Below are 110,786 nucleotides of genomic sequence, written 5' to 3'. Positions count from 1 at the left end.
CGTTCACGTAGGCCAGCGGGTCTCGTGCGAGTTCCTCCAGTTCGACACCTACAACGCGGAGGCCAGGCTGTCCTTGAAGGCGCTGGAGCCCGACCCCCTGCGGGCTTTCGCCGACCGCACGGTGGGTCAGGAAATCCGCGGGACTGTGGAGAAGACAGTTCCCATCGGCGTCTTCGTCGAGCTCGGAGACGGGTTCGTCGGGCTGGTCCCCTCCAGAGAGATCGACGGTCGGCCCGCAGTGAGTCCAGTGGAGGACTTGGAGGCCGGAGAGGAGATCACCGTCGTCGTCACGGAGATCGACCTGCCGACCCGCCGAATCTTTCTTTCCAGGCCGAGGAACGCCCAGCGCGAAGGTGTCGTGCCGGCCACGTGACGGCCAGCGTGCTCCAGCCGTTGAATGGAGCATGGGGCGGGGTGATCTGAGTGATGCCGAGTGGGAACGGCTGCGGCCGTTCCTGCCGGTCAGCAACCGGCGTTGCGGCAGGTGGCGGGATCACCGGCAGGTGATCGACGGGATCCTGCACCGGGTGCGAACCGGAGTGCAGTGGCGTGACCTGCCCGAACGGTTTGGGTCATGGAAGACCGTCTATGAACGCCACCGCCTGTGGTCGGCCGACGGTACCTGGGAACGTCTCCTTCAGCAGGTCCAGGCCGCAGCCGATGCACCAGGCGAGATCGACTGGGACATCTCGGTCGACTCCACCATCGTGGGGGCGCATCAGCATGCGGCGGGCGCTCGCACCGACCCACCGCCGGCGCCCGGCTCAAAGGGGGTCGAAGAGCGAGAACATCAGGACGAAGCGCCGTGGCAGAGTCTGCACGCCCGCCTGGTGGAGGTGGTGCTGGAGGCGAGAGCCTGGGCCGCTCGCGCGGCGGGTTTACCAGCAAGCTTCACCTCAGCGCGGACGGCCGCTGCCGTCCGCTGTCCCTGATCGTCACACCAGGTCAGCGAGCCGACTGCACCCAGTTCATCGCGGTGCTGGAGAAGATCCGAGTCCTCAGACCGGGCCTGGGGCGACCACGCAAGAAGCCCGACAGCCTTGCGGCCGACAGGGCCTACAGCAACGGACCCGTTCGCGAGTATCTGCGACGGCGGGGCATCCGCCACACGATTCCGGAGAAGAGTGACAGCCAGGCCGCCCGCCGGCGCAAGGGCACACACGGTGGACGGCCGCCCGGTTTCGACGAGGACCGCTACAAGAAGCGCAACACCGTCGAGCGGGCGATCAACCGCATGAAGCAGTTCCGGGCGGTCGCCACTCGCTACGACAAGCGCGGTTACGTCTTCCTCGGCACCGCCACCGCGGCGGCCGTCGCGATCTGGCTCCGCACATGATCGGCCGGACAAGTCCTAGCCGACAGGATTTCGCTGCCTGAGTGGCCGTGTTTCTCGACGGATTCGGGCCGCGGAGCGTCACCGTGGCCGGTCGCCTGAGCGGCGGGTACCTCACCGAACGCGTTCGGGCCACGCGCGCTGTCCGGATCGACCACGTCATGGCCCGGTGTCATCCGTCTCCCCCTGCCCCTTCCGTTGGTGGCGTGCGGGTGGGGCCGGACGGGACGGAGCCGCTCCTGGAGGGGTGGGCGGTGTCAGGCGGAGGTGGAGCATGGCCTCGAAGCGGGCCGCCGGGTCGCCGGGGTCGAAGCCCGACACCTGCGCGAGGCGTTTGAGGCGGTAGCGGAAGGTGTTGGGGTGGACATGGATCGCGGCGGAGGCGGCGATGACATCGCCGAAGTTGTCGAGCCAGGCGGCAAGCGTCTCGGTGAGCGCGCTGTGGTGCTCGGCGTCGTACGCGCGGAGACGGGTGACGGGATCGTCGGACGGGTGGGCGTCGGTGTGGACCTGGTCGGCGAGGTCGAGGAGCAGGGAGGGCAGGTAGACGTCTTTGAGCGCGGCGGCGCGGTGGGGAGTGCCGGTGGCGGTGAGCACCCGCAGGGCGCGGTCGGCGTCGGCGCGTGAGCGGGGCAGATCGCTCGGGTCGGCGGCGGGTCGGCCGATTCCGATGACGGCCGGGACCCTGCTGCCCACCCGGGAGAGGAACGCGTCGGCCACGCGTGTGGCCGTCTCCTCGGCGCTGCCCGGCAGCACGGCGTACGTCACGTCGCCGAGGTACGCCGTGGCGGCCCGGGGATGGACCGCGGAGAGGTGAAGCGCGAGTGCCTCCGCGGCGCGACGGCCCGTGGCGAGCAGGTCGGGAGCGATGTCGTCGCCGAGCACGGCGAGTGCCAGGACACAGGCCGGCTGGTGGGTCAGCCCGAGTCGGGCCGCGGCCCGGGGCGCGGCGGTGCCCCCTTCCAGGACGGTGGCCACGAGGTCGGCGCGCAACCGGTGTCCGACGTCCTCACCGGCCCGGCGACGCAGCAGATGCAGCGCGGCGACGTTCGCGGCCTCGGCGAGTGCGCGTTCGCCGTCCGGGCCCAGGCGATCCCGGATGATCACCCAGATGGACCCGAGGATCTCCCCGCCGGCCCGGACGGCGATCGCCGCCCGGGGCTTGTCGTGCGGACCGTCGACGTACAGCACCCCCTCGTTGCGGTAGAGCGCGTGGAAGGCGCCGCGGGCCTCCAGGTCGCGCAGCTTGTCGGCCGGCACCTGACGGTCCAGGACCGTCGTGATCCGGGCCGGGTCGCCCTCGTCCTGACGGCTGGAGAAGGCGAGGACCTTCCCCCCGCGGTCCTCCACCGTGACCGGACCGTCGAGGAGCGCGGCGATCGCGTTGGCGAGGGCGAACAGATCGCCCGAGAGCGGGTTGTCCCACGGCGCGCCGCCGGGGTCCTCGTCCGCGAAGTCGTCGACGGCCAGCAGTCCGCGCAGCAGCGCGGCCGCCTGGGCCCAGGAGGCGCCCGGGGCGAGTCCGAGGACGGGCACGCCGGTACGGTCCGAGGCCGCCGTGACCGTCTCGTCGACGGCCACCGGGGACCGGACGACGACCGCCGCCGCGCCGAGCCCGGCCGCCCGCTCCGTCAGCGCGGCGACCGAGTCGGAGCCGGCGACGCCGACGCCGAGGACGACGGCACCCGGCCATCGCGCGGGCTCCTCCAGGGGATCGTGGATCAGCACGCCGGACACCGGACGGGACGGGTCGGGCGTGCCGGCGGCGAGCTCCACGAGGGTCGACCCGAGATCGGCCAGGACCCGCCCGAGGACGACCGGGGCCGTGGTCATCGTCCCGCCGCCACCGGGGCCCGCAGCGCGTCGACCGCGATCCGGGCCGCCCGCCCGATGGCCCGGTCCGCCGCGGGATCGAGCTCCCGTGGCCTCGCGGCCCGGGTGAACACGGCGACCGCGTAACGGCCGCCGTCGGGGTGCTCGACGACTCCGGCCTCGTTGCGCCAGCCCGGCAGGGTGCCCGTCTTGCCCGCGACGCGGTAGCCGTCGCCGAATCCGGACGCCAGCCGGTGCGGCCAGATCTGGCGGGCCATCACCTCCCTCACCTCGCGGCAGGCCGCGGCCGGGCCCGCCTCGTCCCGCCAGATCTGGGTGAGGAGGTCGGCCGTGTCGCGGGCCGTGGACCGGGTGGTACGGCCCGGGTCGCACACGGACAACCGCGTGACCTCTTCGGCGGGCAGAGCGGCGAGGACGGGCTGCGCCTCGGCCAGGGAGGCGACGCCGAGGTCGGCGAGCAGCGCTCCGACGAGGTCGGAGCAGCCCCCCACCAGACGGGTCCGACGGCGGCCGAGAGCGGCGAGGAGCCCGTTGACCCGGGCGAGACCCACCTGGCGCAGGACGACGTCGGTGGCGGCGTTGTCGCTCATCGTCAGCATCATGCCGACGAGGTCGCGCAGACTCATCTCCACCGCGTCCACGCAGCCGGAGGTGCCGATGCCGCCGTCCCGGAACCGTAGCGGCACGGGATGGCGCTCGGCGCGGTCCAGCCGGCCGGCCTCCGCCTCGCACGCGTACGCCAGGGCGATCGGGATCTTGAAGACCGAAGCCGCCGCGACGGGGGCGTCCTCGTCGAGGCCGACGGCCGCCCGGCCGTCGATGTCCCGGGCGAAGAGGTGCCCCCGGACCCCGGCTTCCGCGAAGACGGCCTCCATCGCCCGGCGCGCGGCGACGGCCGTGAGGACGGTGCTCATGGCGTGATCCATTCGGTCGACACGGTGACGTCGGCGAGCAGCTCGGGAACGGGCGTCACTCCGAGCCCCGCGCTGTCGGGCACGTCGAGGTGCCCGTCGCGCAGGACGAACGGCTCGGTGATGTCCGTGCGGTAGTAGCGGTCCGACGCCGAGACGTCGCCGGGAAGGGTGAAGCCGGGGAGGGCCGCCAGCGCGACGTTCGCCGCCCGGCCGAGCCCCGTCTCCAGCATGCCGCCGCACCACACGGGCACCCCGTGCGCGGCGCTCACGTCGTGGATCCGCCGGGCCTCCAGATAGCCGCCGACCCGGCCGGGCTTGATGTTGACGACCGCGCACGCGCCCAGGGCGATGGCGTCGGCCGCCGAGCGGGCGGACACGACCGACTCGTCGAGGCAGACCGGGGTGCGCAGCTGCTCCGCGAGCAGGGCGTGGGCGCGCATGTCCTCCTCGTCGAGCGGCTGCTCGATCAGGAGCAGGCCGAACTCGTCCAGCCGGGCCAGATGGGGGGCGTCGGCCAGGGTGTACGCGGTGTTGGCGTCGACCTGGAGCGGCACGTCCGCGCCGAACCGTTCCCGCACGGCCCGCACGGGCTCGACGTCCCAGCCCGGCTGGATCTTGAGCTTGATGCGGCGGTAGCCCTCCTCCAGGTATCCGTCGACCGCGTCGAGCAGCTCGGGGACCGAGTCCATGATGCCCACCGAGACGCCGGCCGGAACCCGGTCCGAGGTGGCGCCGAGCCACCCGGCGAAGGACAGAGAGCGGGCCCGCAGCCACGCGTCCAGGACAGCCATCTCCACCGCGCTCTTGGCCATCCGGTGCCCCTTGAACGAGGCCAGCGCCGGGGCGACCGTCCACGGGGTCACCTCCGGCCGGGTGAAGAGGGCGGGCAGCAGGTGGCGGCGCAGCACGTCCGCGGCGGCGGCGGTGTACTCGGAGGAGTACACCGGGGAGGTCATGGTGGCGCACTCGCCCCAGCCGTCCCCTCCGGTGGTCTCGATCCGCAGCAGAAGGAGGTCACGCGTGGTCTGTGTGCCGAAGGACGTCCGGAACGGCGAGACCAGGGGCATCGCGATCCGGCGCAGTTCCGCTCCGAGGATCTTCATGCGTCAAACTCCAGACGTGGTGACAGGACGTACCAGCCGTCCCGGGTGAAGGTGGTGACGGTGTGTCGCCCGTCGGCCATCAGGCCGCCGAGGACGTCGCGCACGGCCGGGCGCCAGGCGCCGGCGACCGCGCGGTCGCCGGCGCGCAGCGCCTCGATGTCGGGCGGGACGCGGACCAGGACGGTCCGCCCGGACAGGTCGCCGGGCCGCCCGCCCCGGACGGGGTGGCCGTCGGGGCCGATGTCGAGGGCCACCACGGGCGGCTCTTCGGTGCGCCCGCTGCCCGGCGTGGGACGGGGGGCCTGCCCGGCGGTGAGGTCCCAGCGCACGAGCAGCCGGTCGGAGTCGGTGCCCGCGTTGACGCCGTCCCGCATGGCGCCGTAGAAGTTCGGAAGGTACTCCGTGGGTACGGCGCCGAGTTTGCGGAGGTTGAAGTAGGCGTTGCGGCTGACCAGCGGGTCGTACGTCCACGTGATCGTGGAGATGCCGCGGGCGAGCGACCAGGCACGCTGGTGGAGCTTGAGCGCGAAGCCGATGCTGCGGCCGACGGCCCCGACGTCGACGGCGGCGATGTGGGAGTGGAGCCCTGCGGTGGACAGCAGCCCGAGGCACGTGCCGATCATCCGGCCGTCCTGCTCGACGGCGACGACGTAACTGCCGGAGTGGGCCAGCACCAGGAGCAGTTCCGGAGTCATCACGGGGTTGTCCGGAGCCGGGCGCCACACACGGTGGAGCAGGTCGCGCGCCTCGCGCATGGAGTCCAGGTCGTGCAGCTCGCGGAGGGTGACCCCGGCGGCCAGCGCGGCGCGCTCGGCCAACAGCAGGGCGGGCCCCAGTTCCGTCGAGGGAGCGGTGTGCGAGCCGGCCATCACGACCGCCCGCACAGCTCGTCGACGAGCGCGGCCAGCAGCGCGGCACGCGTCGGGAGTTCGGCGACGAGGACGTGCTCGTCGGCGGCGTGCGCGCCACCGCCGACCGCGCCCAGGCCGTCCAGGGTGGGGGTGCCGACACCGGCGGTGAAGTTGCCGTCGGAGCCGCCTCCGACGGCCGCGCCCCGCAAGGGCCCCAGGCCGAGCGCCGTGTGCAGCTCCTCGGCCAGGCCGAACAGGCCGGCCGACGAACGGGCCGGGAGCGGGGGCCGGTTGAGGCCGCCGGTGAGGGTGAGCCGGGCGCCGTCCAGCGCGCACGCCAGACCGCGCAGGGCGGAGTCGACCCGCAGCTGTTCCCGCTTCGTCCGTGCCCTGACGTCGATCTGGAGGGACGCCGTGTCGGGCACGGTGTTCCGGGTCGTGCCGGCGCCGGCGACGGTGGGCGTCACGGTGGTGCCCGCGGTGTGGTCGGTCAGGCCGTCGACGGCGAGGACCTGATGGGCCAGCTCCGTGGTGGCGTTGACGCCCCGCTCCGGTTCCAGGCCGGCGTGGGCGGCGCGCCCGGTGATCGTCAGGTCGTAGAGGGAGGCGCCCTTGCGTTCCGTCTTCAGCGCCCCGTCCTCGGCGGCCTCCAGGACCAGGACCGCCCCCGTGCGGCGGGCCTCGTCCTCGATCAGGCCGCGGGAGTCGGCGGAGCCGCCCTCCTCGTCGGAGGTGACCAGGACGGTGACCCCGTCCAGGTCGTCGAGGCTCGCCAGCGCGTGGAAGAGCTGGACCAGACCGGCCTTCATGTCGAAGCAGCCGGGCCCCGTGAGGACGCCGTCCGTGACCGCGAAGGGGTGGGTGGCCAGGGAGCCGACCGGCCAGACGGTGTCGAGGTGACCGAGCAGCAGGACCCGGTCGCCGCTGCCGAAGCGCCAGCGCAGGTGCGGCCTGCCGGTGTCCTGGAGCCATTCCGGGGACTGGCCGGTGAGCCGGGTGCCGAGCGCGGCCAGGACGGCGGCGCAGTGGGCGACGGCGTCGACGTCCGACGTCGGGGACTCCGCGGTGACGAGGGCCTCGACGTCGTCGATCATCTCGGGGAGCCGGGCCCGCAGCCGGGCGACGGCGGCGGGTGAGGCGGAGCGCGGGCGCGCGGGAGTGCGGGGCCGGGCCGTGGAGGGGTTCATCTCAGCTCACCTTCGGGGTCGCACGGCCGCCGTGGTGCACGAAGCGCGAGCCGTCGGGCAGGGTGAAGAACGCGACCGGAATCCAGCCGCCGTCGTCGGGGCGCCGGGCCACGAAGGTCCCGGGCGACAGGGGGCGCAGCGGATACTCGGTCTCGGGCCGCTCCGCCAGACCGGCCAGGATCCCGGTGAAACGGTCGCGCAGCAGCAGCCCGCCGTCCCGTTCGACAACCTCGATCCGGGTGGAGCTGCGCTCGTACACGCCCGTCACGTCGGCCGGGTCCACGTCGGCCGGGGTTTCGGCGGGGAGCAGGGGAGCCGGCATGGACACGCCCGCGAGTTCGTCGGCGATCTCCCGGAACAGCTCCGCGTACAGGGCGCCGGCGTTGCCGCCGTTCGCGAACAGGCAGATCGCGAGATCGACCTCGGGCAGCACCCGCAGGTACGCGCTCTGGCCGATGGTGCTGCCGTCGTGCCCGTACGTCGCGAGTCCGTCCCACTCGCCGAGCACCCAGCCGAGGCCCCAGGCACGGCCGGCCGGGTACGGACTGGGCAGTTCGACCTGCGGGGTCTGCATGGCCCGCACGGAGTCGCCGCTGAGCAGCCGGGTGCCGTCCCCCGTGGAGCCTCCGTCCAGGTGGAGGCGGACGAAGGCCAGGACGTCGGCGGTGGTGGAGCAGATGAGACCGGTCGGGCCCGTGGAGCGTGCCATCGACCACTCCGCGACGACCTGCGGCGGGTCGCCGTAGTGTCCCGTGGCGGCGCGGTGGCGCAGGACGTCGTCGGGGAGGGTCGCGGTGTGGGTGAGCCCGAGGGGCCGGAAGAGCCGGTCCCGCATCAGCGCGTCCCAGCGGATTCCGGTGACCCGTTCCATCACCCGGCCGATCAGCGTGTATCCGGCGTTGCAGTACGACATGGTGGCGCCGAGCGGATGACACGCCGGCAGGTCGGCGAGCAGTTCCGCGTACCGCTCCAGACAGTCGTCGCCCCGGCCGGTGTCCGGGAAGTAGTCGCCGTCGATGCCGCTGGTGTGGGCGAGCAGATGCCGCAGCGTCACGCTCCGGGTCAGGTGCTCGTCGGCGAGGCGGAGCTCAGGCATGACCTCGACGAGGGGGCGGTCCAGGGTCAGGGCCCCCTCGTCCACGAGACCCATCGCGGCCGTGGCGGTCCACACCTTGGTGATGGAGCCGATCTGCCACAGCGTGTCGGTGGTCGCATCGATCCGGGCACCGGCGTTGGCGAGGCCGGCGGCGGCCTCGATCCGCCGCCCCTGGTACCAGATGCCCAGACCCGCTCCGGGCACCGAGTGGCGGGCGGCGAGTGCGGTCAGACGTGCGGTCCAGTGGGCCGTGTCGGGAGGGACGGTCGGTTTCGCGGTCACGATGAACTCCTGAGGGGCGCGCGGTTCGTGTGGGTGGCGCGGTTCGTGTGGGTGCGCGGACGGTGTGCGTGGCGCGGGTGGTGTGCCGCCGCGGAGGGCAGGTGCCGGTTGCGGCTCCCTTGCCTGGTGGGGCGGAGGGCCGCGACCGGCCGTGCGGAGGCCGGCCGGATGGGGCGGGGTCCGTACGGGGCGGAGCCGGTGCCCCTCGTGGGGGCGGCTCCGGACTCGGCGGAGTCGGCGTCAGGGCGACGCGGAGCGCCGAGAGTCGGGGGCCGGGCGCCGGTGAGAGCGGAGCCCGGCGGGCGGGTGCCGGAGGTCAGCGGGAGCCGGCGGGTTCGGGGGCCGAAGCGGCGTGCGGGATCGGGCCGCCGAAGGGGCGGAGGGTGTGCCCGGTGACCCAGTCGACGACACGGCGGCAGTAGTCGGCACGCTGCGACGGCCGGCCGTTCAGGACGAACAGGTGCGAGCCGCCGGGGTAGAGGACCATCCGGACGGTCACCCCGCGGGTGCGCAGCGCGTGGAACCACTGCTCGGCCTGGCCCGCCGGGCAGACGTCGTCGGCCAGACCGTGCAGGATCAGCGTGGGGGCCCGCACCGCGTCCACGTGGGCGAGCGGGGAGAGCTCCCGCCGCCGGTCGGCGTCCGCGATCTCCTCGTGCGCGATCTCCAGGCCCTCCACGGAGGTGGCGACCAGTGACGGCAGGTCGGCGATCAGACCGCCCGGCACGACCGCGGCGAAGAAGTCGCTGCGGGCGGAGAGCCAACAGCTGAGGTAGCCGCCGTAGCTGTAGCCGGTGAGGGCGATCCGCTCCGGATCGACGAGCCCTTCGGCGACCAGCGCCCCGACCGGCTCCAGCACGTCGCGCTCGTCGCCCTCGCCCCAGGCGTCGACCGCGGCGGTGAGGAAGTCCTCGCCGTAGCCGTCGCTGCCGCGGATGTTGAGGGCGAGGATCGTCCAGCCGCGGCTGACCAGCTCCTGGTGGTAGAGGTGGACGGGGTCGGCGTGCGGGGCCCAGCAGTTGTGCGGACCGCCGTGGAGGTCGACGAGCAGCGGCCCGCCGGCGGGCGCCCGGGGGTCACGGGTGACCAGACCGTGCACCCGCGTGCCGTCCGAGATCACGAACTCCCGCTCGGTGACGGGCGCGAGCGTCACCTCGGGGAGCGCCCCGGCCATGTGCGCGGTGAGCCGGGCGAGTGCGCCGGTCTCCAGGTCGAGGAGCGCGATCTCCCCGTACGAGGCGCCGTCCGCCACGGCGAGCGCTGCCTTCCCCGCCGCGACCGAGCAGCCCGACACCCCGCTGCCCGCGGGAAGCGGAAGCTCCACGGCCGCGGCGCTCCCGAGGCCGGGTCCGTCGTCCAGCGGCAGCCGGTACGGCCGGGTGGCGCCCCGGTCCCGGGCGCAGAAGACGACGCTCTCGCCCTTCGAGCCGTGGAACTGGGGGAGGGCGCCCGGATAGCCCGAGCCGCCGGGCATGACGTTGCGGTCCAGTCCGACGGCGAGCGCCGTGGGCGCCGAGCCGTCCAGCGGCTGGAGCCGCAGCGACTCGTGGCCGGCCCCGTGGGCGGTGCGGCCGGTCAGCAGCAGGGCGTCGCCGCCCGGACGCCAGGCGACCGCGCGGACCGGTCCGGCGGCGGGCCCGACGGGGGTCGGCAGGGGCGAAGGGCCGAAGGCGTCGACGACATGGGCGGCGACGGCCCCCGTGAGGTCGTAGTCCCTGCCGACGACGGCGGGAAAGGCCAGTCGGGTGCCGTCCGGCGACCAGGCGGGCGTACCCGTGACGTGGAAGTCGCCGAGGGTCAGCCGGGTGACCCGGCCCGAGGCGGTCTCCACGACGAACAGCTGGGTGCGGGCGGTGCCGCGCATGCCCTGCCCGTCCACCTTCCCGAGGCGGTCCACGACGACGGGTTCGTCCGGCGCCTGGCGGTGGACCTCGGCGGTGACGGCGATCCGCGAGCCGTCCGGGCTCCACACGGGTATCGCCGCGCCGTGGTCGAGCTCGGTCAGCCGGCGGACCTCGCCGTCGTCGAGGCGGAGCAGATGGAGCTGCCCGCCGCGCAGGAACGCCAGGGTCGTGCCGTCCGGGGACCAGCTCGGGGTGTGGTCGTCCGGCCCGGAGGTGAGGCGGTGGGGAGCGGGGCCCGCCGGCCCGCCGCCGGTGGCGACGAGCCACAGCGAACGCACCGGCCGGTCGAGCCCGGCGTCCTGGGTCGTCAGGGTGTACGCGACGCGGCTGCCGTCGGGCGCCAGTGCCGGCTGGTCGGGGATCGCGAACCGGTACAGGTCGTCGACGCGCAGGGGCCTGGTCGTGGTCACGGGTTCTCCTCCAGGGTGGGGACGCAGGACAGCAGGGACGCGGTCACCGCGTGGCCGGGGGCGTGCAGGACCCGGTCGGCGGGCCCGTGCTCGACGAGCCGGCCGCGGTCCATCACGGCCACCTGGTCGGCCAGGTAGCGGACGACCGCTAGGTCGTGGGAGATGAAGAGCAGGGAGAAGCGGAGTTCCCGCTGGAGACGGCGCAGCAGGTTGAGCACGGCGCCCTGGACGGAGACGTCGAGCGCCGAGGTGATCTCGTCGGCGACCAGGACGCCGGGCCGGGCCGCCAGCGCCCGGGCCAGCGCGACGCGCTGCCGCTGGCCGCCGGAGAGCTCTCCCGGGGTGAGGGACGCCCGGCCGGGATCGAGCCCGACGAGTTCCAGGTAGTGTGCCGCCTCCGCTGCCCGGGCCCGCGCGGTCGCCCCGGGCCGGGGCGACCACCGCGACGGCGGCAGCGCCTCCGCGACGGCGGCGCCGATGGACATCCTCGGGTCGAGCGAGGCGTACGGGCTCTGGAAGACGAGCTGCACCGGGCCACGGCGGGGCCGGTGGGCCACGGGCGTGCCGTCCACGAGGATCTGGCCCCCTGTGATGGGCGCCAGTCCCACCGTGGCGCGGCCGAGCGAGGACTTGCCGCACCCCGAGCCGCCGACCAGGCCGGTGATCCCGCCGTCGGGGACCATGAGGTCGACGCCGTCGACGGCGGTGAAGCGGCCGTAACGGACCCGCAGTTGTCGGAGTTCGAGGGAACTCATGCGGTGGCCTCCTGGGCGGTGGACGCGTCCCGGACCTCCGGGATCGGGTTGCCCGGGCCGGGAGCGGCCGGGGTCAGCGGGTGCCAGCAGGCGACACGGGCGGCCGTCCCGTGCGGGACGAGCTCCGGGGCGTCGGTGCGGCAGCGGTCGTCGGCGTGCGCGCAGCGGGCGGCGAAGGGGCAGCCCGGGTGTGCGTCGGCGGGTTCCGGAGGCCGGCCCGGGATCGTTGCCAGCTCGCGGTCCCGGTCGGTGGTCAGGGTCGGTACGGCCCCGATCAGGGCGCGGGTGTACGGATGCGCGGCCCGCCCCGCCAGGTTCGCGACCGGCAGGTCCTCGACGATCCGGCCCGCGTACATCACCAGCACCCGATCGCAGACCCCGGCCACGATCGCCAGGTCGTGGGAGATCAGGAGCAGGGCCGCCCCGGACTCCCGCCGGACCTCGCCCAGCAGGTCGAGCACCTGCCGCTGGACCGTCACGTCCAGCGCGGTCGTGGGCTCGTCCGCGATGATCAGCCGCGGCGTGCCCATCAGACCCATGCCGATCACGGCCCGCTGGCGCATGCCGCCCGAGTAGGAGTGCGGCCGCTGCCGCGCCCGGCGCGCCGCGTCGGGGATCCGGACCGCGCGCAGCCGGTCGACGGCGCGGGCCCAGGCCGCCGAGCGGGCGGCCCGCTCGTGGACCTCGACGACCTCCGACAGCTGCCGGCCGACGCTGAGCGCCGGGTTGAGCGAGGCCATCGGATCCTGGAAGACCATGGCCAGGGCCGTACCGCGGGGCCGTTCGGCGAGCAGGTCCCGGCCCTCGAAGCGGAGCGTGCCCGCCTCCACCAGGCCGGGCGAGGGCACCAGGCCGGCCACGGCCTGCGCGGTCAGGCTCTTGCCCGAGCCGGACTCGCCGACCAGACCGATCGCCTCGCCCTCCCCGATGCTCAGAGAGACGCCGCGCACCGGCCGCCGCCCATCGGGGAAGGTGACCCGCAGATCGTGCACCTGGAGCAGGGCCCCGTCGGGGCGGGCCGGCCGCGGCGCGGGACCCGGCGCCGCCACGGCACCGCCGGCGGGGGGCCGCACCGGGCGGCCGGCCTGGGCGAACACCTCGCCGACCAGTGCGAACACCACCCCGGTGAGGACCACGGCCGCGCCCGGAGCGAGCGCCGCGACCGGGTTGAGGTAGAGCCGGTCCAGCTGGTCGCCGAGCAGTCGTCCCCAGTCGTACGACGGCGCCTGCACCCCCAGTCCCAGGAAGGACAGCCCGGAGAAGGCGACCAGGGTGCCCGCCGCGGCCTGGGCCGCGAAGAGCAGACAGGGTTCGGCGATGTTCGGCAGCAGGTGACGGGTGACCATGCGCAGTCGGCCGACCCCGAGGATCCGGGCCGCGGCCACGTACTCCGACCCGGCGACGGAAGCGGTCAGGTTCTGCACCAGCCGCGCCCCGGGCGGGACCATGGCCAGCCCGACGGCCAGGACCGCGCCCGTGGCCCCGACGCCGAAGACGGTCGCGAGGAAGAGGACGAAGAGCAGACCGGGGAAGCTGATCAGGACACCCACGAACGCCGTCACCCCACGCCCCGCGCGACGGCCGAGGACCGCCGGCGCGACGCCGAGGAGCAGGCCGCCGAGCACGCCGATCGTGGTCGCGGCCAGTGTGAGCCCGAGCGTGAGCCGGGTCGCCACCACCACTCGGGCGGCGATGTCCCGGCCGAGGTTGTCGGTGCCGAGCGGATGGGCCGCACCGGGCCCCTGGAGCATGGCCCCGGTGTCCACCCGCTCGGCGGCGGGGCCCAGGACGACCGGTCCGAGGAGGGCGACCAGGGCGAGCGCCAGGACGCCGGTGAGGGCGGTCAGCCCCACGGGGGTGCGCAGGGCGTGCCGGAGTCGGCATGCGTACGACATCGTCAGCTCCCTCGGACGGTGGATCGGGGGTCCGCGACGGCCACGGCCACGTCGACGGCGAAGGTGATCAGCAGGGCGGCCGCCCCGTAGACAAGGACCACGGCCTGGACCATCGGATAGTCCTTCTCGGTGATCGCCTGGACGATCGTGGTGCCGAGGCCGGGCCACGCGAAGACGTTCTCGACCAGGACCGTGCCGGTCAGCAGCGCCATCAGCGTCAGACCGCCGACGGTCAGGGAGGAGGCCAGCAGATTGGGCAGGGCGTGGCGCAGATAGCGCAGCCGGGCGGGCAGCCGCTTGGCGTACGCGGTGCGCATGTACTCCTCGCCCAGGACCCGCAGCGTCTCCACCCGGACGATCCGGGCGAGCGCGGCGGCGGGGACGACGGACAGCGCGACGACGGGCAGCACGTAGGAGTCGGGACCGCCGCGGGAGGCCACGGGAAAGAGGGGGAAGGCGACCGCGAAGCAGGCCACCAGCGCGACGGCGAGCAGGAACTCGGGCACGGCGGCGAGGGCGCCGGTCACCGAGCCGAAGGCCAGCTCACCTCGGCGACGGCGCCCGTCACGGGTGAGGACGGCGGCCCACATGCCGCCGGGGACGGCGGCCAGGACCACCACGAGGAAGGCCGGCAGGGCGAGTGACAGCGTGGCCGGCAGGCGGGCGGCGATGACGTCGGAGACCGGGAGCCCGGCACCGATCGACTCGCCGAGCCGGCCCTGGAACAGCTCGGCGAGGTAGTGCGCGAACTGCTGCGGCACCGGCCGGTCCAGGCCGAGCGCCTGTCTGCGGGCCTCGACCAGCGCCGGGTCGGCGGTGGGGCCCAGCGCCGTGCGGACGGGGTCGCCCGGGATCAGGTGGATCATGGCGAAGGAGGCGGTGACCAGGGCCGCGAGCGAGACGACGAGCCGTCCCGTACGGCGCAGGGCGAAGACGGTCCACGGTCCCGGCGCGGTGCGGCGGGGCCGGGCCGGCGTCGCGTCGACCGGGTTCGTCTCCGCGCCGCTCCGGGCCGTGGTGGCGGCGGCCCGGGGTGTCCCGGCCGTGGCTCCAGCCGGTGCGGCGGCGGGCCGGGTGTCCGCGGGGTCGTGGGGAACAGGGGTCTTCCTCATGTCGTCACCCCTTGCGCAGGCTGTCGGGGACGATGCCGCCGCCGTCGACCTCGAAGCGGATGCCCCTGCCGAAGGTCCGGACCGTGCTGTCGGCGAACGGGGTGACGTCGGTGCGCCGGATCAGTGCGGCGTCGGCCCGGTTCCACAGCGGACAGCCGGCCCGGCCGGGGCGGGCGGCGGCCTCGGCGGCCAGCCGTCGGTAGTCCGGGTTGTCCACGGAGCCGAGGTTGCTGCCGGCCGGCGGGGGAGGGCCGTCGAAGAAGCGGGTCAGCTGGTCGGGCAGCGGCACGCTGATCGGGCTCCAGGCCACGTCCCAGTCACCGCGCGAGAGCGCGGCGAGCAGGCCGGAGCCGTCGACCGGCTCGGCGGTGGCCTTCACCCCGAAGGCGTTCCACTCCTTGATGGTCAGCTCGACCGCCGCCGTGACCTGCGGCCCGGCGATGACGGGGTGGACCAGGGTGACGGAGAGCGGCCGGCCGGCCTTCTCCCAGACGCCGCCGTTCTTCTTCCAGCCGGCACCGGTCAGTTCGGCCGCGGCCTTCGCCGGGTCGTGCGGCGGCACGTTCCCGGTCACGGTGTCGCCGGTGCAGGGGGTCGGCGGGGTCTCCCCGAGATTGGTGGCGAACGTTCCGGTGCCACCGGTGGCGACGGAGCCGATCCGCTTCAGGTCGAGGGCGCCGACCAGGGCCCGCCGAACGGCCTGCGCGGCGGTGGGCCGGGCCGCGGACTCGTGGAAGAGCAGGTGGCCGGTGGGCGTCCGGGTGCCCTTCCACGGAACGCCCGCCGCGATGAGCCGTTCCGCGTCCGGCCCGTTGACCTGGCCCGCGTCGATCTGCCCGCCGAGCAGCAGGTTGGCGGTCGTCGACTCGTCCGCCACGACCTTGAACACCAGCTTCTCGGGACCGGCGACGTCCGCCGGTGCCGAGCCCGTCCCGGCCGGATCCGTCCGGCGCACGTACGTGTAGTGGTCGCCGGGGACGGCTTCCGTGAGCCGGTAGGCGCCCGTGGCGGCGGTGGCCCGCGAGAGTCGGGACGGATCGGTGAGGGCCTTCCGGCACACCAGGGGCAGCATGCGGGCCATCTCCACGAGGAACGGGGCCGAGCCCGAGGTGGTGACGGTGACCGTCCGCGTCGACTCGTCCGCCGTGGCCCTCGCCCCCGCGTTCGCGGGCACGGCGAGACCGAGCAGCGGAGACCGGTTCGCGGGGTCGGCGACGTGGTTGTATCCGGCGGCGACGTCGGCTGCCGTGAGCGGACTGCCGTCCTCACAGGTCAGCCCGGGCCGCAGGACGAAGCGTGCGCGGCCGTCGCGGACCGACCAGCTCTCGGCCGCCCCCGCGGTCGTCGACCCGTCGGCGGCGAGGCGCACCAGGGTCGCATAGGCGAACCGGTTCATCATCAGCGCCGTGCTGTCGACGGTGCCGAGGGGACTGAGGCTGCCCGGGTCGGTGCGGATGGCGAGGGTGACCGTCCGCGCCCCGTCGGCGGACGCCCCGCCGCCGCAGGAGGTGGACATCAGCGCTGTCGCCGTGACCACGGCGAGCGCGCTGGCCACCCGCTCGCGCCGTCCGGCGGCCCTCCTCGGTGAGGTCATGGTGTGTCTCCTTACTGATGACGGACCTGGAGCCCGTCGGCCGGGCGGGGCGGGGCGGTGTGCTGGGGCCGGCGCGGTGGCCGGCCCGGGCGGCCACCGGCGGAAGGGCCGGTGGCCGGGTGCGGTGCGGTCGGTCAGGCGCGGGGGATGGCACGGGTCCCGTGCAGGTACTCGGCCCGGTCGCCGTCCCCGAGGAAGGTGACGGTCGGGAACTCGCCGTTCTCCTGCGCCGTGCCGATGAGCGTGTGCGCGTCGAGCGGGACCATCGTCAGGTCGCTCAGCGGGTCGGTGCCGTGCAGCTCCGCGCTGGGGCCGAGCGGCCACAGGACGAGCCGGAGACCGTCCTCGGTCTCGGTCACCTCTGCCCTCTGGGTGACCGACTCGTACCGTCCGGCGAAGTACCGGGGGTCGACCGCGGGAGGTGCGGTGGGCGGCGTGGGCATCGGGGGGACGGTGACCCCGGCGAGTTCGGCGAGGAGTTCCGTGACCAGCCCGTGCAGGCCGAAGAACTCACCGCCGTTGATGAGGATCACCACCGCCACGTCCTTGCCCGGGACGGCACGGAGCAGGGCGGTCTGGCCCATGGTGCCGCCGTCGTGGCCGATGACCGGACCTCCCTCCCAGTCGAAGATCTCCCAGCCGAGGCTCCAGTGGTCGCCCAGCCGGCCCGCGCCCGGGACCACGACCTCGGGGCGTCGCATCGCGGCGACGGACTCCTCGCTCAACAGCCGGGTGCCGTCGGGGGCCAGGCCGTCGGCGAGGTGGAGCCGGGCGAAGCGCAGCTGGTCGCGGGCGGTCAGCGTCAGGGTGGCGCCGGCCGGGGCGTTGGAGCGCGGCATCTCCCAGAACGGCGCCTTCACCGGCTCGCCGTCGGGTCCGGAGACGTGGCCCATCGCCACCCGGTGCCGGATCGCCCGGCCCGGCGAGGTGACGGCATGGGTCATCCCGAGGGGCGCGGCGATCCGCTCGTGCAGGGCCGCCTCCCACGTCAGGCCCGTGAGCACCTCGATGATCCTTCCGAGGACGACGTAGCCGCTGTTGCAGTACGAGAACATCTCGCCGGACGGGAAGAGCTGCCGGGCGGGGGTGGGCAGCGCCGCCACGAAACGCTCGACGGCGTCGTCGCCGGGGCCGTGGTCGGAGAAGATGTCACCCTCGAACCCGCCTGTGTGACAAAGAAGTTGACGCACCGTCACGGTTTTCGAGGTGTGTGCGTCGGCGACCCGGAAGCCGGGCAGGTGGTCGGCGACCGGGGAGTCCAGCGTGAGCAGTCCCTCGTCGACCAGCTGCATGATCAGGGTGGCCGTCCACACCTTGGTGATCGATCCGGTCTGGAAGACCGAGTCGGTGGTCACCGGGTAGCCGAAGTCCCGGTCGAGCACGCCGTAGGCGGCCTCGGTGACCTCGTCGCCGTGCAGGACGGCGATGCTCGCGCCCGGAATGCCGTGCCGCACGGCCACCTCGGCGAGCCGTTCGCGCAGATCCTCGGAATTCATGGAAGTGCCTCCGAAACAGAGAGCCGCTCGTCGTCGAGGGGCGGGGAAGTGGAAGGGCGGGGGCGGGATCCGCCGTCGGATCCCGCCGTGCCGTGGGAACCGTCCGGGGTGATGGGTGAACGGTAGGAAGCGGGCACCCGGCCTGTGATCGTCGTGGAGCACGAAGGAACGGAGCCCCTGTGGTGCCCCCGTCCGAAGACGGGCGCGCCAGGGGCGCGCGGCCTCCTACTCGATCCGGGGCGAGCCGCGACGCCGTACCAGCCGCCGTGCCGGCAGCATGACCGCCGACATGCCCGCCAGGCAGACCACGCCGAGGATCGCGGCGCAGACGGCGGGGGAGACGGACAGGGCGGGCAGCCCGGTCACCGCGAGGGCGAAGGTCAGCAGGGTCAGGGCCGCAACCAGCGTGCCGACGATCGTGCCCGTCCCGAGGACGAGCAGCGTCTCCAGGCGCAGCATGGACAGGACCTGGCGGCGCGTCGCGCCGATCAGGCGGAGCAGGGACAGCTCGCGCCGGCGGGACGCGGTGGCGACGGCCAGCGTGGTCACCACGCCGATCAGGGTGAACAGGGCGATGGCCGCGACCGCCATCAGCCCCGGAAGCCCCTGACTCCGTGCCTGCTCGGTCAGCGCCGCGCCGTACGCGGACGCGGATGTGGCGTGTACCCCGGGGAGCCGCTCGGTCACCGGCCGGAGACCGGCGTCCCCCTTCACCAGCAGGTAGTCGTCGTGACCGCCGTCGGTGACGTGTTCGGCGACCAGGCCGTGCGGCAGCAGCACGTCGCCGAAGCCCATCCCGCGGTCGTAGACGGCGACCACCCGGGGGTGGATCAGCGTGCCGTCGCCGAGCCACAGGGTCATGGTCTCGCCGAGGTCGTCGGCGTCGCCGACGTTCGAGCTGACCGCGACGGTGTCGTCGCCGCGCAGATCGGCCAGCGAACCCGAGGTGACGCCCGGATCCAGGTTCGACAGGGCGCCCTTGAGACCCTGCGCGGGCAGCGACTGGAGCTGGTCGCCGACCGATTTCACGACGGTGGTGCGCTTGACGGCCGTCACCGCCTCCGCCCCCGGCATCCTCCGCACCTCCTCGTACGCCGCGCTCGGCACGCCCGGACCGTCCGCGACGAGCACGTGGTCCGCGAGCAGACCGGCGGCCGACTGGGTGCGGGTGGCGTTGACGGCCGTGTTCTGGACGAAGAGCTGGCCGGCCCCGAAGGAGAGCGCCAGCGCGATCGGCGTGATCACCGACGCCAGCCGGACGGCGGCGACGGAGGCCGTCTCCGCGGCGAGCCGGCCCGGGACCGGGAAGAGCAGCCGCAGCGGAGGGCTCAGGACCCGGATGCCGGCCCGCGCGATCCAGGGCCCCAGCAGCGCGGCGGCCCAGATCAGGGTGAGCGCCAGTCCGCCCATGGCCGCCCTGGCGATCTGCCCGCCGAAGGCGAGCGCCGTGGAGGCCGCGCCCAGTCCGACGGCCAGGAAGACGAGCCCGGTGACCATCCGCCAACGCGGCAGCCGCGCCGGCTCCGTCGCCGCCTCGCCCAGGGCCTCGACCGGCCGGACGCGGGAGACGCGCCGGGCCGCGAGCCAGGCCGAGCCGACCGCGGTGAGCACGGTCAGCAGCACGGTGCCGGCGACGGGCAGCGGACCCAGCACGAGCGACAACTCCTGCGGGAGCACACCGTGATCGGCCATGAAGCGGTGCAGGACCGCTCCGAGCCCGAGCGACCCCAGGCCGCCGAGGAACGCGGCGGGCACGGCGACCTTGAGGGTGCCGCGGACGATCAGCCGCCGCACCTGCCGGGGGGTGGCGCCGATGGCGCGCATCACCGCGAGCTCGCGGGTCTGGTCCCGTACGGAGATGTCCAGCAGCCCGGTCAGGATCAGCAGCACGACCAGCAGGGCGATGCCGCCGATCGACGCGCTCACCCCGATCAGGTCGAGCCGCGCCGCCGCCACCCCCGGGTTCTCGACGTCTCCGCGCGAGGCACCGGTCGCGACCAGCAGACCGGGGGCCGCCGCCGCGAGCGCCTCGGAGGACGTGCCGTCCTCCCCGAGGACCACCAGCGCGTCGGCCCGGTCGGGGTGGCCGGCGAGCGTCCGCGCCGTCCGGTCGCCGAACCACACGACCGCACGGCCGGCGCCGTCCGCCCCCGAACCGCCCGAGACCAGCCCGCTGACCCGGTACGACTCCGGTGCACGGCCGCCCGCCTGCAGCCGGACGGTGTCCCCGACCTCCGCGCCGCTCCCGGCGGCCATCGCCACCTCGTGCGGCGCCAGCGGGGCACGACCCGACCGCAGGTCGACCGGGCCGAGCGCGGTCGACTCCCATCCGCGACCGGTGAGCACGGTGCCGTCCGCGGTGACCACGGGCACGGACACGTCCGCGACGACCCGGACGACCCCCGGCACCTCCGCCAGCCGTTCGGCCGGGGCGATCGACACCCGGGCCCGTTCGAGCAGAGGTCTGACCTCCGTGCGCTGGGACTCGCCGGAGTCCACGATCTTCTCGACCCGCTGGCTCGCGGCGACGACGGCCACGGCAGGGGCGTAGCGGTCGACCGCCCCGTGCGCCCGCAGCGCCGATTCCAGGAGGACGCCGAACGCGCCCGTCAGCGCGGCGGCGAAGAGCAGCGCCGCCGCCACGCCCGCGGCGATCCCGCGCCTCACAGCGAGTCCCAGCGGGCCAGGACGGCCTCCGCGGACGGCGCGGTCAGTTCGTCGACGATCCGGCCCCCTCCGAGGAAGACGACGCTGTCGGCCCACGAGGCCGCCACCGGATCGTGGGTGACGAGGACGACGGTCCGCCCCATCTCGTCGACCGCCTCGCGCAACAGCTTCAGGACGTGCCCGGCCGACCTCGGGTCGAGCGCGGCCGTCGGCTCGTCGGCGAAGACGATCTCGGGGCGCGTCACCAGCGCCCGGGCGACCGCGACGCGCTGCTGCTGGCCACCCGACAGCCGTGCCGGGAGGTGCTTGAGGAGGCCCGCCATGCCCACCCGGTGGACGATCTCCGTCAGCCACTGCCGGTCGGCCTTCTTGCCGCCGAGCGACAGGGGGAGGGTGATGTTCCGTTCGACGTCCATCGACGGCATCAGGTTGTAGCCCTGGAAGACGAAGCCGATCCGCTCGCGGCGCAGCCGGGTCAGCTCGGCCTCGCGCAGCCCGCCCATGTCCACGTCGCCCAGCCGCACCGACCCGTTCGTCGGCCGGTCGAGACCGGACGCGCAGTGCAGGAACGTGCTCTTGCCCGAGCCGGACGGGCCCATGATCGCGGTGAAGCTGCCGGTGCGGAACCCCCAGCTCACCTGCTCCAGCGCGGTCACGTCGCCGTAGGACTTGGAGACCCGGTCCAGGGACACGGCGTACGGTGTGCCCCCGTTCGTCGTCGTCCGTCGCATGATGTGGCCCTTCGATGCCTTTGGTCGGTCATGATCAGGCTTCGAAACTAGGCTCGGGACAGGGGCGGCCGGCAGCGGTCGGCCCCCCGCTCCGGGGGTGTAGCAGGCTCCACCACGAAGGTGGAGCGGGCACTTATGACAAGGGATCAACCGTGACGTACCGTCGTGACCCATGGACTTGAAGGCACGCGCACGTCACAGCCTGCGTTCCACGCGGTATGTCCTCGGCGGCCTCACGACCGCCCTGCCCGCCCTGGCCGGCTACGTGCTGCTGCCTCTGGTCGCCGTCGCGCTCATCGTCGCGCCGGTCCTGCCCTGGGCGGTCCGCCCCCTGCGGTCCCTCGCCGACGCCGAGCGCCGCCGCACGGAACGACGCCTCGGCCGGGCGGTACGACGCCCGTACCCGACGCTCCGGGGCAGTGCCCGCCGGCAGACCCTCCAGCTGCTGCGATCCTCCGGGACCGGCAAGGACGTGGCGTGGATGCTGCTCCACGGCATGGTCGGCCTGATCCTGCCCGTCCTCGTCCTCGGCGCCCTCTTCAGCCTCCTGCTGACCCTCTCGATCCCGATGTGGTGGTGGACCCTCCCCAGTGGCACCCTCACCCTCCTGGCCGCCCCCCTCACGACCTGGCTGCAGGCGATCGTCCTGTCCGCCGTCTGCGTCTGGATCTTCGTCCTCCTCTTCCTCTGGCTCGCCCCCGCCGCCGCCCTGCTGGAGACCCGCGTCGCGGAGATGCTGCTGGGGAACTGGACCGGCTCCGGACGCCGGATCGAGGAGCTGACCGCCTCCCGGGCCGGGGCGCTCCAGGCGCACGAGGCGGAACTCCGCAGGATCGAGAGGGACTTGCACGACGGCACCCAGGCGCAGCTCGTCGCGGTGGCCATGCGGCTCGGCCTGGCCGACCGCCGGTTCGAGAAGGACCCCGAGAGCGCCAGGAAGCTCATGCTCGACGCCAGGACGACGGTGGACGAGGCACTCGTCCAGCTGCGCACGGTGATCCGCGGCATCCACCCGCCGATCCTCTCCGACCGCGGACTGAACGGCGCGATCCGCTCGCTCGCCGCTGGACGGACGATCCCGATCGCCCTCGACCTGCCCGAGCCCGTCCGCCGTCCGCCGGCCGCCGTCGAGGCCGCCGCCTACTTCGTGGTCGCCGAGGCCCTCACCAACATCGCCCGGCACAGCGAAGCGGCTCAGGCCCGGGTGTCCCTCCGGTACGAACGGACCGGCCTGCGCGTCCTCGTCCAGGACGACGGGCGTGGCGGCGCCGTGCCGGGCGCCGGCGCGGGAAGCGGACTCGACGGCGTACGCCAGCGCGTCGCCGCCCTGGACGGTACGACGAGGATCGACAGCCCTGTCGGTTCCGGAACGATGATCGAGGTGGTACTGCCGTGCGGATCGTGATCGCGGAGGACAACGTCCTTCTCCGCGAGGGCCTGATTCTGTTGCTGGAGGACGTCGGCCACGAGATCGTCGCCGTCGTGGGGAGCGGTCCCGAGGTGGTGCCCACGCTGCTGGAACACCGGCCCGACGCGGCCGTCCTCGACGTCCGGCTGCCCCCCGGATTCCGTGACGAGGGCCTGAGGGCGGCCATCGAGGCCCGCAGGCTGATGCCCGGCTTGCCCATCCTCGTCCTGTCCCAGTACGTCGAGGAGAGCTACGCCGCCGAGCTGCTGGGTCAGGGCGCCTCCGGCGTCGGCTACCTGCTCAAGGACCGGGTCTCCCGCATCGAGGAGTTCCAGCAGGCCCTGGAGCGGGTCGCCGCCGGAGGCACCGCGCTCGACCCCGACGTGGTCTCCCAGCTCATGACACGTCGCGACCCCCTGGACGCGCTGTCCCCGCGTGAACGCGAGGTCCTCAGCCTCATGGCCCAGGGCCTCGACAACCCGACGATCGCGACCACCCTGTTCATCACCGAGCGCTCGGTGAGCAAGCACATCGGCAACATCCTCGCCAAGCTGAACCTGCCCCCCAGCGACAGCGGCCACCGCCGGGTCCTCGCCGTCCTCGCCTACCTGAAGGCATGACCTCGCGCGCACGGACAGTGACGGCGGTCGCCGTCCCCACCCCGCAGGTGTAGCGGGCTACACCTGCGGTTCGGGAGCAGGACCCGATGTGCCGACAGGGGGCCGGCGGCGAGAGTGGACGACGTAAACGACCCGCTCTCGCCGTCCCTCGGGGGGACGTCGGGGACACACTCAGGAGGAACCCCCATGAGGCCCGCACTCTGGCTGCTGCTCGCCATCTCCACCGCCGTCGCGGTCTACGTCAGCACCTTCGCCGACTACACCGGCACCACCAGGGTCCTGGCCTCGGTGGGCTCGGGCGTCGTCTTCGTCGGCTCGGCCCTCGGTCTGTGGCTGACCAGCAGCAAGGAGTGATCCGGACGGGCGGGTAACGAGTGAAGAGGCTGTCCGGCATGATCCGGACAGCCTCTTCCGCATGGTTCGCTCGGCGTGCCGCGAGCTTCCGGATCGGACGCTCACACGCACGGGGTTCGGTGTTCCCGGTGCGTGGGTCGGAGGCCGGGCGCTGTCGATGTCGCGGGAGACGCGCCGGACGGTGGCGGCCGACGAGCCGACCGCGTCCGTCTTCGACACGGTGATCGTGGCCGGCATGGTCGCGGCACCGGACAGCGGGCAGGGCGCCTGACGGGTGTCGTCGGTCCTCGGGCGACGGGGGCGGTGGCGGTTCGTCCGCGCGTGCGGAGCGAGCCGGCCACCGCCCCCGCCGGCGAAGTCGAAGGCGACGTCGAGGCCGCGCCCGGCCGTCGCCTCCCGCACCGCCTCCGCGAAGTCCGGGGCGAGTGGGACGAGGGCGACGTCCGCGCCGAAGAGCAGGGTTCGCTCGCGGGCCGACGGCAGCGGGTCGATCGCGAGGACCGGGGCCGCGCCGACCATCCGGGCCGGCCGGACGGCGTGGGCGCCGAGGCCGCCCACGCCCCGGATGCCGACGGACCGGGCGGGGCGGACCGCGCCGGTGCCCACGATCGCGGCGTACGGGGTGGAGACCGCGTCGGGGATGATCGCGGCCCGGTCGAAGGGCAGGTCGTCCGGGACGGGCGGCAACGTGTGCTCGCGGGCGATCGCGTACTGCGCCCAGCCGCCGTCGTGGTCGAGGCCGCGGGTGAGCGGCCGGTGGCACGTCATCCGTCGCAGGCAGCCGGGACAGCCGGGACAGCCGAGGCAGGCCTGGAGGATCACGCGCTGTCCGGGCGTCCAGTCGCCCTTCACGCCCGGGCCGAGGGTGTGGACGACTCCGGCGACCGGGCGACGATCAGAGCGACGTCATCGGCGGGGCGGCCGGGCAGCAGTGCGGCCAGGAGCCGGTCGCAGGTCTCCTCCGGCGAGTCCGGCGCCGAGGCGAGGACGTCGTGCAGCGTGGCGAGTCCTCGGCCCACGTCCCGGGTGCGGCCGGCGATCAGCCCGTCGGTGTGCAGGACCAGCGGACTCTCCTCCGGCAGCTCGAACTCGATCGTCTCGAAAGAGAGCCCGTCCAGGCCGAGGGGCGATCCGAGCCGCCAAGGATCGACCCCGGACCGGCCGGCGGGCCAGGGTGCCGTCTTGCGTCAACCGGCGCGACATCGGTGTCGACAGGTCCGTGGTGTGTGGACGGGCGGAGAAGCTCGCTTGGTTGACGGCTCATCAGGTAAGTCGGCATTCGGTCGGCATGAGCCGCAGGGCGTTCCCGGAGAATCGCCCGAACAGCCGCCGGCGACGGGCGCAGGGGGGGCGAGGGTGCCCGTTCTCAGGCGAGGACGTTGACGGCGCGGGCGACCACCAGACCGAGGATGAGCAGCGAGACGAGCGACTGAACGCCCATGGCGATCTTGGCCCAGGGTGCCAGGGGCATCACGTCGGTGGGGCTGAACGCGGTGGCGTTGGTCAGCCCGAGGTAGAGGTAGTCGACGTAGCGCGGCCGCCAGTGGGCGCTCGCCAGCTCGGGGTTGAGCTGTTGGGGGAAGGCGAGCGCGGGCGCACGGGGGAGCCGGTGGGCGCGGGCGGCGGCCCCGCCGCCGTCGAGTTCGAAGTACAGCAGGGAGAAGGCCAGGACGGTGCAGGCCCACACGGTGCCGCCCGACTGCAGCAGACTGGTGGCGGAGGCGGTCTCCTCGCCGTTCCCGAGGATGTCGTCGACCAGCTGCCCCGTGGACCACACGGCGCTGAGCGCGAGAACGCCCACCAGGGCGATCGACAACGTGCGCAGGGCCGTCGACCGCCGGTCGATCCTGCCGGGGTCGCCGGCGATGAGCGCGAGCAGCAGCAGGCCCTCGACGGCCGGGATCAACCAGCGGGGCGCCAGACGGAGGGCGTCGGGGAGCAGGACGGTCAGCACCATGGCGGTGACGACGGCCATCGCCATCGGCCAGCGGGCCTCGCCGAGGGGCTCCGGCCCGCTCGGGCCCTCGGTGGGTTCGGGGGTGTGTCCGGTCACGGTGGAGAGCCCTCACGTCGGGTGCGGAAGGGCATCGACGCCCTGCTCCCGAAAGCTATAACCGACCGGTGCCCGAACGGCGGATCTCACGCTCCGTGCCGTGCCCCGGGGCGACGCCGCCCCGTCCGGCCGCGTCCTGGTCGCCGAGGACGGCCGTCGGCTCGACCCCGTCGACGAGGTCATCGTCCTGACCGGCTTCCGTCCCGACCTGACGTTCCTCGACGAACTGCGCCCGGGGCTCGACGAGCGGCTCCAGGCCCCCGTCGAGCCGGCCCCGCTCATCGACCCGAACCAGCACTCCTGCGGCACCGTCTACCCGCACGGCGTGAAGGAGCTGACACAACCGGAGGAGGGCCTCTACCTCGTCGGCATGAAGTCCTACGGCCGCGCTCCGTCCTTCCTCGCCCTCACCGGCTACGAGCAGGTCCGCTCCGTCGCCGCCGCCGCCGTCGCCGTCGCCGCCATCGCCGCCATCGCCGCCATCGCCGCCATCGCCGGTGACCGCGAGTCCGCCGAGCGCGTCGAGCTCGTCCTCCCCGAGACCGGGGTCTGCGGCGGCGCCGGCCTCTTCGACCAGCCCGCCGACACCACGACCGACGGCGGCTGCTGCGCGCCCCCGACGGCGCTCCGGATCGGCGTCGGAGCCCCGGCCGCTTCCGTCGGCTGCTGACCCCGCCCGTCCCACCCGCCCACCCACTCACACCTGGAGGAACACGATGTCCCGCGTACAGCTCGCCCTGCGCGTTCCCGACCCGGCGGCATCCGTCGCCTTCTACACGAAGCTCTTCGGTACCGAACCGGCCGAGCTCCGTGACGGCTACGCCAACTTCGCCCTCGCGGAACCGCCGCTCAAGCTCGTCCTCGTCGAAGGCGCCGAGAACGAGGACAGCCGCCTGGACCACCTCTGCGTGGAGATCGACACCACCGAGGCGGTCCACGCCGCCACGGCCCGCCTGGGCGAGGCCGACCTGCCGACGGCGGAGGAGAACGACACCACCTGTTGCTACGCCCTCCAGGACGAGGTGTGGGTCCACGGCCCCGGCCGCGAACCACGGGAGGTGTACGTCGTCGACGCCGACGCCGACACCCTGCCCAAGCAACAGGGCAGCACCTGCTGCGCCGGCCCGGCCCCCACCACCGACAGCGAGGCGGGTGAACCGGTCGCCGCCGGCGGATGCCGCTGACCTTTTGATGACCGAACTTCACGCCCGCGGAGCAGGGAACCGGTCGCGGCCCCGCACCGTCCTGCCCGCGCTCTGCGCCACCCAGATCACCAGCTGGGGATCGTCTACTACGCCTTCCCCGTCCTGAACCCGCAGATCACCGCCGACAGCGGCTGGTCCACCGGCGCCACCACGGCCGCGTTCTCACTCGCCCTGGTCGTCGCGGATGCTCCGGGCGGGCCGCAGCGACATCGTGCTGTCCCCGATGCCGCGCCTGCCGCTCTCCCCGGCCCGCACCTCCTACCTGGAGATCCTCGACCGGGAGCTGACCGCGCGCGGCCTCACCCTGCTCATCCACGGCGACCGCGAGGCGAGCGGAGTCTCCGGGGCGCGCCGGTGGGCCGAGCACCGCCCCGCAGCTGTCCTCGTCGCGGCTGACCGCTGCCCCGAGGAGGCTGTGGAACTCCTCCGCAAGGCGGGCGTCGACCACGTACTCCTCGAAGCCCGCCGCCCCGTGCCGTACGCGCCGACCGTCCTCGTGGACAGCGTCTCGGTCGCGGAACTCGCCACCCGGTACCTCCTGGACCGCGGCCACCGACGCCTCGCCTGACTGGTCCCCGGCGGCGACATCGCCGAACTCGCGCGCGACCGCTTCGAGGCCGTGGCGACGGTCGCGGGGAAGGCGGGCGTCCCTGTCCAGCGCGTCGACTGCGCCCTGACGACCGACAGTCTCGCCCCCACCGTGGCCCTCTGGCGCGACCCGCGATCCCGGCCTGACGCCGTCTACGCCTACAACGACGAATTCGGCCTCGTCCTCCTCCAGGCGCTCGCCGACGCCGGCCTGCGCGTCCCCGAGGACATCGCGGTCATCGGCACCGACAACCATCCGCTCGGCGCGGCCCTTCGCCCGGCCCTCACCACGACCTACCTGGACCCCGTCGAAGGCGCGGCGGCGGTCGCCTCGACCATCGAGTGCCTCCTCCGCGGCGAGGAACTCCCGCCGAGTCTCGCCGAGATCGCCCGCCCGCGCATCATCACGCGCTGCTCCGCGTGATCCGAATGCACCGGCGAAGCCCCTGGATGCTCACGCTCCCGTCAGCGCCACCCAGTGGCTCTTCTCAGCGGGTGCCGCCAGGGCCGTCCTGGGGCGATTGAGGGACGCGGCTCGCCTCTCCCTGACCAGCCCGTACGGGAGGTATCGGTCGGCGCTGAGCAGCCCGATCCGCGTGCCCCACGAGTGACCGGCCCGCAGGAGGCGGCGGGGGGCGGTCTCGGACACTGCGGGTCGCGTACGACGGCGAAGCACGGGCGTCAAAACGAGCGCGCGCTGGCACAGCCCCAGGCCGCCTCCGTGATGCGTTTCGGCATTCCTATGGCCGGCGGCGGCTGCGGTGGCAGCGGTGACGAGCCTGGTGGTGCGGTTCCACACCGCCGCGGGGTCTCGGGCCGGCGGCAGGCAGCGAGCCGACTTCCGAGGCGGTCGAGCGTCGACCGGCTGATGACCGAAGGGGCCGTGCCTGAACTGGAACGATGTCGGTGCCTGGCAGGTCGGTGGTGGGTAGGCGCACGTTGCCCGTGTGCGCAGGCGGACCTGCCGCATGCCTGTTGGGTTGTCAGGTAAGTCAGCATCGGGTCAGCAAGAGTCCCCGTGCGTTTTGGGACGGTCGCTCCAACAGGCGCCGCTGCTAAGGGAAAGCCCAGGTGGGAAGCTGTTTAACCCGACCGAAGCGATGTTCCTCACAAACATCGCTCGGCGCGTCCCGGTGTAGGGTCGAGACCGCCCTTGACCTGCACAAAGCAGGCAGGGAGCCGTCTCAGAGGAGTCCCAAGTGCTGCGTACTCTGTTCAAGTCCAAGATCCACCGCGCCACCGTCACCCAGGCGGACCTCCACTACGTCGGGTCCGTCACGGTCGACGCCGATCTGCTGGACGCCGCCGATCTGCTGCCCGGCGAGCTCGTCCACATCGTCGACATCACCAACGGGGCCCGGCTGGAGACCTACGTCATCGAGGGCGAGCGGGGCTCCGGTGTCATCGGGATCAACGGTGCCGCCGCGCATCTGGTGCACCCCGGAGACCTGGTCATCCTCATCAGCTACGCCCAGATGGACGATGCCGAGGCCCGCGCCCATGTGCCGCGCGTCGTGCACGTCGACGGCGCGAACCGCATCGTGGAGCTGGGCGCCGACGCCTCGGCGCCCGTGCCGGGCAGTGACACGGTGCGTCCGCCGCACGCGGTGCCGGCGGTCGTCTGAGCGAGGGAGCGTACGACGTGGCAGAGCAGCGGGCGGTCGAGCCGGTCATCCGTGACGTGCGGGAGAAGGGGCGGCTGGAGGCGTACGTCGACGACGTCTTCGCCGGCGTGATCGTCTACTTCGCCCTCGACGAGGAGCCGCACGCCCTCGTCGCCGTCCACACGGTCGTCGACGCCGACCACGAGGGGCGGGGGATCGCGGGCGCGCTCGTCCGCGAGTTCTACGCGATCGCCGCCCGCGAGGGCGTGCCCGTCGTGCCGCTCTGCCCGTACGCCGCCAAGTGGGCCGCGCGCCATCCCGACGAGGCCCCGCCGGCCGCCGCCGAGGTGGTCCGCGCCGCGAAGCGGCAGCTGGCGGCCACGCCCGGCCTCTGGTGAACCGTCCGCCGTCCGGGCCGCCCCGAGTGGCGCGGGCGGTGCCACCCTGGAAGGTGGAAGGGGGGAAGACCGAGGGGGCCGTCGACCGGGAGGTCCGTCATGACCCATCCGTATCCCGACCCGCTGCCGCCCTCGCCCATCCCGCCGCCCGAACCCTCGCCGGCGCCGGTGCCGCCGCCGAACCCGGTGCCCGTGCCGCCCGACCCCGCGCCGCCCGGCCGTCCGCAGCCCGGAGGGCCCGTACCCGCTCCGGAACCGCAGCCGCAGCCCGGTCCCGCCGGGCGGCACGGCCGCGGACCGTGCGGAGTGCCAACGGACCGGTGACGTAGGGGAGTCCGCCTTCGTGGCGGACTTCCGCATCCGGCTTGTCACACAGCGTGCGACCCCCGTAACTTGGACCGCTGTCGCTGTGTTCAAGGGGGGCCCATGGCCGTACGCGGACGTCACCGCCGCCACCAGCCGAGCCGGATCAACCGCGCCTCGCTCACCGTCACCGCCGGAGGGGCCGGCCTCGCGCTGCCCCTCATCGGCGCGGGAGCCGCCCAGGCGGCCTCGCTCGACGTGTGGGAGAAGGTCGCGAAGTGCGAGTCCTCCTCCAACTGGCGCATCAACACCGGGAACGGCTACTTCGGCGGCCTTCAGTTCAGCCAGTCCACCTGGGTCGCCTACGGCGGCCGTGAGTTCGCGCCCCGCGCCGACCTGGCCTCCAAGGACCAGCAGATCGCGGTCGCCGAGCGGGTCCTCAAGGGCCAGGGGCCCGGCGCCTGGCCCGCCTGCGGCAGCAGCGCCGGACTCGCCCGCGGCGGGCCCGCGCCGGACGCCTCCGGCGGCGGGAACGACGTACGGCCCGCCGCCCTGCCCACGCAGCGCGCCTTACCGCGGGAACCGCAGGCGAAGCCCGGTCCGACGACCGTGCCGACCATCCGCGAGATGTACACCGTCACGCCCGGCGACTCGCTCTCCGAGATCGCCCGCGACGAGCGGGTCCGCGGCGGCTGGCAGCGCCTGTACGAGATCAACCGCAAGGTCGTCGGCGACGACCCCGACCTGATCCTGCCCGGCCAGCGCCTCACCCTCAGGATCGCCGCCCCGCCGAGCGCCCGCCCGGCGACCCCCGCGCCGCCCGCCGCCGAGCCGTCCGCGTCCCCGAAGCCGCCGACCGTCCGGCCTCCCGCCGCGAAGCCCCCGGCGACCCAGGCCCCCGCCACGAAGCCCCCGGCCGTACGGCCCGCCGCCGACCGCACCCCCTCGGCGAAGCCCCCGGTCAAGACGGCGCAGAAGCCTCCGGTCAAGGCCGCGCAGAAGCCCCAGCAGACGGCACCGGCCAAGCCCCAGAGCAAGCCCAAGCCGTCGACCCCGAAGCCGCAGCAGGCGAGCAAGCCCCAGCCCAAGCCGCAGCCGAAGCCCCAGAGCAAGCCGAAGCCCGCCGCGCCCCGCGAGGACCGCTACTCGGCGCCCGTCTCCGCCGAGATCGGCACCCGCTACGGCAAGCCCGGCTCCTCCTGGTCCAGCGGCTACCACACGGGCGTCGACTTCCCCGTGCCCACCGGCACCACCGTGAAGGCCGTCTCCGACGGGAAGATCGTCTCCGCCGGGTGGGGCGGCGCGTACGGCTACCAGATCGTCGTCCGCCACGACGACGGCCGCTACAGCCAGTACGCCCACCTCTCCGCCGTCTCCGTCCGCGAGGGACAGCGGGTCACCGGCGGCCAGCGCATCGGGCGCTCAGGATCGACCGGCAACAGCTCGGGACCCCACCTCCACTTCGAGGTGCGCACGGGTCCCGGGTACGGCTCCGACATCGACCCCCTCGCCTACCTCAGGGCGCGCGGCGTCTCCATCTGATCCCGTCCGTCCACCCGCTCCCGTCCGTCCGCCCGACGCCATCCGCCCGTCTGATCGCACCGAGCCGTCCGTGCCCGCCGCCCCGCCCGACGCCGAGGACCCGTCCGAGCCCGCGCCGCCCGCGCCTGGACCGGCCGCGCCCGGCCCGTTCCCGCCGCCGCGGGCCAGGCGGTCCAGGGTCAGCTCGACGAGGCCGCCCGCCGCGACCGCGCCGCAGACCAGCGCCGCCACCGTGCCGGCCGCCCCGTACCGGAAGCCCTCGCCGAAGAGGGTGAGGCCGACGGTGGCGGCCACCACGGGGTTGACGACGGTGACCGTGGCGAGCGGGGCGGCGAGGCCGGCTCCCCGGTAGGACGCCTGGGAGAGCAGCAGGCCCGTGACGGCCAGGGCCGACAGGACGAGCGCGGAGCCCCACTCGGCGAGCGGCGCGTCCGCCGTCCACTCCTCCGCGACGGCCTTGGTGAAGACCGACGCCACCCCGAAGGCCACGCCCGCCGCGGCGGCCAGCGCCACCCCGCGCAGCGCGGTCCGTCCGGCGAGCCGGGCCAGCACGAACAGCGCCGCCACCGCCGCGAAGGTGGCGCCGGCCAGCAGCCAGCGCTCCCCGGCGTCGGGGGTGCGGCCCTCGCTGCCGTTGGTCACGCTGAGCAGACCGGCGAGCCCGGCGGTCGCCATCAGCGCGCCGTGCCAGGCCCGCCGCCCCGCCGGGCGCCGCACGAACAGCGCGGCCATCGGCAGCGCGAAGACGATGGTGAGCGCGCCCAGCGGCTGCACCACGCTGAGCGGCCCGTAGGCGAGGGCGACCACGTGCAGGGTCGCGCCCAGCCCGTTGAGCAGCACGGCGCCCCACCAGACCGGATTGCGCAGCGGCGCGTAGGTCGGACCGGTGGCGGCCGCGGCGACCCGTTCCTGCACGATGGCCGCGCCCGCGTAGGCGACCGCGGAGACCAGCGAGAGGACGACGGACAGCAGGAGGGGACTCATACCCTCCACGATCGCTCTCCCGGCCGTTCCCGTCGTCAGACCAGGGAAGGCATTCACCGGTACCGCCGACGCAGTACGCGGCCGTTCCGTACACCCGGAGGCGTACGCCACCGCAGGTCAGAGCGGGGGGAAAGGGGGTGAAACGGTCGCGTGAAGCGGTACCGGTACGACCCCGGTACGGTCCCGCCGGCCGGGCGGTGATCCAGAACCCGAGCCAGTCGCCACCCCGGCCGGTCCACTTTGGACCGGAAGATCCCCGTGCGGGGGCGGGATACGGTGAACCCCGCACCGCCGGGCCGTGCCGGCGGGGGAGACCGAGGGGGAACCGGTGGATCCCGAGACGGGTGCCGCGTCCGGCGTCGGCGGCTTCTTCGCCCTGCGGACCGCCCCGCCGCCCGGCGGCGGCGACCACCGTCCCCTGGCCCTGCTGTACCGGGGAGGAGCCGAGGGCGACGCACCCCTCCACGCGCGCGTGGACCGGGTCGCCGCCCGGCTCGGCGCGCCCGAGCGGCGCGTCGGCGCCTCCGTCGCCCACCTCGGACTCGCCGCCCGGCTCTGGTCGACGGCGCTCGGCCCCGCCGCCCTGCACGGTCGCGTCCCCACGCTCGACCCCGCCGAGCTGCACTGGGACCCGGCCCTCTCCGCCCCCGACGACCTGTGGTGGGGCGGCGACGCCGGCCGCCCCGCCACGGTCGCCGCGCTCCGCGAGACCGTCCAGGAGGCGCACCTCGTCCCGCTGCACGCGGCCTTCGCCCGGGACGGGCGGATCTCGCCCCGGCTGCTCTGGGGCAACGCCGGGTCGGCCCTCGCCGGGGCCCTGCGCGAGCTGACCCGCTGGGCCCGGGCCCACGACCGTCCCGACGCCGCCGAGCGGGCCGCCGCCCTCGTCCGGGGCCTCTTCGACCACCCGGACCTCGCGGGCACCGTCCGCGGCCCCGCCCTGCGGCGCACCAGCTGCTGTCTCTACTACCGCTGCCCCTCCGGAGGCCTGTGCGGCGACTGTGTGTTCGACCACGCCCCGGGAACGGGTTTGGAGCGGCGGGCCCCGGCTCCGTAAAGTTGCTTCTTCACGACCCCCGGCGGCAGCGCGCCCGCCCGCGAGCGATCGAGGAACGACGAAGGCCATGACGGTGACTGAAGAAACCCAGGAGTACGGGCCGGGCATCGACCCCGAGCGCCTGGCCGTCTGCCTGAGCGTGCTCGACGAGCTCGACAAGATCGACGTCGACCACCCGGACGCGATCGCCGTCCGCCGTGCCACCGCCGGCATCTACCGCACGGTCAAGCAGCGCCGCCGCCAGGACCGCCGGGCCGCCAAGACCGCCCACGACCGGGCGGTCACCGAGGCCACCGCGACCGGCTCCGCCCAGCGCATCGACGACGAGACCGAGGGCATCCTGCCCTCCTCCGTCACCGAGGCCGGTCGGATCGCGGGCATACTCCAGCGCCCCCGGTCCTGCTACACCTGCAAGACCCGGTACGTCGAGGTCGACTACTTCTACCACCAGCTCTGCCAGGACTGCGCGGCCCTCAACCGCTCCAAGCGGGACGTCCGCGCCGACCTCACCGGCAAGCGCGCCCTGCTCACCGGCGGCCGGGCCAAGATCGGCATGTACATCGCGCTGCGGCTGCTCCGCGACGGCGCGCACACCACGATCACCACCCGCTTCCCCAAGGACGCCATCCGCCGCTTCAAGGCGATGGAGGACTCCGCGGAGTGGATCCACCGCCTGGAGGTCGTCGGCATCGACCTGCGCGACCCGGCGCAGGCCGTGGCCCTCGCCGAGCAGGTCACCGCGGCGGGCCCGCTCGACATCCTGATCAACAACGCGACGCAGACCGTGCGCCGGCTGCCCTCCGCGTACGCGGCCCTGGTCGACGGCGAGACGGCTCCGCTGCCCGCCGGCGAGCTGCCCGCCCACCACGTCATCGGCGCCTTCAACTCCGGTGCCGTCGACGGCCTGGCCGCGCTGCCCGTCGGCACCAGCGGCCTCGACGCCCAGAAGGTCGCCGACCTCGCCCTGGTCGCGGGCAACGCGAGCCTGGAGCAGTACACGGCGGGCACGGCGATCGACGCCGGCGGTCTGCTGCCGGACGTGGTGGACTCCAACACCTGGGTGCAGACCATCGACCAGATCTCCCCGGTGGAGCTCCTGGAGACCCAGCTCTGCAACTACACCTCGCCGTTCATCCTGATCAGCGCGCTGCGCCCGTCGATGGCCGAAGCGGCCGCCAAGGCGGCGAGCGGCCGGGCGTACGTCGTGAACGTCTCCGCCATGGAGGGCGTCTTCTCGCGCGGCTACAAGGGCGCCGGGCACCCGAACACCAACGCCGCGAAGGCCGCCATGAACATGGTGACCCGGACCAGCGCCCAGGAGATGTTCGAGGCCGACAAGATCCTCATGACCTCGGTCGACACCGGCTGGATCACCGACGAGCGTCCGCACTTCGAGAAGCTGCGCCTCGCCGAGGCGGGTTTCCACGCCCCGCTCGACCTGGTCGACGGCGCCGCCCGCGTCTACGACCCGGTGGTCCGCGGCGAGGCCGGCGAGGACCTGTACGGCGTCTTCATGAAGGACTACGCCCCCGGCAAGTGGTAGCCCGCGGGTTCACCCCCGCCGCGCACGCACCGCGAGAGAGCGCCCTTCCCCTCCGGAAGGGCGCTCTTTCGGTCTTCGTCACCCGAACGCGTCACACTTTGGAGCCCGGTAGAGCGCGGGCGCGCTCATTTGGTTACTCTGATGCCCACGGACGGCCACCGGAGCGACACACCGCTCCACGGCCTTCCAGGGGACTGGCCACTCACCTCGGCCGCGGTCCCGCCCCAGAACGGCGCCACCGCGACCGAACCGGCCCCATGCCCCCATCTGACGCGACACAAAGGAGTGCGCGGTGACACCCGAACTGACGAAGCAGGAACCCCGACCGTCGGAACCCTCCGAACGGCAGCGGCGCAACGGCGAGCTGGGCAGCCTCGAAGTCTGGGCCCGCTCGGCCCCGATCCGCCTCGCGGGCTACGAGGACGACCTCGCGGAGCCCCACATCCTGCCGGGCATCGACTGACCGCTGCCCCCACGCGAGGCGTCGCCCGGGCCGCACGACGACGGCCCGTACGACCCCGGTGCCCCCGGCCCTCCCGGCCGGGGGCACCGCCGTGTCCGGTCCGCCGCTCAGAAGCTGAAGCGGCCCGTGATCGGATAGTGGTCCGACTCGCCCGCGTCCGTCGTCACCGCACACGACACGACGGTGCCCGACGGAGGCCCGAACAGGTAGTCGATCTTGATGCTGCGGGTCGCCAGCGGCTTCGTCGACCGGCCGTCACGCGGCCGCGTGCTCGACAGGCCCTCGTCGCACTCCTCGTCCGCCGCGTAGGCGGACGCCAGGACGTCCTTCGGGGTGTCCGGCGAGGCGGAGTCCGGCGGGACGGCGTTGAAGTCGCCGCCGTAGATCGTCCGGTAGCCGGGCATGGTGTACGAGCGGACCATCCGCTGCAGCTCCGCGGCCTGCTCCGCCCGCTTGGTGCCGTCCGCGTCGTCCGTCGGCAGGCCCGCGCTGAAGTGGGCGGTGCAGAACTGCAGGGCCTGCGCCGGCAGGACGGCGCACAGGCCGGCCCGCTGCTCCATGCGCTGCCAGACGCCGTCGACGGTCCTGTTCTGCGGGGACGGCAGGTCGTACGAGTGGTACCACTCGTTGGCGTCCGGCAGGGCGAGCCCGATGCCGTAGGAGCCCCGGTCCTTCCACGCGCCCGACGAACCGGCGTTGTCGCAGGTCCGAGCGGCCTCCAGCGAGGACCCGTCGACGGTGAACTTGATGGGCGCGAAGCGCACGTCCCAGCCGGTGCCCGTCTTCGCCTCCAGGGCGGTCTCGATGCGCTTGGCGTGCGACTCGCACATCTCCTGGAGGAAGACCGCGCGGTACGTCCGCGCCTCCGCGTCGGTGCCCATCCGGCCGGTGATCTGCGCGCCCAGGGACGGGCCCTCCACGCGGTGGTTGCCGCAGGCGGAGTTGTGGTTGGCGCAGACGTTCCACGACATCACCCGGAAGTCGGCGGCCGGAGCGGGGGAGGCGGGGGCGGGGCGGCCTCCGAGGTCGCTCGCGTTCTCCTCGCCGAGGTGGACGAGCTGGAACTTCTGCCAGGAGCCGACGGAGGTGCCGCGGGCGCGCAGCAGCCCCGCGTCCGCGCCGGGGTCCTGGACCTCGGCGGTCACGTACCGGTAGCCGTCGTTCGTGGCGGCCTTCAGCGCGTACGTGCCGTCGGCCTGCTTCTCCAGCTGGAGCTTCTCCCAGTCGCCGGAGGTGGTGCCGCGGGCACGCAGCAGGTTCTGGTAGCCGCCCGTGTAGCCGCGCTCGGTCGTGACGTAGTTGCCGTTCGCCTCCGAACGCAGGGTGGTGGTCACGCCCTTGTCGTCGGTGTGCAGCGTGAACTTCTCCCACGACCCCAGGTCGGCGAGGGACGCTGCGGAGGTGCGCGCCCGCAGCATGGCCTCCCCGCTGCCGGTCTTGGAGATCTCCACCGACACGTAGAGGTTGCCGGCGCCCACGGACCGCAGCGCGTACTTGTCGCTCGCCGTCACGGGCACGGGCCGGCTCTCCACCGCCTGGGCCTGCGCGGGTGTCATGGCCATCACCGCCAACAGCGCGGAAAACAGCACCGCCAGGCGGCGCACTGCCCGTCTCATCCTGGTACCTCGCACGTGTCGTCAGGAGCCCGGAAGGCCAAACGGCACACGGTAGGTACCCCCCATCCCGCCGACAAGGAGGGCCCGGGCAGTCCGTCAGCTCGCCGGTCGCTTCCGGGGCGAAGGCCGTCCGGGCTCAGGAGGCGGGCGAGGAAGCGGGCGGGGTGCGCAGCCGTGTCGGTGGGGTCAGGTCCCGGAGGTAGGTCCGGTGCCAGCAGTCGTGGGTGTCCCGGAGCTCGCGCCACGTCGTGAAGCGGTACCGGTACAGACGGCAGCGGACGTACGTCGGAGGGGCGTCCGGGAACGGGTTGTGCCGGAGCAGCCTCAGCAGGTCCCGGTCGTTCGCCAGCAGCCGCCGCACGAAGCCGTCGAACCACGGCGCGCCGTACGACGGCGAGAGGGCCACGAACCAGAGCAGCCAGTCGAGCCGCAAGTGCCACGGCGCGTACTGCCGGGGCCATCGGTGCGGATCGTCCGGCTTCCCCTTGAAGCCGTAGGCGAGCCAGGCCGTGTCCGGGCCGGGCGTCTCGTCGCGGGTGCCCTCCACCACGATCTCGTCGCGGACGCGGCCGACCGTGCCGAAGGCGCCGTACGTGTTGACCAGGTGGAAGGGGTCGTAGGAGCGGTTCATGGCCTGGTTGCGGGAGAGCAGGTTGCGGACCGGGCGGTGGCTGCGGACCAGGACGAGGGCGGTGACCGCGAGGACCGGGACCACGTACCAGAGCGGGGGGTCGGGGCGGGGGTGGTCGCCGGTGAGGGCGGAGAGGTCGAGGGCCGAGGCGGCCAGGACGATCGTGAGCCAGTTCAGCCACGCGAAGTTGCCGGACAGGACCAGCCACAGCTGGGTGGCGATCATCAGTCCGGCCGCGACCGAGGCCACCGGCTGCGGGGTGAACAGGAGGAAGGGCACGCCGAGCTGGACCACGTGGTTGGCGGCCGCCTCGACGCGGTGCAGGGGGCGCGGGAGCCGGTGGAAGAACCAGCTCAGCGGGCCGGGCATCGGCTGGGTCTCGTGGTGGTGGTAGAGGCAGGTGAGCTTCCGCCAGCAGGCGTCCCCGCGGATCTTGATGAGGCCGGCGCCGAACTCGACGCGGAACAGCAGCCAGCGCAGCAGGAGGAGGACCAGGAGGGGCGGGGCGACGTCGTCGTTGCCGAGGAAGACCGCGAGGAAACCGGTCTCCAGGAGCAGCGACTCCCAGCCGAAGGCGTACCAGGTCTGCCCGACGTTCACGATCGACAGGTAGAGGCCCCACAGCACCAGCCACGCCGCCATGGCGACCGGAAGCGGCACCGCGTCCCCCGCGCCGGCCGCGAGCGCCGCCGCGAGGGCGGCGCCCGACCAGGCGACCGTCGCGAAGAGCCGGTCCGAGTAGCGCCAGTGGAAGAGCGAGGGGGAGCGGCGCGGGGTGGTGCGCCGCAGGAACGCCGGTACGGGGAGCATGCCGCGCTCGCCGATCAGCGCCCGGAACTGGAGGGCGGCCGACAGGAAGGCCACGCAGTACAGCACCGCCAGGCCGCGCTGGAAGACGGTCCGGCCCATCCACAGCTCGGGCGCGGTGAACCACTCCATCGCCTCCAGTATCGGCCCGGGTTCAGCCCTCGGCGACGAGGCGGGTCAGGACGCGGCCGAGCGCGCGGGCGTAGGCGAGCTGTAGGCGGGGGACGACCGGCCCGGCGAGCCGGGTGTACCAGGCGGCGGGGCGGCTGAAGGCGGTCACCGTGAAGCGGACCGTGCCGTCGGGCTCCAGCTCCACGAGGAAGGACTCCTCGCCGGACTCCGGGTGCCCGGTGAGGGTGCCGTACGCGAAGCCGCCCCGGTGCTCCTCCTCGGGGACCCAGATCACCCGGCAGGGCACGCCGTAGGCGAGCGGGCCGACGCCGAGCCCGACCTCCAGGGTGACGCCCGGGGCCGCGCGCCCGGCCGTGGAGCGGACGCGGGCGCCGGTGGCGCGGTGCATCCGCCAGGTGGTGACGGCCTCGGCGGCGGTCCGGAAGTCGGCGGGACCGTGGCCGACGGGCGTGCTGTGGCGCAGGTGGTGGTAGCCGGCGGGGAGGACGTCGGGGGTGCGGGTTGCGCCGGTCTCGCGGTAGGTGAGGGTACGGCGCGGGGCGAGGTCGCCGAGGATGCGGGTCATGCCGGGAGCTCCGTTCGCGGGAGGGGGGCGGGGTGAGGGGCGGGCGCGGCGGCCGCGGTGCGCTTCGTGCGGAGCCGGCGGTGGGCGAGCAGGGCGCAGACGGCGAAGCCGAGCGCGTTGCCGAGGCCGTGGGTCGCGGCCATCCAGGTCAGCGTGGGGTGCGGGAGGCCGGTCGCCTCTCCCGCCGCCCACCAGAGCGCGAGCGCCATGGTGACGGCCAGGACCAGCGCCGAGACGCCGAGCAGGGCCCGGGTCGCCGGGTCGGCGGCGAGGCCGCGCCGCTCGCGCAGGGTCAGCACCGAGACGGCCGCCATCCCGGCGGTCAGGACGACCGCGCCCGCCAGCTCGGCCCAGTCGTCGACGAAGTAGCCGGCCAGCACCAGCAGGGTTCCGGCGGGCACGCTGAGCGCGGCGGTCCTGGCCAGCGGCCCCTCGGCCGGGGCCCGGCAGAGCAGCCCGGCGACCAGGGCGGCGGCGAAGCCCGCGAAGTGGAAGTGCGGCACGGTCAGCGCGAGCAGGTCGAGCTCGAAGCCGAAGAGCGGGTACGAGGCCCGCTCGGCGACCAGCGCGAGCCCCGCGACGGACGGCGAGACGAGGGCCGTGAGGACGGCGATCTCGCCGGGCCGCAGCGAGCGGGTGAGGGTGAGCCGGGCCGGGGCCTGGAGGGCGAGCGCCAGGGTGGCGAGCGCGTAGCAGGCCGCGAGCGCGGTCGCCGTGCCGGAGCGGGGGAGCCAGAGCGAGACCGCCCCGGGCAGCGCCAGCAGCGGCCAGGCCCGCCGCAGCCGGTCCCAGCCCGGCGGCCGGGGCCCCTCGACGAGACCGAGCCCGGTCGGCACGACCCAGAGCATCCCGACCGTCACGACCGGGACCACGAAGGCCGACAGCGTGGTCATGGCATCCAACCCCCCGACTTGAACGCGTTCAACGGTGACGGGTTCGAGCGTAGGGCCTCCGTTGAACGCGTTCAAGTCCTGGGGCGGTGACGCCTGTCGGTCGAGGGGGTGGCCCGAGGTCGGGTGGAGACGACTCCGCCGGGCCGGGCGGACGCGGCGACCGCGTGTGAGCCGTGGTGTCGCCCCCCGGCCCGAGCCGAGACGGAGGCCCCGCCTCGGACCGAGACGGGGTCCGGGGAGGGGGAGGTCGAGATCGCGTTCCCCGCCCGGTCGGACGCGCTCCGCTTGCGGCCCGTCACCGGCTGCGACAGAACAGGAGGAACCCATCCGTGACGACCGGGAGAAGCAACGTGCGCCCCACGCAGCGCCGGACGCGGAGCAACCCCGCCGCCGTCCGCCCCGTCCCCGGAGCCGCCCGCAGCCAGGGCCGCGCCGTCCTCGCCGCGACCCTCGGCGCCGCCCTGCTCCTCGCCGGGTGCTCCTCCGGCGAATCCGGCGGCGCGGGCGGCCGGGCCGCCCTCGGAGCCGCCCACGAGGTGCACCTCCAGCCGGTCGCCGCCCAGGGCCCCGACCCCTTCACCGCCTCCACCGCCCGCGGCGCCGGACTGCGCGCCCTCCAGGACGCCGACCCCGGGGCCGAGCCCGTCAGCGCCCCCGGCATCCGCGAGGTCACCGGCTCCACCCCGGGCCTCTACGGCGGCACCCGCGCCGAGGGCAGCTGCGACGTCGAGCAGCAGGTCGCCTACCTCGCCGCCGAACCCGCCAAGCTCCGCGCCTTCGCCGAGGCCGCCGGCATCCCCGAGGGCGGCGTCGCCGACTGGCTGCGCGAGCTCACGCCCGTCGTGCTCCGCGCCGACACCCGCGTCACCAACCACGGCTTCCGGGACGGCCGGGCCTCCGCCTTCCAGTCCGTCCTCCAGGCCGGCACCGCCGTCCTCGTCGACCCCTACGGGGCGCCCCGCGTGCGCTGCGCCTGCGGCAACCCGCTGCGCACGCCCGTCAGCGTCTCCGGGGCCGTCCACCACGGCGACCCCTGGACCGGCTTCGACCCCGACCGGGTCATCATCGTGAAGCCCACCACCGCCGTCGTCACCAGCCTGGTCATCGTGAACGTCTCCGACGACAGCTGGATCGAGCGCAAGGCGGGCAGCGACGGCGACGAGGACCGCAAGCCCGACACCGTCCCCGACTGCGACCCCGACACCTGCGCCCTGAGCGACCCCGTCACCCCGGACACCGGCACCGAGGACCCCGACGACCCCGGCACCCCGCGGCCCCCGACGGAGCGCCCCGCCGGCCCGCGGACCCCCGACGCCCCGGTGGAGCCGAAGACCCCCGCGGCGCCCGACACCCCCGCCGTCCCGGACACCCCGACGACCCCGGACGCGCCCGACACCCCGACCGCCCCGGACACCCCCACCACCCCGGACACCCCGACCGCTCCGGACGCGCCCTCGGAGCCGTACCCCGACCCGGACGCCCCCGTCGACCCGTACGCCGAACCGCCGGCGGATCCGTACACCGACCCGTACGCCGACCCCCGCGCGGACCCGGACGGCGGCTATCCGCTCCCCGAGGACCTGCTCCCCGTCGAACCCGGGCCCACCCAGCCCGACACGTTCGCCGGCTGAAAGATCTTCGTGGTGCGCGAGGACCCCGCCGGCCCTAGCGTGGCCCCATGAGCGCGGGCAGCGGGGGAGCGGACACGGCGGGCCGGCCGGACACGGCACGGGTCGGGAGCGGCGCGGCCGCGCCGATCCTCAGCGCGTTCGGCGCCGCCTTCCGCATGGGCGGCTTCGACTGGGACCTCGCCACCGGCGTCATGGTGATGGACGAGGCCGCCCTCGACGTCTTCGACTTCGAGCCCGACGAGTACGACGGGAACCCCGAGACGCTCGGCAGCCGCGTCCTGCCCGACGAGGGCCGCCAGCTGGACACCCTCGTCGCCCAGGCCCTCAAGGACGGCAGCGACCAGTACGGGGCGTACTTCCGCATCCGCCGCCGCGACGGCTCCCAGCAGTGGACCCACACCCAGGGCCTCGTCTACCGGGATCCGGACGGCCGCCCCGTCCGGATCGTCGGCGTCATCCGCGACGCCACCCACGAACTCACCGAGTCCGCCGCCCGCCTCGGCCTCGACGAGGGCCGCAGACAGCGCGCCGGGGTCGTCGAGGGCACCACCGCGGCCCTCGCCTACGCCCGCACCGTCCAGGACGTCATCGACCTCCTCAACGACTCGCACGCCCTGGAGCACTTCGGCGCCGCCAGCCTCGTCATGGGCCTGCTGGAGGCCGGCCGCATCCACCTCGTCGCCGAGGGACCCGACGGCGCCTTCGTCCCGGGCACCCGCTTCACCCGGGTGGACGAGCCGTACCCGATGAGCGAGGTGATCCGCACCCTGCGGCCCCGCTTCATCGACACCGCCGAGGACTTCGCCGCCTCCTTCCCCGTCCTGTGGCCGCACATCAGCGGCCTCGGCATCACCGCCGCCGCCTACCTCCCGCTCATCGCCCAGGCCCGCCCCATCGGCGCCCTCGGCCTGCTCTACAGCGACCGCACCGGCTTCAGCGAGGACGAGCGGACGCTCCTCGTCGCGCTCAGCAGCAGCATCGCCCAGAGCCTCCAGCGGGCCATGCTGTACGAGCAGGAGCACGACCTCGCCGAAGGGCTCCAGCAGGCGATGCTGCCCCGCCGGATCCCCGACGTGCCGGGCACCCAGATAGCCGTCCGCTACCGCTCCGCCCGCCTCGGCCGGGACATCGGCGGAGACTGGTACGACGTGATCCCGCTCCCCGGCGGCCGGGTCGGCGCCGTCATCGGCGACGTCCAGGGCCACGACACCCACGCCGCCGCCGTCATGGGCCAGCTGCGGATCGTGCTGCGCGCCTACGCCGCCGAGGGCCACACCCCCGCCACCGTCATGGCCCGGGCCTCCGTCTTCCTCCACGAACTCGACACCGAACGCTTCGCCACCTGCACCTACGCCGAGGCCGACCCCGCCACCGGCGTGATCCAGGTCGTCCGCGCCGGGCACGTCGACCCGCTCGTCCGGGAGGCCGACGGCAGCTGCCGCCGGGTCGCCGTCGAGGGCGGGCTCCCGCTCGGCCTCTCCGCCGAGTTCGGCCGGCTCGACTACCCCGTCACCACCCTGGAGCTCGACTCCGGCCAGACCCTGATGCTCTACACCGACGGGCTCGTCGAGAAGCCCGGCGCCGACCTCGACGAGGGCCTGGAGTGGCTCTCCTCCCTCGTCCGGCGCGGCCCCTCCGACCTCCAGCGGCTCGCCGACCTGCTCTGCGACGTCGTCGCCGACCGGGGCGGCGAGGACGACGTCGCCATCCTGCTGCTGCGCCGCCTCGGCGCGTACGCCCCCACCGGCGGCCGCTTCCGCCAGCACGTCGCCCAGAGCGACCCCGAGGCCCTCAGCGCCGCCCGCCACATGATCCGGGCCGCCGTCCGCGCCTGGGGCGCCGCCTCCCGCGCCGACGAGATCGAGCTCGTCGCCGACGAGCTGATGACCAACGCGCTGATGCACACCGACGGCGGCGCCATCGTCACCCTGAGGGTCCTGCCGGGCCCCGAGCGGCGGCTCAGGGTCGAGGTCGAGGACCGCTCCAGCGCCCTGCCCCGCCGCCGCGAGGCGGGCGAGGCCGGCGTCTCCGGCCGAGGCCTCCTCCTCGTCGAACAGCTCTCCGACACCTGGGGCGTCGAGTCCCGGGGCGGCGGCAAGTGCGTGTGGTGCGAGTTCGCGGTCACGGACTGAACCGCCACCGGCACCGACCCACCGGACCCCACCGCACCGGTCCGCCGCGCGACCCCCGCCCCCGTGCGGCAGGGTGGGGGCATGCCCGAACTGCCCGAGGTGGAAGCGCTCCGCGAGTTCCTCGACCGCTCCCACGGCCTGGCCGCCGGTCGCCTCAAGGCCGAGAAGAAGAGCGGGCTGCGCGTCCACGGCCGCACCGGCGAACCCTGCCCCGTCTGCGGGGACACCATCCGCGAGGTCAGCTTCGCCGACTCCTCCCTCCAGTACTGCCCCACCTGCCAGACCGGCGGGAAGCCCCTCGCCGACCGCCGCATGTCCCGGCTGCTCAAGTAGCCGGGACCGCACCGCGCGCACCTGAAGTAGGCTCCCGCGCATGCTGCGCGTACTGGCCGTCGACGACGAGGAGCCCGCTCTCGGGGAACTCCTCTACCTGCTGCGCGCCGACCCCCGGGTGCGGACCGCCGAGGGCGCGGGCGACGCCACCGCCGCGCTCCGCAGGATCGGGCGCGCGCTCGACTCCGGTCCCGACGGCGAGGGGGCCGTCGACGTCGTCTTCCTCGACATCCACATGCCCGGCCTCACCGGCCTCGACGTCGCCCGGCTGCTGGCCGGCTTCGCCCGCCCGCCGCTCGTCGTCTTCGTCACCGCCCACGAGGGCTTCGCGCTCCAGGCGTTCGACCTCAAGGCCGTCGACTACGTGCTCAAGCCGGTCCGGCGCGAGCGGCTGGCCGAGGCCGTGCGCCGGGTCCACGAGCTGGTCCACGCCGGTGCGGCGCCCGCCCCGGCCGCCGCACCGGAGCAGATCCCCGTCGAGCTCGGCGGCGTCACCCGCTTCGTCTCCGTCGACGACATCGCCTACGTCGAGGCCCACGGCGACTACGCCCGCCTCCACACCGACCAGGGCAGCCACCTCGTCCGCATCCCGCTCTCCACCCTGGAGGAGCGCTGGGCGGACCGGGGCTTCGTCCGCATCCACCGCAGCCACCTCGTCGCCCTCGACCGCGTCGACGAACTCCGCCTCGACGGCGGCGCCACCTCCGTGCGGGTCGGCTCCACCGACCTCGCGGTCAGTCGCCGGCACGCCCGCCACCTCCGTGACCTGCTGATGCGCCGGGCCGGCGGCTGACCGGACACCCCTACCGGCATTCCGTCCCGTCCGCTTACACTCCACGGGCCCACCCGCCCGTCAGAGAGCGACGCCGATGCCGGAGCACCCCCAGCCGCGCCGGCCGCGGCGCGAGACCGTCACCCACGCCTCCGCCCTCGGCGACCGGGCGGCCCCGCGGCTGCGGCCCCGGGCGCCGCACCCGCCCGCCCGGTCCGAGATCGACGAGCAGACCACCCTCGGCCACACCTACGTCCGCTCGCTGATGCGCAGCCAGCTCCGCGCCGCCCTCACCGCGCTCGGCGCGCTCGCCCTGCTCGTCGGCACCCTCCCGCTGCTCCTCGCGCTGCCCGCCCCCGAGGCCCTGGTGTGGGCGACGCTCGGCGTCGGGGTCTACCCCGTCGTCTGGGGGGTCGCGCACTGGTACGTCCGCCGGGCCGAGCGCAACGAGCGCGACTTCACCGGCCTCGTCGAGCGCTGAGGAGCCGGTGGAGCACCCCGCATGAACCAGACCTACGCGGTCGCCGCCGTCACCGCCGTCGTCCTCGCCACCGTCCTCATCGGCGCCCTCGGCCTGCGCGTCTCCCGCACCACCTCCGACTTCTACGTCGCCTCCCGGACCGCCGGGCCCCGGCTCAACGCCGCCGCGATCAGCGGCGAGTACCTCTCCGCCGCCTCCTTCCTCGGCATCGCCGGGCTCGTCCTCGTCCAGGGCCCGGCCATGCTCTGGTACCCGGTCGGCTACACCGCCGGCTATCTGGTGCTGCTGGTCCTCGTCGCCGCCCCGCTGCGCCGCTCCGGCGCGTACACGCTCTCCGACTTCGCCGAGGCCCGGCTGGAGTCCCGGCGGGTCCGCCGGCTCGCCAGCCTCTTCGTCGTCGGCATCGGCTGGCTCTATCTGCTGCCGCAGCTCCAGGGCGCCGGGCTGACCCTGGAGATCCTCACCGGCGCCCCCGACTGGGTGGGCGGGCTGCTCGTCGCCCTCGTCGTGACCTGCACGGTCGCCGCGGGCGGCATGCGCAGCATCACCTTCGTGCAGGCGTTCCAGTACTGGCTGAAACTCACCGCGCTGCTGGTCCCCGCCTTCTTCCTGGTCGCCGCCTGGTACGGCGACGGCGCGCCCCGGGCCCGCTTCGACGCCCCCGCCGTGCTGCGCGAGCACACCGTGGTCCGGGTCGCCGACACCGTACGGATCGCGCTCGACGCCCCGCTCACCCTCACCGTCACCGGGACCGTGGACGCGGTCCGGTACGAGGAGCGGTCGGTGACCCTCGACCCGGGCGCCCACCACGTCGGCGGCGGCACCGTCCTCGCCCTCCCGCCAGGCACCGCCGTCCCCGAGCGGCGCGCGGAGGGGGCCGATCCCCTCGGCTGGTCCCAGCCGCTGGCCGGCGGCCGGGACGGGCACCAGCTGTACGCCACGTACGGACTGATCCTCGCCACCTTCCTCGGCACGATGGGCCTGCCGCACGTCGCCGTGCGCTTCTACACGAGCCCGCACGGGCGGGCCGCCCGGCGCACCACCCTCGTCGTCCTCGGCCTGATCGGCGCCTTCTACCTGCTGCCCGCGCTGTACGGCGCCCTCGGGCGGATCTACGCCCCCGAGCTGGCCCTCACCGGCTCCGCCGACGCCGCCGTGCTCGTCCTGCCCGACCGGATCCTCGGCGGCGCGCTCGGAGACGTCCTCGGGGCCTGCCTCGCGGGCGGTGCCTTCGCCGCCTTCCTCTCCACCGCCTCGGGGCTCACCATGTCCGTCGCCGGCGTCCTCGCCCAGGACGTGCTGCCCTCCCGCGCCGTCCGGCACTTCCGGCTGGCGACGCCGCTCGCCACCGCCGTCCCGCTCGCGGTCGGCGTCGCCGCCTCGAAGGTGCCGGTGGCCGACGCCGTCGGGCTCGCCTTCGCCGTCTCCGCGTCCTCCTTCTGCCCGCTGCTCGTCCTCGGCATCTGGTGGCGGCGGCTCACCCCGCCCGGCGCGGCCGCCGGCCTCCTGCTCGGCGGCGGCTCCGCGCTGGCCGCCGTCATGGCGACCCGGGCGGGACTCGCCCCGGCGGGCTGGCCGCACACCCTGATGGCCTGGCCCGCCGTCTGGTCGGTGCCGCTCGGCTTCCTCACGATGGTGCTGGTCTCGCTCGCCACCCCGCGCACCGTCCCGGCCGGCACCGCCGCCACCCTCGCCCGGCTGCACCTGCCGGAGCGGTTCACCGCCCCCGTACCCGCGCAGGAGGCACGCCGGTGAGCGGCATCGTGTGGGCGGCGGCGAGCGCCGCCGGAGCCGTCCTCCTCGCCGCCGGGGTAGTCCTCGGCCGGCTCACCGCCCCGCGCGGCGGCCGCGCAGCCGACCTCGACCTAGGCACCCCCGTCGAGCGGGCCACCTTCCACACCCTGCACACCGCCTCGCTCGCCGCGCCGCCGCTGCGCGCCGGGCTGACCGAGGAGACCGCGCGCCGGGCGGCCCGCCCGCTGCGCTCGCTGCTCGGCACCGAGGCCCTCTGCCTCACCGACGGCACCGCCGTCCTCGCCTGGGACGGCCCCGGGGAGGGGCACCACCACGGGGGCGTGCCCGACCTGGCCGCCGGGACCCTGGAGACCGGCCGCAGCCGTTCCGCGCCCACCGGGTGCGCCGACCCCGGCTGCGACCTGCGGTGGGCGGTGACCGCCCCGCTCACCGGCGAGGAGGGCGTCCTCGGCGCGCTCGTCGCCTACGGGCCCCGGGAGTCGGCGGTGCTGGTCCGGGCCGCGACGGAGGTGGCCCGCTGGGTCTCGGTGCAGCTGGAGCTGGCCGAGCTGGACCGCTCCAGGACCCGGATGGTGGAGGCGGAGATCCGGGCGCTGCGCGCCCAGATCTCCCCGCACTTCATCTTCAACTCCCTGGCCGCGATCGCCTCGTTCGTCCGCACCGACCCCGAGCGGGCCCGGGACCTCCTCCTGGAGTTCGCGGACTTCACCCGCTACTCCTTCCGCCGCCACGGGGACTTCGCCCAGCTCGCCGACGAACTGCGGGCGATCGAGCAGTACTTGGCGCTGGCCGGCGCCCGATTCGGCGACCGGCTCAAGGTGACGCTCCAGATCGCTCCCGAGGTGCTGCCGGTCGCCCTGCCCTTCCTCTGCCTCCAGCCGCTGGTGGAGAACGCGGTCAAGCACGGCCTCCAGGACCGGGAGCGCGGCTGCCGGGTCACCATCGCCGCCCGGGACGCGGGCGCGGAGGCCGTGGTCACCGTCGAGGACGACGGCGTCGGCATGGACCCCGAGCGGCTGCGGGCGGTGCTGCGCGGCGAGCACCCGGGCGGCTCCGGGATCGGGCTCTCCAACGTCGACGAGCGGCTGCGCCAGGTGTACGGGCCGGAGCACGGACTGGTCATCGAGACCGGCGTGGGCGCCGGCATGAAGGTGACCGCGCGTTTCCCCAAGTACCGTCCGGGGGTGCATCCTTCGCGGACGCGGTGACGGATCAGGAGAGCCAGACGGCGAGATGGGCGAGCGGCAGGCCCAACCGCCAGGCGGGCAGCCAGGCGCGCGCCGTCTCGTCCACCGTCGGCCGCGGTCCCGCTCCCGGCACGCCGTCCAGGTCGGTGGCGTGCACCCAGGTCTCCTCCAGGGCCCGCCAGGCGGCGCGCGCGAGGGCCAGGTCGGCCCCGTCGGGGTCCTCGGCCTCCTCGGCGGCGAGCCGCTCCGCCACCCAGTCCGGCCAGCCCGCCTCGTGCGCGGTGCGGCGCAGCCACGCGTCGGGCGCGGGCTCCCCGGAGAGGTGGACCGTGAGGGTCAGGGCCCGCAGGGAGGCCCGGTGTTCCAGCGAGCCGGGCTCGGCGAGCCCGGCCGCGGTCAGGTACTGGTCGGCCAGGTACTCGGCGCACAGCCAGGCCATCGGTACGGCCAGGCCCCCGCCGCTCCTGCGGCCGGCGCCGTTCGTGCTCTCGGGCGGCAACGCTCCCACCTTCTCCCGGACGTCGGGGCCCCGCGGTTCTCGGGACCCGGAGCAGAGCCTCCTCCGCTCGGGGCGTCCGCGTGGGCCGCTTTGCTCAACTCGCCGGTGTGGTTTCGGATACGTTCCCCGGCCGGATCGGTGCGGACGGGTTCTGTGGTGCGCGAGGGGCGGACGGGGCGGGGGAGGGGCGCCGTCGCAGGAGCGAGGCGAGCGCGGTGACCCCGACGAGGAGCACGAGCGGGCGCAGCGGGAGGATCGCCCCGAAGGAGTCGTCCAGGCCGTCGACGCCGCGCCAGACGACGACGATCCACCCCGCGCTCCCCACCAGGACCATCGCCCCGAGCCGCCGCTCGCCGCTCAGTCGCATCCCGGTCCAGAGCACGATCGGCATGACCAGCGCCGTGTTGAACAGCGCGGTGGTGAAGACCTGGGCGGTGCCGTATCCGGTCGGTGACCCGAGGGCGGCGGACGCCTCCGCGACGAGGGCGAACCGCAGCGTGTCGGAGAGGATCAGGTGCGCGGCCCCGATCGCGAGCGCGGTGACGACGGCGGCCTTGAGCAGGCGGGGCAGGGGCGGGGTGTGGGTCGGTGCGGCCATGGCAGCGACTATACGCACTGCGTATACATGGAGTGTATAGACCCCCGGGGGTTCCCGTCCGGCGGGGCGGCGCGGCCCCCGCGACTCCGCGCCGCCGATGCGGTCGCGGAGTCGGTCGGGAGCGGGGGTCAGCCGAGCAGGGCGTAGACCGCGGTCGCGTGGGCGGCCGGTTCGGCGGTGCCCTCGGCGGTCATCGTGATGTCGGCGAAGGCCATCCGCCGGCCGAGTTTGGTGAGCCGGGCGCGGACCAGGACGTCGGCGCCGAGGACCGCCCGCTGGAAGCTGGTGGACTGCTGGACGGTCGTCATGGGGACGAAGCCGCCGCGGGCCGCCGAGACGGCGATCACGGTGGCCGTGTCGGCCGCCGCCATCAGGGCCTGGCCGGAGAGCCCGCCGCCCTCGCGGGCCAGCCGGTCGGACCAGGGGAGGCGGAGGACGGCCTCGTGGCCGTCGAGCGAGTCGACCGTGAGGCCCAGGTCCAGGACCCAGGGCGCGAAGTTGTCGGCGAGGATCTTCTCGGCCGCGGCGGTCGTCAGCGGAGCGGTCTCGGGCGGTGTCACGGCGTCGGTGTGCGTCACGGCGTCATTGTGCGGCCGCCGCCCGGGGGCGGGCAATGGAGCCGTGCCGCGGCCGGTAGCCGGGCAGCGAGCGGCCCAGCTGCCTGAGGGCGTAGTGGGAACGGGACTTGACCGTGCCGGCCGGGATCCCGAGGTCGACGGCGGCCTCGTTGACGGTGAGCCCGTCGAAGTAGAGCCGGACCAGCACGGCCCGGTGCTCCGGGCTCAGTCCGCGCACCGCCGCCCGGACGTCGAGCGCCGCCTCCGCGGACTCGGTGGCGTCCGAGGGGTCGGGGGTCACCGCGAGCACCCCGTCGCCGATCTCGGCCGGGCGGGCCAGCCGGGAGCGGCGGGCGTCGATGGCGAGCCGGCGGGCCACGGTGAAGAGCCAGGGCCGCATCGAGTCGTAGGCGCCGCTGAACGCCTCGGGGTGGAGCCAGGCCCTGACCAGCGTCTCCTGCACCAGGTCCTCGGCGCGCTGACGGTCCCCGTAGGTCAGCCCCAGGAGGAAGGAGAGCAGGGCGGGGCCGTGCTCCCGCTGGAGCTCCTGGAGCTGGTGCTCGTCGGTCGTCACGGTCACGGTCGCCGTCCTCGCGCTCGCCGTCGTCATGGTCGCGGTCGCCGTCGTCATGGTTGCCACCCTTCCCCGCCCGCTCCGCGGTGCGTCGTCCGCGCCGTATACGAACGCATCCGGGCGGAAGGGGACAGGGAGCGGACAGCTGTCTGCGACGAACGGTCGTAACGAGCGGCGAATGGCACGGCGAACGGTCGGACGGCGTTCCTGCGTCCGATGCGGTGGGTTCTCGGCCGGGGGGCGGCCCGGTCCCTTGACTCGGAGCCGTACGGGAGATCAATTCGGCAGAACACATGTTCTTCCGATGATCGGGGTGGAAGTCCTCATGACCACAGGACCCAGACGTATCGGACCCGGCCGTGCGCGCGTCCGGGCCGTCCGGGCCGTCTCCGCCGCGGCCGCCGGCGCGCGGCTCGCCTTCGTCGCCGCGTGCGGCCAGGGAGGAGCGGACCGCGGCGCACCGGCCCCCGCGGGTTCACCCGCCGGCTCGTCCGGCGGCTCCACCGCGCCCCGCCCCGCCGTCCCGGCGCCGAAGCCGGCCGGCTTCACCCTGGTGGCCTCCGGCGACGTGCTGCCGCACGACTCGATCATCCGCCGGGCCGCCGCCGACGCGGGCGACGGCGGATACGACTTCCGCCCCATGCTCGCCGGCGTGAAACCGGTCGTCTCCGGCGCCGACCTCGCGCTCTGCCACATGGAGACCGTGTACGGGAAGGACGGCGGGCCCTACACGGGCTACCCCGCCTTCAAGTCCCCGCCCGAGGTCGCCGCCGCGCTCGCGGCCACCGGATACGACTCCTGCTCCACCGCCTCCAACCACACCCTCGACGACGGCGCGGCCGGCCTCGGCCGCACCCTCGACGCCCTCGACGCGGCGGGCGTGCGGCACGCGGGCTCGGCCCGCACCGCCGCCGAGGCCGCCCGACCCACCCTGCTCAAGGCCGGCGGCGCCACCGTCGCCCAGCTCGCCTACACCTACGACACCAACGGCTATCCGCTCCCCGAGGGACGGCCCTGGGCGGTGAACCTGCTCGACGAGGCCAAGGTCCTCGCCGACGCCAGGGCGGCCCGCGCGGCCGGCGCCGACGTCGTCGTGGTCAGCGTCCACTGGGGCTCCGAGTGGCAGACCGCGCCCGACGAGCGCCAGCTCTCCCTGGCCCGCTCCCTCACCGCCTCCCGGACCGGCGGCCGCCCCGACATCGACCTCATCGTCGGCACGCACGCCCACGTGCCCCAGGCGTACGAGAAGGTCAACGGCACCTGGGTGATCTACGGGATGGGCGACCAGATCGCCGGCGACATGATCAACCACGAGGGCGCCCAGGACCCGCGGGGCAACCAGAGCAGCATCGGGCGCTTCACCTTCGCGCCGCCCGGGGAGCCCGGTGCCCGCTGGGAGGTCACCAAGGCCGAGTTCGTGCCCCAGTGGTTCGACACCGGCCGGGGCCGGGTGGTCAACCTCGGGGCCGCCGACGGCTCCGACCCGCGCCATCCCGGCATCCGCGAGACGATCCGCCAGGTCGTCCTCGGCCGGGGCGCCGACAAGGACGGCCTGACCCTGGGACGATGAGCGCGCCGGCCGGTCAGGGCACGACCGTGACCGGCCAGCGGCCCGCCTTCACCAGCCGCACGGCCACCGAGCCGACGAAGCGGTGCCCCGCCGACTCCGAGACGCCCACCACGACGGCGTCCGCCTTGAGTTCCTCCGCCGCGCGCACCAGCCCCGCGTAGGCGTCGCCCTTGAAGGTGCGGAACTCCCAGCGCACCTGCCAGAGGTCCTTCACCCGCTCGGCCGAGGTGCGGATCTCCTCCACCAGCCCCTCGGCTATCTCCTCGGTGGTCCCGGACACCGGGGCGCCCAGCGAGGCCCCGGCCGCCATCACCGGCTGGACGTAGACGAGCGCGAGCAGGGCGTTCTGCCAGCGGGCCAGCCCGGCCGCGTACGCCGTCGCGCGCAGCGACGATTCCGAGCCGTCGACCCCCGCCATGATCACCTTGGGGCCGTCGGTGCCCCGTTCGAACCGATGGGGCTGGTGTTCGCTCACCCTTCGAGGGTATCGGCCCATCGGGTGCAATCGGACGGCGGCCCGGTGTCGGTGAGCGGCCCGGAACCCTCCCCGTACGAACCATTGGTCATGAAAAACGATCAGCTGCCCGGGCGGAGGTCGGTGCTGCGTCTGGCCGCCGCCCTCGGCGCCACCGTCACGGCCGGCGCCCTCGCCGTCGACCGGCTCGGCGAAGGAGCGGGCGCGGGCCGCTCCGCCGCGTCCCCGCCCCAGGGCCCGCCGGGCGCCGCGGGACCCGCCGCCGGCCCGCCGGCCGCCGCCCCCCGGCTGCGCCCCTCCGCGTACCGGCTCCAGCCGATGACCGCGTACGCCCCCGCCGTCCGGCCCCGGGCCCTCCCGCCGGTCCGGCAGCGCCCCTTCCTCTCGCTCACCGGCGTGGGCCGCTCCATGGTCCTCACCTTCGACGACGGGCCCGACCCCCGCTACACCCCGGCCATCCTGGCCACCCTGCGCCGCTACGACTGCCGGGCGATGTTCTTCGTCTGCGGCGAGATGGCGGTGGACAACCAGGACCTGCTGCGGGAGATGGCCGACGACGGACACGTGGTCGGCAACCACTCCTGGTCCCATCCGCTGGTCCCGAAGCTCCGGCCCTCCCGCATCCGCGACGAACTGGGCTCCACCAGCGAGGTGGTGGAGCGCGCGCTGGGCGCCGCGCCGCTCTGGTACCGGGCCCCGTACGGCGCCTGGAACCGGCACTCCTTCGAGATCGGCGCCGAACTGGGCATGGAGCCGCTCGCCTGGTCCGTGGACACCCTCGACTGGACGGAACCCGGCAGCGGCACCATCGTCCGCCGGGTCCTGGACGGCGCAGGGCCCGGCGTGATCGTCCTCTCGCACGACGCGGGCGGCGACCGGTCCCAGAGCGTCGACGCGCTCCGCCGCTACCTGCCCGCGCTCCTCGACGAGGGATACACCGTCACGGTGCCCCGGCGCTGACCGGCCGGCGTCGCGCGCGAAGGGCCCCGGGGGGATCCCCCGGGGCCCTCCGTCCGCCCTCGGTCAGCGCGAGCCCACCATCCGGGCGTAGACGACGACGTTCCCGTCGTAGCCGTTCTGGCGGGTGTAGCCGCCGCCGCAGGTGATCACCCGGAGCTCGGGGTGGCCGGTGTCGCCGTAGACCTGCGGGCCGGGGAAGTCCTGCTTGGAGTAGACCTCGACGCCGTAGATCTCGAAGACCGCCACCCGTCCGTCGTACCGCTCGACCTCGACGTGCTGGCCCTTCTCCAGGGCCCCGAGGCCGTAGAAGACCGCCGGGCCGCTGTTGTTGTCGACGTGCCCGACGATCACCGACGTGCCACGCTGGCCGGGCGCGATGCCGTTCTGGTACCAGCCCGCCAGATTGGCGTCCTGCGGGGGAGGGGCCGCCACCCAGCCGTCCGCGTCGAGCCCCACGTCCATCACCGGGGCCGCCACGTCGATCGCCGGGATGCGGACCCGGGAGGCGGGCGCGAAGGGCAGCGGCTGGACGCCCGCCGACGCCTCCGCGGGCGGCGGGACGACCGGACGGGCCACCGGACGGGCGGCGGCGGCCGGCTGCGGGGGGCCTCCCGCGATGTCCACGCCGTTGCGCATCATCGCGAGTCCGGACAGCATGGCGAGGGCCAGGACGCCCCAGGGTTGACGTCTCCTGCGCTCAGGGACGCGGAAGTCCTTCGGGGGCATGGTTCTCCCTTCGTGGCGACGTGTGAACGGTAAGGGCGCTTCCCCGTCCCCGCGCTCCGGACGGCCCGAACGGGTAGCCCACCGCCGCCGTACGGGTGGCGACGCGCCGCCGGGAGCCGCAGCCGGGTGTCCCCCCGGAGCCGACCCTCCGTCAGGCGCGGATCCGACTGGCCGTCAGAAAGCGTGCGGCCGGGGGCTCTCGGGCGCCGTTGGGCGGCCCGGGTGACGGTGCGCTGGCCCATCCGAGTACTCGTCGGACAATCGTTTCGCGCGCCCCTGACCTGCGGTTGTGGCGCCCGGAGCAACTCGATCGGCGGCATCGGGGCTCACCGGACCGGCCCAGTGTCGAGGTGCAGAGAAGTGTCCGAGTTGTGATGGTTCGTCATGGAAGGCGTACTCGTCGAATCTCCCGGAGCACCGCTTTGGGGCGTCTTCCACTGGAGGTTCAACCATGCGTGCTGCACGCACTCTGGCGGTGACCGCCACCGCGATCGCGGCGGTCGGCCTGGCCGCCCCCCTGGCCGCCGCCACCAACGGTCCCAGCAACGTCACCGTCAACCCCTACGACGTCCACGCGGGGTCGACGATCACGATCACCGCCAAGGGGTGCGGCCACGGCGGCACCGTCACGTCCAACGCCTTCCCGGAGACCAGCCTCTCGGTCAACTCCAACGGCCTGTCCAGCGGGATCGCCCGTGTCTACAACAACGCCACGCCCGGCAACTACAACCTGGCCGTGAAGTGCAGCGACAACTCCAGGGTCGTCACGCACCCGTTCCGCGTGCTCGCGGGCCGCGGCGCCCAGGGCGGCCTCGGCGGTTCGCTGGCGCCCAGCTCCACCGAGATGGCCATCGGCGGCAGCCTGGTCGCCGCGGCCGCGCTCGGCGGCGGCGTCTTCGTCCTCCGTCGCCGTCGCATGACCGGCGCGGGCGCCTGACCGGCCCGAACCTCCCGGTCGGCCGACTGTGCCCGCCGCCCCCGTGTTCCGCAAGGGATCCGGGGGCGGCGGGCTTTCCGGGTGTCCGGGCCCGAGCGTCCCGGTTCAGTGCCGGCGCCCGCCCGCGCGGCGCCGGACCACGTACGCGGTACCGGCCGCGGCGGCGAGCACCAGGGCCGTGCCGGCCGCCAGCGTCCCCGGCCCGACACCGGCCTGCGAGCCGCCGATCCCGCCCTGCACGCCCCGCGGGGTGAGCAGCACGGTCGAGCGGGCGGTCGGGGAGAGCGTGGCCAGTCCGCTGATCGTCAGGTCCACGGTGTCCTGCACCCCGCCCGAGCAGTTGAACGCCACCGTGTACACGGCGCCGGGCTTGGCGTCCGCGTCCACGGTGGCGGTCACGGCTGAACCGGGGGCGATCTGGACGGTGTCGAAGATGCCCGCCGTCGCCGTCGCCGTGCTGGAGCAGCCGGGGGCGCTGAGGGTCACCCGCCCTCCGGCGGTGACGAGCGAGGGGGAGACGACGAAATCGCCCGGGGCCTGCGCGCCCCGCACCCGCGGGTTCGGCGCGGGCGCACCGTCGGTCGCGTGGGCGACGGTGACGGGGGCGGCCAGGGCGAGGGTGGCCGCCCCCAGCAGGGCGGTGGACGCGGCACGTATCGCGCGCATGGTGATTCCTCCGGGTCCCGAGGGCCGGCCGCGGCGGTTTGGCCGCGTGGAGCCTGCGTACACCTCGTTGCCCGACACGCTAGGAGCGCATTACCACAGCCGCGATCCCAGACGCGCGAATGGGGCACCGGTGTCCCCCGGACGGTCCAGCCCCGCCCGCTCGGTCAGTCGGTGACCTGCGGGAACAGATCGGTGAACGGCGCGGCGGTGGCGGCCAGGCCGCGGCCGAACGGCGCGTCGAAGTCCCAGATCAGGAAGAGCAGGAAGGCGATCAGCGCGCTGTAGAGGCCGGCGAGCAGCACCTCGCGTCCGGTGCGCCGGATCTGGAGGGTGAAGATGAGCCCGACCGACACCAGCGCGCCGATGATCAGTCCGAACCAGACGACTCCCGGCATGGTCTCGCCGGCGCTCTGGCCGCGGGCGCCGCGGGCGTCGTCGGCGACCATCACCTGGTCGACCAGCGGCTGGTACGCCTGCCCCTCGAAGTCGTTGGCGGGCTCGTAGTCGGTCACGCTGCGGCGCACCTTGCTCATCAGGGCGTCGCCCTCCGGGCTGGTCCCGCCGTGCTCGGCCATGTACGTGAACTCCTCGTTCACCACGTAGTCGACGTACGCGTCGACGTCGGCACGGATCTGGGCGCGGACCATCACCGGGTAGACCTCGACCCGTTCGGAGATCTCGTGCATCGCCTGCGCCTCCTGGCGCACGACCTCCTGGGCGGCGCCGCGGGCCTCCCACACGCCGGCGATGGCGAGGCCGAGCACGATGGCGTAGATCACGCCGATCATCATCGTCATGTACTCGATGACGTCGGGGGTCTCGCTGGGGTCGTCGTCCTCGGTGATCCGGCGTTGGTTGATGACGACGATGGCCAGGACGACGGCGCACGCGGCGGCCATCGCCAGGGTCAGGACGAGCCATTCGGACATGGTTCCTCGGTCTTCCTTGCGGGAGTTCGGTTCGGGGGGCGTACGGGCTCGGGGCCGGATCAGCGGGAGGAGCGCGGACGCAGGATCGCGGTGGCCAGCACGGCCGGCGCGGTGAGGAGGAGCATCGTGGTGACGGGTGACGACGTGCTCTTCGGCTGGGGCCGGGAGGTCCGCTGGTAGTGCGGCAGCGGCACCGGGCTCGGCGGCGCGGCGGGCGACGCCGCCGGCGGACTGGGCGGTGGCGGCGGGGTCGGGGCCGGAGGCGTGGGGGGCGGCGGTTCCTCGGGCGCGGGGGTGGCGGGCGCGGGGGAGGGGGGTACCGGGGCGGGCCGGGGTGCCGGGGTGGTGGCGGGCGGCCGGACGGCGGAGGGCGCGGCGGGCAGCTCGGGAGGGGACCCGGGCCGCAGCGGCGAGGGGCGCGGCAGGGTCGGCTCGGGCGGCTTCGGAGGCTTCGGAGGTTTCGGGGGCTTGGGCGGCAGGGGCGGCTTCGGGGGCAGGGTCGGCGGTTTCGGGGTCGGGTGTTTCGGCGGGGTGGGCTTCGGCGACGGGGAGCACGCACCGGGGCCGACCACCGACACCGAGGTGTGTGAGCCGTTCGGCCCGACCGTGGCGTAGGCGCAGGAGTCGGCGGCCGCCGGCACGGGTGCGGCGAGCAGCCACACCAGTCCGGCGGCCGCCAGCGACCGCGCGAGGGGTGATCCGTACAGAGACACGCCGACGAGCTTGAACACACGGACGCCGAACCGGGGGCCGAATGCGGCCGGATTCCCCGGATGGTGGGGATCTTCGGATGTCTGGTTTGACGTTTCGCCGCCGTCGGGTCTAATCCGCGCGGGGATCGGTTCTCTCCCGGAGGTGTGGAAGGGGTGGGAGAAGGGGCATGGAATGGCCGACGCGGGCCATCGCGGGGGACGTTCGGAAGAACTGTCCGGTTGTCGCCCTGTCAGGGGCCCGTCCCGGTGCCGCGATCCGGGTCGGCGGACGATCCCCGGGGCGCCCGCCCCCGAGGTGGGGCCGGGTGCGGGGCCGCCCAACGGGCGTGCGGGACCCCGCCGGAGAACCGGCGCACGACCATATGCACGTGAACCTGCACGGCCTGAAGGCGTGAACTCTTCGTTCCGCACGCACGTGCCAAAGGCGTGTGACCAAGAACGGACCGCGAATTTCCGTTTCTACTCGCTCTCTCGGCGGCCGATCAGTAGCCTCACCTCGAACACGGCCGCGAACTCCGGGCCGCATCCCCCGTGGCGACTTGTTGGAGACATTGATGGAGCGTCCCGCCTGGGCTCCGCCGGGTATCGACATCTCGGTACCCAGCGTGTCCCGTATGTACGACTTCTATCTGGGCGGCTCGCACAATTTCGAAGTGGACCGGGAAGCGGCCCGCAAGGCCATGGAGTTCCTGCCGGGCCTCCCCAAGATCATGCAGGCGAACCGGGCGTTCATGCGCCGGGCCGTCCGCTTCGCCGTCGCGGGCGGCGTCACCCAGTTCCTCGACATCGGCTCCGGCATACCGACGTTCGGCAACGTGCACGAGGTCGCCCTGGCCGCCGACCCGGCCGCCCGCGTCGTCTACGTCGACCACGACCCGGTGGCCGTCGCCCACAGCCGGGCCGTCCTGGAGGGCGTCGACCACACCGCCGTCGTCCCCGCCGACCTCCGCAAGCCGGCCGAGATCCTGCGCAGCCCCGAGGTCACCGGCCTGATCGACCCCGACCGGCCGGTCGCCCTGATGCTCGTCGCCGTCCTGCACTTCCTGGAGGACGCCGACCGGCCGCACGAGGCCGTCGCCGAACTCCTCGACGCGCTCGCCCCCGGCAGCCTCCTGATCGTCACCCACGCCTCCTACGAGGGGATCCCGGTGGACCAGGAGCGCGCCAGCGGCACCGTCGACGTCTACCGCAGCACCCGCAGCCCGCTGGTGATGCGCTCCCGGGACGAGATCGCCCGCTTCTTCGACGGCACGGAGTTCGTCGAGCCCGGCCTGGTCCCGATGCCGCTCTGGCGGCCCGACGGCCCGGCCGAGGAGGAGGATCCGTACGCCTTCTCCGGGTTCGCAGGTGTGGGGCGCAAGGCGTGAAGGTGCCGTCGCAGCCGTCCGGCAACGTCGCGGAAGCCGATGGCCCGGAGGACAGACTCAGGCGGTTCGTCACCATCTGGAGCCGTGCCATCTTCCCGGTGACCGCCACCTCCCTCACCCGCGCCGAGTTCGAGGTCCACCTCCTCCCGCTCGCCCGCCTGCTCAGCGGCGCGCTGCTCGCCCGCCCCTTCGACACCGCCCCCGCCCACCGGGCCCGGTGCCGGACTGGTCGACGCGCACTGCACCGACCCGGACGCCCTCGGCCGCAGCCTCGGCGTGGTCGACTCGTACCTGGTCCTCTACTGCGGTACGGACCCCGAGCTCACCGCCGAGGAGCTGCGGGCCCGCTGCGCCCGCCTCCAGCACGCCATGGCCGCCGGCTACGCCGCGGCCCTGCGCGAGCGGACCCGCGTCGAGCAGGAGGCCATCGCCCGCTCCGCGCTCTCCGCCCGCAGCGCCGCCGAGATCGCCCTGCACGCCACCGAGAGCCGCTTCCGGGCCGTCTTCGACGGCGCCGCCATCGGCATCGGCATCGCCGACCTCGACGGCCGGCTCGTCGAGATCAACGACACCATGACCCGCATGTTCGGCGGCGTCGAGGCCCACGTCCGCAGCCGCAACGTCAGCGAGTGGGTCCACCCCGAGGACGGGCCGCACGTCTGGCGGCTCTACGAGGAACTGGTGCGCGGCGAACGCGAGCAGTACCGGGTGGAGAAGCCCTACTACCGGGGCGACGGCACGGTCCTGTGGACCAACCTCACCGTCTCCCTGCTCCGCGACGCCCAGGGCCACCCCCAGTACCAGCTGGCGCTCATGGAGGACATCACCGAACGGCGCCTGCTCCACCTGCGCCTGCGGTACGAGGCCACCCACGACGCCCTCACCGGGCTGCCCAACCGGACGCTGTTCTTCGAGCGCCTGGAGAAGGCCCTGGCCCCCGCCGGCGAGGACGGCCGCTTCGGTCTCTGCTACCTGGACCTCGACGGCTTCAAGGCCATCAACGACAGCCTCGGCCACTCCACCGGCGACCGGCTCCTCGTCGAGGTCGCCGACCGGCTCCAGGCGTGCGCCACCGGCCCCGGCGAGATGGTCGCCCGGCTCGGCGGCGACGAGTTCGTCGCCCTCACCACCAGCACCGGCGGCGAACGGGACGCGACCGCGCTCGCCGACCGGATCCTCGCCGCCCTCGCCACCCCCGTCGGCGTCGACGGCCGCGAACTGACCGTGCGCGGCAGCCTCGGCGTCGTCGAGGGACCGGCCGGCGAGCGCACCGCCGCCGAGGTGCTGCGCAGCGCCGACATCACCATGTACCGGGCCAAGTCCGCGGGCGGCAACCGCTTCGAGCTCGCCGACCCCGAGGCCGACGCCCGCGCCATCACCCGGCACGGCCTCACCACGGCCCTGCCGACCGCCCTGGAGCGCGGCGAGTTCTTCATCGAGTACCAGCCGCTCGTCCACCTCGACGACGGCACCGTGCACGGCGCGGAGGCCCTCGTCCGCTGGAGCCACCCCCAGCACGGCGTGCTCGGTCCCGACCGCTTCATCCCGCTCGCCGAGGACACCGGGCTCATCGTGCCGCTCGGCCGCTGGGTCCTCCAGGAGGCCGTCCGCCAGGCCCGCTCCTGGCAGCTGGACGACCCCACCACGGGAACCCCGCTGCGCATCAACGTCAACCTGTCGCCGACCCAGCTCCACCACCCCCGGCTGGTCGCCGACACCGTCGACGTGCTGGAACGCTCCGGGCTCGCGCCCGGCGCGCTCTGCCTGGAGGTCACCGAGTCCGCCCTGATCGGCGCCGACGAGGACCTCCTCAAACCGCTGCGCCAGCTCGCCGAGATGGGCGTCGACATCGCCCTGGACGACTTCGGCACCGGCTACTCCAACCTGGCCAACCTGCGCCGCCTCCCGGTCAGCGTCCTCAAGCTCGACCGCTCCTTCACCCGGGGCATGCAGCAGCACCCGGTGGACCCCGTCGACCTGAAGATCGTCGAAGGGATCGTCTCCCTCGCGCACAGCCTCGAACTCGCCGTCACCGTCGAGGGCGTGGAGACCGCAGCGCAGGCCGAACGCCTCCGCGAACTCGGCTGCGACACCGCCCAGGGCTGGTACTACGCCCGCCCCGGAGCCCCGGACCGCATCCACTCCCTGGTCCTCGCCGACGCGGTCTGAGCACACGCGTGGGGCCCGGTCCTTCCGAGGACCGGGCCCCACGCGTGAAGTGCGAAGGGGGGCGAGGAGAGCGAAGGGGCTATGTCATCAGGAGTATGAGAAGGAAGCCCCTTCATGGCCTCGCCCCCGGACCGACCGTAGCACTCAGGCCGGGACCAGGTCGCGCAGATTTTCCGGGGTCACCACCCGGGAGCCCGGCGCCAGCCCCTCGGGCCGCGCCAGGCCCAGGTACGTCACCGGCCCGGCCGGCGGCTCGCCGCCGGACCACTCCGTGACCTCGGACCCCGACTCCCGCATCAGCTCCACCAGATGACGAACCGTCACCGGCGCGTGCTCGACCGCGCCGCGCAGCAGCGTCGCCAAGGACACCCGGTGGTCCTCGACCCGGTTGTCGGTCGGCGTGCCCCGCAGGCACAGGTGGAGCCAGTGCGCGTGCCACCGCCCCTCCTCGTCCCGCCGGAACGCCAGCGGCATGGCCACCCGCCCCGGCCCGCGCAGCTCCGACCTCATCCGGACCGTGCGCGGCTCGAAGGGCCGGCCGCCCTGCTCGCCCTCGCGGAGCATGTAGCCGAAGAAGGACTCGGCCGTCTCGTCGAAGCCCTCGCCGGCGTACACGTGCACGTGCGGCACCACGAACGTGCCGCGCACCGCGCCGAGTCGCAGCTCGATGAACTCCGAGGCACCGTCCGGGGCCTCGGTGATGTCCCCGGAGTGCCGGCCCTCCACCGTGGTCAGCTCCGTGTACGACAGCCAGGAGACCGTCGCGTACCGCTCGTCCAGCAGCAGCGCCGACAGGTCCAGGTCCGTCGTCCGCCGCGCCTCCTTCCAGTACATGAAGAACCGCAGCAGCTCGCCGTCGACCGGCGCGACCGAACCGCGCGGCAGCACCCCGAAGCCCCCCGACGAGGCCCGCCCGCTCAACGGCAGCGCCACGTCCAGCATCAGCGGGTCGACCAGCAGCCGCCCGGGTGCGGGCAGCCGCCGCCGGGTCTCCCCGTCCACCAGCGCGAGGAGCCGCCGCTGGACCTCCCGGGGCAGGGCGCGGCGGGTGTCCGCCGTCACCCACGCCCGCCCCTGGCGGTTCACGAACAGGCGCCGGGGCGCGCCCGGACCGATGTGCCGGTTCTGCAGGTGCTCCCGCACCGACAGCACCACCCGGCCCGCGACCCGCGGCGCGACGCGCTCCGCCGCCGCGAGCACGGCCTCGCGCCCCGCCTCGTCCGCCGCCGAGCGCAGCAGCCGGTCCAGCCCCCGGAACAGCCGTCCCGGAGCGGCCGACGCCAGCAGTTCCGCCGCCCCCGGCACGTCCCCGGCGGCCAGCAGCGCCTCGGTCAGGGAATCCAGCGACGGCGCCCGCAGCTCGCCCCGGGCGACCGCGAACACCTGGGCGGCGTGCGGCCAGGCCGGGTAGGCGTGCGGGTGCAGCCGCTCCCCGAGCCGCTTCCACGCCTCCCGGTGCCGGCCCACGTCGGCCAGCTTCTCCGGCGCCCCCGCCACCACGCCGTCGAGGCCCGCGAGCAGCGCGCGCCGCACCGGCCGGGACAGCCCGCGGAAGCGGGTCCGCTCGCGCAGCGTCACGTCCCCGTCGGCCAGCGCGCAGGCGAGCCGCAGGACGTCCGTGACGGTGTCGAGCAGCGGCGCCGCGCCGGCCCGCAGCCGGGCCCGGTTCACCACGGCCCGGATCTCCCGGACCGGGATCTCCGCGGGCTGCGGCCCGTCCGCGCAGTGTTCGGCGAGCACCGCCAGGTCGGCCAGGTGCTCGTCGCCCAGCGGGGTCACGGACCCCGCCAGCGCCCCGTACAGCGCGCCCAGCTCCTCCCCGACGGGCCCGCCGAGGTGCAGTACGGTCAGCCGGTCCCCGGCCGCCGGTACCAACTCCTCATGGGCCGCGAGCAGTTCCTCGTACGAGTGCGGGTAGCGCCCGTAGGCGGGGAGCGTCAGCAGGTTCAGCACCCCGGCGCTCAGCTGCGCCTCGACCGACTCGCGGGCCGCCGGGTCCTCCAGCCCCTTCAGGACGCACCACAGCCAGAACTCCCCCGTGTCGGGGACGTTGGCCGGGAAGTCGAGGAAGTACGTGTTGTGCCGGACGTGGTCGCCGACCCGCTCGCGGACCGCCTCCAGCGCCCACCGGGCCAGCTCGACGACCGTCTCGGGGGACCGGCCGGACAGCTCCCTCAGCAGCGGTGAGGACAGGGCGAACCCCGCCGTCCGCAGCGCGGCGTCGAACCGCAGGGCGACGGCGGAGCCGTCCCCGGCGGGACCGGGGGGAACGGGCAGCCGGAGGGTGTGCCGGACGAGCAGGCGTTCGAGAACGTGGTCCATCCCGCGATGCTCGCAGCCCTCCCGACCGGTCCGCACGCGGATTTCGGGCGCCCCGAAGGGCCTCCCCGGCCGGCTCGCGCGGAGCGGGTCAGCCGGGCTGGCCGGCACCCTGCGGCGGCACGGCGCCCGGAGCCGGCGCCCGCGCGCCGCCGAGGAGCTCCGGCAGGCCCGAGCGGGTCGCCGCCACCACCACGCGGTCGCCGGGGCGGAGCACGTACCCCGGGTGGAGGTCCCACAGCAGCGCCGGGGGCTCCGCGGGGCCGGCGTCCGAGGCGCGCCCCTCCTCCTCTCCGGCGCCGGTGTCCAGCGCCAGGACCCGCCAGGCGCCGGGCCGGAACGCCTCCGCGACCGTGCGTCCCTCCAGGTGCGCCACGCCCGCCACCTCGACCGCCGCGAAGAGCAGCACCCGCCGCTCGACCGGGATGGCACCCAGGATCTGACGCCCCATCATCGCGCCCGCGAAGGCCGGGGCGGACAGGGTGGAGACGCTGCGGCTGCGGGTGAGCGCGTCCGGGTGCGCGGCGCGCAGCGTGCGGTAGACCGTGGTGGCGAAGTCGTCGTCGTACAGCCGCAGCGCCACGAGGAGTTCGGGCGCCAGCGTCCGGGCCGCCAGCACCGCCTCCAGGTTCGTGGTGTCCGAACTGGTGAGGGCGAGCAGGGCGTGCGCGCGGTGCGCCTTCGCCGCCTCCAGGACCCCCTCCTGGGTGACGTCGCCGAGCACCACCGGCACCCGAAGCCGCCGGGCGTACGGGATCCCGCGCGCCTCCGGGTCCTCCTCCACGCACACCACCGGCACCCCCAGCTCGCGGAGCCGGACCAGCACGCGGGTGCCGATCCGGCCGAGCCCGAGCAGCACCACGTGGTCGTCCAGGCCCCGGGGCGGGCGCCGCAGGGCCGCCGCGCTGCGGTACGCGCCCAGTGCCTCCAGGGCACCCGCGATCAGCAGCGGCAGCAGGGCGAGGCCGAGGAGCCCCGCCAGCAGCTGGAGGACCTGCCGGGCGGTCTCCTCGCCGACCGCCGGATCCCCGATCGAGAACAGGTCGAGGAGCGTCAGGTAGGCCGCGTGCAACGGGTGCGCGTCGGTGGCGAGGATGGCGGCGGCGGTGAGCGCGGTCACGGCCGCGACCACCCCGGCGAGCGCCCACCGCAGCCGCGGCGACAGCAGCTCGCGGGGCGAGGCGCCCCGGCTCTCGCGCCGGCGGGGGAGGGCGGGCTCGCGCCCGATCGCCTCCAGGACGACCGCCATCCGCCCGGCCGCCGCCCGCACCTCCGCGCCGTCCGGCAGCAGCCGGGGCGCGAGGCCCCCGCTGCGGTCCGAGCCGTACGCGCCGGCGGGGTCCGTGGTGGTCGACGACAGCAGCGCGAGCGTGCACAGTCCCGGCTCGGCCAGCGCGGAAGGCCCCTCGGGCATCCGCTCGGCGGCCCGCAGCAGCAGCCCGTCCGCCTGCACGACCTTCCGCGTCCCGGCGACGGCGGTCGCCGCCAGCGCGGGGGCGGCGGTGTCCGCGTCGGACAGCACGAGGGTGGTGGCGTCGCGCGGCGCGGGACCGGCGCCGGGCGCGACGGCGGCGAGCTGCTCGCCCGCCCGGTCCAGCAGGTCGGCCATCCGGTGCCCGAGGTTGCGGTTGTACATCCGCAGCACCAGCCGCACACCGGGCGCGAGCCGGCGCGCCAGGAACGCGGCCCGCATGTTGACCTCGTCGTCCTCGTACAGCAGCGCCAGCGCCTCCGCCTCCCGTAACCCGGCCCGGAGCAGGGTCCGTTCGTCGGGCGCGGCGCCCTCCACGTACCGGATCCGGCCCGGCCCGCCCGGCGCGGACTCCGGCCCCGGCGTGACGAGCACGACGTCCCGCCGGTACACCTCGGCCAGCTCCGCGGCGAGCCGGTGTGCCAGGGCGTCGTCGCCGAGCACGAGCATGGCCCGCTCCGGCGCGGGGCCCCGCGCTGCCTCCCCCATGGCGCTTCCCGCTCAGCTCTCGTGACGGACGGGCTCGGGCCCGGCGACCGGAAGCCGCTCCAGCTCCGGCCCCGGCCCCCCGTCCCGGCCGCCTCGCCGGGCGATGACCCAGCCGGCGACGGGCTCGGTGTAGCGGGCCGTGAGCGGGCCGACGACGACCAGGATGAGGACGTACGCGGTGGCCAGCGGGCCCAGCGACGGCTCGATCCCGGCGGAGACCGCCAGCCCCGCGATGACGATCGAGAACTCGCCGCGCGCGACCAGCGTCCCGCCCGCCCGCCAGGCGCCCTTCGGGGAGATGCCGTTGCGGCGCGCCGCCCAGTAACCGGTGGCGATCTTCGTGCCGGCGGTGACGACGGCCAGCGCCAGCGCGGGCAGCAGCACCGGCGGGATGCTCGCCGGATCCGTGTGCAGCCCGAAGAAGACGAAGAAGACGGCGGCGAACAGGTCCCGCAGCGGGCTCAGCAGATGGTGCGCGCCCTCCGCGACCTCACCCGACAGCGCGATGCCGACGAGGAACGCGCCGACCGCCGCGGACACCTGGAGCTGCTGCGCGATCCCGGCGACGAGCAGCGTCAGACCGAGCACCACGAGCAGCAGCTTCTCCGGGTCGTCGCTGGAGACGAAGCGGGAGATCAGCCGCCCGTACCGGACGGCGACGAAGAGGACGAGGCCGGCGACGCCCAGCGCGATGGCGAGCGTGGCGCTGCCCGCCGCGAGCCCGGCGCCGGCGAGCAGCGCGGTCACGATCGGCAGGTAGACCGCCATCGCCAGGTCCTCCAGGACCAGGATGCTCAGCACCACCGGGGTCTCCCGGTTGCCCAGGCGCCCCAGGTCGCCCAGCACCTTCGCGATGACACCGGACGAGGAGATCCAGGTGACGCCGGCCAGGACCACGGCCGCCACCGGGCCCCAGCCCAGCAGGAACGCCATCGCCGCCCCGGGCAGCGCGTTGAGCGCCCCGTCGACGAGACCGGCCGGGTACTGCGTCTTGAGGTTGGTGACCAGATCGGTCGCCGTGTACTCCAGACCGAGCATCAGGAGCAGCAGGATGACGCCGATCTCGGCGCCGATGGCGACGAACTCCTCGCTTGCCCCCAGCGGCAGCAGTCCCCCCTCGCCGAAGGCCAGACCGGCCAGCAGATAGAGGGGTATGGGCGAGAACTTCAGCCGCCCGGCCATCCGGCCGAGCAGGCCGAGGCCGAGGATGATCGCTCCGAACTCGATGAGGAAGACGGCGGACGAATGCACCGATCACTCCCTTCCAAGGATCGCGGCGGCGGCGTCGACGCCTTCGTGGGTTCCGATGACGATGAGGGTGTCCCCGCCGGCGAGCCGGAAGCCGGGGCCGGGGGAGGGGACGGCGTCCGCGCGGCGCAGCACGGCCACGATCGACACGCCCGTCTCCGTGCGCATCCGGGTCTCGCCGAGCGTCCGCCCGTTCCAGTGCGAGACCGAGGACAGCTCGACGCGTTCCGCCACCAGGCCCAGCTCCGTGGTGTGGAGCAGGTTCGGGCTGTGGTGGGAGGGCATCAGGGCGTCGATCAGGGCGGCGGACTCGCCCGCGGTCAGATGCAGGGACTGCAGGCAGGCGTCCGGGTCGTCGGACCGGTAGACGTTGACGCTGCGGGTGCCGTCCCGGTGGGCGATCACCGACAGGTGCCGGTGCTCTCTGGTGGTGAGGTCGTACTGGACGCCGACGCCGGGCAACGGCGTCGAGCTCATCCGTGAAGTGGGCACGGCCCGGACTCCTCGTGTCGTCTCTGCTCTGCGGGGGCGCGCGGCGAGGAGGCCGGTGGCCCTCCGCGCGGGCGGGCGGTCCGGGGCCGCGGCCGGTCCATGCTGCCATCTCCGGGGGGCCTCGCACATGGGTGCCGGCACGGATGGACAGGGCCCCCGGAAGCCCCGCAGGATGAAGGGGCGCATAGGCTTCCCCGCAGGTCAGGCGGGTACCGGCAGGGTCGGCGGAGGCAGGGAGAGCGGGACGGTGTCACTGTACGGACGGATCTTCCTCCTCAACGCGGCCGTGCTGATCCTCGCCGCGGGACTGCTCCTCGGTCCCGTCACCGTCTCCACCCCGGTGCTCCTCGGCGAGGCGATCGTCGTCGTCTGCGGGCTGGTGCTGATGCTCGTCCTCAACGCGGCGCTGCTGCGGGTGGGGCTCGCCCCGCTCGGGCGGCTCCGCCGCGCCATGGCCACGGCCGACCTGCTGAAGCCGGGCACCCGCGCCGAGGTCACCGGGCGCGGCGAGATCGCGGACCTGACCGCCGCCTTCAACGCCATGCTCGACCGCCTGGAGGCCGAGCGGGCCACCAGCAGCGGGCGGGTCCTCACCGCGCAGGAGGCCGAGCGGCAGCGGATCGCCCGCGAACTGCACGACGAGGTCGGCCAGACCCTCACCGCCGTCCTCCTCCAGCTGAAGCACACCGCCGACCACGCCCCGGAGGAGCTGCGCGCGGACCTGCGCCAGGCGCAGGAGACCACCCGGGCCGGCCTGGAGGAGATCCGCCGGATCGCCCGCCGTCTGCGGCCCGGCGTCCTGGAAGAGCTGGGCCTGCACAGCGCGCTCCGCTCCCTCGCGGGCGAACTCTCCACCCCGGGCCTGCGGGTGACCACCCACCTCGCCCCCGGCGCGCCCGCGCTCGACCCCGCCACCGAACTCGTCGTCTACCGCGTCGCCCAGGAGGGCCTCACCAACGCGGCCCGGCACGCGGGCGCCGGCCACGTCGCCCTGCTCCTCGGGCCCGCCCCCGACGGCGGCACCCGCCTCCTCGTCCGCGACGACGGACGCGGCACGGGCGGCGCCGCCGAGGGCGCCGGCATCGGCGGCATGCGGGAACGCGCGCTGCTGGTCGGCGCCGCGCTGAGGGTCGGCGCGGGGGAGAAGGGCGGGACCGAGGTACGCCTGGACCTGCCCCCGGCGCCGACCCCGACGGCACGTCCGATCCCGGAGCCGACTCCGGCCGCGGGCCCGATCCCGGAGACGACCCCGGCCGTGCGTCCGATCCCGGCACCCGCCCCGACCGGGCGCACGGCCTCGGCCCCGACGGCACCCCTGCTCGCGCCCCCGACTCCGTCCCCGCTTCCGGCCTCGCCCCCGCCCCCGACTCCTGGACACGAGCGATGACCTCCGCCGTACGCCCGCCCGCCCGGATCCTCCTCGTCGACGACCACGCGCTGGTACGGCGCGGGGTGCGGCTGATCCTCGACGCCGAGCCGGACCTGGAGGTGGTCGCCGAGGCGGGGGACGGGGCCGAGGCCGTCGCCGCCGCGCGCCGGGACGACGGGCTCGACCTGGCCGTCCTGGACATCGCGATGCCCCGGATGACGGGGCTCCAGGCGGCCCGCGAACTCGCCCGGCTCCGGCCCGGGCTGCGGATCCTGATGCTGACCATGTACGACAACGAGGAGTACTTCTTCGAGGCGCTGCGGGCCGGCGCCAACGGGTACGTGCCGAAGTCCGTCGCCGACCGGGACCTCGTCGAGGCGTGCCGGTCGGCGCTGCGTGACGAACCGTTCATCTACCCGGGCGCGGAGACCGCGCTCATCCGCAGCTACCTGGACCGGGCGCGGTCCGGCGCGGGGCTGCCCGAGCGGCCGGTCACCGAGCGCGAGGAGGAGATCCTCAAGCTGGTCGCGGAGGGACACACCTCCAAGGAGATCGGCGACCTGCTCTTCATCAGCCCGAAGACGGTCGAGCGGCACCGCGCCAACATCCTCCAGAAGCTCGGGCTGCGCGACCGGCTCGAACTCACCCGGTACGCGATCCGCGCGGGCCTCATCGAACCCTGAGGCCCTCCGTCACGGGACGTCCGGGCCCGGCTTCCCGCGCCGCGAGGCCATCAGCAGCTTCTGGAGCTCGCGCGCGGCCCGCGGCGGCGCCACGTCGCTGCGGTGCGCCAGGCCGATGGTGCGGCGCAGGCCCGGCCGGGCGAGCGCGGTGACGCGCAGGTCGCGGCCGGCGCGGGCGGCGACCATGGCCGGGACGACGGCCAGCCCGAGCCCGGCCCGCACGAAGCCGAGGACCGCGTCCAGCTCACCCCCCTCCACCGTGAACGTCGGCTCGAAACCGGCCGCCCGGCAGGCCCCCACGGTCAGCTCCCGCAGGTCGTAGCCGTGCCGGAACATCACCAGCGGCTGCTCGCGCAGATCCGTGATCCGCACCGGACGGCGCGGCGGCGGCGCCGAGGCCGCCGAGACCACCACCAGGTCCTCGCGGAGCAGCTCCACCGTGGTCAGCGCCGGGGAAGGGGACGGCAGCGGCAGCACCACCAGCGCCAGGTCCATGGAGCCGCGGGCCAGCTCCCGCACCAGGTCGTGCGAGCCGCCCTCCTCGATGAGCAGCTCGATCCCCGGGTGCAGGTCGTGGAAGGTGCGCAGCACGTCGGGGAGGAGGCCGGTGCAGAGGCTGGGCGTCGCGCCGAGCCGCACCCGGCCGCGCTTGAGCTGGGCCAGCTCCTGGACCTCGCGGCGGGCCGTCTCGGTGTCGGCGAGGATCCGTCGGGCGAGAGGCAGGAGGGCCTCGCCCGCGTCGGTGAGCGCGATGTTGCCCCGGGCCCGGCTGAACAGTTCGGCGCCGAGTTCCTGCTCCAGCGCCTTGATCTGCTGGGAGAGCGAGGGCTGCGAGACGTGGACGCGTTCGGCGGCCCGGGTGAAGTGGCGGGTCTCGGCGACGGCCACGAAGTAGAGGAGCTGCTGGAACTGCATGGATCCCAGCCTAGGGCACACGCATAGCTTCAGCCTATGGAGATCAGCTGGACCATGTCTTGGACCTCTCGGGTCCTTCGGCCCTAGCGTCGAGGGCATGGCTCTGGCATCCAGCAAGGACACGGCGACGTCGAAGGGCTCGGCGTCCGCCCGGGACACGGCCCCCGCCCGGCCGCCGTCCCGCACCCCCACCCGCGGCTTCTGGTCGTCGACCATCGGCAAGAAGACCGTGATGGCCGCGAGCGGCCTGATCATGCTCGCCTACCTGGTCGCGCACGTGGCCGGCAACCTCAAGGTCTTCTTCGGCCCGGAGGAGTTCAACGGCTACGCGCACTGGCTGCGCGTGATGGGCGCCCCGATCCTGCACCACGAGTGGGGGCTGTGGCTCGCCCGGATCGTGCTCCTCGCGGCCGTCGGCGCGCACGCCGTCTCCGCGTACCAGCTCAGCCGGCGCGACCTCAAGGCCCGCCCCACCCGCTACGCGCACCGGCGCAAGGGCTCCTCCTACGCCACCCGCACCATGCGCTGGGGCGGGATCATCCTCGCCCTCTTCATCGTCTGGCACGTCCTCGACCTCACCACCGGCACCGTGCACCCCGGCGGTTTCGAGGAGGGCAGGCCCTACCAGAACGTCATCGACACCTTCTCCACCTGGTACGGCAACACGATCTACATCGTCGCCATGCTGGCCGTCGGACTCCACGTCCGGCACGGCTTCTGGAGCGCCGCCCAGACCCTCGGCGTCGGCAACGCCCGGCGCGAACGCCTCCTGCGCCGCACGGCGGACGTCCTCGCGCTCGCCCTGACCGCTGGCTTCATCGCCGTCCCCGTCGGCGTCATGACCGGAGTGGTGAACTGACCATGAGCTACCTCGACTTCCGCACCGGCGAACCGATCGCCGACGCCAAGGCACCGGCCGGCCCCATCGCCGAACGGTGGGACACCCGCCGCTTCGAGGCGAAGCTGGTCAACCCCGCCAACCGGCGCAAGCACCGGATCATCGTCGTCGGCACCGGCCTCGCCGGCGGCTCCGCCGGCGCCACCCTCGCCGAACAGGGCTACCACGTCGTCCAGTTCTGCTTCCAGGACTCCCCGCGCCGCGCCCACTCGATCGCCGCCCAGGGCGGCATCAACGCCGCCAAGAACTACCGCAACGACGGCGACTCGATCCACCGCCTCTTCTACGACACCGTCAAGGGCGGCGACTTCCGCGCCCGGGAGTCCAACGTCCACCGGCTCGCCCAGATCTCCGTCGAGATCATCGACCAGTGCGTCGCCCAGGGCGTCCCCTTCGCCCGCGAGTACGGCGGACTCCTCGACACCCGCTCCTTCGGCGGCGTCCAGGTCTCCCGCACCTTCTACGCCCGCGGCCAGACCGGACAGCAGCTCCTCCTCGGCGCCTACCAGGCGCTGTCCCGGCAGATCGCCGCGGGGAACGTCGAGATGCACGCCCGCACCGAGATGCTCGACCTGATCGTCGTAGACGGCCGCGCCCGCGGCATCGTCGCCCGCGACCTGATCACCGGCGAGATCACCACCCACTACGCCGACGCCGTCGTCCTGGCCAGCGGCGGCTACGGCAACGTCTTCTACCTCTCCACCAACGCGATGAACTCCAACGCCACCGCCGTCTGGCGGGCCCACCGGCGCGGCGCGTACTTCGCCAACCCCTGCTTCACCCAGATCCACCCCACCTGCATCCCGCGCACCGGCGACCACCAGTCCAAACTCACCCTGATGAGCGAGTCGCTCCGCAACGACGGCCGCATCTGGGTCCCCAAGGCCAAGGGCGACACCCGCCCCGCCGCCGAGATCCCCGAGGACGAGCGCGACTACTACCTGGAGCGGATCTACCCCTCCTTCGGCAACCTCGTCCCCCGCGACATCGCCTCCCGCGCCGCCAAGAACGTCTGCGACGAGGGCAGGGGAGTGGGCCCCGGCGGCCAGGGCGTCTACCTGGACTTCGCCGACGCCATCGCCCGGATGGGCCGCGCCGCCGTCGAGGCCAGGTACGGCAACCTCTTCGACATGTACGAGCGGATCACCGCGGAGAACCCGTACGAGGTCCCCATGCGGATCTATCCGGCCGTGCACTACACGATGGGCGGACTCTGGGTCGACTACGACCTCCAGACCACCGTCCCCGGCCTGTTCGCCATCGGCGAGGCCAACTTCTCCGACCACGGGGCCAACCGGCTCGGCGCCTCCGCCCTCATGCAGGGCCTCGCCGACGGCTACTTCGTCCTGCCCGCCACCATCAACGACTACCTCGCCCGCCACCCCGCCGCCGAGCCCGTCACCGACGAACACCCCGCCGTCCGCGAGGTGCTGGCCGAGACCGAGGACCGGCTCAACCTCCTCCTGTCCGTCGACGGCGACCGCACCCCCGACTCCTTCCACCGCGAACTCGGCGAGGTCATGTGGGAGTTCTGCGGCATGGCCCGCACCGAGGAGGGACTGCGCACCGCGCTCCGCCGGATCCCCGAGATCCGCGAGGAGTTCTGGCGCCGCATCAAGGTCCCCGGCACCGGCGAGGAGTTCAACCAGTCGCTGGAGAAGGCCAACCGGATCGTCGACTACCTCGAACTCGCCGAACTGATGTGCCTCGACGCCCTGAACCGCGCCGAGTCCTGCGGCGGCCACTTCCGCGAGGAGTCCCAGACCCCCGACGGCGAGGCCGCCCGCCGCGACGACGCGTACGCGTACGCCGCCGCCTGGGAGTTCACGCCGGAAGCCCCCGTCCTCCACAAGGAGGAGCTCACCTTCGAGTACGTCCACCCCACCCAGCGGAGCTACGCATGAAGCTCAACCTGCGCGTCTGGCGCCAGAAGAACGCCGGCACCGAGGGCGCCATGGCCACCTACGAGGTGGACGGGATCTCCCCCGACATGTCCTTCCTGGAGATGCTCGACACCCTCAACGAGGACCTCATCCTGCGCGGCGAGGACCCCGTCGCCTTCGACCACGACTGCCGCGAGGGCATCTGCGGCGCGTGCAGCCTCGTCATCGACGGCGACGCCCACGGCCCCGAGCGCACCACCACCTGCCAGCTCCACATGCGCTCCTTCCGCGACGGCGACACCATCGACGTCGAGCCCTGGCGCGCCTCCGCCTTCCCGGTCGTCAAGGACCTCGTGGTCGACCGCTCGGCCTTCGACCGGATCATCCAGGCCGGCGGCTACGTCAGCGCCCCCACCGGCTCCGCCCCGGAGGCCCACGCCACCCCGGTGCCGAAGGCGGACGCCGACTCCGCCTTCGAGCACGCCGAGTGCATCGGCTGCGGCGCCTGCGTCGCCGCCTGCCCGAACGGCTCGGCGATGCTCTTCACCTCCGCCAAGATCAACCACCTGAACGTGCTGCCGCAGGGCGCCCCCGAGCGCGAGACCCGCGTGCTCGACATGGTCGCCCAGATGGACGCGGAGGGCTTCGGCGGCTGCACGCTCACCGGCGAGTGCGCCACCGCCTGCCCCAAGGGCATCCCGCTGCCGTCGATCGCCGCCATGAACAAGGAGTGGCTGCGGGCCCGGCGCAAGGTGAGGTGACGTACTTCCCCCGGGCGGGGAACCCTGCGCCGGCCCGGGCCGTTCCACCCGGGCCGACGCAGTTCCGACAGAGGAGAACCTTGCCCGACGCCCCGCGCACCACCCCGTCCGCCTCCGCCTTCACCAGCGCCTTCCCGCTGCCCCCGCTCGCCGACCAGGCCGAGCGGCTGATCGGGCTCGGGGTGCCCGCCCTCACCGGCGTCGACGCCGACGCGCTGCGGGCCTACGCGGAGAAGGCCGCCGTCGACGCCCCGGAGGGCTCCCTCCTCGCCGTCCACCCGGCCGCCGCGCCCGCCTCGGCCCTCACGCCGCTGCTCCGCCTCGCGGACAGGCCCGGCTTCCTCGTGGTCGACATGGAGGACGTGGACGCCTTCACCCCCCAGGGGGTGGAGCTCCCCGACGGGCCCTTCTACCTGGTCCACGGCCTCGACCGGGGCGACCACCTGGGCAACTGGAGCCCCGAGGAGGCCCTGCCGGCCCTCACCGCCGCGGGCCGGACCCCGCTCGTCCTCACCGAGGGCATCCACTGGCTGCTCCAGCGGCCCGAGGTCCTGGAGCGCAACAAGTGCTTCATGACCATCGGTTCGCGCCTCCGCAAGGCCAACGGCTCCTTCGACGCCCGGACCCCGGCCGTCTGGATCAGCAACGGCACCGGCCGGGACGGCAAGGAGCGCAAGGGCGCGCCCAAGGTCGGCTGGTGCTGGTGGAACAACCGTCACACCTGGCTCGGCTTCGGCTCCACCACGGGCCGCGCCGGCTAGTCGGCGACTCCGGCGATCCCCAGGGCCCGGGCCAGATAGGGCGCGGTGCGGCTGCCGGCCGACCGCGCCACCCGGGCCGGGGGACCCTCGGCGACGATCCGGCCGCCGTCCGCGCCGCCCCCCGGGCCGAGGTCGACCACCCAGTCGGCGCCGGCCGCCACGTCCATGTCGTGCTCGACGACGACCACCGTGTGGCCGCCGTCCACCAGCCCGCGCAACTGCCGGACCAGCACCTCGACATCGGCCGGGTGCAGACCGGTCGTCGGCTCGTCGAGGACGTACAGCGTGTGGGCGCGGCGCGGGCGCTGGAGCTCGGTGGCGAGCTTGATGCGCTGGGCCTCGCCGCCGGACAGCTCGGTGGCCGGCTGGCCGAGCCGCAGGTAGCCGAGGCCGACGTCGAGCAGGGCGGTCAGGGCGCGGGCCGCCTGCGTGTCGTCCGCGAAGAACTCCGCCGTCGACTCGACGGTCAGGTCGAGGACTTCGGAGATCGTCAGGCCGCGCAGCCGCACCTGGAGCGTCTCCGGGTTGTAGCGGGCGCCGCGGCAGTCCGGGCAGGGCGCGTACGTGCTCGGCAGGAACAGCAGCTCCACCGAGACGAAGCCCTCGCCCTGGCAGGTCTCGCAGCGGCCCCCGGGCACGTTGAAGGAGAAGCGTCCGACCTTGTAGCCCCGGCTCCGCGCCTCCTCCGTTTCCGCGAAGAGCTTGCGCACCACGTCGAAGAGGCCTGTGTACGTGGCCAGGTTGGAGCGCGGGGTGCGGCCGATCGGCTTCTGGTCCACCGTCACAATCCGTCCCGCGTCGCCCCCTTCACCGGTCAGCGCGCCGACCAGGGTGGACTTGCCGGAGCCGGACACGCCGGTGACCGCGGTGAGGGCGCCCCGGGGGAAGGCGGCGTCCACCCCGCGCAGGTTGTGCCGGGTGACGGGGCCGGTGCGCAGCCACTCCTCCGGGGCGAGCGCGGGCCGTTCGGGCATGGGGGAGCGGTCGAAGAGGAAGCGGCGGGTGGCCGACTCCTCGACGTGCGCGAGGAGTTCGGGCGGGCCGCTGTGCAGCACGCGGCCGCCGTGCTCCCCGGCCCGCGGACCGACGTCCACGAGCCAGTCGGCGTGCCGGACCACGTCGAGGTGGTGCTCGACGACGAAGACCGTGTTGCCGGACGCCTTCAGCCGGTCGAGGACGACCAGCAGGGCCTCGGTGTCGGCGGGGTGCAGACCGGCGGACGGCTCGTCGAGCACGTACACGACGCCGAAGAGTCCGGAGCGGAGCTGGGTGGCGAGCCGCAGCCGCTGGAGCTCCCCGCTGGACAGGGTGGGGGTGGCGCGGTCCAGGCCCAGGTAGCCGAGGCCGAGTTCGGTGACGGTGGCGATCCGGGCGAGCAGGTCCTCGGCGAGCACCCGCGCCGTCTCCGGGCCGCCGGGCGCGGCGGCCGGGGCCAGCACCTCCGCCAGGGCCGTCAGCGGCAGCGCGGCCAGCTCGGCGATGGTCCGTCCGGCGAAGGTGACGGCCAGCGCCTCGGCGCGCAGCCGGCCGCCGCCGCACACCGGACAGGGGGCGCTGGTGAGGAAGCGTTCCGCCCTGGCCCGCAGCGCGGGGCTCTTGGAGTCGGCGTAGGTGCGCAGGACGAGCCGCCGGGCGCCGGTGTACGTGCCCTGGTACGGCCGCTGGATCCGGCCGGCCTCGCGGACCGGGTGCACGGTGACGACCGGCTGCTCCTCGGTGAAGAGGATCCACTCCCTGTCCTTCGGGTCCAGCTCGCGCCAGGGCCGGTCGACGTCGTGGCCGAGGGCGTCGAGCACGTCCCGGAGGTTCTTGCCCTGCCAGGCGCCCGGCCAGGACGCGACGGCGCCCTCCCGGATGGACAGGTCCGGGTCGGGGACGAGCAGCTCCTCGCTGGTCTCGTGGATCCGGCCGAGGCCGTGGCAGGACGGGCAGGCGCCGGCCGCCGTGTTGGGCGAGAAGGCGTCGGAGTCGAGGCGGGGCGCCCCGGGCGGGTAGTCGCCGGCGCGGGAGTAGAGCATCCGCAGCGAGTTCGACAGGGTGGTGACCGTGCCGACGGAGGAGCGCGCGCTCGGGGCGGCGCGGCGCTGTTCGAGCGAGACCGCCGGGGGGAGCCCGGTGATCTCGCCGACCTTCGGCGCCCCGACCTGGTGGATCAGGCGGCGGGCGTACGGCGCGACCGACTCGAAGTAGCGCCGCTGGGCCTCGGCGTACACGGTCCCGAAGGCGAGGGAGGACTTCCCCGAGCCGGAGACCCCGGTGAAGACGGTGAGGGTGTCGCGGGGGATGTCGACGTCCACGCCCCTGAGGTTGTGCTCGCGGGCGTCGCGGACACGGACGAAGGGGTCATGAGCGGAGACGTGTTCCTGCATCGGGAGATTTTATCCAATGTCGGTCTCCCCGCCCCGGCGGGTGTCGGTGGCGGCTCCTAGGCTGGCCGTGTGACAGGAGACACCCGGCCGCTGGCCGTCTTCGACCTCGACGGCACGCTCGCCGACACCGCCCACCGTCAGCACCACCTGGAGCGCAGGCCCCGGGACTGGGACGGCTTCTTCGGGGCGGCCCCCGACGATCCACCGCTGATCGAGGGCGTGGCCCTGTGCCGGTCGGCCGCCGAGGAGTGCGAGGTGGTCTATCTGACCGGCCGTCCGGAGCGCTGCCGGCGGGACACGCTGGCCTGGCTGGCCGCGCAGGGGCTGCCCGAGGGGCCGCTGCACATGCGGCGGCACCGCGACTTCCGGCCCGCGCGGGTGACCAAGGTGGAGATCCTGCGGCGGCTCGGCGCCGAGCGCGCCGTCCGCATGCTGGTCGACGACGACGCGCTGGTCTGCGACGCCGCCGAGGAGGCGGGCTTCCCGGTCGTCCGCGCCCGCTGGGCGACCCCCTCCGAGGCGCTGAGGGAGGCCCAGGAGCGGGAGGGGCGGACCTGATCCGCGGCCTGCGCCCGGGGGCGCAGGGGGGCGGGAGCCTGCCGGGCGGGACCGGCGATCCCGCGGCGGCCGGCCGGGACCCCGTGCGCGGAGGCGGGCGGCCGGGTCCGGCGTGCGCCTCACCGTGCCCGACCGCCCGCCCCGGGGCGTAGGGCCGGTCAGGCCACCTCGTCCTCCAGCCGGAAGCCGACCTTCAGGCCGACCTGGTAGTGCTCGATCCGTCCGTCCACCAGGTGCCCGCGCACCTGGGTGACCTCGAACCAGTCGAGGCCGCGGAGCGTCTGCGAGGCGCGTTCGATGCCGTTGCGGATGGCCTGGTCGACGCCGTCGGTGGACGTGCCGACGATCTCGGTGACGCGGTAGGTGTGGTTCGACATGGGGGCCGGACTCCTCTCGGTGCCCTCGGCGGGGCTCACTCCACCGTGCCCCAGCGCCGGGCGGCGCGCGACACGGCGGGACGGCGCGGGCCGGTGCCGCCCCCTTCGCCCGTACCCGTGGGTAACCGTTCCGATTGCCCCGCCCGATCCGGGAACGAGATGGTCAAGGACTTGACCACTTCGTTGGTCCAGACCAGAATCCAGGCCACATACCCGCGCGAACAACCCGTTCGGTCCCCCCACGTCGGGTCAGCCCCCCATGTCGCACCGCCGTGTGCTGAACCGAAGGTGACCTCCGTGAAGAACCGCTTTCTCGCATGCCCGCTGGCTGCCGCCACCGCACTCGCCCTCGCGGGCTGCGGGCTGTTGCCGGGCGCCGGGGGCGAGACCCGAACGGTCGACATATGGCTCATGCGGGACAGCGTCAGCGAGGACTTCCTGAAGCGCTTCACCGAGGCGTACGAGGACGAGCACGACGACGTCGAGCTCAACGTCACCATCCAGGAGTGGACCGGCATCGGCAAGAAGGTCACCGAGGCCATCACGGGCGGCGGCGGACCGGACGTCATCGAGGTCGGCAACACCCAGGTCGCCCAGTACGCCGACACCGACCGCCTCTTCGACCTCACCCTGGAGTCCGTCCGCGACCTCGGCAGCGAGGACTGGCTGCCCGGTCTCGCCGAGCCCGGCAGCATCGGCGGCTCCCAGTACGGCATCCCCTGGTACGCCGCCAACCGCATCGTCATCTACAACAAGGACCTCTTCGCCCAGGCGGGCGTCGACGCGACGCCCGCCACCCGCGCGGAGTGGCTGAGCGCCACCGAGAAGCTGAACCGGCAGGGATCCCAGGGCATCTACCTGGCCGGCCAGGACTGGTACACCCTCGCCGGGTTCATCTGGGACGAGGGCGGCGAGCTCGCCGTCGACAAGGGCGGCGAGTGGACCGGCGCCCTCGACAGCCCCGCCGCCCTGCGAGGCATGGACTTCTACAAGGACCTCCAGTCCCTCGGCTCCGGCCCGAAGAACGCCGACGAGCAGAACCCGCCGCAGGCCGAGGTCTTCGCCCGCGGCGACGTCGCCCAGATCGTCGCCACCCCCAGCGCCGTCGCCGCCGTCCTCAAGGCCAACCCCGGCCTCAAGGACAAGCTCGGCTACTTCCCGATCCCCGGCAAGAAGGCCGGCACCCCCTGCGCGGTCTTCACCGGCGGCTCCGACCTGATCATCCCGGAGAACGCCCCCGACCGCGCCGCCGCCCTCGAGGTCGTCAAGGCGCTCGCGGGCGAGAAGTGGCAGACGGAACTGGCCCGGGCCATGGGCTACGTGCCCAACAAGAAGGGCCTCGCCTCCGTCGTCTCCGGCCAGGAGGCCACCGCCGCCATGGCCGCCGGCGCCGCCAACGGCCGCGCCACCCCCAACTCCCCGCAGTGGGCCAGCGTCGAGGGCGACAACCCCATCAAGCCCTTCATGACCGCCGTCCTGGAGGGCGAGGACGCCAAGAAGGCGGCCCGCACCGCCTCCGAGGCCATCACCGACACCCTGGCCGAATGACCCGTCGCGGCGCCCCCGGCCGAGCTCCGAGGGGGCGCCGCGCAGCATTCAGCCTTCCCACACCCGCGATCCCCCGGCCGGTCATGTCGAATCCAGTCGGCGGCGGAAGAAACGAGGGGCCGGGCCGCACCGCTCGCGGACCGGCGTCGACCCTTCACCTTCCGTACGCCGGAGGAGACCGTCATGCCCGCCCTCTCGCACGCGCTCGCCGACTCCATCGCCCCCGCCGTCCCCGTGCCGGCCGGCATCCAGCCCGCCGTGGCGCTCCCCGCGCAGACCGGACCGGCCGCGGCACCGCGGCCCGAGCCCCGCTACCTCGTGGGACTCGCCCGCGACCAGGACGACGTCCGCGCCGCCCAGCGGCTGCGCCACCAGGTCTTCGCCGGCGAGATGGGCGCCCGCCTCGACGGCCCCGAGCCCGGCCTCGACACCGACGCCTTCGACGCCTACTGCGACCACCTGCTGGTCCGCGAGGAGACCACCGGCGAGGTCGTCGGCACCTACCGGATCCTGCCGCCCGAGCGGGCCGCCGTCGCCGGCCGCCTCTACTCCGAGACCGAGTTCGACCTCACCCGGCTCGCCCCCCTCCGCCACGACCTGGTCGAGGTCGGCCGCTCCTGCGTCCACCCCGCCCACCGCAACGGCGCCGTCATCGCCCTCATCTGGGCCGGCCTCGCCCGCTACATGACCCGCACCGGCCACGAGTGGCTGGCCGGCTGCTGCTCCCTCCCGCTCGCCGACGGAGGCTCCCTCGCCGCCGCCACCTGGGACACCGTCAAGGCCAAGCATCTCGCCCCGGAGGAGTACTGGGTCACCCCGCACAAGCTGTGGAACTCCGACGGCGTCCGCCGCCCCGAGGGCCGCACCGAACTGCCCCCGCTGCTGCGCGGCTACGTCCGGCTCGGCGCCTGGGTCTGCGGCGCCCCCGCCCACGACCCCGACTTCGGCGTCGCCGACCTCTACGTGCTGCTCTCGCTCCGCCGGACCAACCCGCGCTACCTGCGCCACTTCCTCTCGCTCGCCCCGGCCTCGTGAACGGCGCGGCCCCGCTCCGCTCGCCGTGGCTCCCCACGGCACCCTGCACCCCCGGCCGCCGCTGCGCGGCCCACCCGGACCCGGAGACCGCCGCGGCCGCCTTCCGGGCCGTACCCGCGCCGCTCGCCTGCGCACGGCTCGCGGCGGGCGTCTCCACGGTCCTGCTCGGCGTCACGCTCCTCCCGGCGGCGGCCCTGCTGCCGGGGGGAGCGCGGGGCCTCCTCGTCCGGCTCTGGGTGCGGGCGGTCGTCCGCGCCTTCGGCGTCCGCCTGACCGTCACCGGCGCCCGGCCGGCCGCCGGCCCGGCGCTCGTGGTCGCCAACCACGTCTCCTGGCTGGACATCCCCGTCGTGGCCGCCGTCCTGCCCGGCCGGATGGTCGCCAAGCGGGAGGTGCGCGGCTGGCCCGTGCTCGGCCCGCTCGCCGCCCTGGGCGGCACCCTCTTCCTCGACCGCGACGGCCTGCGCCGGCTGCCCGGCACCGTGCGCGAGGTCGCCGCGGCGCTCGCGGCGGGCGGCCGGGTGACCGCCTTCCCCGAGGGCTCCACCTGGTGCGGGCGGGCCGGCGGCCGCTTCCGTCCGGCCCTCTTCCAGGCCGCCGTGGACACGGGGACGCGGATCCAGCCCGTACGGATCACCTACCGGCCCGCCGGGGCGGCGGCGTACGTGGGGGAGGACCCGCTGGGCGCGTCGCTGTGGCGGGTGGCGCGGACGCCGGGCCTCGCCGCCGAGATCCGCGTCCTGGAGCCGATGTCCGCGAGCCGGCGGCCGGACCGCAAGCTGCTGGCCGCCGACGCCCAGCGGGCCGTCGACCCGACCTCCCCGCCCCACCCCGTCCGCCGGCCGGCCGCCGTCCCCCGGCAGCGCGCCTCGGACGCCGACCGCGCACCGACCGCTCCCGACGCCCACCGGACCGGTTCGCGTCCCACCCCGGCCGACTCAGCCCCCGCCGCCTACCGGGCCGTCGCGAGCGACAGCGCGAACCGGTCCTCCCCGTCCGTCCACCACCGCGTCAGCTCGAACCCCGCCGCGGCCAGCTCCGCCCGCACCCCCTCCTGACGGAACTTCGCCGACACCTCCGTCCGCAGCTCCTCGCCCGCCTCGAACGGCACCACCAGGTCCAGGTCGGGGATCTTCACGGTCAGCGCGTGCCGGGCCCGCAGCCGCATCTCGATCCACTCCCGCTCCCGGTCCCACCGGGCCACGTGGTCGAAGTCGTCCGGATCGGCGTCGGCGCCCAGCTCCCGGTCGATCACGGCCAGCACGTTCTTGTTGAACTCCGCCGTCACCCCGGCCGCGTCGTCGTACGCGGCCACCAGGGTCGACTCGTCCTTCACCAGGTCGGTGCCGAGCAGGAAACCGTCCCCGGCCGCCGCCATCCCCCGCACCGCGCGCAGGAACGACCGCCGCTCCTGGGGCAGCAGGTTCCCGATCGTCCCGCCCAGGAAGGCCACCAGCCGGGGCCCCGGGGTCTCCGGCAGCGCGACGCTCCGCGTGAAGTCCGCCACCAGCGCGTGCACCCGCAGCCCGGGACGGTCGGCGAGCAGCGCCTCGGCCGCCCCGGTCAGCGCCGACTCGCTCACGTCCACCGGCACGTACGCCGCCAGCCCCGGCAGCAGCGCGTCGATCAGGAACCGGGTCTTCTCCGACGAACCGGAACCCAGCTCCACCAGCGTCCGGGCCCCCGTCGCCGCCGCGATCTCCGGCGCCCGCGCGATCAGGATCTCCCGCTCCGCCCGCGTCGGGTAGTACTCGGGCAGCCGGGTGATCGCGTCGAACAGCTCGCTGCCCCGCGCGTCGTAGAACCACTTCGGCGGCAGCTCCTTGGGCGAACGGGTCAGCCCGTGCAGCACGTCGGCGCGCAGATCGGCGGCGGCGGCGTCCGGGGCGAGGGTGCGGGTCAGCTGGAACGTGCTCACGCGGACGACTCCTTGAGCGGGGTGAGGACGACATCGGTCCGGCAGGCGGTGACGAGCGTCCGCTCGGGCACCTCCCGCCAGCCGGGATCGTCGTCGTACGGTTCGGAGGCCACGACCACCCGGCCGGGGCCCGACAGACACCACAGACTGTTCCCCCACGCCGTCGCCGCGACCCGGTCGCCGTCGGTGAGCAGCAGATTGAGCCGGGCCTCCGGCGCGGCCTCGGCCGCCGCCAGCACCGTCTCGGCGAGCGCGTCCCCCGGCTCCCGCCCCGCCCGCAGCCGGTGCAGCACCAGCGCCCACAGCAGCGCCGAGTCCGTCCGCGCCTCCAGGTCAAGCAGCTCCGCCGCGGGCAGCGTCGCGGCGAGCGGGGTCAGCACCCCGGGCCAGCCCGGCACCGCGCCGTTGTGGCTGAACAGCCACGGCCCCGAGGCGAACGGCGCCGCCGCCGCCTCCCCGTCCGCCCCCGGCAGCGTCGCCCCCCGCACCGCGCCGAGCAGCGCCCCGCTGCGCACCACCCGGGACAGGTCCGCGAAGGACAGGTCGCCCCAGATCGGCCCGGTGCGCCGGTAGCGGGCCGGGACCGGGTCCCCGTCCGCGTACCAGCCGACGCCGAAGCCGTCCGCGTTCACCACCCCGCTGCTCTGCGTCCGGGGCGCCCACGCCTGGCGCAGCAGTGCGTGCGGCGGCCGGACGAGCAGCTCTCCGAGCGCCACCGGGTCGCCCAGATAGGCGAGGTGACGGCACATCAGTCGAGCTCCGCGGAGCGGGCGGTGCGGAAACCCGCGAAGATCTGCCGTCGCACCGGATAGTCCCAGTTGCGGAAGGTGCCCCGGCAGGCCACCGCGTCCACCGCGAACGAACCGCCGCGCAGCACCTTGTGCTCGGGGCCGAAGAAGACCTCCGAGTACTCCTTGTACGGGAAGGGCCGGAAGCCCGGGTACGGCAGGAAGTCGCTCGCCGTCCACTCCCACACGTCCCCGATGAGCTGCCGCACCCCCAGCGGCGAGGCACCCGCCGGATAGCCGCCCGCCCGCGCGGGCCGCAGGTGTCGCTGGCCCAGATTGGCGTGGTCCGGGCCCGGGTCGGCGTCGCCCCACGGATAGCGGCGCGAGCGGCCGGTCACCGGGTCGTACCGCGCCGCCTTCTCCCACTCCGGCTCCGTCGGCAGCCGGCGCCCGGCCCAGCGGGCGTACGCGTCCGCCTCGTACCAGCTCACGTGGACCACGGGCTCGTCCTCCGGCACCGGCTCGGTCGTGCCGAACCGGCGGCGCAGCCACCGCCCGCCCTCCTGCCGCCAGAACAGCGGCGCCACGACGCCGTGTTCACGGATCTGCGCCCAGCCCTCCGGGTGCCACCACCGCCGGTCGGTGTAGCCGCCGTCCGCCATGAAGGCCAGATACGAGCCGTTGGTCACCGGCGCCGTGTCGAGGTGGAAGGCGGGCACGTCCCGGAGGTGCGCCGGGCGTTCGTTGTCCAGCGCCCACGGCTCGTCCGAGGTACCCATCGTGAACGGTCCGCCCGGCACGAGCACCTCGGACGGCAGCGGCCCCGAGGGGTGCACCGGCGGCGGGGGAGCGTTCAGCACGGCCGGCCCGGACCGCAGCTGATGGGTGATCAACATGGTCTCGTCGTGCTGCTGTTCGTGCTGGGCGATCATCCCGAAGGCGAAGCCCGCGTCGAGCAGCGGACGCCCGTCCAGGCGCGCCCCGGCCAGGACGTCCAGCACCCGGGTCCGTATGTCCGCGGCGTAGGCCCTCGCCTCGGCCGGCGGCAGCAGGGGCAGCGCCGGCCGCTCGGCGCGCGGGTGCGCGAAGGCGTCGTACAGCGGGTCGATCTCGGGCCGCAGCGCCTCCCGGCCCGCCACCTCCCGCCACAGCCACTGCTCCTCCTGGTTCCCGATGTGCGCCAGGTCCCAGACCAGAGGAGACATCAACGGCGAGTGCTGCGCGGTGAGTTCGCCGTCGTCCACGCAGTCCGTGAGGAGGGCGGTGCGCGCCCGGGCGGCGGTCAGGGCCTCCAGCGCCCGGCTCCGCAGCTCCTCGGGGCCCCCCGCGGCGGCGGGCGCGGGCGCCGGGGCGGCGTCGGTCGCCGCGGTCGCGCGGTCGTCGCCGTTCATGAGGTCATCACCTGGAGCTCGTCGGCCGGGCAGTTCCCGGGGGCCACGTACCGTTCCCGGAAGGCGTCGACGGCGCGCCGCACCCGCTCGCTCGCCCCGATCCGCCGCAGCGCGGGCCCGGCCGCGGCGAAGACCTCGACCGCCACCGCGTGCAGCAGGGGATCGGCGAGCCCGTCCCGGGCCGCCCGCAGCCAGAGCGGGTTGCGGGGCGCGGGCCCGGGGCCCGCCAGCTCGGCCAGCGGCCGCACCGCCCGGTACACCGCCTCGGCCGCCTCGGCGTCCTCGAAGACCGCCGTCGTCACCGCCACCGGCACCATCCAGCCGTCCGCGCCCGGCTGCGCGTCGATCATCCGCAGTTCCAGGTGGCCGCGCGGCCGGACCGGCGGGAAGAGGGTCGTCATGTGGTAGCGCAGGTCGTCGGCGTCGGCCGGCCGCGGCCCGCCGGTCCGGAGCCACTCCCGGAAGGTCAGCCCCTCCGGCACCAGCCACGGTCCCTCCTCCGCGCGCACGCACAGCACCGGAGTGTCCAGGACGTGCGCGGTCCACTCGCCGCGCGGGTCCCCGTCCGCCGGGGGCGCCAGCGCCCGCACCGGGTCGAGGTCCGCCCACAGCGCCTGCCGGGTGGACCGCCACCCGGTCCGACGGCCGCCGTGCTGCGGGGAGTTGGCGAACACGGCCACGAGCACCGCGCCGAACAGGTGCGCCAGCTCCCACCGGCGCAGATAGCCGAGCGGGCCCGGCTCCTCGTACCCGGCGTCCAGACAGACCTGGACCGACGCGGACTCGCACATCATGGCCCGCCCCGCCGGACCCGTCCGGCCGAGCGCGATCTCCATCGCGTCGTACCGAGGCTCGCGCAGCACCCGCTCCCGGGGCGCGTGCCAGGGGTCCACCCCGTACCCGCTCAGCGTCAGGCCGAGCGGACCCAGGGCCGCGCGGACAGCCGCCAGGTCGGAGGAGAGCGAGTCCAGGCACTCCATGAGGGAACCGGCCGGGAGCGAGCTGAGCTCCAGCTGCCCGCCGGGTTCGAAGGTGAGCGACGACACCAGCGGCAGGGACCGCACGGTGTCGAGCGCGGCCGCGATGCGGGGCGGACGCACCGGCTCCCTCGGGTCGCGCAGATCGTGGACGAGCCATTCCAGCTCCACGCCCACGGTCCGGGGCGGGCCGGTCTTGAAACAGATGCAGCGCAGCAGCTCCTCCGCCGCCTCCTCGGTGAGGGGCGGGCCGCCGCGCGGGGTACCGCTGGGCGCCATCCGTGCACCTCCACGTACGGGTCGCGGCACCGGTCGGGAGCCGCTGCCTTCCACCTAAAGCCACCGCCGGGCGGCGTGCAAGAGCGCCTCGGCGCCCCCACGCGCGCCCCCTGTGCCCCCGGACGTCCGTAAATCACCCCCGGGAGCGGCCGTCACGGGAAGCGCGGGAAAACCGTTTGTCCCACCCCCGCTGAAACGATCATCCTCGGCGTATGAGTGCACGACTGCGCGAGATCGCGCGGCAGACCGAGGCGATCGTCGCCGCGGGCTCCTACACCGCCCCCGACGGGCGGACCGTCCCCCTCCACGAGGACCTCGCGGCGGCCCTGGCCGGAACCCGTCTCCACGGCCCCGACCCCGTCCCCGTCACCCCCGCCGCCGACGGCGCCGGCCGGATCGAGGTCACCGCCGAGAGCAGCCTCGCCGCCGCCCGCCGGATGACCGCCGCCGAGCCCGGCCGCCCGGTGGCCGTCCTGAACTTCGCCTCCGCCCGCAACCCCGGCGGCGGCTACCTCAACGGCGCCCAGGCGCAGGAGGAGGCCCTGTGCCGCTCCTCCGCCCTCCACGCCACCCTCCTCCGCGCCCCCGCCTACTACGAGCACCACCGGAGCGACCGGGACACCTTCTACACCGACCGGGTGATCCACTCGCCCCGCGTGCCGGTCTTCCGCGACGACCGCGGGGCCCTGCTCGCCGCCCCCTTCACCGTCGGCTTCCTGACCTCGCCCGCGCCCAACGCCGGCGTCGTCCGCCGCACCCGTCCCGACCAGGCCCACCGGCTGCCGGCCGCGCTGGCCTCCCGCGCCGAACGGGTCCTGGAGACGGCCGCCGCCGAGGGCTACCGCCGGATCGTCCTCGGCGCCTGGGGCTGCGGAGTCTTCCGCAACGACCCGGCCGAGGTGGCCGGAGCCTTCAAGGCCCTGCTGACCGGCGACGGCCGCTTCGCCGCCCACTTCGACGAGACCGTCTTCGCCGTCCTGGACCGCGCCGCCGGCGCCCCGACCCTCGCCGCCTTCCACCGTGTCCTGGACCCGGTGGCCCGCTCCGTCACGTAATGCGCGCTTCGTACTCCCGTGCGAGCCTGAGAAGAGACACGGAGAGCGTCACGGACGCGTCCGAGAACCGTCGTCGCAGTCGTCACGGGAGGCACGATCGTGGGCAAGAAGCAGACCCGGGTGAACAAGGGCGCCCGCACGGGCGGTCACGAGCAGCGCGACACGGCCTCCGCCAAGGAGAAGGGCGGAACCACGGCCGCGAGCGAAGCACCGAGGTCCGTCATCGAGCAGCCGTCCCACCGCCGGGAGCGGAAGTTCGGCCACAACTGATCGCGGGACCCGGAGGAACGGGTACGGGTCGGGCCCGGTGCCGTGAGGCGCCGGGCCCGACCGTGTGCGTGCGGGGGTCGCGGGGTCACGCGTCGTCGCCGACGGTGATCTCGACCGTCGTCACCCCCTCGTCCCCGGTCCGCGCGGGCGGTACGGCGGCGGCCGGGCGGTCGGTGCCGGACGGGCCCATGGAGGAGAGCAGCTGACGCGCGAGGCCGAGGCCCGTGCCGCCCATGGTGAGGGCCTTGGCGAACATCTCCGCCATGCCGTCGGCGCCGTTCAGGAGGACCATCTGGTCCACGTTCCCGAAGGCCGAGGCACCGGCCTCGACGATCTCCGGCCACCGCTCGGCGAGCTGCTGCGCGACCACGGCCTCCTGGTTCTCCGCGAGGGCCGCCGCGCGCGCCTTGATCGCCTCCGCCTCTGCCAGGCCCTTGGCCCGGGTGGCCTCGGCCACCGCGAGGCCCTTCGCGTGCGCCGCCGCCGCCTCGGCCTCACCGGTCACCCGGGTCGCCGTGGCCGTCGCCGCGCTCGCCAGCTCGGTCTCCCGCGCCTTCGCCTGGGCGGCCGAGATCCGGGCGTCGCGCTCGGCCTCGGCCAGCGTCCGCGTCTCGTACGCCATCGCGTCGGCCGGCTTGCGGACCTCCGCCTGGAGCTGCTGCTCCTTGCGCAGGCCCTCCAGCTCCGCGACCCGCGTCTCCTGGACGACCACCTCCTGGCGGGAGGCCGCGTCGGCCAGCGGACCGGCCTGCCGGGCCCGGGCGCTGGCCTGGTCCCGCTCGGCCTGGTAGCCGGCCTGGAGGATCTCGCTGTCGCGGGTGGCCTCCGACATCCGGGCCGCGGCCTGCTGCTCGGCCTCGGTCGCCCGCCGGTTCGCCTCCGCCTGCGCGATCCGGGCGTCGCGCTGGACGGCGGCCGCGTGCGGGGCGGCGAGGTTCTTGATGTACCCGGTCGGGTCCTCGATCTCGTGGATCTGGAGCGAGTCGACGATCAGGCCGAGCTTCTCCATCTCCGTGCCACAGGCCGAACGCGCCTGCCCGGTCAGCTTCTCCCGGTCACGGATCATGTCCTCCACGGTCAACCCGCCGACAATGGCGCGGAGATGACCGGCGAAGACGATGTGGACCCGCTCGCTCATCAGCTTCTGCTGGTCGAGGAAGCGACGGGCCGCGTTGGCGATCGACACGAAGTCGTCGCCCACCTTGAAGATCACCACACCCCGGACCTTGAGCGGAATGCCCTGGTGGGTGACGCACTCGACGGACAGCTGGGTCTCGTTGAGGTCCAGCGACAGCTTCCGCACCGCCTGCACGCCGGGCACCACCAGGGTGCCGCGACCGGTGACGATGCGGAACCCCATGCCGTCGCCGAGGCCCTCGTTCTTGTGGTTCGAACCGGAGATGATCAGCGCCTCGTTGGGTTCCGCGACGCGCCACATCATTTTGAACAGGACGATCAGGACGACGAGCGAGCCGACGACGGCGCCCGCCACAATGCCGATGCCCATGGGAAGACGTCCCCCTTCACCGGGGCCGTGCGGACCCGGTGAAGGGAGTGTGCGCCCGGGACGGGCGGCACTCAACGGTCGTGCCGGACGTCGTGTCAGACGTCGTACACGGCTGTGACATAGACGGTGCGCGGAGGGAGGTGTTCCACCACGGTCACCAGGGTGCCGACCTCGATCCGCTCCTTCGCGGACGCGGCGTACGCGAGGAAGTGCTCCGCCCCGCCGCGGATCCGCAGGATCACCTCGCCGACGAGTCCGGGCCCGATCGTCCCGGTCACCCGGCCGAGCAGTCCGATCATCGAGCTGTCCATCGACTCGTCCATGTCTGAACGGTACGTCAGAACCCGCGCGTCCGGTGCGGGTTGGCGGCCCGCACCGGACCCGGAGGTCAGCGCACCGAGCGGATCGGACGGACCGCGAGCGCGCCCAGGACCGAGAGGACGGCGGCCACCAGGAAGAGGGGCGTGTAGCCGCCGCCGATCGAGACCACCGCCGAGGCGACGAAGGGCGCCACGATCTGCGGACCGGCGTTGGCGACGTTCAGGACGCCCATGTCGCGGGCGGCGTCCTCCGCCTTCGGCAGGACCATGGTCACCAGGGCCGTGTCCACCGCCATGTAGCAGCCGAAACCGAGGCCGTTGACCACCGAGAAGACGAGCATCGCCGTCCAGCTCGTCGAGAGCGCCGGGATGAGCAGGGCCACGGCGGCCAGGGCCGCCGACGCGCCGACGAACAGCTTGCGGCGGTCGTGGCGGTCCGACAGCCAGCCGCCGAGGACCGTGGAGACCACCATGGCGACGGAGTTGACCGGCATGAGGATGGCGACGGCCTCCTCGGCCGAGAGCCCGGCCGGCAGGTCGGTGTGGTCCTTCAGGATGTACAGCTGGAAGCCGGCCACCGCGAAGTAGCCGAGGACGAGCAGCGCCCGGCCGATGAAGGCCCACCGGAAGTCGTGGTCCTTCAGGGCGCTGCCGAAGGCCGCGATCTGCTCCTTGACCGGCATCGGGGCCTTCGGCGGCATCCGCTCCTCGCGGGCGAGCGAGGTGAAGACCACGGAGGTGACGGCGACGACGGCGCCGAAGACCAGGTAGCCGGTCCGGTAGTCCTCCGAGAAGGCCGCGCCGACCAGCGCGCCGATGGTCGAGCCGATCGGCAGACCGAGGCCGACCGCCGCCGACGCCTTGCCGCGCGCGGCGAGCGGCACCCGGTCGGGCACCACGGAGGTGATCGCCGCCTGGTAGACGTTCATCACCGCCTGGCCGAGACACCAGGCGATGGCGACCAGCAGGATCGTGTGCACGCTGCCGAGCAGCAGCATCACCGGTATCGCGAGCAGGCCGCCGGCCAGGATCCACGGGTTGCGCCGCCCCGAGCGGTCGGAGAGCGCTCCGGCGACCGGGTTGAAGACGGTCGCGAAGATCGCGGACACCCCGGAGACGAGGCCGAAGTTCGCCACCTTCTCGGCGGGGTCGATCGCCTCGATCTGGAGCGCGAGCAGCAGCCCCGGCACGCCGATGTAGAGCGCGTACATGGAGGTGTTGCCGAGGAGCAGCAGCGGGAGGAGTCCGCGGGTGGTCCGGGTGGGGCCGACGCCGGGGCCGGCGGGGGAGTCGGTGCCTGCGGCGGCGGGGCCGGCGGCGGAGGCGGAGCCCGTACCGGCTCCGGCCCCGGGGGAGGAAAGGGCCACGGTGCCCTCCAGGGAAGATCGCCCGATGAGGGGGCGGTTAGCGGATGATTTCAGATAGGTGACACGTGTCAGTGACGCGTGTCAGCATTGTGTAGCACTCATATCCGGCCATCCGCCAGACCCAGCGCCGGATTGTTCTGGAAAGATGCCGAAGCGATGAGTCAGTCGATCGAACAGCCCGCCGACGGCACCACGGGCCGCACTCCCGTCCGTGCCGTGCCGACCAGCGCCGACGTGGCGCGCCTCGCGGGCGTGTCCCGGGCCACCGTCAGCTACGTCCTGAACAACACCTCCGCGGTCCGCATCAGCGAACCGACCCGCGAACGGGTCCGCGAGGCGGCCCGCGAACTGGGCTACGTCCCCCACGCGGCCGCCCGCACCCTGCGCGCCGGTCACAGCCGCCTCGTGCTGCTGCCCACCGCGCACGTGCCCGTCGGCCCGCTCTACAGCGGCTTCTTCAACGACCTCCAGTGGGCCCTGCGCCGCCTCGACTACACCGTCGTCCAGTACGGCAGCGTCGGCCTCGCCGCCGAGGACGCGGCCCGCGCCTGGGCGGAGCTGCGGCCCGCCGCCGTGGTCTCGATGGGTGAGGTGGAGGTGACGCCCGGGGCCGTGGAGATCCTCAGGCGCTCCGGCGTCAAGGCGGTGATCACCGTCGGGACCCGCGCGGCCGAGGGCACCCACTCCCTCGTCCTGGACCAGCCGCGGGTCGGCGAGGTCGCCGCCGAGCACCTGATCGCGACCGGCCGCCGGCGCATCGGCGTCGTCGTCCCCGAGGAACCGGGCCTCGGCATGTTCTCGGGACCGCGCCTCGACGGCGCCCGCCGGGCCGCCGAGGCCGCCGGCGCCACCGTCGTGCCCCTGCCCCTCGCGTACACCGAGGAGTCCGCCGTCGCTCTGGCCGCGCGCTGGCCCGAGCTGGGCCTCGACGCCGTCTTCGGCTACAACGACGAGTACGCCATGCTCCTCATGCGAGCCCTTCAGGACGCCGGCGTCGACGTCCCCGGCGACACCGCCGTCATCGGTGCCGACGACCTCCTCCTCGGCCGCCTCCTGCGCCCCCGCCTGAGCACCGTGCACATCGACCTGATCGAGGGCGGAGAACTCGCCGCCCTCGTCGACGACGCCGTGAACGGCACCGCCGACGCGACCGGCAGACGCCCGCTGCTGGACTCGCGGGTGATCGTGCGGGAGTCGAGCTGAGGAACGTGGGAGGGGGCGGGGTGGGCCGGGGCCGCGGGGTGGTGCGGTTTCGGTCCGGTGGGGACGGGGAGGTCAGGGTGCGAAGTACCAGCAGTACAGGCTCGGGCCTCTCCCCGCACGACTCATGGCTAGGGCTGACAGGCGCTCAAGGAGGTCGACGGCACTGCCCGACGCGATCTCATCGCCCATCTCGGAGACGGTCTCGGCCCACGTGAGAGCGGTGGTTCCGAGCTGATCCGCTCCTGCGCCGGCCAAGGCAGTCGAGAGCGCCTGTGGGACAGCGAAGACAGTGAAGCCGTCGTTGGCCATGGGCACCACGTACCGGAGCGGACTCTCCGCCCCGGTCAGCAGGGTTTCCCACCTCGGAACTGCGTCATCCGGATAGATGCCGTCGCACGGAACAGCTGGAAGATCATGGCTCCTGCGCGGCCCTACCCGCACTGCCGACTCGTCGTCTTCAGCAAGGAAGAACTCTCCCACCAGCACCATCCGCTGATTCTGGCATGTCCCGTCAGCCGGGCGCCCGACCGAGTGACCGCCCGCCGCCCGGGCGTTGGTGCCGGGCGCGGGGTGGGGTGATCTGACGGATGCCGAGAGGGGAACGACGATGACCGTTCCTGCCGGTCGGCAACAGACGTTGTGGCCGGTGGCGGGATCACCGGCAGGTCATCGACGGGATTCCGCACCGGGTGCGGACCGGCTTTCGGTGGCGTGACCTGCCTGAACGATGCTGCCTGTGGAGGGCACATCTCGGTCGACTCCACCAGCGTCCGCGCATCAGCACGCGGCCGGCGCACGCACCGATCCGCCTCCGGCCGGATTCAGAGGGGGACCGTAGGCCTGGAACGCCAAGCCGAGACACCGTGACGGAGCCTGGTCGCCCGCCTGGTCGAAGTAGCGCTGGAGGCGAGGGAACGGGCCGCTCGCGGAGTCGCGCATCGGGATTCGATCGGATCAGTCGGTGACGGGCAGGCACTCGGCGAGCAGGGCGATGACGTCCCGCCAGGCGCGCTCTGCGTGGCGTGGGTGGTAGCCGACGCCGGGGCGGACGATGTGGTCGACCGAGGGGTGGTGGAAGGCGTGCAGGGCCCCTCCGTAGACCACGAGGCGCCAGTCGACGCCCGCGGCCTCCATCTCCGCGGCGAACGCGTCCCGTTGGGCGGGCGGCATGATCGGGTCCTCCGACCCGACGCCGGCCCATACCGGGCAGCGGATGCGTGCCGCCTCGCCCGGGCGGCCCGTGGTGAGTGCGTTGACCGTCCCGATCGCGCGCAGGTCGACGCCGTCACGGCCGAGTTCCAGGGCGATCGCGCCCCCGGTGCCGTAGCCGACGGCGGCGGTCCGGTCGGGGTCGGCCCGGGGCTCGGCGCGCAACACGTCGAGCGCGGCGTGACCGATTCCTCGCATCCGCTCGGGGTCGGAGAGCAGCGGCATGCACCGGGCCAGCATGTCCTCCGGGTCCGCCAGGTAGCGCCCGCCGTGAATGTCGAAAGCCAGTGCCACGTAACCCAGTTCGGCCAGGGCGTCGGCCCGGCGGCGCTCGACATCGCTGAGCCCCACCCCCTCGGGTCCGACGAGGACGGCGGGCCGGCGCCCGGTACCGGCCGGGAGTGCGAGGTGGCCGATCATCGTCAGGTTGTCGGCCGGGTATTCCACCGTACGCGTCGTGATCGTCGTCATACGAGGGAACGGTAATGACCGTCGCGCCCGCCCGGACCGGTGTTCACCGATGGCAGACAGCGGTCCGGCCCGACGGCGCCGCGTGTGCAACGACCGCTCGCGGTCCGGCCCGACGGCGCCGTGCGTGCAACGACCGGTAGCTGTGCGGGGGTTCGGATCGGCGCCGCGCGCACCTCGACCCCGCGCGACCGGGCGACAGCGCGTACATCTCCGAGGCGTTCCGCCTCGTACGCGACACCGGGCGCTCCTCGACGTGACGACAGAGGTCCGCCACCGCGACCAGGCCGTCCCGCGCGTCCACTACGGCGCGTTCTTCCGCGACGGACCTCACCGCACGCCCTCCCCGAGCACCGGAGAGCCGCTGTCCACGGTGACGTTCATGGCGCGGACCCCCGCCGCCGGCGGGGAGTTCCGGCACCACCTCCCGCGGGAGGGGACGTACGGCGCGCTGCGGGCCGACGCCGACGCCGACGCCGACGCCAAGGGAGGCAAGGGTGGGTGCCGCACCGCCGTGCCGGTCGACACGACCGAGGCCGTGCGCGCCGCCGCGTGCCCTCCGCGGCACCGCACCGCACCGCACCGCGCCGTGCGGGGCGCCGTAGACCGGAGGGCGACCGCATGACGTGCGTGGGGCATTCCCCTCCTCTGCCCGAGAGCGCCGTCCCCACCGCGCGCCTCGGGCCCTCCGCCCCTACCAGTCGCTCCGGCGCCTCCGGCGCCTCCGGCCCAGCGCAAGGCCCGCCGCGAGCAGGCCGGTCCAGCGCGGACCGAGCCCGCTCAGGACGGGGCGCCGTAGCGGGTGGCCATGGCGGCGGCGCGGTCGCGGAGTGCGGCGCGGAGGGGTTCCGGGGTCAGGGCCTCCGCGTCCGTGCCGAGCTGCCAAAGGGCCCACTCGGCGTGCCAGAGGTCCTGGAACGTCGCTTCCAGGCGCAGCCAGCCGTCCGTGTCCGGTTCCGCCGCGCGGACGGCCACCGCGGTGGCCAGGAGGTCCTCCCGCCGCTCCGGCCGCACCCGTACGAGCACGGGGAGGTGGTCCGTGGACAGGAAGCGCGTGCACCGTTCCCGCCACGCCGCGTCGAGATCGACCCGGCTCGGTCGCTCGGCCGGTTCGGGCAGCTCCTCGGCGGCGAGCACCCGTGACAGCCGGTAGGTGCGGTCGGCGCCGGCCCGCATGGCCAGCAGGTAGCCCCGGTCGCGCACGGTCACCAGACCGATGGGGTCCACCGTGCGCCACCGGGGCGGCTGGTCCGTGGCCGTGTAGTGGAGGCGGAGCTTGTGCCCGGCCAGCACCGCCCGCCGGATCTCGCTCATCGCCGGGCGGGACACCTCGTCCGTGACCGTACGGCGCGAGAGCAGGTCGGTCTCCGGCTCGACGAGGAAGCGCCGGGCCGCGTCGTTCGCGGTCGACCGGTGGTCCTCGGGCAGCGCGTCGACCACCTTGCGCATGGCCGACGCGAGCGCCGAACCCAGCCCGAACACCTGCTCGCCGCGCCCCGATCCGGCCGTCAGCAGGGCGAGCGCCTCCTCGTGGTTGAGCCCGGTCAGCTCGGTCCGGAAGCCGGGCAGCAACGCGAACCCGCCGTGCCGCCCGCGCTCGGCGTAGACCGGTACCCCGGCCGCGGAGAGCGCCTCCACGTCGCGGAGCACGGTACGCGTGGACACCTCCAGCTCGCGGGCGAGCGCGGGCGCCGTCATCCGGCCGCGCTGCCGCAGGAGCAGCACCAGGGAGACGAGACGATCAGCGCGCATACGGGGACCGTATCCAATGCCCGTCGTCAGGGACCCGTCGTCCGGGACCCGTTGTCCAGGGCCCGCCATCCCGCCCCCACCGTCCCGCCCCCAACATCCCCGCCACATACATGACCAAGGGTGTCGTGATTCGCTGGAAGCCTCGTCAGCAACCGCGAGGAGCGCCTGAAGCGCTCGCCTCGCACGAACGCTTGGGAGCTGACATGACAGTGGAACGCACGGCGGTCAACCCGGTGACCTGGTCCCTGGACCTGGGCTTCAACCAGGGCGAGCTGGTCGCCGGGCACACCCGGACCCTGTACGTCTCGGGGCAGACCGCGACGGACGCCGACGGCAAACCGCGCCACGACGGCGACATGGGGGCGCAGCTGGCGCTGAGCCTCGACAACCTGGAGGCCGTGCTCGGCGGGGCCGGCATGCCCCTCGCGCACCTCGTCCGGCTCAACGTCTACACCACCGACGTCGACGCGCTCTTCCCGCACTACGGCGTCCTGGCCGCACGGCTCGGCGCCGCGGGCGTGGCGCCGGCCACCACGATGCTCGGCGTGACCCGCCTGGCGATCCCCGGCCAGCTGGTCGAACTGGAAGGCACAGCCGTCGCCTGACCCCGTCCCCGCCGAGCCGGTCGGGCAGGCCGCCACACGCCGTTCGACCCGCCCGGTGGGACCCCGCCGTGCCGCCCGGCGGGAGGAAGGCGCAGCGCTTAGCGTCGGTGCATGAGCACTCACCCGAAGCGTTACGAGATCCTGCTGGTGCCCGCGCACGTCGAGGACCGGGGCGGGGCGGCCGTCGCCGACAGCGCGGTGCGGTCGGCCGTGGTGGAGCGCACCGGACGGGAGGGGGAATCCGGGTATCCCATCTACGAGGGGCACGGGATCGTCGCCGACGTCGACCCGGAGACGGGCACGGTGGAGGCCCTGCTCGTGGACGGGCGCGAGCTGGACTACGGCCTGGTCGCCCTGGTGCGGGACGCGCCCCAGGCGTGAGCGGGTCCCCGCGGGGCGTGCCTGGTGAGAGCGGGTCCCGGCGGGGCGTGCCTGGTGAGAGCGGGTCCCCCGGCCGGGCAGGCCCCGCCTCCCTCCGCCTCCCCGACCTCCGGCTCCCGCCCCGCCCCCGTTGACAGGGCGCACCAGCGGCCCCAGACTCTGCGCGCGCAGTTGCGCGAAACTTGTTTCACCAGGCGAACAGAGTCGTTCCGCCGGTACCCGGGAGAGATCCGATGAGCATCCGCGACGTGTACATCGTCGACGCCGTCCGCACCCCGATCGGGAAGTTCGGCGGCGGCCTCGCCTCCGTGCGGCCGGACGACCTCGCCGCCCATGTCGTCAAGGCCCTCGTCGACCGGACGCCCGGCCTGGACCCGGCCCTCGTCGACGACGTCTACTTCGGTGACGCGAACGGCGCGGGCGAGGACAACCGGGACGTGGCCCGCATGGCCGTCCTGCTCGCCGGACTGCCCGTCAGCGTCCCGGGCGTGACCGTGAACCGGCTCTGCGGCTCCGGCCTGGAGGCCGTCATCCAGGCGGCGCGCGCCATCGCCCTCGGCGACGCCTCCGTCGCGATCGCGGGCGGCGTCGAGTCGATGTCCCGTGCCCCCTGGGTGCTCCAGAAGCCCGAGCGCGCCTTCCCGGCCGGTCACCAGCAGCTGCACTCGACGACCCTCGGCTGGCGGATGACCAACCCGCGGATGCCCGCCGAGTGGACCGTCTCCCTCGGCGAGGGCGCCGAACTCGTCGCCGACCGTCACGGCCTGGGCCGCGACGCGCAGGACGCCTTCGCCCTCGACAGCCACCGCAAGGCCGCCGAGGCGTGGGCCAAGGGCCTGTACGACGGCGAGGTCGTCCCGTACCCGGGCGCGGAGCTCTCCCGCGACGAGTGCGTCCGCGAGAACACCTCCCTGGAGGCGCTGGGCCGGCTCAAGCCGGCCTTCAGGACCGAGGGCGGCACCGTCACCGCCGGCAACGCCTCCCCGCTCAACGACGGCGCCGCCGCCCTCCTCCTCGTCGACGAGGCCGGGCTCCGCGAGACGGGCCGCGAGCCGCTCGCCCGGATCCGGGCGTCCGCCGTCACCGGCATCGAGCCGCAGCTCTTCGGCCTCGGCCCGGTCGCCGCCGTCCAGCGGGCCCTGGCCAAGGCCGACCGTTCCTTCGCCGACCTGACCACCTTCGAGCTGAACGAGGCGTTCGCCGCCCAGGCCCTCGGCTGCCTCGCCGAGTGGCCGGAACTCGACCCCGCGGTGGTCAACCCGCGCGGCGGCGCCATCGCCCTCGGCCATCCGCTCGGCGCGTCCGGAGCCCGGCTGGCCGGCTCGGTCGCCCACCAGCTGGCCGCCGCCGGCTCCGGCACCGGCCTCGCGGCCCTCTGCATCGGCGTCGGCCAGGGCCTGGCCCTGGTCCTGGAGCGCTGACCGCCGCGCCCGTCCCCGCGCCCGAACCCGTACTCGTACCCGTATCCACCGGAGGACGTACGGCAAGGTCAGACGTACGGGCAACGCCAGGCGCATGACAACGCCAGGCGTCCGGACACGGGTGAGCCCCCGCCGGAGCGGGGGCTCTCACCGTGCGCCGTGCGCCTCGGTCACTCGGCCTGCTGCTGGGCCGCGACGGACTTGCGGACCTCGTCCATGTCCAGCTTCCGCGCCTGGCCGATGACGTCCTCCAGCGCGGCCTCCGGCAGCGCGCCCGGCTGCGCGAAGATCGCCACCTTCTCGCGGACGATCATCAGCGTCGGGATCGACCGGATCTCGAAGGCGGCGGCCAGCTCCTGCTGCGCCTCGGTGTCGACCTTGGCGAAGACCAGGTCCTGGTGGCGCTCGGACGCCGCCTCGTAGACCGGGCCGAACTGACGGCAGGGTCCGCACCAGGAAGCCCAGAAGTCGATCAGGACGAAGTCGTTGCCGCTCACGACCTCGTCGAAGTTGTCCTTGGTGAGCTCGATGGTGCTCATGCCGCCGCCTTTCCGGTCTCCGGTGGTGTCCTCACGGTCCTCTGGGGACTCGTCCCGCACAACGGCCTATCGAGCCGCGCTATTCCGGCCCCCACCCACCAGACTGGTCCCCATGACGCGAACGGTGGAGAACGAGCACGAGTACGACGTCGTGGTCCTGGGCGCGGGCCCGGTCGGCGAGAACGTCGTCGACCGGGTCCGCGCGGCCGGTCTGACCGCGGCGATCGTGGAGGCCGAACTGCTCGGCGGCGAGTGCTCCTACTGGGCGTGCATGCCCAGCAAGGCCCTGCTCCGGCCGGTCCTGGCCCGCTCCGACGCGCGCAAGGTCCCCGGCCTGCGCGAGGCGGTGTACGGCCCCCTGGACGCGCTCGACGTCTTCGCGCACCGGGACGAGACCGTGGGGCACTGGAAGGACGACGGGCAGGTCGACTGGCTGGACTCGATCGGGGTGCGCGTCTACCGGGGGCACGGCAGCCTGGCGGGTCCGCGCCGGGTCACCGTCGACGGCCCCGAGGGCGAGCACCACGTCCTGACCGCGCGGCACGCCGTGGCCGTCTGCACCGGCAGCCGCGCCGTCCTGCCCCCGCTGCCCGGACTCTCCGGCGCACGCCCCTGGACCAGCCGCGAGGCGACCAGCGCCGACCGGGTGCCGGGCCGTCTCGTCGTGGTCGGCGGGGGTGTCGTCGGCGTCGAGATGGCGACCGCCTGGCACGCCCTGGGCTCCCACGTCACCCTGCTCGTGCGCGGCGACGGGCTGCTGCCCAGGATGGAGCCCTTCGTCGGCGAGCGGGTCGCCGAGGCGCTGCGGGCGCGCGGCGCCGACGTCCTCACCGGCGTCTCGGTCGAGGCGGTCGTACGGGACGGCGGCAGCGGTCCCGTCACGGTGGTCCTGGAGGGCGGCGACACCGTCGAGGGCGACGAGGTCCTCTTCGCCACCGGCCGCGCCCCGCGCACCGAGTCCGTCGGCCTGGAGACCGTCGGCCTGGAACCCGGCTCCTGGCTCGACGTCGACGACAGCCTCCGCGTCACCGGCACCGACTGGCTCTACGCCGTCGGCGACGTCAACCACCGGGCGCTCCTCACCCACCAGGGCAAGTACCAGGCCCGGATCGCCGGCGCCGCGATCGCCGCCCGCGCGGCCGGGGGCGCCTCCGACGCCGCGCCCTGGGGTCCGCTCGCGGCCTCCGCCGACCACGGCGCCGTCCCCCAGGTGGTCTTCTGCGACCCGGAGGCCGCCGCCGTCGGCCTGAGCCTGGCCGAGGCCGAGCGCGCCGGACACCGGGTCCGCGCGGTCGACGTCGAGATGAGCTCCGTCGCCGGAGCGGGCCTGTACGCCCAGGGCTACCGCGGCCGGGCCCGGCTCGTCGTCGACCTCGACCGCGAGGTCCTCCTCGGCGCCACCTTCGTCGGCCCCGCCGTCGGCGAACTCCTCCACGCCGCCACCGTCGCCGTCACCGCCGAGGTGCCCGTCGCCCGGCTGTGGCACGCCGTCCCCTCGTACCCGACGCTGAGCGAGGTCTGGCTCCGGCTCCTGGAGGCGTACCGCGACGGCGCCGACCCGGCATGAACCCCGAGGAGCGTGCCCACGCGTACGACGCCTCCCGCGCACGCCGCGGCGGACCGGTCCCGCACGCCGGGCTCCTCCGTCACGGTCTCGCCCCGCTCGCCGACCGGCTCCCCGACGGGGTCGCGCCGGCCTGCGACCCGCCCGTGGAGCCGGCCGGAGGCTGAGCGCGCCCCGGGTCAGGCGCGCGGGACGAGCAGGGCCGCCGCCGCGCGGGCGGCGTCCAGGGCCGATCGGGGGTCCTGGCCGGTGGCCTCGCCGCCGAGGACGACGCGGGTGCTCAGGCCGTCCAGGAGGGCGAGGAGTTCGGAGGCGCGGGCCGTCGCGTCGAGCGGGGCGAAGCGCCCCCGGGCCGCGCCGGCGGCGAGCAGCGACTCCAGGTCGCGCTGCCAGTCGGCGTCCAGTTCCCGCTGGGCGTCGCGCAGTTCGGGGTTTCCGGCGGTCCTGGCCCAGAGTTCGATCCACAGCGTCCAGCGCGGATCGCGCGGGCCGCGCGGCAGGTAGAGCCGCAGGAAGTCGTCGAGCTTCCGCTCGGCGGGGGTCCGGCGGGCGAGCAGCGTCCGGCGTTCCTCGGCGAGGGCCGCCTCGCTCCAGCGCAGCGCGGCGAGCAGCAGCCGGTCCTTGGAGCCGAAGTAGTAGAGGATGTGGCCGCCGCTGGTGCCGAGCCGATCGGCCAGCGCGGACATGGTGAGGGAGGCGAGGCCGTCCTCGGCGATCGCCGCCATGGCCTCCTCCAGCATCCGCTCCTGGGTGACGTGCCCGTCGCGCCGCCGTGCCGCTCCTGCCACCGCCGCCGCACCCCGTTCCCTCGCTCCGGCCCCGTCCCTGTGCGGCACCGCGTTCGGCATCGACCTTAACCGGATTCCGGCCGGGGTCTTGACGTGGCCGGAACTCGTCACTCATCTTGAATGCCATTCAAGAACTTAGAACGTCATTCAAGAGGAGCGTGATGTGCTCGACCACGAGACGGCGGCACCCCTGACCGCCACCAAGGACGAGGTCTTCCAGGTCGAGGAGCACGGCATCGACCCCATCCCCGACGCCGAGCGCCACGGCAGCGCCAAGGACGTCTTCTGGGTCTGGTTCGGCTCGAACCTCACCTTCACCTACGTCATCAACGGCGCCCTCGCCGTCGCCTTCGGCCTCTCCTTCTGGCAGGCCACCGCCGTCGTCGTGCTCGGCGGCCTCGCCTTCCTCGCGATCGGCGCCGCCGGACTGGGCGGCGTCCGCACCGGCACCGCCACCCTGGTGCTCTCCCGCGCCGCCTTCGGCCCGCGCGGCAACCGCCCCGCCGGCGCGCTCAACTGGGTCGTCAGCATCGGCTACACGGTCGTCAACACCGTCGTCGGCACCCTCGCCCTGGAGGCGTTCCTCGCCGCCCTCGGCTGGTCGGGCGGGGCCGCGCCCCGCGCCCTGGCCCTCGCCGTCACGCTGGCCCTGACCTTCGCGATCTCCTTCTGGGGCCACGCCACCGTCCAGTTCGCCGAACGCTGGATGGCGTACGTCCTCGCCGTCGGCTTCGGCGTCCTCGTCGTCCTCCTGGTGCCGGGCGCCGACACCTCCGCCCCCGCGACCGGCCCCGGCGCCGCCGGGTGGAGCCTGGCCTTCGTGGTGATGCTGGCCGGCCCGTTCTCGTACCTCCCGATGCCCGCCGACTACACCCGCTACCTGCCCCGGACCACGAGCCTGCGGGCCGTCACCGTCAGCGGGGCCCTCGGCGGCTTCCTCTCCTCGGTCGCCCTCGGCGTCGCGGGCGTCGCCGCCGCCACCCAGACCGACATGACCGACGCGGTCGCCGGCGCCGAGAGCCTGCTGCCCGGCTGGTTCCGGCCGGTCTTCCTCGCCCTCGTCCTCGGCGGCTCCGTCACCAACTCGGTCATCACGCTCTACTCCTCCGGCCTCAACCTCCAGGTCCTCGGCATCCCCTGGAGCCGCGCCCGCGCCCTCGCCGTCAGCGCCGCCGTCACCGCCGCGGGCTCCCTCGGCGCCCTCTTCCTCACCGACTTCACCACCTCCCTCCTCTCCTTCCTCTCCCTCCTGATCATCGTCTTCGCCCCCTGGGGCGGCGTCTTCCTCGCCGACATGGTGCTGCGCCGCTGCCGCTACGACTCCGACGCGCTCCACCGCACCGACCCCGGCGGTGCCTATTGGTACCGCTCCGGCTGGCACCCCGCCGGCGTCGCCGCCCTCCTCGCCGGCGGTCTCTTCGCCGCCCTCACCTGCGACTCCGCCCTCTGGACCGGCCCCCTCGTCGCCCCGCTCGGCGGCGCCGACCTCACGCTGCTCGGCGCCCCCGTCGCCGCGCTCGTGTACGTCCTCCTGTCCCGCCGCACCGCGATCCCGCACCCGACCCCCTGACCGGGCCCGCCCCCTGACCGGCCCGCCGCCCCACAGCCGCCGGCCCCGGCCGTACCCACCGCCCCACCCGGCCCCCGTCCCCATCCAGTCCCCGTCCCCGCCCCGCCCTCGCACCCGGCCGCCCGGCAGGGCCCGCAGCGCCCGCGACCGCCGCCACCCCTCCCGTACGACAAGGAACGCACCCCGCATGAACGGCACCGCCCCCGCCCCCGCCGACCTGCTCCTCAGCGGAGCCCGCATCCACACCGTCGACCCCGCGCTGCCCGAGGCGGAGGCGATGGCCGTACGGGACGGGCGGATCGTCTGGCTCGGCGCCGACGCGGACGCCGCCGCCTGGGCCGGCCCCGGCACCCGCGTCCTCGACGCCGCCGGACGGCTCGTCCTGCCCGGCTTCGTCGACGCCCACAACCACGTCCGGCTCGGCTCCGACGACGCCTGCGTACAGCTCGCCGGTGCCCGCACCCTCGACGAGATCCACGCGCGCGTGCGGACCTGGCACTCCGCCCACCCCGACGCCGCCTGGATCGAGGCCGAGGCGTTCGACTACTCCGCGATCCCCGGCGGCCGCATGCCCACCGCCGCCGACCTCGACCCCGCCACCGGCGACACCCCCGCCCTCGTCCTCAGCTACGACGTCCACACCGCCTGGCTCAACACCGCCGCCCTGCGCGCCCTCGGCGTCGACCGCGACCACACCGACCTGCCCTTCGGCCGCGCCGTCACCGACCCCGCCACCGGCGAACCCACCGGTTTCGTCAAGGACTTCGCGGTCAAGGGCCTCTCCCGGGACGGCCACCGCGCGCTGCGCGCCCTCGGCGTCCCCTGGGCCTCTCCCGACCGGCAGTACGGGCGCCTCGCCCGCAGCCTCGACGACGCCATCCGCTTCGGCATCACCACCGTCGTCGAACCCCAGAACTCCCTCGACGACCTCGCCCTCTTCACGCGCGCGCGTGCCGAGGGCAGGCTCCGCTCCCGGATCGTCGCCGCCCTCTTCCACCCGCGCGGCACCACCGACGCGGACCTCGACGCCTTCGAGGCGGCCGCCGGGGAACACGCCGACGACCGCTTCCGCGTCGGCCCGCTGAAGCTCTACATCGACGACGTCGTCGAACCCCGCACCGCCGCCCTCCTGGAGCCGTACGCGGGCTGCGCCCACCACCGGGGCGACACCTTCTACCCGCCCGAGGAGTTCGCCGACCTGCTCGCCCGCCTCGACGCCCGCGGCTTCCAGTGCTTCGTGCACGCCACCGGCGACCGCGGCATCCGGACCGTCCTCGACGCCGTCGCCCACGCCCGCGCCGTCAACGGCCCGCGCGACGCCCGCCACCAGGTCGTCCACGTCGAGTGCCTCGACCCCGCCGACACCCCGCGCTTCGCCGAGCTGGGCGTCGTCGCCTGCATGCAGCCCAGGCACGCCGCCCCCGACATCGCGGGCCCCGGTCAGGACTGGGCCGAGAACATCGGCCCCGACCGCTGGCACAAGGCATGGCCGCTGCGCGACCTCAGCGAGGCGGGCGCCGTGCTCGCCCTCTCCAGCGACTGGAACGTCGCCGAGATGGACCCGATGGTCGGCATCCACGCCGCCGTCACCCGCCGCCCGCTCGCCGGCGGCGAGCCCTGGACGGCGGGCCAGACCCTCACCGTCACCGAGGCCGTCGAGGGCTACACGCGGGGCTCCGCGTACGCGAACTTCCTGGAGCACGAGCGCGGCACGCTCACCGTCGGCAAGCTCGCCGACTTCGTCGTCCTCTCCCGGGACATCCTGCGGATCGCCCCCGAGGACATCCCCGGCACGGTCGCGGAGACGGTCGTCGTGGGCGGCGAGGTCGTCGTCGGAGACGGCGAGGCGGCCGCGGCCGGCGAGGCCGCAGCGGAGGCGGCCGGGCGGCCCGCCGGGGTCTGACCCCCGCCGCCGGACCTCCCGGCCGAGTCGGGCGGGGCCGGGAGCCCGGCCGGGCCACGTTCCGGCCGGTAGGGGGCTCTGCCGGTACGGGGCTCCGCGGGTACGGGGCTCCGCCCGTACGAGGCTCTGCCGGTACGGGCTCCGCTCAGTGCCCGTCCTTCCCGCCCGTCACCTCCATCCGGCGGACGAACGAACGGCCCGCGTCCCGGGACTCGTACACCCCGTCCCCGGTCGCGACGAGCAGCCGGCGCGCGTCGACGGCCGTCAGCGCCTGCGGGCCGCCGCCGGGCACGGTGCCGGTCCTGGTCCAGGAGGTGCCGCCGTCGCCGGAGCGGAAGAGGACCCCGTCCGGCGAGACGCCGTAGAGCGCGTCGGCAGCGCCCCAGGAGACGTACGAGAGGACCTGCCCGGCCCCGGGCGAGAAGGTCCGGCCGCCGTCGGTGCTGCGGGCGACGCCGCTCTCGGTGGTGGCGAGCACGGTGTCCGGGGCCGTCGGGGACACGGCGATGTCGAGGGCCCGGAGTGCGGCCCGGTCCTCCCAGGCGGCCTGGTCGCGGGTGACCCGCAGCCGCCCGCCGGTGCTGTCGTAGCCGTACACGGACCCGTCGGGCGCGGTGTCCAGGGCGTGGAAGTCGACCTCGCCGCCGAGGGACTTCTCCGCCCAGCTGCGCCCGGCGTCGGCCGAGGCGACGAGCCCGAGGTTCGAGGGGCCACCGTCCCCCGGCGCGGGGTGCCCACTGGCGAGGAACGTGCCGTCGCGGGCGACCGTGAAGCCCATGAAGTCGTCCCGCCGCTCGCCGACGAGGACGGGCGCGCCACCGGGGCCTGGGGAGTGGATCCCCTCGTGGGTGGCGACGTAGAGGGTGTCCTGGTGGAGGCCGAGGCCGTGGACATGGGTGAGCGCGGACGCGGCCCCGGAGTCCGAGCCCGCCGATCCGGGCTCCGATGCGCCGGGTCCGGAAGCCGAGCACGCGGTGAGCGTGAAGGTGAGCGTGAGGGCGAGGGCGGTCGCGGCGCGGACGGCGGCGGCCCGGGGAAGGCGGTACTTGATCATCATGCTTTCGTTCGCCGAGAGAAGGAGGGAGGGGCGGGAGCGTCGGCGGCCGCGCGCGGGCGGGCGGCCGGGCCCGCCCCACAGGGGAACGGGCCCTGGCCCGACCGGTCGCGACCACGACAGAGCCCCCGCCCCCGCCCCTGTCCCCGACCACGGTCGGGGACAGGGGGACGAGGGACCGGACCCGACTCAGAGCCGGTCGAGGATCTTCCTCAGCTCGGCGATCTCCGCCGTCTGGGCCCGGACGACCTCGCCCGCCAGGGCCTTCGCCTCGGCGTTGCCGCCGTCCTTCTGCTCCGTCCTCGCCATCTCGACCGCGCCCTCGTGGTGGGCGATCATCAGCTCGGCGAACGTGCGGTCGAAGTCCTCGCCCTTCGCGGCGGCGAGGTCCTTCATATCCTGCTCGGACATCATCCCGGCCATCGAATGGCCCATCCCGGCGGACTCGGGCTTGCCCCAGCCCTTGAGCCACGCCTTCATCTTCTGGATCTCGGGGTCCTGCGCCTTCTCGACGGCCGCGACGATCCGCTTCACGTCGGCGTTCTCGGCGCGCCCGTCGGCGAGCTTCGCCATCTCCAGGGCCTGCTCGTGGTGGGGGATCATCATCTGCGCGAACATCACGTCCGCGTCGTTGAAGTCCCCGGCGACCGAGACGGTGGCCGACGGGGTCGCACCGCCGTGGCCCGTCCCCTTCACGGGGTCGTCCTCGCCGCAGGCGGCGAGGAGCAGGGCGGCCGCGGCGACGGCGCCGGTCAGGGCGAGGGCGCGGGGGGTGCGCTTCCGGAAAGTACGCATGGTGAATCCTCGGGTGCTGTACGTACGGGCATGGGCGGGTACCGGAGGTGCGCGGGCGGCATGGAGCGGCCCGCGGCGGGCGGTACGGCCTAGATCCGCAGGACGGACAGCAGGGCGAGGTCGGGCGGGCGGCGCGGCGGGGCGTGCGGCCCGAGCGCGGGCGTCAGCCGCGCGAGGAGGAGGACGAGCCAGTCGGGGCGGCGGCCGAGCGCGGCGCGGACGAGTCCGGCGAGCAGCCAGCCGGCGAGGACGGCCACGCAGAGCGTGGTCATGTCCATCCCCGAGCCGGGCGCGTGCCCCTCGTCCAGGGGAGCGGACCCGTGGGTGGCGCCGGACTCCGCGGCGTGCGCCCCGGCGGGCGCGGCGGTGTGCGTCCCGGCGCGCGGGTCCCCTTCGGGGTGGCCCACGGAGTGCATCATGAACACCCCGAGCGCGAGCACGACGACGAGCAGGAGGTGCGCGAGGGCACCTCCCGCTCGTTCGCCGGGGCGCGGCCGGGGTGTGGGCATGATCAGGACCTCCTGGGCCCGACCATACCGTGCCGGGGTATCAGTTCCGCGTCAGGACGGCAGCTCGCCGCTCATCGCCGCGGCCATCCGCAGGTGCGGGGCGGCCTCGTCCTGGCGGCCCTGGCGCTCTAGCGTGCGGCCGAGCATCAGTCGGGCGTAGTGCTCCACCGGGTCGCGCTCCAGGATCGCGCGGAGCTCGGTCTCGGCGTTCTTCAGCTGGGCGGAGTGGTAGTAGGCGCGGGCGAGCAGCAGCCGCTGGGCCGTCTGGTCCGGGTGCTCGGCGACGAGGCCGCGCAGGACGCGGACGGCGGTCTGGTACTCCTTCGCGTCGAAGAACAGCTGCGCGCGGCTCCAGCGGTCGGCGGCCGTTCCGAACTCGTAGTACGTGTCGCTCACTTGCTCTCCCTGTTCCGGGGTGCCTGATCTGTCACCCTGTGGGGTGGTGCGCCCTCGTCAACACCGAAGAGTAGTTGAACATTCCACCACTTGCTTTCCCGCGGTTCCTCCTGCTTCCCCTGCTTCCGCCGGATTCCCCGGTTCCCCCACTGGAGAGGTGTCGATCCCCGATGAGCAATCTCGACCGCCAGGCCGAGCTCGCCGTGTGCGGTGGCCGCGGCTTCGTCGTCGCCGAGCCCGTACGCGAACTCCTCAGCCCCCGACACGTCCGGCTCGGCGAGTCGACCGAGGTGCGGCGCCTGCTGCCGAACCTCGGCCGGCGGATGGTCGGCGCCTGGGCCTTCGTCGACCACTACGGCCCCGACGACATCGCCGACGAGCCCGGCATGCAGGTCCCGCCCCACCCCCACATGGGCCTCCAGACCGTCAGCTGGCTCCACGAGGGCGAGGTCCTGCACCGCGACTCCACCGGCAGCCTCCAGACGATCCGCCCCCGCGAGCTGGGCCTGATGACCTCGGGCCGGGCGATCTCCCACTCCGAGGAGAGCCCCCGCCCGCACGCCCGGCTGCTGCACGGCGCCCAGCTCTGGGTCGCCCTGCCCGACGCCCACCGGCACGTCGAACCCCACTTCCAGCACCACGCCGACCTGCCGACGGTGACCGCGCCCGGCCTCACCGCCACCGTCATCCTGGGCTCCCTCGACGGTGCGGCCTCGCCGGGAACCACGTACACCCCGATCGTCGGCGCCGACCTCGCCCTGACCGCCGGCACCGAGACCGGACTGCCGCTCGACCCGGACTTCGAGTACGCCGTCCTCACCATGTCCGGCGAGGTCCACGTCGACGGCGTCCCGCTCCTGCCCGGCTCCATGCTCTACCTCGGCTGCGGCCGCACCGCCCTCCCGCTCCGCGCCTCCTCCGACGCGGGCCTGATGCTCCTCGGCGGCGAGCCCTTCGAGGAGGAGATCGTCATGTGGTGGAACTTCGTCGGGCGGTCCGGCGACGAGATCGCGCAGGCGCGCGAAGACTGGGAGAAGGGCACGCGGTTCGGCGAGGTGCACGGTTACGGCGGTCTCCCGCTGTCGGCTCCGGAGCTCCCCGCCACCCCCCTGAAGCCGCGCGGACGCGTGCGCTGACCCGGTCGGACGTGCGGCACGGCGGGCCCGCTCCCTCGCGCGCCCGCCGTGCCGCACGTCCGCCGCCCTGGTCAGGCGAGTGGGGTCACCGTGAACTCCCAGTGGTGCCTGCTCTTGTCGATCACGACCAGGAGGGGGCCCTCGGGGATCCGGGGCTTCTCCCTGACACGCTTGCCGATCCAGGCGTGGACGAGGCGTTCGGCGGGTTCGCGCAGGGCGCCGGGCCCGTCGCCCCGGTGGGCGTGGAGCCGGAACCAGCCGCTGCCGCGGTCCGACGCCTTGACCTTGAGTTCGGCCGCCGGGCCCGTGTGGAGGAAGACCTCGCGGCCGCTGCCCCGGGTCGTTCCGGGGGTGAGGGGGCGTGCGGCGGTGAGGGGCAGGACGGTCAGCTCCCAGTTGCCGGAGTGGGCCACCTCGAGCTTCAGCGGGCCGCCGGCGGGAGGGGGGACGAGCAGGGCGCGGCCGTGGTGCTCGGGCAGGTCGTTGTTGAACACGGCGTCGACGTCGTCGAGGCCCAGGGGCAGGACCCGAAGGAAGCGGAAGTGGCCGTCGGTGAGGCGTGCTTGCAGGATCACGGGGTCGGAGTTCGGCGGGAAGGGGAGGTCCACGGTGAGCGTCGTGGCGCCCTTCCCGCGGTGGACGAGCGGCTCGAAGTCGAGGAAGGGGCCCCAGGCGGGCGGGGCGCCGGTCGGGACCGGTGCGGGCACCGGTCCCGGTATCGCCTTCGAGGCGACCACCGGAGCGTGGGGGAAGGGCTTCCCCGTGCCGTCCGGTCCCGCCTCCGGGATCGGGCCGGCGGTTGCCTTCGTCACGCCGTCCAGGGGCGTCGGGCCGGAGGCCGGCCGCCCGTTCGGCCCTGGCGTAGTCCATGCCGCCCCGCCGCCGAAGTCCCGGGCCAGCCCCGCGAGCCCCGTGTCGTACCCCTGTCCCACGGCGCGGAACCTCCAGCCGCCGTCCCGGCGGTAGAACTCCCCGAGCACGAACGCCGTCTCGGTGGCGGCGTCGGTGACGTCGTAGTGCGTGACCGGGGAGCCGTCGGCGGCCACCACCTGGGCGTACAGGCCGGGGACCGCGCCGAACGGGGCGCCGTCGCAGTACCCGGCGATCAGGATCCGTCGCACGTTCGCCTCGACGCGCGGCAGGTCCAGCTCCAGCCACTCGGCGACCTGCCCGTCGCCGTCGCCCGTGCCCAGGTGCCGTAGGGCACCGGAGGGATGCGCGGGCAGCCCGCGGAAGACGAGGTCGGCGTCCCGGCGCACGGCTCCGGCCGCGTCCAGCAGCAGCGCGGCGGCCTCGACGAGGGGCGCGCCCGGCACATGGCGGCGCCCCACGGCGATCCGCAGCGGGGCGGTGGGAACCGGGGCGTTCGCGCCCTTGGCGATGTGCGTCATGGGGCACATGGTGTCACCGGCGGAGCGGGGCGAAAAGATCTTCACGGCTTGACGGGGTGGCGGTGGCGGGGACACGAGGGACCGTCACGCGGCTCCCGTACGCCGCTCGACACCTCCGCGCTTGCCGGGCCGGCCACCTGAGTTGATTGCGGAGGGGGTCGCGATGTCTCGCGGTGTTCCGTGCCGCGTCCCTCCGGTTCGCGCGACGCCCGCTCGCGCCGGCTCCTTGCGTCGGGCCCGGTCCGGCGGGCCTCCCCTCCTCGGGCCCCGTCCCGGCCCGAGACCCGATCGCCTCGCCTCCAGAAGGCGCCGCCGCCGACGTCATGACCGCCGGTCTCGTCGAGGAGGTGTTCGGTACCCCCTCATGATCCCCGCCGCACCCGGACGGTTCGCCCCCGATCCCGTTCCCGGGCCCGGTCGACCGGACGGCCTGGTGCCGTGAGGAGGTCGCGCAGGCGGGCGAGGGTGGCCTCCCCGCCCGCGAGGGCGCCCCGGGCGGACGCGGTGTGGAAGGCGGTCGGGCCCAGGGAGGCGTGGAGGGCGGCGGTGATCCGGTCGACGTCGGCGCGTTCGGCGGTGGGCAGGGGGGCGTCCACGGTGCGGCGTTCGGCGTCCGCCGCGCCGAGGAGGGCGGCGGCCTCGGCGGGGGAGTGCGGGGCGAGCGCGCCCGCGAGGCCCTCCAGCGAGAGTGCGAGGGCGCGGGGCTCCGCGAGGGTGCGGGCCACCGCGAGGCCGCGCAGGTGATGGCCGAGGGCCTCGTCGTGACGGCCCCCGAGTTCGGTGAGGAAGCCGAGCTCGGCGTGGCGCAGGTGTTCGCCCGCCGGTGAGGACGCCTGGGCGAAGCGGTCGCGGAGCAGGAGCAGGTGGTGTTCCGCCGCCGCCAGGTCGCCGGACCTCCGCGCCCCGAGCGCCAGCCCCATCCGGGCGTGGATCTCGCCGTAGGCGTGGCCCTGTTCGGCGGCCATCGCGAGCGCCTGCCCGTGCAGCTCGCGGGCCCGGTCCCAGTCGCGGTCCAGCAGCGCCAGCCGGCCCAGGCCCGAGAGGCGGGCCGACACCTCGGCGGTCAGACCGAGTTCACGGGCCATGCGCAGCCCCTCACGCTGGCGCCCCGCGGCCTCCTCGTACGCGCCCCTGATCTCGGCCAGCGTCGCCAGGGCCGATACCGTCTGCAACTCGCCCCAACGGTCGCCCAGTTCGCGGAAGGCCCGGGCACTGTCCGCGCCGTCGCGCCCCAGGCCTGCCAGGTCGCCCCGGTCCAGTGCCAGTCGGGCCCGCAGGCTCAGGGCGGCCGCCTCGCCCCACGCGTCGCCGAGTTCCTCGAACCGTTCCAGCGCGCGGGAGTTGACCGCCTCCGCCTCCTCGGGCGCGCCCGCGCTGAACAGGCCGTACGCGCACAGCCACCCGGCGCGCGCCCGACGGCCGCACGCGTCGGCCGGGACCGGAGTGTCGTCGGCGTCGCGACCCTCCGTGAGGAGCGCGAACGCACGGTGCAACAGCAGGAGTTCGTGCCGTTCCGAAAACGGGTCGGGGTGCGCGTCGAGGACCGCCCGCAGGGAGCGCCGGGCCTCCGTGAGGCGGCCGCGCAGCAGCCACCACCAGGCGAGCGCCCGCGCCAGGCGCGCGGCGGGCACCCCGTCGCCGGACCGGCTCAGCGCCGTGTCGAGGGCGGCGCGCAGATGACCCGCCTCGGCGTCGAGCCGGTCGAGCCGGGCGCGCTGGTCCGGGCCCCGCAGCTCGGGCTCGGCGCGTTCGGCCAGGTCGAGGTAGTGGGCCAGGTGCCGTTCCCGTACGGCGTCCGCCTCCGCCCGCTCGGTCAGCCGCTCCAGGGCGTAGGCCGCCACGGACTCGAGCAGCCGGTAGCGGGGGCCGTACGGCCCGTCGGCCACCGTGACCAGCGACCGGTCGACGAGCCGGCCGACCAGCTCCCAGACCTCCCCGTCGGGCACGCCGTCCCCGGTCGCGACGGCCGTGACCGCCGCCAGGTCGCCGCCCTCGCCGAAGACGGCGAGGCGGCTCAGCACGACGCGCTCGGGCGGGCTGAGCAGCTCCCAGCTCCAGTCGATCACCGCGCGCAGGGTCCGCTGCCGGGCCGGGCCGCCGCGGCGCCTGCCGGCGAGGAGCCGGAAGCGGTCCCCGAGCCGGTCGGCGAGCTCC

At 74.5% G+C, this 110,786-nt stretch carries 101 protein-coding genes and 6 pseudogenes (1 of these 107 cut by a window edge); 51 read left to right on the top strand and 56 right to left on the bottom strand.

Translation table 11 applies throughout. The features are described from left to right. Window positions 1–373, top strand: a 373-nt coding sequence (locus IE321_RS03040) for a S1 RNA-binding domain-containing protein (RefSeq protein ID WP_190221620.1), incomplete at its 5' end; no start/stop codon positions are given. A 31-nt stretch (window positions 374–404) separates the two neighbouring features. After that, window positions 405–1,336, top strand: a protein-coding gene (locus IE321_RS03035) for an IS5 family transposase (RefSeq protein ID WP_444545384.1) whose coding sequence is annotated in 2 segments (ribosomal slippage) — window positions 405–800 and window positions 803–1,336 — 930 coding nt in all. Because the reading frame shifts where the segments join, the coding sequence is not laid out codon by codon here. Window positions 1,337–1,492: 156 nt separating this feature from the next. Here IE321_RS03035 and IE321_RS03030 read toward each other — a convergent pair. The 14 genes from IE321_RS03030 to IE321_RS02965 all read right to left on the bottom strand — a co-directional run bounded on the left by IE321_RS03030 (window position 1,493) and on the right by IE321_RS02965 (window position 21,163). Continuing rightward, on the bottom strand, window positions 1,493–3,166 hold the full coding sequence (locus IE321_RS03030; protein WP_190221619.1) for a PucR family transcriptional regulator: 1,674 nt from the start codon (window positions 3,164–3,166) through the stop codon (window positions 1,493–1,495). Beyond that, complete coding sequence (locus IE321_RS03025; protein ID WP_190221618.1) at window positions 3,163–4,080, bottom strand: serine hydrolase; 918 nt, start codon at window positions 4,078–4,080, stop codon at window positions 3,163–3,165. Before IE321_RS03025 ends, IE321_RS03030 begins: the two co-directional genes overlap by 4 nt. After that, on the bottom strand, window positions 4,077–5,183 hold the full coding sequence (gene menC / locus IE321_RS03020) for an o-succinylbenzoate synthase (RefSeq protein WP_190221617.1): 1,107 nt from the start codon (window positions 5,181–5,183) through the stop codon (window positions 4,077–4,079). Before menC ends, IE321_RS03025 begins: the two co-directional genes overlap by 4 nt. After that, the gene (locus IE321_RS03015; RefSeq protein WP_226652700.1) at window positions 5,180–6,052 is read right to left on the bottom strand and encodes a GNAT family N-acetyltransferase; all 873 of its coding nucleotides are present in this window, start codon (window positions 6,050–6,052) and stop codon (window positions 5,180–5,182) included. The genes menC and IE321_RS03015 overlap by 4 nt, the downstream gene beginning before the upstream one ends. Then, complete coding sequence (locus IE321_RS03010) at window positions 6,052–7,128, bottom strand: M20/M25/M40 family metallo-hydrolase (protein ID WP_226652802.1); 1,077 nt, start codon at window positions 7,126–7,128, stop codon at window positions 6,052–6,054. Before IE321_RS03010 ends, IE321_RS03015 begins: the two co-directional genes overlap by 1 nt. 94 nt (window positions 7,129–7,222) lie before the next feature. Beyond that, window positions 7,223–8,599, bottom strand: coding sequence for a serine hydrolase domain-containing protein (locus tag IE321_RS03005; protein ID WP_190221615.1), 1,377 nt, complete (start codon window positions 8,597–8,599; stop codon window positions 7,223–7,225). Window positions 8,600–8,915: 316 nt separating this feature from the next. After that, window positions 8,916–10,913, bottom strand: coding sequence for a S9 family peptidase (locus IE321_RS03000; RefSeq protein WP_190221614.1), 1,998 nt, complete (start codon window positions 10,911–10,913; stop codon window positions 8,916–8,918). Beyond that, on the bottom strand, window positions 10,910–11,668 hold the full coding sequence (locus IE321_RS02995) for an ATP-binding cassette domain-containing protein (protein WP_190221613.1): 759 nt from the start codon (window positions 11,666–11,668) through the stop codon (window positions 10,910–10,912). Before IE321_RS02995 ends, IE321_RS03000 begins: the two co-directional genes overlap by 4 nt. Further along, window positions 11,665–13,563, bottom strand: a complete 1,899-nt coding sequence (locus IE321_RS02990) for a dipeptide/oligopeptide/nickel ABC transporter permease/ATP-binding protein (protein ID WP_190221612.1) — start codon at window positions 13,561–13,563, stop codon at window positions 11,665–11,667. Before IE321_RS02990 ends, IE321_RS02995 begins: the two co-directional genes overlap by 4 nt. A 2-nt stretch (window positions 13,564–13,565) precedes the next feature. Further along, entirely contained in the window at window positions 13,566–14,675 is a 1,110-nt protein-coding gene (locus IE321_RS02985) for an ABC transporter permease (RefSeq protein WP_190221611.1), read from the bottom strand. Between the two features lie 4 nt (window positions 14,676–14,679). After that, window positions 14,680–16,269 carry an ABC transporter substrate-binding protein gene (locus IE321_RS02980; protein ID WP_190221610.1) on the bottom strand — a complete coding sequence of 530 codons (1,590 nt, stop codon included), beginning with the start codon at window positions 16,267–16,269 and terminating at the stop codon, window positions 14,680–14,682. A gap of 134 nt (window positions 16,270–16,403) precedes the next feature. Further along, entirely contained in the window at window positions 16,404–17,765 is a 1,362-nt protein-coding gene (locus IE321_RS02975; protein ID WP_190221609.1) for a serine hydrolase domain-containing protein, read from the bottom strand. Window positions 17,766–17,990: 225 nt separating this feature from the next. After that, complete coding sequence (locus tag IE321_RS02970) at window positions 17,991–20,432, bottom strand: ABC transporter permease (RefSeq protein WP_190221608.1); 2,442 nt, start codon at window positions 20,430–20,432, stop codon at window positions 17,991–17,993. After that, window positions 20,429–21,163, bottom strand: coding sequence for an ABC transporter ATP-binding protein (locus IE321_RS02965; protein ID WP_190221607.1), 735 nt, complete (start codon window positions 21,161–21,163; stop codon window positions 20,429–20,431). The genes IE321_RS02970 and IE321_RS02965 overlap by 4 nt, the downstream gene beginning before the upstream one ends. Before the next feature lie 172 nt (window positions 21,164–21,335). On the opposite strand from IE321_RS02965, the gene IE321_RS02960 reads away from it, so the two are divergent. The 3 genes from IE321_RS02960 (at window position 21,336) to IE321_RS02950 (ending at window position 23,545) form a co-directional block, all read left to right on the top strand. Beyond that, window positions 21,336–22,568: a sensor histidine kinase gene (locus IE321_RS02960; protein WP_190221606.1), complete on the top strand. Its 1,233-nt coding sequence runs from the start codon at window positions 21,336–21,338 to the stop codon at window positions 22,566–22,568. Next, window positions 22,556–23,191 (top strand): LuxR C-terminal-related transcriptional regulator, encoded by a 636-nt coding sequence (locus IE321_RS02955; protein WP_190221605.1) that lies wholly within the window; start codon window positions 22,556–22,558, stop codon window positions 23,189–23,191. The genes IE321_RS02960 and IE321_RS02955 overlap by 13 nt, the downstream gene beginning before the upstream one ends. A gap of 186 nt (window positions 23,192–23,377) precedes the next feature. Beyond that, complete coding sequence (locus IE321_RS02950; protein ID WP_190221604.1) at window positions 23,378–23,545, top strand: hypothetical protein; 168 nt, start codon at window positions 23,378–23,380, stop codon at window positions 23,543–23,545. Window positions 23,546–23,893: 348 nt separating this feature from the next. On the opposite strand, the pseudogene IE321_RS02940 reads toward IE321_RS02950, so the two are convergent. The 3 genes and pseudogenes from IE321_RS02940 to IE321_RS02930 form a co-directional block, all read right to left on the bottom strand. Continuing rightward, window positions 23,894–24,430, bottom strand: a pseudogene (locus tag IE321_RS02940) (zinc-binding dehydrogenase); the annotation flags it as partial. Then, window positions 24,394–24,639: a SpoIIE family protein phosphatase gene (locus tag IE321_RS02935; RefSeq protein ID WP_372470301.1), complete on the bottom strand. Its 246-nt coding sequence runs from the start codon at window positions 24,637–24,639 to the stop codon at window positions 24,394–24,396. The pseudogene IE321_RS02940 and the gene IE321_RS02935, both read right to left, overlap by 37 nt. Before the next feature lie 272 nt (window positions 24,640–24,911). Next, window positions 24,912–25,598, bottom strand: coding sequence for a hypothetical protein (locus tag IE321_RS02930; RefSeq protein ID WP_190221603.1), 687 nt, complete (start codon window positions 25,596–25,598; stop codon window positions 24,912–24,914). 133 nt (window positions 25,599–25,731) lie between these two features. Between IE321_RS02930 and IE321_RS02925 the strand changes: the two are divergent. From IE321_RS02925 to IE321_RS02895, 8 genes and pseudogenes are all read left to right on the top strand, one after another. After that, window positions 25,732–26,268 (top strand): annotated as a pseudogene (locus IE321_RS02925) (flavoprotein); the annotation flags it as partial. Between the two features lie 46 nt (window positions 26,269–26,314). Further along, entirely contained in the window at window positions 26,315–26,782 is a 468-nt protein-coding gene (locus tag IE321_RS02920; protein WP_190221602.1) for an ArsI/CadI family heavy metal resistance metalloenzyme, read from the top strand. Window positions 26,783–26,789: 7 nt separating this feature from the next. Then, a pseudogene (locus IE321_RS41755) lies at window positions 26,790–26,998 on the top strand (MFS transporter); the annotation flags it as partial. Continuing rightward, a complete protein-coding gene (locus IE321_RS02915) occupies window positions 26,988–27,371 on the top strand; it encodes a LacI family DNA-binding transcriptional regulator (RefSeq protein WP_190221601.1) in 384 nt (127 codons plus the stop codon). The pseudogene IE321_RS41755 and the gene IE321_RS02915, both read left to right, overlap by 11 nt. Next, entirely contained in the window at window positions 27,372–27,815 is a 444-nt protein-coding gene (locus IE321_RS02910) for a substrate-binding domain-containing protein (protein ID WP_308076787.1), read from the top strand. It begins immediately after the preceding gene. 775 nt (window positions 27,816–28,590) lie between these two features. Beyond that, window positions 28,591–29,016: an aspartate 1-decarboxylase gene (gene panD / locus IE321_RS02905; RefSeq protein WP_043225475.1), complete on the top strand. Its 426-nt coding sequence runs from the start codon at window positions 28,591–28,593 to the stop codon at window positions 29,014–29,016. A gap of 17 nt (window positions 29,017–29,033) precedes the next feature. Further along, window positions 29,034–29,393 carry a GNAT family N-acetyltransferase gene (locus IE321_RS02900; RefSeq protein ID WP_043225473.1) on the top strand — a complete coding sequence of 120 codons (360 nt, stop codon included), beginning with the start codon at window positions 29,034–29,036 and terminating at the stop codon, window positions 29,391–29,393. A gap of 426 nt (window positions 29,394–29,819) precedes the next feature. Continuing rightward, window positions 29,820–31,238, top strand: a complete 1,419-nt coding sequence (locus IE321_RS02895) for a transglycosylase family protein (RefSeq protein ID WP_190221599.1) — start codon at window positions 29,820–29,822, stop codon at window positions 31,236–31,238. Here the strand turns inward: IE321_RS02895 and IE321_RS02890 are convergent. Next, complete coding sequence (locus IE321_RS02890; protein WP_373316599.1) at window positions 31,119–32,222, bottom strand: DMT family transporter; 1,104 nt, start codon at window positions 32,220–32,222, stop codon at window positions 31,119–31,121. The genes IE321_RS02895 and IE321_RS02890 overlap by 120 nt on opposite strands. Before the next feature lie 328 nt (window positions 32,223–32,550). Here IE321_RS02890 and IE321_RS02885 point away from each other — a divergent pair, with 328 nt between their 5' ends. From IE321_RS02885 to IE321_RS02875, 3 genes are all read left to right on the top strand, one after another. Then, complete coding sequence (locus IE321_RS02885) at window positions 32,551–33,279, top strand: IucA/IucC family C-terminal-domain containing protein (protein WP_190221597.1); 729 nt, start codon at window positions 32,551–32,553, stop codon at window positions 33,277–33,279. A 67-nt stretch (window positions 33,280–33,346) separates the two neighbouring features. After that, window positions 33,347–34,822, top strand: a complete 1,476-nt coding sequence (locus tag IE321_RS02880) for an SDR family NAD(P)-dependent oxidoreductase (RefSeq protein ID WP_043225470.1) — start codon at window positions 33,347–33,349, stop codon at window positions 34,820–34,822. 292 nt (window positions 34,823–35,114) lie between these two features. Beyond that, complete coding sequence (locus tag IE321_RS02875) at window positions 35,115–35,285, top strand: hypothetical protein (protein WP_169091519.1); 171 nt, start codon at window positions 35,115–35,117, stop codon at window positions 35,283–35,285. Between the two features lie 107 nt (window positions 35,286–35,392). Here IE321_RS02875 and IE321_RS02870 read toward each other — a convergent pair whose 3' ends face one another. From IE321_RS02870 to IE321_RS02855, 4 genes are all read right to left on the bottom strand, one after another. Next, window positions 35,393–36,901, bottom strand: a complete 1,509-nt coding sequence (locus tag IE321_RS02870; RefSeq protein ID WP_190221596.1) for an endonuclease/exonuclease/phosphatase family protein — start codon at window positions 36,899–36,901, stop codon at window positions 35,393–35,395. A gap of 136 nt (window positions 36,902–37,037) precedes the next feature. Continuing rightward, the gene (locus IE321_RS02865; RefSeq protein ID WP_190221595.1) at window positions 37,038–38,471 is read right to left on the bottom strand and encodes a lipase maturation factor family protein; all 1,434 of its coding nucleotides are present in this window, start codon (window positions 38,469–38,471) and stop codon (window positions 37,038–37,040) included. 22 nt (window positions 38,472–38,493) lie between these two features. Then, entirely contained in the window at window positions 38,494–39,036 is a 543-nt protein-coding gene (locus tag IE321_RS02860) for a DUF1990 domain-containing protein (protein ID WP_190221594.1), read from the bottom strand. Next, window positions 39,033–39,929: a YndJ family protein gene (locus tag IE321_RS02855; protein ID WP_190221593.1), complete on the bottom strand. Its 897-nt coding sequence runs from the start codon at window positions 39,927–39,929 to the stop codon at window positions 39,033–39,035. The genes IE321_RS02860 and IE321_RS02855 overlap by 4 nt, the downstream gene beginning before the upstream one ends. Before the next feature lie 329 nt (window positions 39,930–40,258). Between IE321_RS02855 and IE321_RS02850 the strand changes: the two genes are divergently transcribed. From IE321_RS02850 to IE321_RS02820, 7 genes and pseudogenes are all read left to right on the top strand, one after another. After that, window positions 40,259–41,560, top strand: a complete 1,302-nt coding sequence (locus IE321_RS02850; RefSeq protein ID WP_229916288.1) for a DUF6777 domain-containing protein — start codon at window positions 40,259–40,261, stop codon at window positions 41,558–41,560. 47 nt (window positions 41,561–41,607) lie between these two features. Beyond that, the gene (locus tag IE321_RS02845) at window positions 41,608–43,692 is read left to right on the top strand and encodes a SpoIIE family protein phosphatase (RefSeq protein ID WP_190221592.1); all 2,085 of its coding nucleotides are present in this window, start codon (window positions 41,608–41,610) and stop codon (window positions 43,690–43,692) included. 108 nt (window positions 43,693–43,800) lie between these two features. After that, a pseudogene (locus tag IE321_RS02840) lies at window positions 43,801–44,025 on the top strand (zinc finger domain-containing protein); the annotation flags it as partial. Window positions 44,026–44,065: 40 nt separating this feature from the next. After that, window positions 44,066–44,818 carry a LytR/AlgR family response regulator transcription factor gene (locus tag IE321_RS02835; protein WP_190221591.1) on the top strand — a complete coding sequence of 251 codons (753 nt, stop codon included), beginning with the start codon at window positions 44,066–44,068 and terminating at the stop codon, window positions 44,816–44,818. Between the two features lie 76 nt (window positions 44,819–44,894). Continuing rightward, on the top strand, window positions 44,895–45,278 hold the full coding sequence (locus IE321_RS02830; protein ID WP_190221590.1) for a DUF485 domain-containing protein: 384 nt from the start codon (window positions 44,895–44,897) through the stop codon (window positions 45,276–45,278). A 21-nt stretch (window positions 45,279–45,299) separates the two neighbouring features. Beyond that, a complete protein-coding gene (locus IE321_RS02825) occupies window positions 45,300–47,033 on the top strand; it encodes a sodium/solute symporter (protein WP_190221589.1) in 1,734 nt (577 codons plus the stop codon). Continuing rightward, window positions 47,030–48,241, top strand: a complete 1,212-nt coding sequence (locus IE321_RS02820; protein WP_043231838.1) for a sensor histidine kinase — start codon at window positions 47,030–47,032, stop codon at window positions 48,239–48,241. The genes IE321_RS02825 and IE321_RS02820 overlap by 4 nt, the downstream gene beginning before the upstream one ends. Window positions 48,242–48,245: 4 nt before the next feature. Here the strand turns inward: IE321_RS02820 and IE321_RS02815 are convergent, their stop codons facing one another. The 4 genes from IE321_RS02815 to IE321_RS02800 all read right to left on the bottom strand — a co-directional run bounded on the left by IE321_RS02815 (window position 48,246) and on the right by IE321_RS02800 (window position 50,505). Continuing rightward, window positions 48,246–48,728, bottom strand: a complete 483-nt coding sequence (locus IE321_RS02815; RefSeq protein ID WP_372470294.1) for a hypothetical protein — start codon at window positions 48,726–48,728, stop codon at window positions 48,246–48,248. Between the two features lie 85 nt (window positions 48,729–48,813). After that, the gene (locus IE321_RS02810; protein ID WP_190221587.1) at window positions 48,814–49,317 is read right to left on the bottom strand and encodes a hypothetical protein; all 504 of its coding nucleotides are present in this window, start codon (window positions 49,315–49,317) and stop codon (window positions 48,814–48,816) included. Between the two features lie 128 nt (window positions 49,318–49,445). Continuing rightward, window positions 49,446–49,895 (bottom strand): PaaI family thioesterase, encoded by a 450-nt coding sequence (locus IE321_RS02805; RefSeq protein ID WP_226652698.1) that lies wholly within the window; start codon window positions 49,893–49,895, stop codon window positions 49,446–49,448. Between the two features lie 4 nt (window positions 49,896–49,899). After that, on the bottom strand, window positions 49,900–50,505 hold the full coding sequence (locus IE321_RS02800) for a sigma-70 family RNA polymerase sigma factor (RefSeq protein ID WP_226652697.1): 606 nt from the start codon (window positions 50,503–50,505) through the stop codon (window positions 49,900–49,902). A 268-nt stretch (window positions 50,506–50,773) separates the two neighbouring features. Between IE321_RS02800 and IE321_RS02795 the strand changes: the two genes are divergently transcribed. Then, window positions 50,774–52,018 (top strand): CapA family protein, encoded by a 1,245-nt coding sequence (locus IE321_RS02795; protein WP_190221586.1) that lies wholly within the window; start codon window positions 50,774–50,776, stop codon window positions 52,016–52,018. 13 nt (window positions 52,019–52,031) lie between these two features. Here IE321_RS02795 and IE321_RS02790 read toward each other — a convergent pair whose 3' ends face one another. Continuing rightward, on the bottom strand, window positions 52,032–52,493 hold the full coding sequence (locus IE321_RS02790; RefSeq protein WP_190221585.1) for a universal stress protein: 462 nt from the start codon (window positions 52,491–52,493) through the stop codon (window positions 52,032–52,034). Window positions 52,494–52,517: 24 nt separating this feature from the next. Here IE321_RS02790 and IE321_RS02785 point away from each other — a divergent pair, with 24 nt between their 5' ends. Further along, window positions 52,518–53,453 carry a polysaccharide deacetylase family protein gene (locus IE321_RS02785; protein ID WP_373316598.1) on the top strand — a complete coding sequence of 312 codons (936 nt, stop codon included), beginning with the start codon at window positions 52,518–52,520 and terminating at the stop codon, window positions 53,451–53,453. Between the two features lie 63 nt (window positions 53,454–53,516). Here the strand turns inward: IE321_RS02785 and IE321_RS02780 are convergent, their stop codons facing one another. Beyond that, window positions 53,517–54,179: a class F sortase gene (locus IE321_RS02780; RefSeq protein WP_043231827.1), complete on the bottom strand. Its 663-nt coding sequence runs from the start codon at window positions 54,177–54,179 to the stop codon at window positions 53,517–53,519. 451 nt (window positions 54,180–54,630) lie between these two features. Between IE321_RS02780 and IE321_RS02775 the strand changes: the two genes are divergently transcribed. Then, a complete protein-coding gene (locus IE321_RS02775; RefSeq protein WP_190221583.1) occupies window positions 54,631–55,116 on the top strand; it encodes a hypothetical protein in 486 nt (161 codons plus the stop codon). Between the two features lie 105 nt (window positions 55,117–55,221). On the opposite strand, the gene IE321_RS02770 is transcribed toward IE321_RS02775, so the two are convergent. The 3 genes from IE321_RS02770 to IE321_RS02760 form a co-directional block, all read right to left on the bottom strand. After that, on the bottom strand, window positions 55,222–55,782 hold the full coding sequence (locus IE321_RS02770; protein ID WP_043231823.1) for a hypothetical protein: 561 nt from the start codon (window positions 55,780–55,782) through the stop codon (window positions 55,222–55,224). A 164-nt stretch (window positions 55,783–55,946) separates the two neighbouring features. After that, a complete protein-coding gene (locus IE321_RS02765; protein WP_043231821.1) occupies window positions 55,947–56,711 on the bottom strand; it encodes a bestrophin-like domain in 765 nt (254 codons plus the stop codon). A 59-nt stretch (window positions 56,712–56,770) separates the two neighbouring features. Beyond that, window positions 56,771–57,424: a hypothetical protein gene (locus tag IE321_RS02760; RefSeq protein WP_229916281.1), complete on the bottom strand. Its 654-nt coding sequence runs from the start codon at window positions 57,422–57,424 to the stop codon at window positions 56,771–56,773. 554 nt (window positions 57,425–57,978) lie between these two features. On the opposite strand from IE321_RS02760, the gene IE321_RS02755 reads away from it, so the two are divergent. Together IE321_RS02755 and IE321_RS02750 are read left to right on the top strand one after the other, a co-directional pair. Continuing rightward, window positions 57,979–58,791 carry an SAM-dependent methyltransferase gene (locus IE321_RS02755; RefSeq protein ID WP_190221581.1) on the top strand — a complete coding sequence of 271 codons (813 nt, stop codon included), beginning with the start codon at window positions 57,979–57,981 and terminating at the stop codon, window positions 58,789–58,791. Further along, window positions 58,788–60,960 (top strand): annotated as a pseudogene (locus IE321_RS02750) (putative bifunctional diguanylate cyclase/phosphodiesterase). Before IE321_RS02755 ends, IE321_RS02750 begins: the two are co-directional and overlap by 4 nt. Window positions 60,961–61,104: 144 nt before the next feature. Here IE321_RS02750 and IE321_RS02745 read toward each other — a convergent pair. The 4 genes from IE321_RS02745 to IE321_RS02730 all read right to left on the bottom strand — a co-directional run bounded on the left by IE321_RS02745 (window position 61,105) and on the right by IE321_RS02730 (window position 66,964). After that, window positions 61,105–63,282 (bottom strand): hypothetical protein, encoded by a 2,178-nt coding sequence (locus tag IE321_RS02745; protein WP_190221580.1) that lies wholly within the window; start codon window positions 63,280–63,282, stop codon window positions 61,105–61,107. A gap of 88 nt (window positions 63,283–63,370) precedes the next feature. Continuing rightward, window positions 63,371–65,239 carry an NAD-binding protein gene (locus IE321_RS02740; protein ID WP_229916279.1) on the bottom strand — a complete coding sequence of 623 codons (1,869 nt, stop codon included), beginning with the start codon at window positions 65,237–65,239 and terminating at the stop codon, window positions 63,371–63,373. Between the two features lie 12 nt (window positions 65,240–65,251). Continuing rightward, window positions 65,252–66,490 (bottom strand): cation:proton antiporter, encoded by a 1,239-nt coding sequence (locus IE321_RS02735; protein ID WP_226652692.1) that lies wholly within the window; start codon window positions 66,488–66,490, stop codon window positions 65,252–65,254. A 3-nt stretch (window positions 66,491–66,493) separates the two neighbouring features. Then, entirely contained in the window at window positions 66,494–66,964 is a 471-nt protein-coding gene (locus tag IE321_RS02730; protein ID WP_043229672.1) for a cation:proton antiporter regulatory subunit, read from the bottom strand. Window positions 66,965–67,226: 262 nt separating this feature from the next. On the opposite strand from IE321_RS02730, the pseudogene IE321_RS02725 reads away from it, so the two are divergent. Further along, window positions 67,227–68,156: pseudogene (locus IE321_RS02725) on the top strand (HAMP domain-containing sensor histidine kinase); the annotation flags it as partial. A gap of 206 nt (window positions 68,157–68,362) precedes the next feature. Then, a complete protein-coding gene (locus IE321_RS02720; RefSeq protein ID WP_043229674.1) occupies window positions 68,363–69,031 on the top strand; it encodes a response regulator in 669 nt (222 codons plus the stop codon). Between the two features lie 9 nt (window positions 69,032–69,040). On the opposite strand, the gene IE321_RS02715 is transcribed toward IE321_RS02720, so the two are convergent. Further along, window positions 69,041–69,946: a LysR family transcriptional regulator gene (locus IE321_RS02715; protein ID WP_190221579.1), complete on the bottom strand. Its 906-nt coding sequence runs from the start codon at window positions 69,944–69,946 to the stop codon at window positions 69,041–69,043. Between the two features lie 232 nt (window positions 69,947–70,178). Here IE321_RS02715 and IE321_RS02710 point away from each other — a divergent pair, with 232 nt between their 5' ends. The 4 genes from IE321_RS02710 to IE321_RS02695 all read left to right on the top strand — a co-directional run bounded on the left by IE321_RS02710 (window position 70,179) and on the right by IE321_RS02695 (window position 74,249). Beyond that, window positions 70,179–70,805, top strand: a complete 627-nt coding sequence (locus IE321_RS02710) for a succinate dehydrogenase (RefSeq protein WP_229916286.1) — start codon at window positions 70,179–70,181, stop codon at window positions 70,803–70,805. Between the two features lie 2 nt (window positions 70,806–70,807). Next, complete coding sequence (locus IE321_RS02705) at window positions 70,808–72,748, top strand: fumarate reductase/succinate dehydrogenase flavoprotein subunit (protein ID WP_190221577.1); 1,941 nt, start codon at window positions 70,808–70,810, stop codon at window positions 72,746–72,748. Next, window positions 72,745–73,488 (top strand): succinate dehydrogenase/fumarate reductase iron-sulfur subunit, encoded by a 744-nt coding sequence (locus IE321_RS02700; RefSeq protein WP_043229679.1) that lies wholly within the window; start codon window positions 72,745–72,747, stop codon window positions 73,486–73,488. The genes IE321_RS02705 and IE321_RS02700 overlap by 4 nt, the downstream gene beginning before the upstream one ends. Window positions 73,489–73,568: 80 nt before the next feature. Next, the gene (locus IE321_RS02695) at window positions 73,569–74,249 is read left to right on the top strand and encodes a DUF5701 family protein (protein ID WP_190221576.1); all 681 of its coding nucleotides are present in this window, start codon (window positions 73,569–73,571) and stop codon (window positions 74,247–74,249) included. On the opposite strand, the gene IE321_RS02690 is transcribed toward IE321_RS02695, so the two are convergent. Further along, window positions 74,246–76,618, bottom strand: coding sequence for an ATP-binding cassette domain-containing protein (locus IE321_RS02690; protein WP_190221575.1), 2,373 nt, complete (start codon window positions 76,616–76,618; stop codon window positions 74,246–74,248). The two genes, IE321_RS02695 and IE321_RS02690, sit on opposite strands and share 4 nt — an antisense overlap. A 69-nt stretch (window positions 76,619–76,687) precedes the next feature. Between IE321_RS02690 and IE321_RS02685 the strand changes: the two genes are divergently transcribed. Then, the gene (locus tag IE321_RS02685) at window positions 76,688–77,176 is read left to right on the top strand and encodes a phosphatase domain-containing protein (RefSeq protein ID WP_043229682.1); all 489 of its coding nucleotides are present in this window, start codon (window positions 76,688–76,690) and stop codon (window positions 77,174–77,176) included. A 158-nt stretch (window positions 77,177–77,334) separates the two neighbouring features. Here the strand turns inward: IE321_RS02685 and IE321_RS02680 are convergent, their stop codons facing one another. After that, the gene (locus IE321_RS02680; protein ID WP_190221574.1) at window positions 77,335–77,553 is read right to left on the bottom strand and encodes a dodecin; all 219 of its coding nucleotides are present in this window, start codon (window positions 77,551–77,553) and stop codon (window positions 77,335–77,337) included. A 297-nt stretch (window positions 77,554–77,850) separates the two neighbouring features. On the opposite strand from IE321_RS02680, the gene IE321_RS02675 reads away from it, so the two are divergent. From IE321_RS02675 to IE321_RS02665, 3 genes are all read left to right on the top strand, one after another. Further along, window positions 77,851–79,101, top strand: coding sequence for an extracellular solute-binding protein (locus tag IE321_RS02675; RefSeq protein WP_043229715.1), 1,251 nt, complete (start codon window positions 77,851–77,853; stop codon window positions 79,099–79,101). 183 nt (window positions 79,102–79,284) lie between these two features. Further along, a complete protein-coding gene (locus IE321_RS02670) occupies window positions 79,285–80,136 on the top strand; it encodes a GNAT family N-acetyltransferase (RefSeq protein WP_226652690.1) in 852 nt (283 codons plus the stop codon). Next, window positions 80,133–81,194, top strand: coding sequence for a lysophospholipid acyltransferase family protein (locus IE321_RS02665; RefSeq protein ID WP_190221573.1), 1,062 nt, complete (start codon window positions 80,133–80,135; stop codon window positions 81,192–81,194). Before IE321_RS02670 ends, IE321_RS02665 begins: the two co-directional genes overlap by 4 nt. On the opposite strand, the gene egtD is transcribed toward IE321_RS02665, so the two are convergent. Genes egtD through egtA form a run of 4 tightly spaced genes read right to left on the bottom strand, consistent with a single transcriptional unit; the run spans window position 81,089 to window position 85,429 of the window. Then, window positions 81,089–82,054, bottom strand: coding sequence for an L-histidine N(alpha)-methyltransferase (gene egtD / locus IE321_RS02660; RefSeq protein ID WP_190221572.1), 966 nt, complete (start codon window positions 82,052–82,054; stop codon window positions 81,089–81,091). The two genes, IE321_RS02665 and egtD, sit on opposite strands and share 106 nt — an antisense overlap. Further along, the gene (gene egtC / locus IE321_RS02655; RefSeq protein WP_043229687.1) at window positions 82,051–82,803 is read right to left on the bottom strand and encodes an ergothioneine biosynthesis protein EgtC; all 753 of its coding nucleotides are present in this window, start codon (window positions 82,801–82,803) and stop codon (window positions 82,051–82,053) included. The genes egtD and egtC overlap by 4 nt, the downstream gene beginning before the upstream one ends. Beyond that, window positions 82,803–84,173, bottom strand: a complete 1,371-nt coding sequence (gene egtB / locus IE321_RS02650) for an ergothioneine biosynthesis protein EgtB (RefSeq protein ID WP_190221571.1) — start codon at window positions 84,171–84,173, stop codon at window positions 82,803–82,805. The genes egtC and egtB overlap by 1 nt, the downstream gene beginning before the upstream one ends. Next, on the bottom strand, window positions 84,170–85,429 hold the full coding sequence (egtA, locus tag IE321_RS02645) for an ergothioneine biosynthesis glutamate--cysteine ligase EgtA (protein ID WP_190221570.1): 1,260 nt from the start codon (window positions 85,427–85,429) through the stop codon (window positions 84,170–84,172). Before egtA ends, egtB begins: the two co-directional genes overlap by 4 nt. A gap of 212 nt (window positions 85,430–85,641) precedes the next feature. On the opposite strand from egtA, the gene IE321_RS02640 reads away from it, so the two are divergent. Together IE321_RS02640 and IE321_RS02635 are read left to right on the top strand one after the other, a co-directional pair. Continuing rightward, complete coding sequence (locus IE321_RS02640; RefSeq protein ID WP_190221569.1) at window positions 85,642–86,484, top strand: TIGR02452 family protein; 843 nt, start codon at window positions 85,642–85,644, stop codon at window positions 86,482–86,484. Window positions 86,485–86,583: 99 nt separating this feature from the next. After that, the gene (locus IE321_RS02635) at window positions 86,584–86,754 is read left to right on the top strand and encodes a hypothetical protein (RefSeq protein ID WP_190221568.1); all 171 of its coding nucleotides are present in this window, start codon (window positions 86,584–86,586) and stop codon (window positions 86,752–86,754) included. Window positions 86,755–86,839: 85 nt separating this feature from the next. On the opposite strand, the gene IE321_RS02630 is transcribed toward IE321_RS02635, so the two are convergent. From IE321_RS02630 to IE321_RS02620, 3 genes are all read right to left on the bottom strand, one after another. Beyond that, on the bottom strand, window positions 86,840–88,261 hold the full coding sequence (locus IE321_RS02630) for a flotillin family protein (protein ID WP_190221567.1): 1,422 nt from the start codon (window positions 88,259–88,261) through the stop codon (window positions 86,840–86,842). A 95-nt stretch (window positions 88,262–88,356) separates the two neighbouring features. Beyond that, entirely contained in the window at window positions 88,357–88,560 is a 204-nt protein-coding gene (locus IE321_RS02625) for an NfeD C-terminal domain-containing protein (RefSeq protein ID WP_043229719.1), read from the bottom strand. Between the two features lie 89 nt (window positions 88,561–88,649). Next, window positions 88,650–89,948 (bottom strand): MFS transporter, encoded by a 1,299-nt coding sequence (locus tag IE321_RS02620; protein WP_190221566.1) that lies wholly within the window; start codon window positions 89,946–89,948, stop codon window positions 88,650–88,652. A 156-nt stretch (window positions 89,949–90,104) separates the two neighbouring features. Here IE321_RS02620 and IE321_RS02615 point away from each other — a divergent pair, with 156 nt between their 5' ends. After that, window positions 90,105–91,151: a LacI family DNA-binding transcriptional regulator gene (locus tag IE321_RS02615; protein ID WP_190221565.1), complete on the top strand. Its 1,047-nt coding sequence runs from the start codon at window positions 90,105–90,107 to the stop codon at window positions 91,149–91,151. A 72-nt stretch (window positions 91,152–91,223) separates the two neighbouring features. Here IE321_RS02615 and IE321_RS02610 read toward each other — a convergent pair whose 3' ends face one another. Further along, window positions 91,224–91,640, bottom strand: a complete 417-nt coding sequence (locus IE321_RS02610; RefSeq protein WP_190221564.1) for a hypothetical protein — start codon at window positions 91,638–91,640, stop codon at window positions 91,224–91,226. Window positions 91,641–91,768: 128 nt separating this feature from the next. Here IE321_RS02610 and IE321_RS43120 point away from each other — a divergent pair, with 128 nt between their 5' ends. Continuing rightward, window positions 91,769–92,116, top strand: a complete 348-nt coding sequence (locus tag IE321_RS43120) for a transposase (protein WP_372470300.1) — start codon at window positions 91,769–91,771, stop codon at window positions 92,114–92,116. Here IE321_RS43120 and IE321_RS02600 read toward each other — a convergent pair. After that, window positions 92,106–92,831 carry a dienelactone hydrolase family protein gene (locus IE321_RS02600; protein WP_190221563.1) on the bottom strand — a complete coding sequence of 242 codons (726 nt, stop codon included), beginning with the start codon at window positions 92,829–92,831 and terminating at the stop codon, window positions 92,106–92,108. The two genes, IE321_RS43120 and IE321_RS02600, sit on opposite strands and share 11 nt — an antisense overlap. A gap of 253 nt (window positions 92,832–93,084) precedes the next feature. Between IE321_RS02600 and IE321_RS02595 the strand changes: the two genes are divergently transcribed. Continuing rightward, complete coding sequence (locus tag IE321_RS02595) at window positions 93,085–93,453, top strand: hypothetical protein (RefSeq protein WP_190221562.1); 369 nt, start codon at window positions 93,085–93,087, stop codon at window positions 93,451–93,453. Between the two features lie 155 nt (window positions 93,454–93,608). Here IE321_RS02595 and IE321_RS02590 read toward each other — a convergent pair whose 3' ends face one another. Next, entirely contained in the window at window positions 93,609–94,580 is a 972-nt protein-coding gene (locus IE321_RS02590) for a helix-turn-helix transcriptional regulator (RefSeq protein ID WP_190221561.1), read from the bottom strand. Window positions 94,581–94,783: 203 nt separating this feature from the next. Between IE321_RS02590 and IE321_RS02585 the strand changes: the two genes are divergently transcribed. The 3 genes from IE321_RS02585 to IE321_RS02575 all read left to right on the top strand — a co-directional run bounded on the left by IE321_RS02585 (window position 94,784) and on the right by IE321_RS02575 (window position 96,987). Beyond that, window positions 94,784–95,185: a RidA family protein gene (locus tag IE321_RS02585; RefSeq protein WP_190221560.1), complete on the top strand. Its 402-nt coding sequence runs from the start codon at window positions 94,784–94,786 to the stop codon at window positions 95,183–95,185. Window positions 95,186–95,296: 111 nt separating this feature from the next. Then, the gene (locus IE321_RS02580) at window positions 95,297–95,566 is read left to right on the top strand and encodes a hypothetical protein (protein ID WP_043229701.1); all 270 of its coding nucleotides are present in this window, start codon (window positions 95,297–95,299) and stop codon (window positions 95,564–95,566) included. Window positions 95,567–95,799: 233 nt separating this feature from the next. Further along, window positions 95,800–96,987 carry a thiolase family protein gene (locus IE321_RS02575; RefSeq protein WP_190221559.1) on the top strand — a complete coding sequence of 396 codons (1,188 nt, stop codon included), beginning with the start codon at window positions 95,800–95,802 and terminating at the stop codon, window positions 96,985–96,987. 170 nt (window positions 96,988–97,157) lie between these two features. Here IE321_RS02575 and trxA read toward each other — a convergent pair whose 3' ends face one another. Next, window positions 97,158–97,526, bottom strand: a complete 369-nt coding sequence (gene trxA, locus IE321_RS02570; protein WP_043229704.1) for a thioredoxin — start codon at window positions 97,524–97,526, stop codon at window positions 97,158–97,160. A 112-nt stretch (window positions 97,527–97,638) separates the two neighbouring features. On the opposite strand from trxA, the gene IE321_RS02565 reads away from it, so the two are divergent. After that, complete coding sequence (locus IE321_RS02565) at window positions 97,639–99,093, top strand: dihydrolipoyl dehydrogenase family protein (RefSeq protein WP_190221558.1); 1,455 nt, start codon at window positions 97,639–97,641, stop codon at window positions 99,091–99,093. After that, window positions 99,090–99,257: a hypothetical protein gene (locus IE321_RS02560; RefSeq protein WP_190221557.1), complete on the top strand. Its 168-nt coding sequence runs from the start codon at window positions 99,090–99,092 to the stop codon at window positions 99,255–99,257. The genes IE321_RS02565 and IE321_RS02560 overlap by 4 nt, the downstream gene beginning before the upstream one ends. Before the next feature lie 12 nt (window positions 99,258–99,269). Here the strand turns inward: IE321_RS02560 and IE321_RS02555 are convergent, their stop codons facing one another. Further along, window positions 99,270–99,878: a TetR/AcrR family transcriptional regulator gene (locus tag IE321_RS02555; RefSeq protein ID WP_190221556.1), complete on the bottom strand. Its 609-nt coding sequence runs from the start codon at window positions 99,876–99,878 to the stop codon at window positions 99,270–99,272. A 163-nt stretch (window positions 99,879–100,041) separates the two neighbouring features. Between IE321_RS02555 and IE321_RS02550 the strand changes: the two genes are divergently transcribed. Together IE321_RS02550 and IE321_RS02545 are read left to right on the top strand one after the other, a co-directional pair. After that, window positions 100,042–101,448: a purine-cytosine permease family protein gene (locus tag IE321_RS02550; protein WP_190221555.1), complete on the top strand. Its 1,407-nt coding sequence runs from the start codon at window positions 100,042–100,044 to the stop codon at window positions 101,446–101,448. A 187-nt stretch (window positions 101,449–101,635) separates the two neighbouring features. Then, the gene (locus tag IE321_RS02545; protein WP_226652686.1) at window positions 101,636–103,351 is read left to right on the top strand and encodes an amidohydrolase; all 1,716 of its coding nucleotides are present in this window, start codon (window positions 101,636–101,638) and stop codon (window positions 103,349–103,351) included. 145 nt (window positions 103,352–103,496) lie between these two features. Here the strand turns inward: IE321_RS02545 and IE321_RS02540 are convergent, their stop codons facing one another. The 4 genes from IE321_RS02540 to IE321_RS02525 all read right to left on the bottom strand — a co-directional run bounded on the left by IE321_RS02540 (window position 103,497) and on the right by IE321_RS02525 (window position 106,105). Further along, the gene (locus tag IE321_RS02540) at window positions 103,497–104,408 is read right to left on the bottom strand and encodes a F510_1955 family glycosylhydrolase (protein ID WP_226652685.1); all 912 of its coding nucleotides are present in this window, start codon (window positions 104,406–104,408) and stop codon (window positions 103,497–103,499) included. 186 nt (window positions 104,409–104,594) lie between these two features. Then, window positions 104,595–105,200 carry a DUF305 domain-containing protein gene (locus IE321_RS02535; RefSeq protein ID WP_190221554.1) on the bottom strand — a complete coding sequence of 202 codons (606 nt, stop codon included), beginning with the start codon at window positions 105,198–105,200 and terminating at the stop codon, window positions 104,595–104,597. Window positions 105,201–105,289: 89 nt separating this feature from the next. Continuing rightward, complete coding sequence (locus IE321_RS02530) at window positions 105,290–105,709, bottom strand: DUF6153 family protein (protein WP_190221553.1); 420 nt, start codon at window positions 105,707–105,709, stop codon at window positions 105,290–105,292. A 51-nt stretch (window positions 105,710–105,760) separates the two neighbouring features. Further along, window positions 105,761–106,105: a tetratricopeptide repeat protein gene (locus IE321_RS02525; protein WP_043227684.1), complete on the bottom strand. Its 345-nt coding sequence runs from the start codon at window positions 106,103–106,105 to the stop codon at window positions 105,761–105,763. A 170-nt stretch (window positions 106,106–106,275) separates the two neighbouring features. Between IE321_RS02525 and IE321_RS02520 the strand changes: the two genes are divergently transcribed. Beyond that, window positions 106,276–107,241, top strand: coding sequence for a pirin family protein (locus IE321_RS02520; protein ID WP_190221552.1), 966 nt, complete (start codon window positions 106,276–106,278; stop codon window positions 107,239–107,241). Between the two features lie 71 nt (window positions 107,242–107,312). Here the strand turns inward: IE321_RS02520 and IE321_RS02515 are convergent, their stop codons facing one another. Continuing rightward, window positions 107,313–108,632 carry a TerD family protein gene (locus IE321_RS02515; protein WP_226652684.1) on the bottom strand — a complete coding sequence of 440 codons (1,320 nt, stop codon included), beginning with the start codon at window positions 108,630–108,632 and terminating at the stop codon, window positions 107,313–107,315. 362 nt (window positions 108,633–108,994) lie between these two features. Next, window positions 108,995–110,786, bottom strand: partial view of an AfsR/SARP family transcriptional regulator gene (locus IE321_RS02510; protein ID WP_190221551.1) — the 3' portion only. It continues 1,532 nt past the right edge of the window; the window shows 1,792 of its 3,324 coding nt (coding positions 1,533–3,324); its start codon lies beyond the right edge, outside the window; the stop codon is at window positions 108,995–108,997.

It is taken from the genome of Streptomyces hydrogenans (assembly GCF_014656075.1).
Lineage (GTDB): Bacteria > Actinomycetota > Actinomycetes > Streptomycetales > Streptomycetaceae > Streptomyces > Streptomyces hydrogenans.
The sequence above is the reverse complement of the archived record's forward strand: the minus strand, read 5'-3'. Positions and strand labels throughout refer to the sequence as shown.

Excerpts from the sequence above, each read along its gene's own strand:
- IE321_RS03030 (WP_190221619.1), bottom strand. The coding sequence starts at position 3,166 with ATGACCACGGCCCCGGTCGTCCTCGGGCGGGTCCTGGCCGATCTCGGG.
- IE321_RS03025 (WP_190221618.1), bottom strand. The coding sequence starts at position 4,080 with ATGAGCACCGTCCTCACGGCCGTCGCCGCGCGCCGGGCGATGGAGGCC.
- menC (WP_190221617.1), bottom strand. The coding sequence starts at position 5,183 with ATGAAGATCCTCGGAGCGGAACTGCGCCGGATCGCGATGCCCCTGGTC.
- IE321_RS03015 (WP_226652700.1), bottom strand. The coding sequence starts at position 6,052 with ATGGCCGGCTCGCACACCGCTCCCTCGACGGAACTGGGGCCCGCCCTG.
- IE321_RS03010 (WP_226652802.1), bottom strand. The coding sequence starts at position 7,128 with ATGATCGACGACGTCGAGGCCCTCGTCACCGCGGAGTCCCCGACGTCG.
- IE321_RS02995 (WP_190221613.1), bottom strand. The coding sequence starts at position 11,668 with ATGAGTTCCCTCGAACTCCGACAACTGCGGGTCCGTTACGGCCGCTTC.
- IE321_RS02990 (WP_190221612.1), bottom strand. The coding sequence starts at position 13,563 with ATGTCGTACGCATGCCGACTCCGGCACGCCCTGCGCACCCCCGTGGGG.
- IE321_RS02985 (WP_190221611.1), bottom strand. The coding sequence starts at position 14,675 with ATGAGGAAGACCCCTGTTCCCCACGACCCCGCGGACACCCGGCCCGCC.
- IE321_RS02980 (WP_190221610.1), bottom strand. The coding sequence starts at position 16,269 with ATGACCTCACCGAGGAGGGCCGCCGGACGGCGCGAGCGGGTGGCCAGC.
- IE321_RS02975 (WP_190221609.1), bottom strand. The coding sequence starts at position 17,765 with ATGAATTCCGAGGATCTGCGCGAACGGCTCGCCGAGGTGGCCGTGCGG.
- IE321_RS02965 (WP_190221607.1), bottom strand. The coding sequence starts at position 21,163 with ATGCGACGGACGACGACGAACGGGGGCACACCGTACGCCGTGTCCCTG.
- IE321_RS02960 (WP_190221606.1), top strand. The coding sequence starts at position 21,336 with ATGGACTTGAAGGCACGCGCACGTCACAGCCTGCGTTCCACGCGGTAT.
- IE321_RS02950 (WP_190221604.1), top strand. The coding sequence starts at position 23,378 with ATGAGGCCCGCACTCTGGCTGCTGCTCGCCATCTCCACCGCCGTCGCG.
- IE321_RS02920 (WP_190221602.1), top strand. The coding sequence starts at position 26,315 with ATGTCCCGCGTACAGCTCGCCCTGCGCGTTCCCGACCCGGCGGCATCC.
- IE321_RS02915 (WP_190221601.1), top strand. The coding sequence starts at position 26,988 with ATGCTCCGGGCGGGCCGCAGCGACATCGTGCTGTCCCCGATGCCGCGC.
- IE321_RS02895 (WP_190221599.1), top strand. The coding sequence starts at position 29,820 with ATGGCCGTACGCGGACGTCACCGCCGCCACCAGCCGAGCCGGATCAAC.
- IE321_RS02890 (WP_373316599.1), bottom strand. The coding sequence starts at position 32,222 with ATGAGTCCCCTCCTGCTGTCCGTCGTCCTCTCGCTGGTCTCCGCGGTC.
- IE321_RS02880 (WP_043225470.1), top strand. The coding sequence starts at position 33,347 with ATGACGGTGACTGAAGAAACCCAGGAGTACGGGCCGGGCATCGACCCC.
- IE321_RS02870 (WP_190221596.1), bottom strand. The coding sequence starts at position 36,901 with ATGAGACGGGCAGTGCGCCGCCTGGCGGTGCTGTTTTCCGCGCTGTTG.
- IE321_RS02865 (WP_190221595.1), bottom strand. The coding sequence starts at position 38,471 with ATGGAGTGGTTCACCGCGCCCGAGCTGTGGATGGGCCGGACCGTCTTC.
- IE321_RS02860 (WP_190221594.1), bottom strand. The coding sequence starts at position 39,036 with ATGACCCGCATCCTCGGCGACCTCGCCCCGCGCCGTACCCTCACCTAC.
- IE321_RS02855 (WP_190221593.1), bottom strand. The coding sequence starts at position 39,929 with ATGACCACGCTGTCGGCCTTCGTGGTCCCGGTCGTGACGGTCGGGATG.
- IE321_RS02845 (WP_190221592.1), top strand. The coding sequence starts at position 41,608 with ATGAGCGCGGGCAGCGGGGGAGCGGACACGGCGGGCCGGCCGGACACG.
- IE321_RS02835 (WP_190221591.1), top strand. The coding sequence starts at position 44,066 with ATGCTGCGCGTACTGGCCGTCGACGACGAGGAGCCCGCTCTCGGGGAA.
- IE321_RS02830 (WP_190221590.1), top strand. The coding sequence starts at position 44,895 with ATGCCGGAGCACCCCCAGCCGCGCCGGCCGCGGCGCGAGACCGTCACC.
- IE321_RS02825 (WP_190221589.1), top strand. The coding sequence starts at position 45,300 with ATGAACCAGACCTACGCGGTCGCCGCCGTCACCGCCGTCGTCCTCGCC.
- IE321_RS02810 (WP_190221587.1), bottom strand. The coding sequence starts at position 49,317 with ATGGCCGCACCGACCCACACCCCGCCCCTGCCCCGCCTGCTCAAGGCC.
- IE321_RS02800 (WP_226652697.1), bottom strand. The coding sequence starts at position 50,505 with ATGACGACGGCGACCGCGACCATGACGACGGCGAGCGCGAGGACGGCG.
- IE321_RS02795 (WP_190221586.1), top strand. The coding sequence starts at position 50,774 with ATGACCACAGGACCCAGACGTATCGGACCCGGCCGTGCGCGCGTCCGG.
- IE321_RS02780 (WP_043231827.1), bottom strand. The coding sequence starts at position 54,179 with ATGCCCCCGAAGGACTTCCGCGTCCCTGAGCGCAGGAGACGTCAACCC.
- IE321_RS02775 (WP_190221583.1), top strand. The coding sequence starts at position 54,631 with ATGCGTGCTGCACGCACTCTGGCGGTGACCGCCACCGCGATCGCGGCG.
- IE321_RS02770 (WP_043231823.1), bottom strand. The coding sequence starts at position 55,782 with ATGCGCGCGATACGTGCCGCGTCCACCGCCCTGCTGGGGGCGGCCACC.
- IE321_RS02765 (WP_043231821.1), bottom strand. The coding sequence starts at position 56,711 with ATGTCCGAATGGCTCGTCCTGACCCTGGCGATGGCCGCCGCGTGCGCC.
- IE321_RS02755 (WP_190221581.1), top strand. The coding sequence starts at position 57,979 with ATGGAGCGTCCCGCCTGGGCTCCGCCGGGTATCGACATCTCGGTACCC.
- IE321_RS02745 (WP_190221580.1), bottom strand. The coding sequence starts at position 63,282 with ATGGACCACGTTCTCGAACGCCTGCTCGTCCGGCACACCCTCCGGCTG.
- IE321_RS02740 (WP_229916279.1), bottom strand. The coding sequence starts at position 65,239 with ATGGGGGAGGCAGCGCGGGGCCCCGCGCCGGAGCGGGCCATGCTCGTG.
- IE321_RS02730 (WP_043229672.1), bottom strand. The coding sequence starts at position 66,964 with ATGAGCTCGACGCCGTTGCCCGGCGTCGGCGTCCAGTACGACCTCACC.
- IE321_RS02720 (WP_043229674.1), top strand. The coding sequence starts at position 68,363 with ATGACCTCCGCCGTACGCCCGCCCGCCCGGATCCTCCTCGTCGACGAC.
- IE321_RS02715 (WP_190221579.1), bottom strand. The coding sequence starts at position 69,946 with ATGCAGTTCCAGCAGCTCCTCTACTTCGTGGCCGTCGCCGAGACCCGC.
- IE321_RS02710 (WP_229916286.1), top strand. The coding sequence starts at position 70,179 with ATGGCCGCGAGCGGCCTGATCATGCTCGCCTACCTGGTCGCGCACGTG.
- IE321_RS02705 (WP_190221577.1), top strand. The coding sequence starts at position 70,808 with ATGAGCTACCTCGACTTCCGCACCGGCGAACCGATCGCCGACGCCAAG.
- IE321_RS02700 (WP_043229679.1), top strand. The coding sequence starts at position 72,745 with ATGAAGCTCAACCTGCGCGTCTGGCGCCAGAAGAACGCCGGCACCGAG.
- IE321_RS02690 (WP_190221575.1), bottom strand. The coding sequence starts at position 76,618 with ATGCAGGAACACGTCTCCGCTCATGACCCCTTCGTCCGTGTCCGCGAC.
- IE321_RS02680 (WP_190221574.1), bottom strand. The coding sequence starts at position 77,553 with ATGTCGAACCACACCTACCGCGTCACCGAGATCGTCGGCACGTCCACC.
- IE321_RS02670 (WP_226652690.1), top strand. The coding sequence starts at position 79,285 with ATGCCCGCCCTCTCGCACGCGCTCGCCGACTCCATCGCCCCCGCCGTC.
- egtC (WP_043229687.1), bottom strand. The coding sequence starts at position 82,803 with ATGTGCCGTCACCTCGCCTATCTGGGCGACCCGGTGGCGCTCGGAGAG.
- egtB (WP_190221571.1), bottom strand. The coding sequence starts at position 84,173 with ATGAACGGCGACGACCGCGCGACCGCGGCGACCGACGCCGCCCCGGCG.
- egtA (WP_190221570.1), bottom strand. The coding sequence starts at position 85,429 with ATGGCGCCCAGCGGTACCCCGCGCGGCGGCCCGCCCCTCACCGAGGAG.
- IE321_RS02640 (WP_190221569.1), top strand. The coding sequence starts at position 85,642 with ATGAGTGCACGACTGCGCGAGATCGCGCGGCAGACCGAGGCGATCGTC.
- IE321_RS02630 (WP_190221567.1), bottom strand. The coding sequence starts at position 88,261 with ATGGGCATCGGCATTGTGGCGGGCGCCGTCGTCGGCTCGCTCGTCGTC.
- IE321_RS02625 (WP_043229719.1), bottom strand. The coding sequence starts at position 88,560 with ATGATCGGACTGCTCGGCCGGGTGACCGGGACGATCGGGCCCGGACTC.
- IE321_RS02615 (WP_190221565.1), top strand. The coding sequence starts at position 90,105 with ATGAGTCAGTCGATCGAACAGCCCGCCGACGGCACCACGGGCCGCACT.
- IE321_RS02610 (WP_190221564.1), bottom strand. The coding sequence starts at position 91,640 with ATGGTGCTGGTGGGAGAGTTCTTCCTTGCTGAAGACGACGAGTCGGCA.
- IE321_RS02600 (WP_190221563.1), bottom strand. The coding sequence starts at position 92,831 with ATGACGACGATCACGACGCGTACGGTGGAATACCCGGCCGACAACCTG.
- IE321_RS02590 (WP_190221561.1), bottom strand. The coding sequence starts at position 94,580 with ATGCGCGCTGATCGTCTCGTCTCCCTGGTGCTGCTCCTGCGGCAGCGC.
- IE321_RS02585 (WP_190221560.1), top strand. The coding sequence starts at position 94,784 with ATGACAGTGGAACGCACGGCGGTCAACCCGGTGACCTGGTCCCTGGAC.
- IE321_RS02580 (WP_043229701.1), top strand. The coding sequence starts at position 95,297 with ATGAGCACTCACCCGAAGCGTTACGAGATCCTGCTGGTGCCCGCGCAC.
- IE321_RS02575 (WP_190221559.1), top strand. The coding sequence starts at position 95,800 with ATGAGCATCCGCGACGTGTACATCGTCGACGCCGTCCGCACCCCGATC.
- trxA (WP_043229704.1), bottom strand. The coding sequence starts at position 97,526 with ATGAGCACCATCGAGCTCACCAAGGACAACTTCGACGAGGTCGTGAGC.
- IE321_RS02565 (WP_190221558.1), top strand. The coding sequence starts at position 97,639 with ATGACGCGAACGGTGGAGAACGAGCACGAGTACGACGTCGTGGTCCTG.
- IE321_RS02560 (WP_190221557.1), top strand. The coding sequence starts at position 99,090 with ATGAACCCCGAGGAGCGTGCCCACGCGTACGACGCCTCCCGCGCACGC.
- IE321_RS02545 (WP_226652686.1), top strand. The coding sequence starts at position 101,636 with ATGAACGGCACCGCCCCCGCCCCCGCCGACCTGCTCCTCAGCGGAGCC.
- IE321_RS02540 (WP_226652685.1), bottom strand. The coding sequence starts at position 104,408 with ATGATGATCAAGTACCGCCTTCCCCGGGCCGCCGCCGTCCGCGCCGCG.
- IE321_RS02535 (WP_190221554.1), bottom strand. The coding sequence starts at position 105,200 with ATGCGTACTTTCCGGAAGCGCACCCCCCGCGCCCTCGCCCTGACCGGC.
- IE321_RS02530 (WP_190221553.1), bottom strand. The coding sequence starts at position 105,709 with ATGCCCACACCCCGGCCGCGCCCCGGCGAACGAGCGGGAGGTGCCCTC.
- IE321_RS02520 (WP_190221552.1), top strand. The coding sequence starts at position 106,276 with ATGAGCAATCTCGACCGCCAGGCCGAGCTCGCCGTGTGCGGTGGCCGC.
- IE321_RS02515 (WP_226652684.1), bottom strand. The coding sequence starts at position 108,632 with ATGACGCACATCGCCAAGGGCGCGAACGCCCCGGTTCCCACCGCCCCG.